The sequence below is a fragment of the Arthrobacter sp. TMP15 genome (genome assembly GCF_039529835.1).
GTDB lineage: Bacteria > Actinomycetota > Actinomycetes > Actinomycetales > Micrococcaceae > Specibacter.
In genome coordinates this window covers 1,034,573-1,149,915 of the sequence record NZ_CP154262.1, presented here as the reverse complement: position 1 = coordinate 1,149,915, position 115,343 = coordinate 1,034,573, and the positions used below count along the sequence as shown (strand labels likewise).

The 115,343-nt window shown below is 57.7% G+C and carries 82 protein-coding genes (2 of these 82 running past the window's edge); 39 read left to right on the top strand and 43 right to left on the bottom strand.

What is annotated here, in order from left to right:
* The 3 genes from AAFM46_RS04995 to hutI all read right to left on the bottom strand — a co-directional run.
* Nucleotides 1-834 carry the 5' portion of an ROK family protein gene (locus AAFM46_RS04995; RefSeq protein ID WP_343319909.1) on the bottom strand. The gene continues 261 nt to the left of window position 1, outside the view, so 834 of the gene's 1,095 nt are visible here — the first part of the coding sequence; it begins with the start codon at nt 832-834; its stop codon lies off the left edge, out of view.
* Nucleotides 835-973: 139 nt separating this feature from the next.
* Nucleotides 974-1,879: an SIS domain-containing protein gene (locus AAFM46_RS04990; RefSeq protein ID WP_343319907.1), complete on the bottom strand. Its 906-nt coding sequence runs from the start codon at nt 1,877-1,879 to the stop codon at nt 974-976.
* A gap of 261 nt (nt 1,880-2,140) precedes the next feature.
* Complete coding sequence (gene hutI, locus AAFM46_RS04985; RefSeq protein WP_343319906.1) at nt 2,141-3,364, bottom strand: imidazolonepropionase; 1,224 nt, start codon at nt 3,362-3,364, stop codon at nt 2,141-2,143.
* Between the two features lie 222 nt (nt 3,365-3,586).
* On the opposite strand from hutI, the gene AAFM46_RS04980 reads away from it, so the two are divergent.
* Complete coding sequence (locus tag AAFM46_RS04980) at nt 3,587-4,231, top strand: LysE family translocator (RefSeq protein WP_343319904.1); 645 nt, start codon at nt 3,587-3,589, stop codon at nt 4,229-4,231.
* 128 nt (nt 4,232-4,359) lie between these two features.
* The gene (locus tag AAFM46_RS04975; RefSeq protein ID WP_343319903.1) at nt 4,360-5,412 is read left to right on the top strand and encodes a formylglycine-generating enzyme family protein; all 1,053 of its coding nucleotides are present in this window, start codon (nt 4,360-4,362) and stop codon (nt 5,410-5,412) included.
* Nucleotides 5,413-6,234: 822 nt separating this feature from the next.
* Here the strand turns inward: AAFM46_RS04975 and AAFM46_RS04970 are convergent.
* A complete protein-coding gene (locus AAFM46_RS04970) occupies nt 6,235-7,446 on the bottom strand; it encodes a glycine C-acetyltransferase (RefSeq protein WP_343319902.1) in 1,212 nt (403 codons plus the stop codon).
* Between the two features lie 40 nt (nt 7,447-7,486).
* Nucleotides 7,487-8,536 (bottom strand): L-threonine 3-dehydrogenase, encoded by a 1,050-nt coding sequence (gene tdh, locus AAFM46_RS04965; RefSeq protein WP_283530198.1) that lies wholly within the window; start codon nt 8,534-8,536, stop codon nt 7,487-7,489.
* Between the two features lie 118 nt (nt 8,537-8,654).
* Here tdh and AAFM46_RS04960 point away from each other — a divergent pair, with 118 nt between their 5' ends.
* Nucleotides 8,655-9,716: a LysR family transcriptional regulator gene (locus AAFM46_RS04960; RefSeq protein ID WP_343319901.1), complete on the top strand. Its 1,062-nt coding sequence runs from the start codon at nt 8,655-8,657 to the stop codon at nt 9,714-9,716.
* 110 nt (nt 9,717-9,826) lie between these two features.
* Here AAFM46_RS04960 and gatB read toward each other — a convergent pair whose 3' ends face one another.
* From gatB to gatC, 3 genes are read right to left on the bottom strand one after another with little or no spacing between them, the layout of a single operon-like run.
* Nucleotides 9,827-11,335, bottom strand: coding sequence for an Asp-tRNA(Asn)/Glu-tRNA(Gln) amidotransferase subunit GatB (gene gatB, locus AAFM46_RS04955; RefSeq protein WP_283530202.1), 1,509 nt, complete (start codon nt 11,333-11,335; stop codon nt 9,827-9,829).
* Nucleotides 11,335-12,897 carry an Asp-tRNA(Asn)/Glu-tRNA(Gln) amidotransferase subunit GatA gene (gene gatA / locus AAFM46_RS04950; RefSeq protein ID WP_283530204.1) on the bottom strand — a complete coding sequence of 521 codons (1,563 nt, stop codon included), beginning with the start codon at nt 12,895-12,897 and terminating at the stop codon, nt 11,335-11,337. The genes gatB and gatA overlap by 1 nt, the downstream gene beginning before the upstream one ends.
* 3 nt (nt 12,898-12,900) lie before the next feature.
* The gene (gene gatC, locus AAFM46_RS04945; RefSeq protein ID WP_283530206.1) at nt 12,901-13,197 is read right to left on the bottom strand and encodes an Asp-tRNA(Asn)/Glu-tRNA(Gln) amidotransferase subunit GatC; all 297 of its coding nucleotides are present in this window, start codon (nt 13,195-13,197) and stop codon (nt 12,901-12,903) included.
* A gap of 188 nt (nt 13,198-13,385) precedes the next feature.
* Between gatC and AAFM46_RS04940 the strand changes: the two genes are divergently transcribed.
* The 5 genes from AAFM46_RS04940 to AAFM46_RS04920 all read left to right on the top strand — a co-directional run bounded on the left by AAFM46_RS04940 (nt 13,386) and on the right by AAFM46_RS04920 (nt 19,294).
* The gene (locus tag AAFM46_RS04940; protein ID WP_343319900.1) at nt 13,386-14,543 is read left to right on the top strand and encodes an ROK family transcriptional regulator; all 1,158 of its coding nucleotides are present in this window, start codon (nt 13,386-13,388) and stop codon (nt 14,541-14,543) included.
* 73 nt (nt 14,544-14,616) lie between these two features.
* Nucleotides 14,617-15,957, top strand: a complete 1,341-nt coding sequence (locus AAFM46_RS04935) for an extracellular solute-binding protein (protein ID WP_343319899.1) — start codon at nt 14,617-14,619, stop codon at nt 15,955-15,957.
* Between the two features lie 157 nt (nt 15,958-16,114).
* Nucleotides 16,115-17,038: a sugar ABC transporter permease gene (locus AAFM46_RS04930; protein WP_283530213.1), complete on the top strand. Its 924-nt coding sequence runs from the start codon at nt 16,115-16,117 to the stop codon at nt 17,036-17,038.
* Between the two features lies 1 nt (nt 17,039).
* Nucleotides 17,040-17,879: a carbohydrate ABC transporter permease gene (locus tag AAFM46_RS04925; RefSeq protein WP_283530215.1), complete on the top strand. Its 840-nt coding sequence runs from the start codon at nt 17,040-17,042 to the stop codon at nt 17,877-17,879.
* 5 nt (nt 17,880-17,884) lie between these two features.
* A complete protein-coding gene (locus AAFM46_RS04920; protein ID WP_343319898.1) occupies nt 17,885-19,294 on the top strand; it encodes a glycoside hydrolase family 3 N-terminal domain-containing protein in 1,410 nt (469 codons plus the stop codon).
* Between the two features lie 18 nt (nt 19,295-19,312).
* Here the strand turns inward: AAFM46_RS04920 and AAFM46_RS04915 are convergent, their stop codons facing one another.
* A complete protein-coding gene (locus tag AAFM46_RS04915; RefSeq protein ID WP_283530219.1) occupies nt 19,313-19,810 on the bottom strand; it encodes a GNAT family N-acetyltransferase in 498 nt (165 codons plus the stop codon).
* A 311-nt stretch (nt 19,811-20,121) separates the two neighbouring features.
* On the opposite strand from AAFM46_RS04915, the gene AAFM46_RS04910 reads away from it, so the two are divergent.
* Nucleotides 20,122-21,048, top strand: a complete 927-nt coding sequence (locus AAFM46_RS04910) for a hypothetical protein (protein WP_283530221.1) — start codon at nt 20,122-20,124, stop codon at nt 21,046-21,048.
* Between the two features lie 14 nt (nt 21,049-21,062).
* Here AAFM46_RS04910 and AAFM46_RS04905 read toward each other — a convergent pair whose 3' ends face one another.
* From AAFM46_RS04905 to AAFM46_RS04825, 17 genes are all read right to left on the bottom strand, one after another.
* Nucleotides 21,063-21,908 (bottom strand): inositol monophosphatase family protein, encoded by an 846-nt coding sequence (locus AAFM46_RS04905; RefSeq protein ID WP_343319897.1) that lies wholly within the window; start codon nt 21,906-21,908, stop codon nt 21,063-21,065.
* Nucleotides 21,909-21,944: 36 nt separating this feature from the next.
* Complete coding sequence (gene ligA, locus AAFM46_RS04900) at nt 21,945-24,161, bottom strand: NAD-dependent DNA ligase LigA (protein ID WP_283530853.1); 2,217 nt, start codon at nt 24,159-24,161, stop codon at nt 21,945-21,947.
* Nucleotides 24,162-24,419: 258 nt separating this feature from the next.
* Complete coding sequence (locus AAFM46_RS04895) at nt 24,420-24,689, bottom strand: hypothetical protein (RefSeq protein WP_283528933.1); 270 nt, start codon at nt 24,687-24,689, stop codon at nt 24,420-24,422.
* A 174-nt stretch (nt 24,690-24,863) separates the two neighbouring features.
* Nucleotides 24,864-29,300: an FtsK/SpoIIIE domain-containing protein gene (locus tag AAFM46_RS04890; protein ID WP_343319896.1), complete on the bottom strand. Its 4,437-nt coding sequence runs from the start codon at nt 29,298-29,300 to the stop codon at nt 24,864-24,866.
* Nucleotides 29,297-30,001 (bottom strand): hypothetical protein, encoded by a 705-nt coding sequence (locus AAFM46_RS04885; protein ID WP_283530227.1) that lies wholly within the window; start codon nt 29,999-30,001, stop codon nt 29,297-29,299. Before AAFM46_RS04885 ends, AAFM46_RS04890 begins: the two co-directional genes overlap by 4 nt.
* Nucleotides 30,002-30,056: 55 nt before the next feature.
* Complete coding sequence (locus tag AAFM46_RS04880; RefSeq protein ID WP_343319894.1) at nt 30,057-31,835, bottom strand: serine/threonine-protein kinase; 1,779 nt, start codon at nt 31,833-31,835, stop codon at nt 30,057-30,059.
* A complete protein-coding gene (locus AAFM46_RS04875; RefSeq protein ID WP_343319892.1) occupies nt 31,832-33,955 on the bottom strand; it encodes an FHA domain-containing protein in 2,124 nt (707 codons plus the stop codon). The genes AAFM46_RS04880 and AAFM46_RS04875 overlap by 4 nt, the downstream gene beginning before the upstream one ends.
* Nucleotides 33,948-34,967 carry a protein phosphatase 2C domain-containing protein gene (locus AAFM46_RS04870; RefSeq protein ID WP_343319890.1) on the bottom strand — a complete coding sequence of 340 codons (1,020 nt, stop codon included), beginning with the start codon at nt 34,965-34,967 and terminating at the stop codon, nt 33,948-33,950. The genes AAFM46_RS04875 and AAFM46_RS04870 overlap by 8 nt, the downstream gene beginning before the upstream one ends.
* Nucleotides 34,964-36,484 (bottom strand): RDD family protein, encoded by a 1,521-nt coding sequence (locus tag AAFM46_RS04865; protein WP_343319888.1) that lies wholly within the window; start codon nt 36,482-36,484, stop codon nt 34,964-34,966. The genes AAFM46_RS04870 and AAFM46_RS04865 overlap by 4 nt, the downstream gene beginning before the upstream one ends.
* Nucleotides 36,485-36,500: 16 nt before the next feature.
* Entirely contained in the window at nt 36,501-38,981 is a 2,481-nt protein-coding gene (locus AAFM46_RS04860; RefSeq protein WP_343319886.1) for a transglutaminaseTgpA domain-containing protein, read from the bottom strand.
* The gene (locus tag AAFM46_RS04855; RefSeq protein ID WP_283530240.1) at nt 38,978-40,309 is read right to left on the bottom strand and encodes a DUF58 domain-containing protein; all 1,332 of its coding nucleotides are present in this window, start codon (nt 40,307-40,309) and stop codon (nt 38,978-38,980) included. Before AAFM46_RS04855 ends, AAFM46_RS04860 begins: the two co-directional genes overlap by 4 nt.
* Nucleotides 40,310-40,399: 90 nt before the next feature.
* On the bottom strand, nt 40,400-41,371 hold the full coding sequence (locus tag AAFM46_RS04850) for a MoxR family ATPase (protein WP_283530242.1): 972 nt from the start codon (nt 41,369-41,371) through the stop codon (nt 40,400-40,402).
* A 159-nt stretch (nt 41,372-41,530) separates the two neighbouring features.
* A complete protein-coding gene (locus AAFM46_RS04845; protein WP_343319883.1) occupies nt 41,531-47,632 on the bottom strand; it encodes an Ig-like domain-containing protein in 6,102 nt (2,033 codons plus the stop codon).
* Between the two features lie 192 nt (nt 47,633-47,824).
* On the bottom strand, nt 47,825-53,980 hold the full coding sequence (locus AAFM46_RS04840; protein ID WP_343319881.1) for an Ig-like domain-containing protein: 6,156 nt from the start codon (nt 53,978-53,980) through the stop codon (nt 47,825-47,827).
* 144 nt (nt 53,981-54,124) lie between these two features.
* Nucleotides 54,125-55,198: an adenylate/guanylate cyclase domain-containing protein gene (locus AAFM46_RS04835; protein WP_283530854.1), complete on the bottom strand. Its 1,074-nt coding sequence runs from the start codon at nt 55,196-55,198 to the stop codon at nt 54,125-54,127.
* A gap of 70 nt (nt 55,199-55,268) precedes the next feature.
* Nucleotides 55,269-55,817, bottom strand: a complete 549-nt coding sequence (locus tag AAFM46_RS04830) for a PH domain-containing protein (protein WP_283530247.1) — start codon at nt 55,815-55,817, stop codon at nt 55,269-55,271.
* Nucleotides 55,810-56,775 (bottom strand): biotin--[acetyl-CoA-carboxylase] ligase, encoded by a 966-nt coding sequence (locus AAFM46_RS04825; RefSeq protein WP_343319879.1) that lies wholly within the window; start codon nt 56,773-56,775, stop codon nt 55,810-55,812. The genes AAFM46_RS04830 and AAFM46_RS04825 overlap by 8 nt, the downstream gene beginning before the upstream one ends.
* Before the next feature lie 217 nt (nt 56,776-56,992).
* Here AAFM46_RS04825 and AAFM46_RS04820 point away from each other — a divergent pair, with 217 nt between their 5' ends.
* Together AAFM46_RS04820 and AAFM46_RS04815 are read left to right on the top strand one after the other, a co-directional pair.
* Entirely contained in the window at nt 56,993-58,576 is a 1,584-nt protein-coding gene (locus AAFM46_RS04820; protein ID WP_343319878.1) for an acyl-CoA carboxylase subunit beta, read from the top strand.
* On the top strand, nt 58,573-58,788 hold the full coding sequence (locus tag AAFM46_RS04815) for an acyl-CoA carboxylase subunit epsilon (RefSeq protein ID WP_283530254.1): 216 nt from the start codon (nt 58,573-58,575) through the stop codon (nt 58,786-58,788). The genes AAFM46_RS04820 and AAFM46_RS04815 overlap by 4 nt, the downstream gene beginning before the upstream one ends.
* A gap of 48 nt (nt 58,789-58,836) precedes the next feature.
* Here AAFM46_RS04815 and AAFM46_RS04810 read toward each other — a convergent pair whose 3' ends face one another.
* Nucleotides 58,837-60,615, bottom strand: coding sequence for a molybdopterin-dependent oxidoreductase (locus AAFM46_RS04810; RefSeq protein WP_343319876.1), 1,779 nt, complete (start codon nt 60,613-60,615; stop codon nt 58,837-58,839).
* Between the two features lie 191 nt (nt 60,616-60,806).
* On the opposite strand from AAFM46_RS04810, the gene AAFM46_RS04805 reads away from it, so the two are divergent.
* Nucleotides 60,807-62,522, top strand: coding sequence for a DUF885 domain-containing protein (locus AAFM46_RS04805; RefSeq protein WP_343319875.1), 1,716 nt, complete (start codon nt 60,807-60,809; stop codon nt 62,520-62,522).
* A 101-nt stretch (nt 62,523-62,623) separates the two neighbouring features.
* On the opposite strand, the gene AAFM46_RS04800 is transcribed toward AAFM46_RS04805, so the two are convergent.
* A complete protein-coding gene (locus AAFM46_RS04800) occupies nt 62,624-63,616 on the bottom strand; it encodes a DUF559 domain-containing protein (RefSeq protein ID WP_343319873.1) in 993 nt (330 codons plus the stop codon).
* A gap of 247 nt (nt 63,617-63,863) precedes the next feature.
* Here AAFM46_RS04800 and AAFM46_RS04795 point away from each other — a divergent pair, with 247 nt between their 5' ends.
* From AAFM46_RS04795 to AAFM46_RS04775, 5 genes are all read left to right on the top strand, one after another.
* A complete protein-coding gene (locus AAFM46_RS04795) occupies nt 63,864-65,321 on the top strand; it encodes a dicarboxylate/amino acid:cation symporter (protein ID WP_343319872.1) in 1,458 nt (485 codons plus the stop codon).
* 128 nt (nt 65,322-65,449) lie between these two features.
* Nucleotides 65,450-65,830, top strand: coding sequence for a YbjQ family protein (locus AAFM46_RS04790; RefSeq protein ID WP_343319871.1), 381 nt, complete (start codon nt 65,450-65,452; stop codon nt 65,828-65,830).
* Between the two features lie 106 nt (nt 65,831-65,936).
* Nucleotides 65,937-66,563 carry a TetR/AcrR family transcriptional regulator gene (locus AAFM46_RS04785; RefSeq protein ID WP_283530268.1) on the top strand — a complete coding sequence of 209 codons (627 nt, stop codon included), beginning with the start codon at nt 65,937-65,939 and terminating at the stop codon, nt 66,561-66,563.
* Nucleotides 66,564-66,613: 50 nt separating this feature from the next.
* The gene (locus AAFM46_RS04780) at nt 66,614-69,280 is read left to right on the top strand and encodes an MMPL family transporter (protein WP_343319870.1); all 2,667 of its coding nucleotides are present in this window, start codon (nt 66,614-66,616) and stop codon (nt 69,278-69,280) included.
* A 172-nt stretch (nt 69,281-69,452) separates the two neighbouring features.
* Nucleotides 69,453-70,730, top strand: a complete 1,278-nt coding sequence (locus AAFM46_RS04775; protein WP_343319869.1) for a GAF domain-containing protein — start codon at nt 69,453-69,455, stop codon at nt 70,728-70,730.
* 84 nt (nt 70,731-70,814) lie between these two features.
* Here the strand turns inward: AAFM46_RS04775 and AAFM46_RS04770 are convergent, their stop codons facing one another.
* Nucleotides 70,815-71,204 (bottom strand): hypothetical protein, encoded by a 390-nt coding sequence (locus AAFM46_RS04770; RefSeq protein ID WP_343319867.1) that lies wholly within the window; start codon nt 71,202-71,204, stop codon nt 70,815-70,817.
* Between the two features lie 181 nt (nt 71,205-71,385).
* Here AAFM46_RS04770 and AAFM46_RS04765 point away from each other — a divergent pair, with 181 nt between their 5' ends.
* The 6 genes from AAFM46_RS04765 to AAFM46_RS04740 all read left to right on the top strand — a co-directional run bounded on the left by AAFM46_RS04765 (nt 71,386) and on the right by AAFM46_RS04740 (nt 77,444).
* A complete protein-coding gene (locus tag AAFM46_RS04765; RefSeq protein ID WP_283530277.1) occupies nt 71,386-72,909 on the top strand; it encodes an aldehyde dehydrogenase family protein in 1,524 nt (507 codons plus the stop codon).
* A 188-nt stretch (nt 72,910-73,097) separates the two neighbouring features.
* On the top strand, nt 73,098-73,514 hold the full coding sequence (locus AAFM46_RS04760) for a DUF779 domain-containing protein (RefSeq protein WP_343319866.1): 417 nt from the start codon (nt 73,098-73,100) through the stop codon (nt 73,512-73,514).
* Between the two features lie 325 nt (nt 73,515-73,839).
* The gene (locus tag AAFM46_RS04755) at nt 73,840-74,451 is read left to right on the top strand and encodes a Maf family protein (RefSeq protein ID WP_343319865.1); all 612 of its coding nucleotides are present in this window, start codon (nt 73,840-73,842) and stop codon (nt 74,449-74,451) included.
* Nucleotides 74,452-74,599: 148 nt separating this feature from the next.
* Entirely contained in the window at nt 74,600-75,043 is a 444-nt protein-coding gene (locus tag AAFM46_RS04750; RefSeq protein ID WP_343319864.1) for a hypothetical protein, read from the top strand.
* Nucleotides 75,040-75,357, top strand: coding sequence for a transcriptional regulator (locus AAFM46_RS04745; RefSeq protein WP_343319863.1), 318 nt, complete (start codon nt 75,040-75,042; stop codon nt 75,355-75,357). The genes AAFM46_RS04750 and AAFM46_RS04745 overlap by 4 nt, the downstream gene beginning before the upstream one ends.
* 272 nt (nt 75,358-75,629) lie before the next feature.
* Nucleotides 75,630-77,444: a biotin carboxylase N-terminal domain-containing protein gene (locus tag AAFM46_RS04740; RefSeq protein WP_343319861.1), complete on the top strand. Its 1,815-nt coding sequence runs from the start codon at nt 75,630-75,632 to the stop codon at nt 77,442-77,444.
* 58 nt (nt 77,445-77,502) lie between these two features.
* On the opposite strand, the gene AAFM46_RS04735 is transcribed toward AAFM46_RS04740, so the two are convergent.
* Together AAFM46_RS04735 and AAFM46_RS04730 are read right to left on the bottom strand one after the other, a co-directional pair.
* Nucleotides 77,503-78,912 carry an MFS transporter gene (locus AAFM46_RS04735; protein ID WP_283530291.1) on the bottom strand — a complete coding sequence of 470 codons (1,410 nt, stop codon included), beginning with the start codon at nt 78,910-78,912 and terminating at the stop codon, nt 77,503-77,505.
* A 311-nt stretch (nt 78,913-79,223) separates the two neighbouring features.
* A complete protein-coding gene (locus AAFM46_RS04730; protein WP_343320358.1) occupies nt 79,224-80,651 on the bottom strand; it encodes an NAD(P)H-quinone dehydrogenase in 1,428 nt (475 codons plus the stop codon).
* 99 nt (nt 80,652-80,750) lie between these two features.
* Here AAFM46_RS04730 and AAFM46_RS04725 point away from each other — a divergent pair, with 99 nt between their 5' ends.
* The 4 genes from AAFM46_RS04725 (at nt 80,751) to AAFM46_RS04710 (ending at nt 84,566) form a co-directional block, all read left to right on the top strand.
* A complete protein-coding gene (locus AAFM46_RS04725; protein ID WP_283530293.1) occupies nt 80,751-81,572 on the top strand; it encodes a purine-nucleoside phosphorylase in 822 nt (273 codons plus the stop codon).
* A 90-nt stretch (nt 81,573-81,662) separates the two neighbouring features.
* Nucleotides 81,663-83,465: a phospho-sugar mutase gene (locus AAFM46_RS04720; protein ID WP_343320356.1), complete on the top strand. Its 1,803-nt coding sequence runs from the start codon at nt 81,663-81,665 to the stop codon at nt 83,463-83,465.
* A gap of 84 nt (nt 83,466-83,549) precedes the next feature.
* Nucleotides 83,550-84,257, top strand: a complete 708-nt coding sequence (deoC, locus tag AAFM46_RS04715) for a deoxyribose-phosphate aldolase (protein WP_343319859.1) — start codon at nt 83,550-83,552, stop codon at nt 84,255-84,257.
* A gap of 84 nt (nt 84,258-84,341) precedes the next feature.
* Complete coding sequence (locus AAFM46_RS04710; RefSeq protein ID WP_283530298.1) at nt 84,342-84,566, top strand: hypothetical protein; 225 nt, start codon at nt 84,342-84,344, stop codon at nt 84,564-84,566.
* A gap of 105 nt (nt 84,567-84,671) precedes the next feature.
* On the opposite strand, the gene AAFM46_RS04705 is transcribed toward AAFM46_RS04710, so the two are convergent.
* The gene (locus tag AAFM46_RS04705; protein ID WP_343319857.1) at nt 84,672-85,010 is read right to left on the bottom strand and encodes a hypothetical protein; all 339 of its coding nucleotides are present in this window, start codon (nt 85,008-85,010) and stop codon (nt 84,672-84,674) included.
* A gap of 488 nt (nt 85,011-85,498) precedes the next feature.
* Here AAFM46_RS04705 and AAFM46_RS04700 point away from each other — a divergent pair, with 488 nt between their 5' ends.
* Nucleotides 85,499-86,095 (top strand): GAF and ANTAR domain-containing protein, encoded by a 597-nt coding sequence (locus tag AAFM46_RS04700; RefSeq protein WP_343319856.1) that lies wholly within the window; start codon nt 85,499-85,501, stop codon nt 86,093-86,095.
* A 37-nt stretch (nt 86,096-86,132) separates the two neighbouring features.
* A complete protein-coding gene (locus AAFM46_RS04695) occupies nt 86,133-86,852 on the top strand; it encodes a GAF and ANTAR domain-containing protein (RefSeq protein ID WP_343319854.1) in 720 nt (239 codons plus the stop codon).
* Between the two features lie 73 nt (nt 86,853-86,925).
* On the opposite strand, the gene AAFM46_RS04690 is transcribed toward AAFM46_RS04695, so the two are convergent.
* Both AAFM46_RS04690 and AAFM46_RS04685 read right to left on the bottom strand, forming a co-directional pair.
* Entirely contained in the window at nt 86,926-88,608 is a 1,683-nt protein-coding gene (locus tag AAFM46_RS04690; RefSeq protein WP_343319852.1) for an ATP-binding protein, read from the bottom strand.
* Nucleotides 88,586-88,957, bottom strand: coding sequence for a response regulator (locus tag AAFM46_RS04685; RefSeq protein ID WP_343319850.1), 372 nt, complete (start codon nt 88,955-88,957; stop codon nt 88,586-88,588). The genes AAFM46_RS04690 and AAFM46_RS04685 overlap by 23 nt, the downstream gene beginning before the upstream one ends.
* A 102-nt stretch (nt 88,958-89,059) precedes the next feature.
* Here AAFM46_RS04685 and AAFM46_RS04680 point away from each other — a divergent pair, with 102 nt between their 5' ends.
* Entirely contained in the window at nt 89,060-90,850 is a 1,791-nt protein-coding gene (locus AAFM46_RS04680; RefSeq protein ID WP_343319849.1) for a glycosyltransferase family 2 protein, read from the top strand.
* Between the two features lie 6 nt (nt 90,851-90,856).
* On the opposite strand, the gene mfd is transcribed toward AAFM46_RS04680, so the two are convergent.
* Nucleotides 90,857-94,525: a transcription-repair coupling factor gene (gene mfd, locus AAFM46_RS04675; protein ID WP_343319847.1), complete on the bottom strand. Its 3,669-nt coding sequence runs from the start codon at nt 94,523-94,525 to the stop codon at nt 90,857-90,859.
* A 208-nt stretch (nt 94,526-94,733) separates the two neighbouring features.
* Here mfd and AAFM46_RS04670 point away from each other — a divergent pair, with 208 nt between their 5' ends.
* The gene (locus AAFM46_RS04670; RefSeq protein WP_343319846.1) at nt 94,734-95,237 is read left to right on the top strand and encodes a DUF2505 domain-containing protein; all 504 of its coding nucleotides are present in this window, start codon (nt 94,734-94,736) and stop codon (nt 95,235-95,237) included.
* A 12-nt stretch (nt 95,238-95,249) separates the two neighbouring features.
* On the opposite strand, the gene AAFM46_RS04665 is transcribed toward AAFM46_RS04670, so the two are convergent.
* Nucleotides 95,250-96,056, bottom strand: a complete 807-nt coding sequence (locus AAFM46_RS04665) for a response regulator transcription factor (RefSeq protein WP_343319845.1) — start codon at nt 96,054-96,056, stop codon at nt 95,250-95,252.
* A 219-nt stretch (nt 96,057-96,275) separates the two neighbouring features.
* Here AAFM46_RS04665 and AAFM46_RS04660 point away from each other — a divergent pair, with 219 nt between their 5' ends.
* Entirely contained in the window at nt 96,276-97,976 is a 1,701-nt protein-coding gene (locus AAFM46_RS04660; RefSeq protein ID WP_343319844.1) for an ATP-binding protein, read from the top strand.
* A gap of 1,061 nt (nt 97,977-99,037) precedes the next feature.
* Here the strand turns inward: AAFM46_RS04660 and AAFM46_RS04655 are convergent.
* The 4 genes from AAFM46_RS04655 to AAFM46_RS04640 all read right to left on the bottom strand — a co-directional run bounded on the left by AAFM46_RS04655 (nt 99,038) and on the right by AAFM46_RS04640 (nt 101,823).
* Nucleotides 99,038-99,814, bottom strand: coding sequence for a hypothetical protein (locus tag AAFM46_RS04655; RefSeq protein WP_343319842.1), 777 nt, complete (start codon nt 99,812-99,814; stop codon nt 99,038-99,040).
* 125 nt (nt 99,815-99,939) lie between these two features.
* A complete protein-coding gene (locus AAFM46_RS04650; protein ID WP_343319840.1) occupies nt 99,940-100,551 on the bottom strand; it encodes a signal peptidase I in 612 nt (203 codons plus the stop codon).
* Between the two features lie 11 nt (nt 100,552-100,562).
* Nucleotides 100,563-101,153, bottom strand: coding sequence for a hypothetical protein (locus tag AAFM46_RS04645; RefSeq protein WP_343319838.1), 591 nt, complete (start codon nt 101,151-101,153; stop codon nt 100,563-100,565).
* Nucleotides 101,154-101,232: 79 nt separating this feature from the next.
* Nucleotides 101,233-101,823: an alternate-type signal peptide domain-containing protein gene (locus AAFM46_RS04640; RefSeq protein ID WP_283530327.1), complete on the bottom strand. Its 591-nt coding sequence runs from the start codon at nt 101,821-101,823 to the stop codon at nt 101,233-101,235.
* 302 nt (nt 101,824-102,125) lie between these two features.
* Here AAFM46_RS04640 and AAFM46_RS04635 point away from each other — a divergent pair, with 302 nt between their 5' ends.
* The 6 genes from AAFM46_RS04635 (at nt 102,126) to AAFM46_RS04610 (ending at nt 108,228) form a co-directional block, all read left to right on the top strand.
* Nucleotides 102,126-103,865, top strand: a complete 1,740-nt coding sequence (locus tag AAFM46_RS04635) for an ATP-binding protein (RefSeq protein ID WP_343319837.1) — start codon at nt 102,126-102,128, stop codon at nt 103,863-103,865.
* 250 nt (nt 103,866-104,115) lie between these two features.
* Nucleotides 104,116-104,484: an Hpt domain-containing protein gene (locus AAFM46_RS04630; protein WP_343319836.1), complete on the top strand. Its 369-nt coding sequence runs from the start codon at nt 104,116-104,118 to the stop codon at nt 104,482-104,484.
* Nucleotides 104,485-104,590: 106 nt separating this feature from the next.
* Nucleotides 104,591-105,043 carry a VanZ family protein gene (locus tag AAFM46_RS04625; protein ID WP_343319835.1) on the top strand — a complete coding sequence of 151 codons (453 nt, stop codon included), beginning with the start codon at nt 104,591-104,593 and terminating at the stop codon, nt 105,041-105,043.
* Between the two features lie 188 nt (nt 105,044-105,231).
* Nucleotides 105,232-105,900: a hypothetical protein gene (locus AAFM46_RS04620; RefSeq protein WP_343319834.1), complete on the top strand. Its 669-nt coding sequence runs from the start codon at nt 105,232-105,234 to the stop codon at nt 105,898-105,900.
* A 13-nt stretch (nt 105,901-105,913) separates the two neighbouring features.
* Nucleotides 105,914-107,218, top strand: coding sequence for an MFS transporter (locus AAFM46_RS04615; RefSeq protein ID WP_343319833.1), 1,305 nt, complete (start codon nt 105,914-105,916; stop codon nt 107,216-107,218).
* Between the two features lie 26 nt (nt 107,219-107,244).
* Entirely contained in the window at nt 107,245-108,228 is a 984-nt protein-coding gene (locus AAFM46_RS04610; RefSeq protein WP_343319832.1) for a hypothetical protein, read from the top strand.
* Here AAFM46_RS04610 and AAFM46_RS04605 read toward each other — a convergent pair.
* The 3 genes from AAFM46_RS04605 to AAFM46_RS04595 form a co-directional block, all read right to left on the bottom strand.
* Nucleotides 108,225-113,012 carry a DUF4082 domain-containing protein gene (locus tag AAFM46_RS04605; RefSeq protein ID WP_343319830.1) on the bottom strand — a complete coding sequence of 1,596 codons (4,788 nt, stop codon included), beginning with the start codon at nt 113,010-113,012 and terminating at the stop codon, nt 108,225-108,227. The genes AAFM46_RS04610 and AAFM46_RS04605 overlap by 4 nt on opposite strands.
* 200 nt (nt 113,013-113,212) lie before the next feature.
* A complete protein-coding gene (gene sufU, locus AAFM46_RS04600; RefSeq protein ID WP_343319828.1) occupies nt 113,213-113,692 on the bottom strand; it encodes a Fe-S cluster assembly sulfur transfer protein SufU in 480 nt (159 codons plus the stop codon).
* A 4-nt stretch (nt 113,693-113,696) separates the two neighbouring features.
* A complete protein-coding gene (locus tag AAFM46_RS04595) occupies nt 113,697-115,001 on the bottom strand; it encodes a cysteine desulfurase (protein WP_343319826.1) in 1,305 nt (434 codons plus the stop codon).
* A gap of 260 nt (nt 115,002-115,261) precedes the next feature.
* Between AAFM46_RS04595 and lhgO the strand changes: the two genes are divergently transcribed.
* On the top strand, nt 115,262-115,343 hold the start of the coding sequence (lhgO, locus tag AAFM46_RS04590) for an L-2-hydroxyglutarate oxidase (protein ID WP_343319824.1). The gene runs 1,124 nt beyond the window's last position; the window shows 82 of its 1,206 coding nt (coding positions 1-82); it begins with the start codon at nt 115,262-115,264; its stop codon lies beyond the right edge, outside the window.

Genomic DNA, 115,343 nt, shown 5'->3' with positions numbered 1-115,343 from the left:
TAAGACAACTGTTTCGGTACCCAGGATTGAAACGCATTGGGCCACACTGAACGCCAGTGCATCAATAGCCTGCCTCCAGACAGTGACCGCTGCGGCATCGCCTTTGGCTGCCAGGGCCACCACATCGCGGGCACCGGTTACGGCCTTTCCCGTAGCTTCGGTATAGCGGCGGGCAACCGCTCCTGCAGAACCCAGGGATTCCAGGATCACCAGCTGACCATCCGGCCCCGGCACCATCGCGTGCCCAATCTCCCCGGCATATCCCCCGCCAGCAACTCGGCGCCCGTCACAGAGCACAGCCCCGGCAATACCTGTGCCAATCACCAAAACCAGGGCATCTTTCCGGCCCACAGCGGCACCGAGACGGAATTCAGCTTCACCAGCCATGCCGACGTCGTGCCCAAAACCTACCGGTACCCCCAAAGCCTGTGTCAACGTGGCCGTGAAAGGGAAATCCTTCCAGCCAAGATTGGCCGAGTAAACACCGATCCCGGCTTCCTCATCGACAATGCCCGGCACCGTAACACCGACGGCGCAAATGTTAAGATCCGGGTGCGCTGCACGGTAAAGTTCCGTCAGCTCCACGATCCGCGCGCACACACTGTGACCCGAACGGGTTCCGTCAAGCGGGGTGCGATGGCGTTGAAGATCGCGCACACCCACGTCCCCCGGCACCAGCTCACCTAAAATGATCCCCGATTTCATGTCCGTCCCGCCAACATCAAAGGCCAGTACAACCTCTTTGCCGACCTCATTGCCTACCTCATTGCCTCCGGAAGCGTCCGCCGCAGCGTGAGCACCCGGGCCATGGGACGGATTCATCACAGTTTTCATGAAGTTCAAGTTCTTTCGGGTACAGATGCCCGCGGGCATGGCGTATGGCGGGAAGGTGGTTGGGTAAGCGCTAGGCACCCCACTTCAAGGAAGTGGGGTGCCTAACATTTTAGCCAGAGATCCTGACCCGTACCTGTTTCTAGTCTTCTAAGATGACCGAACGTGACAGGTTGCGCGGCAGATCCGGGTTCATGCCGCGAGCGCGCGCACGCTCCAACGTAACTCGGTGGATGCGCGCAAGCTCAGCCAACGGGTGCGTGGTGGTATTCACGTAGAGGGCACCAGTCTTGGCTACATCGCGGTCCAAACCCTCGGGCTGCTCGCCAAACATCCAGGTGACACGGTTAGGAGCCGCAATGGAGATGGGACCGTGGCGGTATTCCTTGGCCAGGTAGGACTCGGTCCAGCCCTGCACTGCCTCGCGCATCTTCAACCCTGCTTCGTGGGCCAACCCTACTGTCCAGCCGGTGCCCAAGAAAGTGAACTGCTCAGCGTCAATCAGTTCCTGCTCAACGGGGGCAGATACAGCGGTTTTGGCATCCTCAACGGCTGCGCTGAGATCCATGCCAACACTTGTCAAGAGGTATGTGAGCGCTGTTGTGGCAAAGCGGGTCTGCACCACAGAGCGCTCATCGGCGTAGGGAAGTTCAACAACGGCGTCAGCCAGCGTCATGATCGGCGAGTTGGTGTCACCTACCAGGGCAACCGTGTGAATCTTGGACTTGATCGCGGTCAAGATTTCCAAAACCTCAGTGGTGGTTCCCGAGCGGGTGATGGCAATGACAGCGTCATAGCCACGATCGGCGCCCAAGAATGCCTCGGAGGCTGCAAATGCATCCGTAACCCCCTTGCCGGCAGTTTCGCGAGCTGCTGCGTAGCTTTGGGCCATGAACCATGAGGTTCCGCAACCAATAACGGCAACGCGCTGACCGTCGGCCGGGAGCAGGTTTTCGCTTTTGGCTTGGGCAATAGCCTTTGCCCAAACCTCAGGCTGGCTGGTGAGCTCTGCATCCATGAAGGGGCCGAGCTGATTATTCTCACTCATGTTTTGCGTTCTCCTTGATTGGGGCCCGCTAAAGCCGCTACGTGGCACAACGGGGCGTATTGGTTGACCCAACTCTAACATAAGATGCTCAAAAGGTGCATGAAAACGTCATGTTCAATCACTATCCGCCCGTGTGCTTACAGCACGATTCAGGCTCCTGCCTCACCCACAACGTGGAGTGAGCGAGCGTCACAGTAAACACAACGTGGAGTGAGCGAGCGTCAGGACAAACACAACGTGGAGTGAGCGAGCGTCAGGGGGTTAGACCGCCCTGACGCCGGCCCGCCACACCGCGGCCGTCAGCGGAACCCCTGGGCGGTACGCCAAATGTGTGGCGGACGGGGCCTTGAGCATATGCAGATCAGCCCGATGCCCCACAGCGAGGGAACCCACTGCACGTTTCCCGTTTTCATCGAGCCCGGACTCGCGTCCCAGCGCCAGCGCACCCCCATAGGTTGCCGCACGGACCGCCTCATGAACGCTTAGCCGCATCTGCAGGACGGCAGTTGTGACACAAAACGCCATGGATGAGGTGTAAGAAGTCCCTGGATTGCAGTTGGAGGCAAGGGCCAGCGGCACGCCGGCATCCAATAGTTCCCGCCCCGGAGCCAACGGTGCACGGGTGGATAGATCACAAGCCGGAAGCGCCGTGGCGACCGTCCCGCGCTGACCGGACCCGCGCCCTCCATTGGCGCCACCATCCCACCCCGACCATGACTGCGCCAACAGGGACACGTCCTGCTCCGTTAGAAAATTAACGTGATCAACACTTGCCGCGCCGAACTCCACCGCCAGCTTCACGCCGTCGCCATGACCGAGCTGATTGCCATGGACGCGCAATCCCAACCCGGCGTCGCGGCACGCGGAAAGCACCTTTCGGGACTGCTCCGGGCTAAAGGCCCCGCGCTCACAAAACACATCAGCCCACTTGGCATAGGGACGGACCGCCTGGAGCATGTCAGTGCACACAAGCTCGGTGTACTCATCGGCATCCATACCGGCCGGGACCAAGTGGGCTCCCAAATAGGTCACCTCATCGGCAATGGTGCAAGCGATCCGGGCACTGCGGGCCTCCTGATCCACGTCCAGACCGTACCCGGTTTTGGTCTCCAAATACGTGGTGCCCTGCGAAACGGCTTCAGCTACCCTGCCCATGCCAAGACGGGTGAGATCGTAATCGCTGGCGCTCCGTGTTGCCTCCACGGAGACCGCAATCCCGCCAGCACTGTAGCTTTCACCGGCCATGCGCGCCTCAAACTCGGCGGTGCGGTCCCCTGCAAAAATGAGGTGCGTGTGCGAATCCACCCAGCCAGGCAGTACGGCACGTCCCTGGGCATCCGTATGGACATCCGCGGCTGGCGCATCAGCCGTGGGCCCGATCCAGGAGATCCGCTCGCCCTCCAGAACTATTGCGGCGTTGCGAAGCGTGCCGTGCTCTCCGTCTTGTGTCATTAACTCGCCAATGTTGCTGATTAATTCACTCATGCCCTTAGCGTACGACGCCGGGCAGGCACCTTGGGTGCGCGCACCGGGCATTGCGTCTGGCATTACAGATGCCCCCTTATGTGACTTCTCACACATGGCCGCGTGAGACGTCCTACATGATTGGGCCGCCTGTATGACACTACCTGGGTGCTGTCTGGAATTACGGACACCAGGGTGGGCGGGTGGTCATTTAATCGCACCAACCGCCCGGATAATTGCCTCATGACCTTCGTTTCTTTACTTGGCTTTGCCGGGCTGTGCATCATGTTGGCTCTCATCCCGGGGCCGGACACCTTCATGGTGCTGTGTATCTCTTTAAATCGAGTTGGTGCAGGTATCTCTGCAGCCGCGGGATCCGCCACGGGCGCCTTGCTGTGGGGGGCCTTGGTTGGGCTTGGGCTGGCCGCCGTTTTGGAACAGTCCGCAGAAGTTTTTCGCTGGATTAAGGTTGCCGGCGGATTGTATTTGCTGTACTTGGGCATTTCCTCGTTTTTGAAGGCCCGCAGGGCAGTTAAAGCTGGCCTTGCCGCCGGTGGCGCTGCCCATCAGCCTTTGGTTTATAGCAAACGTGCTGGCTATGCTGCCGGGACGGTTTCAACCCTCCTCAATCCCAAAGTGGGTTTGTTTTACCTGGCCGTGGTGCCGCAGTTCATTCCACAGGGCGGGAACACGTTGGCCATGGCCATGATCTTGGGGGCCACCTTGGGCGTGATCGGCTTCTTGTACCTGACGAGCATTGCGATCGTGGCCTACAAAGCCATGAAGTGGCTCCGCAAGCCAAAGGTCAACACCATGATTGAACGCATCAGCAGTGGCGTATTGGCTGTCCTCGGAGTAGGCGTCATAGCCTCCGGCGCGGCAAGCTAACACCGTTTCCGCGGCTTTATTCACAAATCCGGCGCACCCTTCCCCTAGAAGTACCGGCCCCACCCTGGTTTCCTGACCCTGACCAACGCCTACAACGGCGCACAGTAACCCTGCATAGACTAGAGAACATGTCTTCTTTGGTGCCGCCCGATCCCCCGTCCAGTTGTTGCAGTCCCGGCCGGGCAGAGCACGGCGAACACGTCTCCACAGTTCAGCAGCTTTTTTCGCTGGAGGTGCCAGCGTCCACTCCCCATTCCCAGCAGCCCCAAGCGTTCATTCCCCCCGGGAGTTTTGCCATGGGCGACCCGTTCGATGAGGGCTATCCCAACGACGGCGAAACGCCTGTCCACCAGGTTGAGATTTCCGCTTTTCGCATTGACACTACGGCTGTGAGCAACACTGCGTTTGCCGCCTTTATCAACGCCACCGGGTACCGCACTGAGTCTGAGGTCTACGGCAGCTCGGCCGTGTTCCATCTCGCTCTGCAGGCGGATGCTGCGGATGTGCTTGGCTCTGCCGCGGGAACTCCCTGGTGGTTGAATGTCCGTGGCGCTGATTGGGCGCACCCGGCCGGGCCGCGCTCCTCATGGCTGGATATTCCCGATCATCCCGTCACACAGGTCTCCCACAGCGATTCCCTAGCTTATTGCGCCTGGGCGGGGCGCGCCTTACCCACTGAAGCCCAGTGGGAATATGCGGCCCGTGGGGGTCTCCAGCAGAGCCGCTACCCTTGGGGCAATGAGCTCCACGGACTGGATTCCTGCGGCCAGCGCCTGCACCATTGCAACATTTGGCAAGGGGTTTTCCCCACGGAGAACACGTGCGACGACGGATACCTCACCACTGCTCCCGTGAACAGTTTCAAACCCAACGCTTATGGTTTATATCAAACCAGCGGCAATGTGTGGGAGTGGTGCGCTGATTGGTTCCTGCCCAAGTATTACAAGAGCTGTCTGGCCAAGGGCATTGTTACCGATCCGCTCGGACCAACGATTGGCCGTGGGCGGGTCATGCGCGGCGGTTCATATCTGTGCCACGACTCCTATTGCAACCGCTACCGATTGGCTGCTCGAAGCGCTAACTCGCCGGAGTCGGCAAGCGGGAACTTGGGCTTTCGCACCGTCGCAGGGGCCAAGGTCAGCACGGTGGCGTCATCTGATACCTCGCCAATTGCTTTTTGATGCGATCTCAGCTCATGCATCAGACCCAGCGCTTCTAGGGTGGTACTGGTCCTGGCCAGGAATTCTTCGGGTCCACTGACAAGTCCCAAATCGACTGCACGCCAGGCTCCATCGCTTGCCATCACCATGAGCTCTGGCGCAGCAAGCTGTACCACTTTTGCGTGATCCGCAGCTTCCGGTTCCCTCCGGGCAACCCACAGCCGCCCGGGAGTATTGCGCAGTTCTCGGTCGCGTTGCAGTTTTTCCCGCCGGGTCAGGGAGCTATCCCCGCTGCCAATAGCACTGCCAGCACTGCCACTATCACTGCCCGCACTGCCACTATCACTACCCGCACTGCCAGCATTGTCAACGTGGGCGTTTGCTAGCTGTGCCCGCACCAGATGAGTTGCGCCGTCGTGCGTCCTGACCACCACGGAACAGTCCGCCAGACTGGCAATTTCCACGCCCTGTGCATTCAATTGCGCCAGGGACAGCGCCGCACTGGGGAAACGCACACGTTCGTCCCCTACCAACGCGTTTGCAGTAGCGTCAATGGCAGCAAGTGCCCCGGCCAGCACAGCCCTGACCCCCGATCGCCGCGGATCGGTGGGCGCCCCGGCCAGAATGCTGTTCAGCTGGGCAGATAACCACTGCGGATTTGAGGCGGCAGGTAACTCCAGTGGCTCCAACAAGGTGGTGGCGCCGTCAATGACCCACGCATTGGGCCCATTAAAACCGCAGCTGTCCTCCTGTACATGAGAATCGCCCTCGAACTGAACACGTGCCCGGATTTCCCATGCCAACGTCATAGTTTCATCCTGCCACGGACACACCGGTGAGTGGTTATTCGGCTCCCCCGCGAGCGGCAACAAATGCGCGCACGCATGCTTCGACGTCGTCCGCACTGTGGGCGGCCGAGAGCTGAACCCGGATGCGGGCTGCACCTTTAGGAACCACAGGGAAGCTGAAGGCTGTGACAAATACGCCGTGCGCCAGCATGGAATCGGCTACGCGTGCGGCTTCTACGGCATCCCCAAACATGACAGGAACAATGGCGTGCTCGCCCGGGAGCAGCTCAAAGCCTTCCTCGGTCATGCGGCGACGGAACAATGCCGCATTCTCGAAGAGCCGGGTGCGCAATTGCGCCGAATTCGCTACCAACTCAAGCGCCTTAAGAGTTGCCGCAACAATGGCAGGTGCCAGTGAGTTTGAGAACAGGTACGGGCGCGCCTTCTGGCGCAACATGGCCACAATTTCACCGTGCCCGGACACGTAACCACCGGATGCTCCGCCCAGGGCCTTGCCGAAGGTTCCTGTGTAAATATCCACGCGATCACTCACGCCGGCGTGCTCTGGAGTACCTGCACCGGTGGCGCCCATGAAACCTACGGCATGAGAGTCATCCACCATGACCAGGGCGCCGTACTTTTCAGCAAGATCGCAGATGGCTTCCAGCGGGGCCAGGAAACCGTCCATGGAGAATACGCCATCGGTGACAATAATTGTTCGGCGGGCTCCAACACCCTCACGAAGCTGAGCCGCCGCCTGCAGCGCAGTTTCCAGCTCCGCCATGTCCTGATTTGCGTACCGAAAACGGGCGGCCTTGGACAAACGGATGCCGTCAATGATGGAGGCGTGGTTCAGGGAATCGGAGATGATGGCGTCATCGGCACCAAAGAGGGATTCAAAAACGCCACCGTTGGCATCAAAACAAGAGGAGAAAAGAATGGTCTCTTCGGTGCCAAGAAAGTCAGAGACGGCGCGCTCGAGTTCCAGGTGGAGGTCTTGGGTGCCGCAGATGAAGCGAACACTGGCCATTCCGAAGCCGTGGCTGTCCATGGCGGACTTGGCGGCGCCAACGATCTCAGGGTGATCGGCCAACCCCAGGTAGTTATTGGCGCAGAAGTTCAGCACCGGCGCTGCGGGACCGCCCAACGGGCCTGCTAGGACATGGCTGGATTGGGCGGAGGTGATGGCACGCTCGGTTTTAAACAGGCCGGCGGTGCGTATTTCACTTAGTTCGGTGGCGAGCTGGTATTTCATGGCGGTGTACATGGGAACTCCTTGGCTAGTGGTTGGTGTGGGTAAGGAAAAGCTAAGCGAAAACGCTCCAGTCGAGGATCACTTTTCCACCACTGCCGGAACGGGCAATCTCAAAAGCCTGCTCCCATTCGGTGGCGGGCAGAGTGTCTGTGACCACGGAGGCCACGGCTTCACGCAACACCGGATTGGAGGAAAGCATGGCAGACATGGCATACCAGGTCTCAAACATTTCGCGCCCGTAAATACCCTTCAGGGTAAGCATATGAGTGACTACTTTGCTCCAGTTGATGTCAATGGACTCGCTGGGCAGACCAAGCATGGCGATCCGTCCACCATGGTTCATATTGTCTATCATTTCAGGCAATGCCGTGGGGTGGCCTGACATCTCCAAACCAATATCGAAGCCTTCGCACATACCCAATTTCAGTTGCGCATCTCGCAACCGGGTGTTGGAGACGTTCACGGCAAGATCCGCGCCCATCCTTGCAGCCATGGCCAGCCTGGGCTCGGAAACGTCCGTGATGGCGATCTTACGTGCACCTGCGTGCCGCGCTACGGCCACTGCCATCAAACCGATGGGCCCTGCGCCGGTGACAAGGACGTCTTCACCAACCAAGCCGAAGCTCAGCGCTGTGTGAACGGCATTACCCAGCGGGTCAAAGATGGCGCCAAGTTCGGGAGTGACGGAGGCGTCTTTATGAACCCAGACATTGGATTCCGGGATAACCACGTACTGGGCAAACGCTCCATCACGCTGGACACCTACTGAGATCGTGTTGATGCACATGTGCCGGCGTCCTGCGCGGCAGTTGCGACACATTCCGCACACCACGTGACCCTCGCCGGAGACCTTGTCCCCCACGGCTACGTCGTGAACATCGGAACCAATCTCTACAACTTCGCCGTAAAATTCGTGACCGGCGATCAAGGGGGCATTGATGGTTTTAGCGGCCCATGCATCCCACGCCTGGATATGCAGATCCGTGCCGCACAGGCCCGTTGTGTGTACCTGAATTTTCACATCCCGGGTACCTGTTGTGGGCTCGGGTCGGTCAACGAGTTCGAACCCAGCGTGCGGGCCGGATTTGTAGAGTGCTTTCATGTGCGGCAGTCCTGTTCTTGGTTGATTGCTTTGTCCATTACAGCGCTCTAAACCATTTAGCACAATCGAGATTTTCTCCATCATCGATTTAGGGAATGCTAAATGGTAGTTTTGTCAGGTGGAACTTCATCAACTACAAATTCTGCGGGAGCTAGGCGAGCTGGGCAGCGTCAAAGCCGTGGCGGAGACACTCTCCGTCACACCGTCGGCCGTGTCCCAACAAATCTCGCTCCTCCAACGCCAGGTGGACACCCCGTTAACCCGCAAAGAAGGCCGGAATCTGGTGCTGACGGCGGCCGGAAGGGTACTGGCAGATGCTGGCACGGAAGTCATCAATGCCATGGCCGGGGCAAAAGCAGCCATCGGCGCCTACCAGCATGATTCTGGCGGCACTGTCACCATCAGTGGTTTCCACAGCGCCGGGCAGGCCCTGTTCGCCCCGCTAGTACGCCGGTTGGCCACTCTGCGAGCCAGCATGGATGCCACCATAGGCGTAGGCGCTTCGGGCGATGGTGCTTCGGGCACAGACGCTGCGGGCGATGGCGCTGCGGGCGATGGTGCACGCACGGTCGGTTCGCAAGCAGGCGTGCCCCACGTTAGATTCTCGGATGAGGATGTAGCTCAGCACGATTTTCCGGCATTAACTGCCCGCTACGATCTGGTACTTGCGCATCGGATGGACCACAGCCCAGCGTGGCCGGACACGCGAGTACGGGTCATCCCGCTGGCCCACGAACCACTGGATATAGCGGTGGCACCATCCCACCCGCTAGCGGCCAAGGACTCCCTTTCCCCTGAGGATGTGGTTGCCTACCCATGGGTGACAAGCCGCAGCGGCTACTCACCGGCGGATGTCCTCACCGCCATTGGTGCCGTTGCCAGCCGCCCTGTAGAGGTGCTGCACCGCATCAATGACTACTCTTCAGCTGCTGCCTTAGTGTCTACCGGCGAAGTCATTGGCCTGCTCCCCCGCTACACTTCCAGCCCGGCTCTGGCCTCCGGCAGGACACTGGCATCCGGCGGGATGCTTCCCCTTGGCGTGGTGCTGCGTCCGCTGACGGGGATAAGCACCCGGCGCAGAATCGATCTGCTGGCCCGTCCGGAAAATCTCAGGCGTGCCTCCGTGATGTTGGTGGCACAGGCGTTGCAGGATGTCATGGCAGAACTCACTGGCGAATAGGACCTCGCAATAAAAAACGGGCGCTCGCTCCGGCACTGTGCGCCCGTTTTCACGGGACAAAGAGCCGGAGCGAGCGCCCAAGGTTTGCGGAACTCAAGCGGCGGGAAGGTTTAGCCTTCCACGCCCAAGGTCTTCAAGATCAATTCCCGCACACGGCCGGCATCGGCCTGTCCGCGGGTGACCTTCATAACCCCGCCAACAATTGCACCAACCGCCTGAACCTTGCCCCCCCGGATCTTCGCGGCCACATCCGGCTGGGCAGCAAGAGCTTCATCGATCGCGGTCTGGAGGGCGCCATCGTCGGAGACCACGGCCAGGCCACGCTTGGCCACAACCTCGGCGGGCGTACCTTCACCCTCAAGGACGCCGTCGAGCACCTTGCGGGCCAGCTTGTCGTTGATGCTACCTGCGGCAATGAGCTTCTCAATCTCAACCACAACAGCGGGCGTGACACCCAGCGCTGCGGGATCCACGTCAGCAAGCTTGGCACGGCGGGCAATCTCGCCCATCCACCACTTGCGGGCCGCCGCAGCAGAGGCACCAGCCGCTACTGTCTCCTCAATTTCATCCATCAGCCCGGCGTTGACAACATCACGGAATTCCAGATCCGTGTAGCCCCAGTCGGCTTGCAGGCGCTTGCGACGTTCGGCGGGAGGTTCCGGCAAACGCGTGCGCAATTCCTCAACCCAGGCCGCCGAGGTGACGATGGGCACAAGGTCAGGCTCAGGGAAGTACCTGTAGTCGTCAGCATCGGATTTGGGCCGGCCCGATGTTGTGGACTTAGTATCTTCATGCCAGTGCCGGGTTTCCTGGGTGATGAGCACACCAGAGTCCAACACGGCAGCGTGGCGCTGAATCTCAAACTTCACGGCGTTTTCAACCGCCCTCAGAGAGTTCACGTTCTTGGTCTCGGTACGGGTACCGAACTTTTCCTGGCCATAAGGACGAAGGGAAACGTTGGCGTCACAACGGACGTTGCCGCGCTCCATCTTGGCATCCGAAACGCCCAGGTTCTTCACAATTTCCCGAATGGCGGCAACGTAAGCCTTGGCCAACTCGGGAGCACGGGATCCAACACCTTCGATGGGCTTGGTGACAATCTCCACCAGCGGCACACCCGAACGGTTGTAGTCCACCAAGGAGAAATCAGCACCCTGAATACGGCCCGTTGCCCCACCCATATGGGTCAGCTTCCCGGCGTCTTCTTCCATGTGCGCACGCTCAATTTCCACATGAAAAACGGTGCCGTCTTCTAGCTCAATATCGATCCAACCGTCGTAGCAGATGGGATCTTCATACTGTGAAGTCTGGAAGTTTTTAGGCGTGTCCGGGTAGAAATACTGCTTGCGGGCAAAAGTACAGTGCGGTGCGATCTTGCAGTTCAGCGCCAATCCGATCAGGATCGAGGACTCAACAGCTTTCTTGTTCACAACCGGCAGCACACCGGGCAGTCCCAGGCACACTTCATTGACGTTGGAGTTGGGTTCATCGCCAAACACGTTCGGGGCGCTGGAGAACATCTTGGTTTTCGTGTTCAGCTCAACGTGCACCTCAAAGCCCAGAACGGGATCATACTTTTCCATGGCTTCTTCGAAGCTCAAAATGTTCTCAACGCTCATTAGTTAGCCTCCTTGGCTGCGAAAGCGCCCTGGGCGGCGTTTACGCGCTCAGATAACGACGGCGCCTGGTTGAGCATGGTGGTGCCCCACTGGGCTTCCAACATCGATTCCAACACAGCACCCACACGGTAGACGCGGGCATCTTCTCGGGCGGGAGCCAGTAGCTGGATACCTACGGGCAAGCCGTCTTCATCAGCCAAACCGCCGGGCAGGGTCAAGCCGGGGATGCCGGCCAGGTTTGCCGGAATGGTGGCAACGTCTTGCAAGTACATGGACAGCGGATCGTTGATTTTTTCACCCAGCTTGAACGCCGTGGTGGGCGTTGTCGGAGACATCAACACATCTACCTGGGCAAAGGCCGCCTCAAAATCGCGCTGCACAAGTGTGCGCACTTTCTGAGCGGAGCCGTAGTAGGCGTCATAGTAGCCGGCGCTCAACGCATAGGTGCCAAGGATAATCCGGCGCTTAACTTCTGCCCCAAATCCGGCGGCACGAGTAGCCGCCATGACGCGCTCAATGGTGAGCGGACCTTCGGTGGGCAACGTGCGCAAACCAAAGCGGACGCCGTCGAACTTGGCAAGGTTTGAGGAAGCCTCACTTGGCATGATCAGGTAGTAAGCCCCCAATGCGTAACCAAAGTTGGGGCAGGAAACCTCAACGATTTCTGCTCCCGCACTGCGCAGCAATTCAACCGATTCGTTGAACCTGTTTTCCACACCATTCTGGAAACCTTCGCCGTGCAATTCCTTAATGACACCAATTTTCATGCCCTTGACATTGCCCATACGCGCAGCCGCAACCAGACCGGTTGAGGGATCACTCAGCGAGGTGGAATCCTGAGGATCGTGGCCGCCAATGACTTCTTGTAACAAGGCCGAGTCCAGAACAGTCCGTGAAACGGGACCAATTTGGTCTAACGAAGAAGCCATCGCGATGGCCCCGTAGCGTGAGACTGCACCATAGGTGGGCTTGACGCCCACCGTGCCGGTCACGGAACCGGGCTGGCGGATGGAGCCGCCAGTGTCGGTGCCCAAAGCCAGGGGTGCTTCAAAGGAGGCCACTGCGGCAGCCGATCCACCGCCTGAACCACCGGGGATCCGGTCAAGATCCCACGGGTTGCGGGTGGGGCCGTAGGCGGAGTGCTCTGTGGAGGAACCCATAGCGAATTCGTCCAGGTTGGTCTTACCCAGCATCGGCATGCGCGCAGCACGGATCTTCTTGATCACCGTGGCGTCGTAAGGGCTCATCCAGCCCTCAAGAATTTTCGACGCTGCCGTGGTGGGCTGGCCCTTAGTGACAATCAAGTCCTTGATGGCGATCGGCACACCGGCCAGCTCATGCAATTCCTCGCCAGCGGCACGGCGCGCATCAACGTCGGCGGCAACCTCGAGTGCTTCCTGGGTATTGATGTGCAGGAACGCATTGAGACCGCGTTCACCACCGTCAACCTCAGCAATACGGTCAAGGTGCGCCTGGGTCAGCTCTACGGCTGAAACCTCATTGGCGGCTAATTTAGCGGCCATTTCGGCCGCGCTGGAACGGATCAAATCATGTGCATTCATGGATCAGCTTTCCTCCAGAATTGCTGGAACTTTAAAGCGTCCATCAGCAGAATCGGGTGCCCCGGACAGGGCTTCTTCAGCGGTGAGCACGTGGCCAACCACGTCTTCACGCATGACATTTGTCAGTGGAATTGGGTGCGAGGTGGCGGGAATATCATCCCCGGCAACCTCACTGACGCTCTTCACTGAATCCACTATCACTGCCAGCTCTGTGGCCATGCGGTCCAGTTCGTCGTCACTCATCTCGATGTGAGCCAGTTGCGCTAGGTGCGCCACGTCCTCACGGTTGATCGCAGCCATGGATCTCCCCTGTAAGCAAAAGATTAATTGTGTCCCTTCTAGCTTAGTCTCCTTGCCACATAAAGATTTCCAGGAGCCCCGGCTCACATACACCGTGCACCTGAGTGCTACATCACAGTTTGGCAACAACTATCCAAAAGGACAGAAACTCGTAGCATTTCTTTTGTTAGTAGAGTTTACTAACATCCATGAACAACTCCAGGAACCGCTACAGAACCGCAGGAGAAGGCCTACCCAGCCTGCCCTCGGATGGCCGAGCCCACAACCTCACCCTCGCGCTCCGCACCCTGCACGCAGCAGGACCCATGAGCCGGGCAGACCTGTCCCGCGCCATGGGCTTGACACGGGTGACCATCTCCGATTTGGTCACCGAGCTCATTGCCCGCGGGCACGCTGTGGAATTGGGCCTTGATGAAACAGTTCGTCCCGGAAAACCGGCAATATTGGTAGACATCAACCGGCACGGACTGCAAATCATCGGCCTTGATTTGACTGAGAATGCCATTCTGCGCGCAGCCGTCATGGATCTAGACGGCATGATCCTCGCCAGCTTTGCCAGGCCCATCACCAACGAAACCGGCGAACAGCTGACCGCTCTGATTGTGGAACTGGCCCAGTCCGCCGTCGAACTGGCTACCGAAACGTTGCTGGGTATTGGCGTCGGCTCCCCCGGCATCGTGGATTCAGCGGGGGTGGTTCTCACTGCCCCGAACCTTGGTTGGACAAACGTTCCGCTGCAGGCCATTATTCAGGAAGCCACCGGGCTCCCCACTCTTGTGCACAACGATGCCGACGCCGCTGTTCACGGCGAATACACCTTTGGTCACGGCGCTGATGACATGATCCTGGTCCGAATTGGCCGCGGTGTTGGTTCCAGCCTGATGGTGGGAGGGGTACGCGCCCGTGGCGTTCACTCGGCCGCAGGCGAGATCGGCCATGTCACCGTCGGAGCTCCGGAGGCAGACGCCATCGTATGCCAGTGCGGGCGAACAGGCTGCCTGGAAACCTGGCTATCGGTCCCCGCCTTGCAAGCAGCTCTTGCCGCGACCGCCCAAGAACATGACCCCAAAAAAGCCGCAGATGCAGTGTTGCACACGGCCGGGGAACGACTCGGAATTGCCCTTGCCCCCATTGTTGCGGCGCTTGATCTGGCAGAGGTTGTCCTCTGTGGTCCGCCGCAGCTATTGGAAGGGGCGCTGCTAGAAGGCGTCCGCGAAACGCTCGCTCACAGAGTACTTCGCCTCATACCACCCCCAACAAACGTCCGGCTCACGGACGAACCGGAAAATACTGTTCTGCGAGGAACTGCCGTCATGGTCCTTTCCAACCAGTTGGGAGTGGATTGAATCACCTGCACCATCCCGTTCAGGCACGGATTACCTCTAAGTAGTCACGGCCGCCCCTTTTGAGAGGTACAGCATGAAAAAGAAGTACATAGGAGTAGCAGCCGTCGCGGCCGCCACTCTGGCATTATCAGCTTGCGGAGGCTCCACCGCAGCAAACAACCCGGCCGACAACGCTGATCGCTCCATCACGTTGTGGCTGGTTGGTGGCGACACCAGCGATGATCTGCGCACCTACTTGACCGATACGTTCAAGACTAAGACCGGCGCCACGTTGAAGATTGAAGAGCAGGGCTGGGGTGACATCGTTACTAAAATGACCACAGCCATGCCGGATGCCAAGAACACTCCGGATGTAGTGGAAATGGGCAACACCCAGTCACCCACCTTCACCAACATCGGCGCATTCAGCGATATTTCGGATATGTATGAAGAATTGGGGGGCGAGAAGCTCCTGCCGTCCTTCGTTGAAGCAGGTGCCGTGGATGGCAAGAACTACACCTTGCCTTACTACTTCGGCTCGCGCTACATGTTCAACCGCACGGATGTCTGGACGGAAGCCGGTGTCCAAACGCCCAAGACGCTGGATGAGTTCAACTCAGCTGTACAGACAATCACCGAGAAAAACCCGCGCGACATCAAGGACTTCTCGGGTTTCTTCTTGGGTGGTCAAGACTGGCGTAACGGCGTCTCCTGGATCTTCGCCAACGATGGCGACTTGGCCAAGAAGCAGGACGGCAAGTGGGTTTCCACCTTGTCTGACCCGAACACGATCAAGGGCCTGACTCAGCTCCAAGGCATCTACAAGAACGCCTCCAAGGCACCTGCAGATGCTAAGGATGCCACTCCGTGGTTGTACATCAACGACACTGACGTGATCCTCGATGATGACGGCAAGCCCACTGGCGAGACCAACCTCGCTGCAGCCACCATCATGGCTCCGGGCTGGGCTCACTGGTCCATTGGTGACGCTGTGAAGAAGGATGGCAAGGATGCTCGCGAGTGGAACGATAAGACCTTTGGTGCTTTTGTTCTCCCCGGCAATGACGGCAAGCCCGCCCCGGTTTTGGCAGGTGGCTCCAACATTGGTATCTCCGCTGCATCCAAGAACCAGGACTTGGCCAAGGAACTGATGCGCATTATCTACTCCGCTGACTACCAGAAAAAGCTCGGTGGCGCAGGCCTCGGCCCGGCTAACGCCGAATACGTAGATGCTCTTGGCACAGACCAGTTCGCCAAGGCTGCCATTGCCTCAGCCTCCAACTCCAAGCTAACCCCCGCCGCTCCGGGCTGGGCAGCTGTTGAGTCCTCCTCAATTCTGGAAGAGTTCTTCGGCAAGATCCGTGACACGGATGATCTGGCTGCTCTGGCCAAGGAATACGACGAAAAGATCACCCCGAAACTGAACTTGAAGTAAACATAGTTAGCGGTGGCCGAGGCGAAGAACCTCGGCCACCGCATCTTTTCGCCACCGCAAGAAAAAACTGCCCCGCAGGCAGGAGAACCACGGCCACCGCCGTCACGAAAGGCCCCCTATGTCCACGGACGCCCCAGCGCCTCCAGCTACTCGCAGAATGAGTAGGCCGGCCCCGTCGAACAGTTTCGTCCCACGCAAGAAAAAGACTTCTAAGGTCCCTTTCTTCCTCATTTTGCCCACCATTATTGTCCTGCTTGCAGCACTGGGCTATCCCGTGATTTGGCAGACCATCACTAGCTTCCAGGAATTTGGTCTCAAGCAACAGTTTGGCGTCCAACCCGAATTTGTTGGTTTGGCTAATTACACTGCCTTGCTCACTAACCAGGAATTCTGGGTTGTCCTTGGCCGTTCGCTGCTTTACTGCTTCATCTGTGCCGGCGCAACCGTACTCATCGGAGGCTCACTAGCCTTGCTGATGAAACGGGTTGGCACCTTCGCTCGGCTGGTATTACAAGTTTCCCTGCTCCTAGCCTGGGCCATGCCCATCGTGGCGGCCATGACCGTATGGGTTTGGCTTATTGATTGGCGCCGCGGCGTCCTTAACTGGCTACTCGTCCAGTTTGGCATCGATGCCCAAGGCCACAACTGGTTAGCGGACCCGGTCACGTTCTTCATCATCGCCGTCGTCATCGTTGTGTGGATCAGCGTGCCCTTCGTGGCCTTGAGTATCTACGCGGGCCTAACCCAGATTTCCGGCGAAGTCCTCGAGGCCGCGGCTATAGACGGCGCCAGCGGTTGGCAGCGTACCCGGTTTATCATCATGCCGCTGATTGCCCCGGTGCTCTCCATCGTGTTGCTGTTGCAACTCATCTGGGACTTGCGTGTGTTCACACAGATCAAGCTGCTCCAGGATGCCGGTGGCATCGCGAACGAGACAAACCTGCTTGGCACCTACATCTACCAGCTAGGTGTTGGCTCAGGTGATTTCGGTACGGCCAGCGCCGTTTCCATTCTGCTTTTGATCATCACCGTTGCCATCAGCTGGTACTACGTCCGCTCCCTGATGAAGGAAGAAGTATAAAATGCGGCTGAAATCCGTCTCCAACACCCTATACACGTTGCTGGCATTGGTGGTTGCTGCCCTGTGGGCGTTCCCCGTCTACTGGATGTTCAACTCATCTTTTCTGCCAAACATCGTCTTGCAGTCCACAACACCGACTTTTCTGCCTTTCGGCGGGTCGCTGGATAACTTCAAGAATGCCCTCAGCGATGGCACATTCATGAAGGCACTTGGCATTTCATTGGCCGTCACCCTGACTACCGTTGCGGCTGTGCTGATTATTGCTTTCCTTGGTGCGCTGTCCATCAGCCGTTTCAAGTTCAAGGGCCGGAAGTCTTTCATTCTTGCCTTGCTGCTGATCCAGATGCTCCCCGCTGAAGGAATGTTCATTGCCCAGTACAAGATGATGAGCTCGGTTGGCATGCTGAACAACATCATTGGGCTGACAGTTCTTTACACGGCGGCAGTAGTCCCGTTCACGGTGTGGATGCTGCGTGGGTTCGTTGCCGGCGTTCCGGCAGAACTTGAAGAGGCCGCCATGGTTGACGGGCTTTCCCGTACGCAGGCATTCTTGAAGATCACCTTCCCGCTGCTCGCCCCAGGCTTGGTGGCATCCGGAGTGTACGCATTTTTGCAGGCATGGAACGAGTTCACGGTGGCATTGGTCATTATGACCGAGGACCAAAGCAAAACGCTGCCGCTCTGGTTGCGCGGCTTTGTTCAGGCTTCGGCCAACCGTGAAACGGACTGGGGCATGGTGATGGCCGCCTCAATGCTGGTAGCCGTTCCGGTGATTATCTTCTTCTTGATTGTCCAGGGCAAAATGAGCTCCGGTCTTGTCAGCGGTGCGGTGAAAGGCTGATGGTTATGAAATCTTCCCAACTTCGACGTTTGGCTGCCGGATCACTGATGCCAGGATTTGTTGGCACCACGGCACCGCAATGGCTTCTTGAAGCGTTCGACGACGGTTTGGCCGCGGTGTGCTTGTTTGGCACCAACCTGCAGTCATGGGAGCAGTTGAGTGATTTGTGCACTCAATTACGCCAACGCGCACCCCACGCGTTGCTTTCAGTTGACGAAGAGGGCGGTGACGTCACACGGCTGCATTACCTGACCGGCTCAAACCAACCAGGCAATGCCGTCTTGGGCCGCCTGAATGATCTGGAAGCCACCACCGCCTCAGCCGCAGCGATAGCTAGTGAACTTGCCGCTTTTGGCATCAATTTGAATCTGGCCCCCGATGCGGATGTGAACTCCGCAGCAGATAACCCTGTCATTGGATCGCGGAGCTTCGGCGCCTCGCCGGCGCTTGTGTCTGCACACACCATTGCGTGGATTGACGGGATGCAGAGCACCGGCGTGGCAGCGTGTGCCAAGCATTTCCCGGGGCACGGAGACACCTCCACTGATTCCCATGTGGATCTACCCCGCATTTTAGTGGATGCGCAAACGCTGGCGGCGCGGGAGTTGTTGCCTTTCCAGGCGGCAGCGGCTGCCGGAGTGGCAAGTATTATGACCAGCCACATCATCGTTGACGCTTTGGATCCGCAGAATCCAGCCACGTTCTCGCGCATTGTGCTGATGGATGTGCTGCGCGGCCAGCTGGGCTTCACTGGCGCTATCATCACAGACGCGCTGGATATGGTGGGCGCCTCCGGAGAGATCGGCGTTCCGGCAGCAGCGGTTAAGGCTCTAGCTGCTGGCGCTGACCTGCTGTGCATTGGTTCGGAAACAACACAAGAGCAGTACCTGCAGGTTCTTGATGCCATCGAGGCTGCTGTTGTGGATGGAACTCTTCCGCTCTCACGCCTGCGCGATGCTGCTGACCGCACTGCGGAATTGGAAGCCAACTACCCCGCCACGGTCAGCCTGACACCGGAGGCTATTTCGGCACCGGATCCTGTTCCCACACCAGGAGGCATCCGTGCCGCCTTTGAGGTCACACCCAAAGCCGTATCCTGGCTGGAAGACCCCTCGGATGCTGCCCTGGTTCAGGTTGAAACCACCACCAACTACGCTGTGGGAGTGGTCCCCTGGGGACCTGCGGCAACGGGTGCCACGGTTGACGTTGCTCAGCTTGTGCCTGGACAAAAGGTGGCTGTTTCCGGACGTGGACTGGCCAAGGACCACCAGGTGTGGGAAGTTGCACAGACGTTGCGCGCTGCGGGACACCACACCATAGTGGTGGAATGCGGATGGCCTCGCGGTGGCGCCGATATTGTCACCTATGGGGCCTCACTTGCCGTCTCCGAAGCCCTCGTGGAGCTGCTTAGCTAGGCTGCCACTTCGCTAAACTTATACTTCCAAGCGGTACACGCGCAGCATTTTGCCATTCTCCGGGACGGGCCAGTCTCGCTCGGGCACCCTAACGAATCCCATCTTCTGGTACAGCGCATGGGCACCATGCCAGTCATCGCCGGTGGTCAGGCTCACCGCGTTGATACCGTCCATGGCACGTGCTCTCTCCAGAATTGCCGCTACCATGGCTGTCCCGGCACCGCTGCGTTGAATAGCCGGGTCCACCACCAACAGGCGGAACTCGAGTTCATCCGGCAGTGCAATATCAGCCCAGACATCTCCAAACACGGCCAGGGTCGCCGAGCCGACCACCACTTGCGCACTTTCGGCAACAATGACAGTTGCCACAGCTGCCCGCTCCCCTACACGTAGGATCTTCTGCATATAGGGGTATTCAATGCTGTCAAAGTAGCCGGCGCCAAGGTATGCCTCGGCCGTAATCCGGGCCACTATCTCATAATCTGCTTCGGTGATGGGCCGGACAATCTGTGTCATGTCTCTAGTTTCTCTGGATGCTAATGCCTGGTGAATGCGCCACCACGGTGGAACGTGCCTTCCTAGTCTTCCGTATCGAGGTGTCACTGAGGAAATTCGTAGCCATTTCGCCGCATTTTCAGGCCACCAGGAAGAAAAACGACGCCCACATCCGCAGAATCTCCTAATCCTGATTCGTTTAAGCAGCTCCTGTGGGTGTTCGGGCCAAACACCCACAGGAGCTGCTTAAACGAAATGAAGGGCAGGGGCAGATGCCGCGAACCTGTGGATAACCGGCCGCAGGGTGGGCGTTTCTAGGCAAGACTTGATAGATGGTTAGCAGACCGCCACTTCCTGCCGCGTTGGGACGGAGGTCCTTCACTTACGAAGAAGGGCTCTCCGCCGGTGCGACCCTGAGCAGGATGCGCGCCAAGGACCTCTCCAGTCCCAGCCGGCAAGTTCGGGTGCCGCGGGGAGAATCGCAGAATCTACTTGACCGGGTTCGCCCGTATATTGCATTGTGTGATCGTGGCTGCATCTCCCATGTCACGGCTGCCCAATTACATGGGATGCCGCTTCCGTGGTTCGAGCAAGATATCAAAACTGTCCACATCACCCGGCCCGCCGCATCAGTTCAGCCGCGGCGCAAGCACATCATTGGGCATAGCATCAGACTGCCGGGGGAAGACATCATGGACTTTGGCGGTGTACCTGTAACAACCCCCGCCCGGACGTTCTTAGATCTGGGTCACATCCTGGATCTGCAAACGCTTGTTGCCGTTGCAGATTTTCTGATTTGTGCGCACAATCGGCATTTTGAGCCACCAAAGTTAGCCATCATCTCCGCTGCCGAACTGCGCGCCTACATCGCCAGTAAGCACAATGTCCGCGGTCTCACCAAGGCCAGAGCCGCCGTGGAGTTGATGCGTGTTGGTGTGGACTCGCCGAGGGAAACTCGTTTGCGCCTGCTCTTACAGCGGGCGGGGCTTCCCACATTCACCACAAATTACTCCATAGCCGGGGATCCACCGGTGGCACCTGACCTTGCCTGCGAAGAGTACAAGACATGCGCTGAGTATGAAGGGGACATCCACAAGACATCCCAGAAACAGCTTTTCGACCGCAACCGGGATGTGCGCACGGCCGCTAGAGGCTGGCAACAAGTAAAGGTATACAAATCCGATATGCAGCGAGGTGACGCGTTTGTCATCGCCATGGTCGCAAAAGCCCTCAAGCAACAGGGCTGGCATCCAGGCTGAGAAAAATTAGCGGATCACTCACTGGTTGGGGCGAAGCCGCCTTCTAAGCCCGGCACGCACGCGGCGGTCCATACCGCCAGCACTTCTTCGCGGGTGGGTAGCCCCTCAACTGCCGGGCTCAGAACAGGACGGTGCACCCAGGCACCGGCTTCTCCAGCTATCAGTCCACCGGCTGCGAAGTCGTGCTCAAACAGGCCGTATTCCAAGTAGGCATCAACCGATCCTTCAGCCACAGCGCACAATTCAAGGGCTGCCGAACCCAAACGGCGGAAATCACCAAAGTGATCCATTCGAGTGTTCAACTCGGACACCAGCTGGCGGCGCACCACAGGGTCATAGGTCAGTGCCGTTGACAGCAGCGTCCCACCCCGTGCTTGAACAGGACCGTTGAGACGGCGAACCGATTGCACACCGTCGGCCCGGATTTCATCTAGCCACGCCCCACCATCGAGGGAGGCAAAGTAGATCCTCCGCAGGGCGGGTGCGTTGACCACCCCGGCCAACCATTCGCCGTCGGGCCCCATCACCGCCACCGAAGTTCCGTAGTAGGCAATGTTACGGATGAAATTCATGGTGCCGTCGAGGGGATCGATGCTCCACCGGTACCCCGAAGGATCCGCGGGCAGGGCAGGCGCAAGTTCTTCCCCGGTGATGACGTCGTGCGGGCGGGCACTGGTGATAACAGCCCGTACAGCATGTTCGGCGGCCAGATCAAAAGCTGTCACCCAATCGGCGTCGGACGACTTTTCCGTGGCCCCAAAACCATCAGGATCCCGGACAGCCAGCACGGCGGCACCCGCTGCGGCAGCGCGCAAAGCAACATCAAGTAGTTCGGCAACTAATACGGCGTTCGGGGTCATGGAGATCCTTTACAAGGTGATTGGTGGAGCGAGGAGTTAGTCAACCTCAGGTCCCGGAGCGGCTCCGGAAGCGAGCAACTCTTTGAATGCGTCCTCATCGAGTACTGGAATTCCCAGCGCTTCGGCCTTATCCAGCTTGGTTCCGGCAGCCTCTCCGGCCACCACATAGGAGGTGTTCTTGGAGACCGAACCAGCCGCCTTGCCACCACGGGCAATGATGGCCTCCTTGGCCTCATCCCGGCTAAGCGTGGGAAGCGTGCCAGTCACCACGATCGTCAGCCCCTCAAGCGTACGCACCGTTGACTCATCCGCGGCATCCGCCATAAGCACGCCAGCTTCAGCCCACGATTCGATGATCTCCTGATGCCAGTCAACTGCAAACCACTCGATCAGCGCCTCAGCGATAATGCTGCCCACACCGTCAACGTCGGCGAGTTTCTCCCGCGCATCCGGTGCCAGCAGTACCGTCTGGATGGCTGTCATGGTGCCGTACCGGGTTGCCAGCGCGCGCGAAGCTGTAGGGCCAACGTGCCGGATAGATAAAGCAACCAGCACGCGCCACAGCGGAGCACTTTTGGCTTTTTCCAACTCACGGTACAGATCCGTGGTTGTTTTCTTGGGCGCCGTGGCCTTCTTGGCCGTGGGTTTGCTATAGAAGTAGGGCACCAGCTCGAATTGGCCACTCCTCTCCCCCTTTGACCGCTTTTCACGCCACACCACGACGCCGGATAGGTCCAGTTCCGCGATGTTGAAGACCTGCGCTTCACTCACCAGCGGGCCGGGACCGGCCGGGGCGATCACCCCGCCATTGTTTGCGGGGTCAGGCCCGGGTCCGGTGGTCAGCGCCATGGCCGCCTCATAACCCAACGCCTCAATATCGAATCCGCCCCGGCCTGCCAGGTGCGCCACCCGCTCCGTCAACTGTGCTGGGCATGAGCGCGTATTGGGGCAACGAATATCAATATCGCCCTCCTTTGCGGGGGCCAGCTCGGTCCCGCAGGACGGACAATGCGTGGGCATAATAAATGCCTTCTCATTGCCCGTGCGCAGAGCAACAACCGGCCCAACAATTTCGGGAATCACATCCCCGGCCTTGCGCAACACCACCACGTCGCCAATCAGGATGCCCTTGGCCTTGACCACGTCTTGGTTGTGCAAAGTTGCCATCGTCACCACGGAGCCGGCTACTTTTATCGGGTCCATGATTGCGTAGGGGGTCACCCGGCCAGTACGGCCCACATTAACCCTGATGTCCAGGAGCTTGGTGTTGACTTCTTCCGGGGGATACTTGTACGCCACCGACCAGCGCGGCACACGGGAGGTGTGGCCTAGTTCCCGCTGTGTGGCAAGGTCATCAACCTTGATCACAATGCCGTCGATCTCATGGATGAGATCGTGCCTATGCGAACCGTAGTAGGAAATGAACTCCATAACCTCAGCCAGGCTGGAGACCACCTTGTAGTACGGGCTGGTGGGCATACCCCACGATTTCAACAACTCGTATGTTTGCGATTGCGTCTGGGTCGAGAGCCCCGTGCGGGCACCGATGCCATGCACGTACATGCTCAACGGCCGTTTGGCAGTTTCCCCCGGGTCCTTCTGACGCAAAGATCCAGCGGCGCAATTCCGGGGGTTGGCAAAGGGAGCTTTTCCGGCGGCCACCATGGTCTCGTTCAGGGCAAGGAAATCTTTGGACGCGATGAACACCTCACCGCGGATTTCAATTTCTTGTGGAAAGTTACTGCCGTGGAGCTTCTGTGGAATGTCCTTAATGGTGGCCACATTGTGGGTGATGTCCTCACCGGTGGTGCCATCGCCGCGGGTAGCGGCCCGGATGAGTATGCCGTCTCGGTAGAGAAGATTCACGGCCAAACCATCAATTTTTAGTTCCGTCAGCCACTGCGGTTCCTGCCCTCCGCGCTTCTGAATCGAGGCAACGGCTCGCACCAGCCACGTCTCAAGTTCAGCAAGCGAGAATACGTCCTCAAGTGAGTACATTCTGGCCAGGTGTTCCACTGCGGCGAAGACTTCCGAAACTCCCCCACCCACCACCTGGGTTGGGGAATCGTTGGCTACCAGTTCAGGATGCAGCGCCTCTAGGGTTTGAAGTTCTCTATACAGTTCATCGAAATGTGCATCAGAGACTATGGGGGCATCCTGGTTGTAGTACGCCGTGCGGTACTTTTCGACCAAGTCCACCAGGACGCCGTAGCGTTCCCTGTCCGCGTCTGCAGGAATGACTTCCAGGCTCATTTCGGGTTCCGCCGGCGCAGACTCGGGCGCGGACTTTTTCTCGGGCGGTGTCTGGCCCGGGTTCGTCCTGGCGGGAATTGGCTGGGGTTCTGTTGGCTCGCTGCTCACGGTACTATCTTGCCCCACTTAGGCACTGTGGTGCACCACCGCTTATTCCATTTCTTAACAAAACAAACCCACAGTAGTGGAGGAATGTAGGCCACTTGGGCACTATTTTCTCGCCAGTACTGCAGGTTTGTTTGAGCTTGTGGGCTCTGCTTACTTGGAAGCGTCGAGCTGCTGCTGCTTCTGCTTGTTCACAATGACCTTGACGTCGCCGAGGTCGCTGATGACGCGGGCAAGTGACTTCTTGGACGTGGGCCACTGGGTGCCCTTGAAGCGGGTGGCGTCGGGGCCTTCCCACTGAACGGACTGTGCCTTGCTGTCCAGGGTAGACATGACCTGAGTGATCTGGTCAATGGCGGTGCCGAGCTTTGAGGCCAAATCGGCCATGTCCTGGGGATCGTTACCAATCATTCCAGCTGCCATGCTGCACATCCTTATGTTGAAGTAGATGCCCCGCTGGCTTGTCCAACCGGGCGACTAATAGAAATCTAACAAGATTGCGGACCAACGTCGATGGGGACATCTCCCCGTCGGCCGTTGTGACGTCATTATCTCCAACCTCACCGAGGGGTGTGAGGGTATTATCTCCCGCAATTTTTACCGCTCGTGGTCCATAGTGGTGGCCACCTGCAGCTTGAACGCCTTTCCACGACCAACCACATAGCCCCGGCCCGGGATGAACTTATTGTTGGAGACCCGTCCAAGGGAAGTGTTCATCAAGGTGTCCCCTTCCACATCACCGGGGTTCATGAGCAGCCCGCGCCGGCCCGCCTTGAAGAGTCCGGCTAGGCTCCACGCCCCGGACCAGGTGGAGGTTTCTCCCTCACCCACAACAAAGCAATTGGTCTTCACCGCCGCTTTGATCAAGGTCACCAGGTCCATTTCGGCTTCGGAGTCGGCAAACTCGGTTACGCCCTCCATGAAGAAGGCAACCGCTTGGCTTTCACTTTCCACCAGGTCAATAAAGCGCTGCAGTTCAGGCTCCAGCTCCCCCGGCGTCACAATGGATTCATCCCACAATGGCAGGTTGGCGATGGCGGAGCGGCGCGAACCAAAGTAAATGCGCCGTGTTCCCGGAGTTGAACGTTTAAGCGCTTCAGCCAGGGTCACCAGAGCTGTTGTGCGCCCTGACGACGGCGGACCCGTGAGCATGAGCGCACCGGTGGCCTGCAGACCGGTGGGTTCAAGATTGTAATCGTCAACACCAATGATCACATTTCCTGGAGTTGCTGCCGGCAGCACGTCCAAGTCAAGCATTTCAGGCAACGACTCCACTCGGGGAGCTGCCACCACGCCTTGGCGCCGGAGGGTCTCGGCCAGGCTGGCCACTTGGCGGGCCTGGAGGGCCAAGTTGGAGGTGCCACCAAAGATTGCCACCTGGATTTCACCGCCGTCAATCATGCCGCGGCCGGGCGGTGAGGCCGGAGTCAGGACGTCGCGCGGCAAGCCCAGGTTGGAGTAATCATCGGCGGTGGCCAAACGGAACACCAAGAGGCGCTGAACAGATGAAGCCAACGACGCCGGGAGCGACTTCGGGCTGTCACCGGCAATGACAATGTGCACGCCCATGGGACGGCCATCGGTGGCTATCTGCTGCAGTGTTTCAAATTGGTTCATGCCCACGCGGAACTCGTACAGTTCACGGAACGTGGCCAGACCATCGACCATGACAATGATGCGCGGTTCATTTGGCTTGTTGGCCAGCTTTCGGTACTCGGCAATACTGCCGGCCTTGACTTGGGCAAAACTCTCCGCGCGCGTCTCGATGATGCCGCGAACGTACCGCAGTAGACGCCCAACCCTTTCGCTGTCCTCGGCGTTGATGATCCCACCGACGTGCGGGAGTACCTCAAGCATTTGTAACCCGTTGGAGGCAGCGTCGATGCCGTACACCTGCACGGGACCGCCGCGTGGTGTGATCGCCGCGGCGATGGCAATGGTACGCAGCGCGGCCGATTTGCCGGAGCCACTGGCCCCCAGGACGGCCATGTTTCCATCCTTGTCCGGCTCAAAGAACACGGTTGGCTGGGCCTGGTGCTCGGGATCATCCATGACACCGAGAAGGAGCTGCTCATCGGTGCGTGGTGTTGGCAGCTTCGAGAAGTCATAGATCTCGGGCAACTCACCCAGCCACGGTTTGCGGGGAGGCTTCACGCCGAGTTCCACGGCGGCCAGAGAAATGTTGGAAACCACGCGGGAGATGTCATTGGGCCCGGCCGAATCCTCCACGGGTGCGGCAACCATTTCCTGCTCCCACGGTGCGCCAGCCCCAAAATCCATCTCAACAATGTCAATGCGCGGACGCTGCGGGGTGCGGCTTGTCCAGCCACCGGCATAGCCGGTCTGGAATCCCTGGATCCGTCCGGGCCCCGTTTTAGCCGCGCCACGTCCCGGGATGGACGGGCTAAAGTACGCTGCCGTGGAGTCACCGAGAATGTCCTGAGAGTCATCCACATCTGCCATACGCAGAGCGATGCGCATATTGGTGTTGGCCCGCAGGCTGTCCTTGATAACACCTGAAGGACGCTGCGTGGCAAGGATCAGGTGCAATCCCAGGGAGCGTCCGCGGGCAGCAACATCGACAACACCGTCCACAAACTCGGGAACCTCCTTGGCCAATGCGGCAAACTCATCAACAACAATGACCAACGACGGCGGTGCTTCCGGATCTGCTTCACGCTCCATGGCCAGCAGGTCTTTGGCCTTCTTGCGGTTGAGCAGGTGTTCCCTGAAGTGCAGTTCGGCTCGCAAGGAAGTCAGCGCGCGGCGGACCAGGTGCGGGGACAGGTCAGTAACAAGACCCACTGTGTGCGGCAACTGCACGCAGTCAGCAAAAGCAGCCCCACCCTTGTAGTCAACGAACAGGAAGGAGAGCCTATCGGGACTGTAGGCGGCAGCCATGCCCAGCACCCAGGCCTGCAAAAATTCGGACTTTCCAGCACCGGTGGTACCGCCAACAAGGGCGTGCGGGCCTTCAGTCTTTAGGTCAAGGTACATGGGTTCAACACCTTTGGAACCAACCAGAGCTCGCAAGGAACCCTGGTGTTTACGGTTCTTCACTGCCCGGGAGGAGACAGAGTTATTTTCCAGCCACCTATCGGTGATCCCGGAGGTGCTTTCCACAAGATCGTGTCCGGCGAGCGCAACGTAGGAGACGCTGCGGGGAAGGTCGGAATCATCATCCACAGGTTTGCCTGCATCAACCACCGGTGCCAGCATGCGGGCCAGCTGTGCGGCAAGTTCCAAACTGACACTTTCACAACTCACCGGAAACGTTAGCTGCCCTAGCCGGACCTGACCTGTTGTTGCCGTTTCAGCCACGTGGATGAAGTCACGGCAGGAAGCAGGCAACGCTTCAACAGATCCTGCTATCCACATAATGTGCACGCCCACATCGGCACCGTATTCGGTCAGGCGGGTGAGACGGGCCCGGTCAACCTTAACGTCGTCCTCAATAATGACGAGCAACGCGGGCGTGGCTGGCGCGGGAATCTCAAGTTTATTGGGATCCAGGATACCCCTGTGGGCTGCGCCGTTGGCCGCCATATTGACACCGCGGTGCACCATCAAATCTTCAAGAGCTGCAAGCAGTACGCTGGCCGCACCGTTACCTGAGGCCAAGTGCTCGCCGGTCAGCGGAGAGTGCACGGAGCCTACGTGAGGGAGCCATTGGAGCCATTCCCACCGCTTCTTGGATTCAGCAGAGGTCATGGCGGCCACTGCCAGTTCGGCCGGCGAGTGCAGCCCTACCGCTTGAAGCACCAGAGCCCGTGCCACATCATCAACCACTCCCCGAGGCCCGGCAACACCCAATGCACCGCTGGTGCGGAACTGGGCTACAACGGGAACTCCATCAATATCGGTAAATTCCGTTTTGATGTCCTCGATCTCCGCCATGTACTCGGGCAGAGTTTTATTATCGCTTGGCGCCTTCACGGGAGTGCGTGAGGGTTGCCGGCCAACACCCAAACGCAGGGAAAGAAACGATTTGTGCTCGGGTCGGTGGGTCCACATCAGCGGACCGAGTTTGTAGATCGCATCAACTGTTTCAGCCGTTGAGGGGCTTTCAGCCAACCGCACGGCACGTTCCACCTGTTGGCGTTTGGTCATTTGCCGACGAAACTCAACAATTGCCCCGCGGAACTGAACTATGGCCTCTTTTAGGTCACGTTTGGCGTTGGCTTTTTGATCCATCCAGCTACCAATCATCATCAACGGCATCATGGCCATGAAGACAACACTGAACAAGCTCCGGGTCACAGCAAACATGACAGCACCCATCAGGATGGGTGCCACCAACATGATGGTTGGGAAGCGCTGGCGCTGCGGGCGTTGGGGTCCGGAGGGCAGCATTTGTTCTTCAATTTTAAACTGCGCCACAACGCGCGGTGACCGGTTGAATTCAACCAGAGGGCTGCTGGGACCCTGCTGTGCGCCCCGGCCCAGGCTCACAACTGAAATAGTTGTCTCGCCCAGGGTGACTTCATCGTAGGATCCCAAAACGGCACGGGAAACCTGGGTTCCTTCCATCATCAGACCATTGGCAGATCCGGTGTCAGAAATCTCGATAGTCTCACCGACGGTAATACGTGCATGCCGTTTTGAGGTCATGGGATCGCTCAGTCTGACATCTGCGTCATAGTCGCGGCCCACATAACTTGTCCCCGCAGGCAAAGCGAATTCAGCGCCCGCATCCGGTCCGGAAACCACACGAAGGGTCGCGGCAGCCGGTCCGCGGTCCTGATTTGCTGCTGCGAAGCTCTCGCTAACCTGGGTGAGAGAGACGGTTGCGCCAGGGCGCAAACCCGATTCAAGGAGGTTACTTTCCGGTGGCAGTGTGCGGCCGCGAACACCGCCCACAATGGATTGCTCCACCAATAATGAGAGGTTTTGCGGGGCACTGGCCCCCTTGCGGGAAGGGTCAGCTAAATATAGTTCTGTGGCGATGTCCCCCACAGACGCCAGTCCGTCCACTGTGACGGCTAGGTTTTTATCCTCTTGCGGTTCACGCTTGAGGGTCAGCCTGATCCTCATTCAACTTCCGTTCCACGCTGAGAATCCAACAAGGGGAGATCATCCGGAGTGACCAGATGGGAGGTGACTGAGTGTTCAACCAGCCTGGCTCGCCTGTTTGTGGCCAGTTTCCCACCACCTCCACGCAGCCCAACCACACCAACACGGTCAAGTTTGTCGCAGACGTTATCCAGTTTCCGGTTGAAGCGCGTCAGCGCCCAGCCCAACCGTTTGGCGGCCTGCGCCGAGGAGGGGATGGAGCTGAAACCGGTTCCGCCACGACGAAGCATGGGCTCAGCCAGGGCAACTATTAAAGCCTTCTGCGAGTCTGTGAAGACCACCGGACCAATGGTGGTGGAACCGGCTGAGTCTTCTTCGCGGCTTTGGGACATGAAGGACGGCGCCGTGAGGTGAACCGAGAACTCGTAGGTGGTGGGACCGGCAGTGAAGATCACGTTTGTCTGGCTAAAGACAAGTGGAATTCGTGCCCCGGGAGCCATCCAGGCCTGCATGCCACCGGCGGCGTCAGCAATGGTTGCCGAAAGCATGGTGCCGGCGTTCGTCAGCCACCAAATGCCGTCGTACTTGCTAACCTCCAAAAACTTCCTGTGCAAGTAGGGGTTGTCATCCACCTCAATATCGCCTTCACGGCCGATGCTGAAAATGGTCTCCGGTGACGGTTCGTACCATTCGCCACAGAAATCTATGGTTAGTTCGGCCATGATGGCAGCCCCCTTGTTTGCTTGTAAGTCATCTGCCTGCGTGCGGTCCCGATCGTTAGGAACACTTTTTTGTCTCCGGCGAGGTCTGCCCGTTCTTACGAACAAGCTTCACTGAAATACAGGATTGATCGTTGGAACTGTTGACAACAAATGCTCTGGTCTCGGTAATTGCTTTGAACACCCCGGAGTCAACGGCGCTGACTGAGGCCCACAGATATTTGTCTCCGTCTTGCGGATCTGGGTTGGTCCAGGTCCATTCGGAGCCGCCATTTTTCGGTGTGGCCTTCAATTCGGTCACGGCTGGAACCTCGGCGCCTACAACCAGCGCCGTGGGTGGCACTGAGCTTTGTTGCGCAAGCGTATCCTCTGGGGCTGTGGGGCCTACCGTCATGAACACAATAATTCCCACCACGACGGCGGCCACCAGTCCCAGCCCCGCCACCAGTCCCGGCCATAGTCGTTTTTTTCGAACCGGGGCTACCGCCGCAGCTGGATGAGCATCGGGGGTTGGTGCCAACAGTTCACTGCGTTGAATGGTTGAGTCAAGAGCAAAACCCGGGACAATTGGTAATTCCCCCCGGTAGGCCACGGAATCATTCCACGCTGTGGGCGAGGCCATGTTTGAAAAGCCTTTGCGGAACGTTGGGCCATCTACCGAGTCTGCAGAGGCGCCTTTGTCAGAGCCGGATTGCGGGTGCACAGAAAATTCTGATCTCTGTGCCGGTCCCTGTGCGCGGCCCGATCCCTGCGAGGGTACAGTCTGACCGTTGCGAGTCAGCCCAGAAGTTGAACCGGATGTTGAACCAGTCATAGAGCTAGCGGTTGAATCAGTTGCCGTTGATGCCGCTGCACGTGATGGGAAAGTCGGGTTGGAGAAGCCAGCCTCAGGGTCAATGGAGACAATGCTGCGAATTCGTGTCTCTTCGGCCTGATCCCCCGGGCGCGCCTCATGGGAGGGGACTTCTTCCTGAACTTCAAACGGGGTGACAGATAAGTTCAAGTCCGCTTGTACACGCATTAAAGCACGGGCAAAGTCCTTGGCCGAACCGTACCGGGAGGTGGGCGATTTCGCCATGGCAGTAGCCAACACCAATTCAAGGGCTTCGGGAATGTCGGCACGGCCCAACCGGGGCAGGGGTGCTGAATTGATCCGGTCCATCAGTTGCCGTTGGGAGTTATCGGCCCCCGGGACAACAAAAGGTGAGTGCCCCGCCAACAAGGTGTAGATCGTGGCACCGAGGGCCCAGACATCCACCCTTACACCGTCCGTTGCCCCGGCTCCAAAGGACTCTGGTGGCGACCATGGGATTGACATTCCACCGCCGTCGGTCTGGACGGTATCCATGGCACCGGAAATACCAAAGTCAGTCAGGGCGGGCCGGTTGTAGTCGGTGACAAGGACGTTGGCCGGCTTGATATCCCGGTGGGCAATGCCTGCACGATGCGAGGTCTCCACCGCTGAGGCCACCTGAATACCAATTTCCAGCGCCCTGTCCGCGCTGAACCGCCCCTGTCTATATTGCAAGTCAAGACTTGGTCGGGAGCAGTACTCCATCGCCAGGTAGGAGTGGCCCGATTCGGTGATCTCGGCCTCAAAAATGGTGACAATGTAGGGGTGCGCCGACAGTTGGGCCATGAGGTTGGCCTCCGACTCAAAACTGGCTCTGGCCCCTTCAGTCTTTAAATCGGCGGTCAGGACTTTGATGGCCACTTTTCGGCGTGGCCGATCCTGCTCATAGAGGTACACATCCGAGAACCCACCCGAACCCAGCACCGAAATGAAGCTGTAGCCAGGCAGGACGGGAGGCGCTGCCGGAGGGCGTCTGGCACTCACAGCAAACCGTCGAAGAGCAGCGAAACACCGTCACCCAATTCGGCAATGTCCCCGTTCAGCAAGATGGCTTCTTCTCCCTGGCTCAAACGGCGCGGGGCGGCACCCTCACGAACAAGCACAGTGCCGTTAGTGGCCTTGAGGTCAACAAGGAGCACGTCCCAGCCGTCAAGACGGACTTCCACATGGGAACGGGAAATATCGTCATTACCGCTCTGGACTTGAACCAGGCGAGGCATGGCTCCACCCATGACCCGGGACACTGAAGGCTGGCGGCCAATGATGAGCGAATGGTCAAGTTCCACCAGTTCGCCGGTAGAAATGTGCATGGTGCCAAGCCGCGGCCGGCCCACTTCACGCGGTTCCGAATTGATACCGGCACCGCAGGCTGAACACTGCGAGCGGCTTGGCGGGTTGGCATGGCCATGGGGGCACATCCGGGCCAGAACCATGGGACCTGTTGGCGGACGGGACTCCAGAGGCTCGGCAACCGGTGGTGCCGACTCGACGGCAACATCTCCGCGCATCACAGTGTGACCGTCATGATCGGGATCGTAGGATTCGTTGGCTTTAGAAACATCCTGCACCGATGCCACCGGAGCAGACTGGTTCTGGTTCTGGTTCTGGTTGCCAGAATTCCCCCAAGGCACGGAGTCGATCATCTGGCTATCCGGGTCCGCCTCCGGGCTCTGGAATGTTCCCGCCACGGAATCAACGGCTTCCTCTGCCTCGCTGCCAGAACCTGAGCCGGAGCCGCCAGCATCTTCGGAGTCAACTGCGGCATCTTCTGCCGGTGCGCCTGCCACATTGCCTGCCACGGGGGGCTTCGGTGGTCGCGGCGGCAGGGCAGGCTCCGAGTTTTCCTGTTGCAGAGGCTGGCCGTTTTCATCCAATCTGACAGCAGCAGCTTCCACACTTTGAGCCATGGTGGTGGCACCAAACAAGTAGTCGTAGTTGATGGTGAATCCATCATCGACTTGTTCCTGCCCCGACGGTGCCGATTCCCCGCCCAGGGTACCCGCAGCGCTGGCAGAGGGCTCATGCTCGTCAGTCTTCTCGACTGGATCATGGTCACCACTGAGGTCCTGGTCTTCGCTGAGGTTCTGGTCTTCACCCAATTGGTGGTCTTCACCCATGTCAGGGCGGATCGTGCGGCTTAAGTCCGGTCCTGGTCCGTCACCTGCCACGTCAAGGGGCGCCAGCTGAGCGTTCCACTCGGCGTCGGCAGCCTCTGCGGCTTTTGCAAAATTCGCTAACGCTTCTGCGTCTTCATACCTGTCATCAGCTTCGTAGTCGCCATCGGCGGAACTCTCTACCTCAGCGGAGTTCTCTGCCTCCGCGCTCTCTGCCTCAGCGGAGCTCTCATCTTCCGAGTCTGAGCCGTCCTCTTCTGCTGGCTCGTGGCTAGGTGCATCATGAACGGCTACAGCCTCCTCGCCACCATGAGCCTGCGAATCCCACAGCCTGGTCTCGGTTTCTGCGTGAGAGCCGGCGTCCCCGCTGCTGGCATCAGCGACAAAAACCTGTGCGTCATTTGCTTGCTCGTGAGCATGGGCGGCGAATGGCAACAGAGGCGCCACCGCGTCGTCGTACGTTTCGGCTGAGGAGGCGCTGTGCCCCATGACTGTCCCTGAAGGCCCAACGAAATCGGCAGACTTGAAATCGGCAGACTTGGAATCCACTAGCCGAATTGTCAGCGACTGCAGGGCCACAACCCCCTCGCCAAGCGGCAGAACAAGTGCCGCACTGTGTGAATCGGGCTCGGCCATTGTCAGTTCAATAGATTCGGCAAGCGGCAACGAGCGCTCACTCCAGGTGGTGACGTCCCGTCCCGAAACAATCTCCGTGCCGTTCTCCGTGTGCGCCAGCAAGGTGATGTCCCCACGCAAAATTGCGTGCAGGCGGTCACTTTGAACCACCACGGCGAAGTCCGGCATGCCTGTGAGGCCCGTACCAAATTTCTCGGTGACTTCATTCAGGACCCCGTGGATGGTTGGCTTTTGGCCAAGGTACTCCCACAGGTGATTGACGGTGGCCGAATCGGTCTGTGCTTCTAAAATGATGACCGATCCTGAGCGCACAATTCCAAGCCAGGAACCTGTACTGTACTGGGTGCTAACCATGATTCTCCTCGTGCAAGGGTGCTGCACTATTTTCTAGCAATGCAGTGGGTTGGACTGACGGGACTGATTTTTCGGGTGTTCGTACAGACGCCGGGATGGACTCCAGAACGTCTTCGGGAATAACTTCGGTAGGAGCTTCCAAGGTGTCCTTCTCCGGGGCCAGCATCCGTGGAAGTGTGTCATCACCGCCGGTTTGAACTGCCATCTGAGCGGTTTTCGGATTGTTCAATGTCTCATCCCCGGCCACTCCATTGACATGGCTGGCGTCAACCACAATCACTGTGATGTTATCCCGGCCCCCGGAGCGTAACGCGGACTGAATCAGTGAATCTACGGCATCTTGAGGGTGGCTCAGGGTACTGAGCGTCCTATGAATCGCACTGTCGCTCAGTTCCCCCGACAGGCCGTCCGAGCAGACAAGAATTCTGTCCCCTTCCTCAACCGGCACAAGCCAAAAGTCAGCTTCGGTGTCGGACCCGGCGCCCAGCGCCCGTGTGACCACGTGGCGGCGGGGGTGGGTCAGCGCCTGCGCGGGTGTGATGAACCCTGCATCAACGAGTTCCTGAACCTCGGAATGGTCCACACTGACCTGGCGAAAGCTGCCCTGACTCAGGCGGTACGTCCGGGAGTCGCCCACGTTGAACACCAGCCAATAAGGCACCCCGCGTTCCTCTACCAAAACCACACCTGAGACGGTTGTTCCCGCTTTATCGCTGGTGACTTCACGGATCCGTGCGTCCGCGCGGCGAAGCGCCTGTTGCAAATCAGCTGCGGTAGCCGTGCGGGAGGCGGCAGTGAGGAAGTCCTGGTTGCTCAGAATGGCAATACATTCGCGGCTGGCAACCTCGCCCGCCTCGTGTCCGCCCATTCCGTCGGCAACAGTGAATAGCGGGTCTGCCGCCAAGAAGGAATCTTCGTTCAATTCCCGGCGCAGGCCACGGTCAGTGCCAAACCCAAAGCTGAGTATGACACCCGCAGAGGTATCTTCGCCAACACCATCTGCCGGGCTCATGCGCGTCCCACCACAAATGAGCGGTCGCCAAAGTGCACTCGGGAACCAACATCAGCTAGTGCGGGCGCGCCAGCGCTCAAGGGTTTCATGGCACCGGCCAAGTTGGTTATGGCGCTACCGTTGGTGGAGTTTCGATCTGTGACCCAGAGACCATCCGCGGCCACGCGTAGGTGCAGATGTGTTTTGGACACGGACCTGCTGGAGTCCTGAACTGAGATGAGTCGCGAAATCATCTCTCCATCGTAACCGGCGGGGTTGCGTCCAATGAGTGCAAGGGCATTAACGTCCTCGAAGCGGCCATCATCAAAGGTCAACCGCAGGGCTGGGATGGCTGGCTCGGGGCGAACCCGGGTCTCCCCCACCTCATCGTCTGCACCAGCTAAAGGAGCGTGCGCAAAGGGATCCGGGACAGTTGGCGCGGTTTGGCCGGTTGGGCGTTCGGGGACAAACTTGGCGCTGAACCCCGGTATGGAACTGATGGGGCCCTGCTCAGCAGGAGTCTGGATTGGCTGGGCTTGCTGGTTTGGCTGAGCTTGCGGGTTTGGCTGGGCTTGCTGGTTTGGCTGTGCTTGCTGGGACGGCGGCGCAAAAGGATTCTCTTGCTGGCCCTGTTGCTTTGGCTGCTGTTGGTTTTGGAACGCAACGGGCTGGGGCGCAAACAGCTGGGGCGCAAAGGAATCCTCGGCACGGTTGGTTGCCGGGCGGCTCAGCGGTGATCTGACCTCGGAAATTGTTGGCACGCCGGCTGGAGAGAAGTTCTCCCGTTCAGTGATTCCGCCAGTTTCAAGGGGGTCGCGGCCCTTTTTTACGTTGAAAACCAGTGTGTGCGCCACCTTGTCATGCCAGCCCTGCTTCTTCTGGTTTGAATCCCAGGAGTTGGAAATGATCACCAGCAACGGACCCACCGTTGGAACAATGTTGCTCACACAGATGATCAGGTAGCGCAGAAAGATTGCCAGGACCCCTGCCGGGCTACCTTCCATATTGGTTGTTCGCAGTCCCACCATGAGGTTGCCAGGTGTTTTCCCGGACTTCGCTTCCCAAAGCCACAACCAAATGCCATAGGCCACAGAGAGCAGGCTGGCGATGCTGATCAGGATCAGCAACCAGCTCAAGTCCAGTTGGACTGAACTCCCCATCTGGGTGGACTTGATGTTTAGTGCACCAATACCAGCGGCTGCGCCCACCAAAATGAAGGGCAAAACACCGTCGATGACTTTAGCGCCCAGGCGGCGTCCTGCACCTCCGGGCACCAGCGCGGTTGCAGCAGCGATGCGCGGGTCAACGCCAACCTGTTGCGGAGCCATGAGCGGCGCCGTCGATGACATGCCTACTTCAATGATGCCTGGGAGTGTGGAAGGCTGCGTATTTTGAGCCGGACCTCCCAAGGGTACCGATGTTGGCGCCGGCGAGGCGGCACGATTAGCCACAGCGGCACCGCACAGGGTGCAGAAGGCTGCACCGGGTGCCAGCTCTGCTCCACAGTTCCGGCAAAGATCCGACTCTTTTTGCGCCATTTGACTCATACCCTTCTTAGGATTTCTTCAGAAACCGGGCCAGCTTGGAGCGTTTTTCCGCCCCGCCCTGGCTATTGGCCACACCACTACTATTTGCCGCTTCGCTGGAGCGAAGACCACGCTGACGTGCTTTCTTGCCGGCGCGCACTTTCGCCTCAGCCAGCAGCGACCGTGGGGAGAACTTGGCCCGTTGCCGCTTCCAGAAGCCTACCGACCCAGTCATGCCGTTGACGGAATGGTCCACGTTCTGCCAATAGGTGGCTACTTCCTCTTCACTTGGCTGACCGGGGCCAAAAATAGCCGCATCCGCCCGCTCGGCCAGCAGCGCCGTACTGGCTTGGCTTGCCGGGAAGGCGCTGTTAAGCGAGGCTGCGCTTTCCCGACGAGTCCCGTTGCCGCCCACTTCGGCACCAAGGTCGGTGGCCAGACTCAATACTTCAGACCATCCCCCACCCACACGATCGGTGGGAAGACCTGTGCTGTGACGCTTCTTGCGGCGCCGAGTCTTAAGCACCACTATAAGAACCAAGGGCAGGGCAATGATGATGATGGGGATGGCTGCCACCCCAAGAATCATCAGAATTGTTCCGAAGATCCCTGCTTGGTTATTCTTTTTACCATCAGTGTCCAAAGCATCGGGGGCGCTATCTGGTGGCAGGTCGGCCGGCTCCTGCGGCGGCGGCGGAGGCTGCAAGACCTGAGGCTTGGGTTTCGAAGCATTCTGGGGCTCTGGTGGGTTGGGGATGTGGTCTTTATCCGGGGTGGGGTTGAAAGGTACCCAGCCCACGCCGGCAAAGTTCACCTCAACCCAGGCGTGAACATCGGATCCTTTGACAACCACACTCCCGGCACCATTGTTAGGGTCCTTCTCATCCAGGTAGAAACCCATGACAACCCTGGCCGGAATCCCCAAATGCCGTGCCATTAGGGCCATTGTTGTTGCATACTGCTCGTCATCACCCACCATCTCTTTCCCGCTCAGCATTTTGGTGATGCGGGCCGCGCTATGGCCAGAGTTGGAGGTGGTTTGACCCTCAAGGCCGTTGCTGAACTTACCCTCACGCTGCAGCGCACTCTCCAGCGCCTGGACCTTCTTCAACGGTGTGTCAACTTCTCCGACAATTTCGTTGGCCTTGGTCCCTACCACCGGTGGTACATTTTCAAGCTTGGGCAGGGGAACTGAACCAAAACCGGACCCGGCAAGTTTATTAGCATCAACGCTGGGAAGCTGCACATCCATGGTGTACTCATCCCCCTTGGCCACACCTGCCAGGTTCAATGCTGTGCCTGAGGCCTTGTTCAAGTACAGGTTGGGTGATTGGCCGCTAATGCTTTCATAGCTAAGGCTCTGTGCGGCGGAGACGGTGGGAATCCACACGTCGCTGTAACCATCTACAACAACGCCAACACTTGTTCCTGTTCCGGCTATGCCGTTGTTCAATGATTTGGGGTCCCCGATCGGGGCAAAGGAGGCAGAACTGTTGGGGTCCACGTTGAAAACAACGCCGTCATAATTGTCCATGGCGGCAAGGCGGACGCGGCCATTCTTTGGCAGGTCCTTCACCGTCAACAATGCTGTGTCTTTTTCATTTTTAACGTAGTCACGGAACTTTGTCAGCGGGGATGGCAAATTGTGGAGGTCTGGCGGTGGGATCACTGTGTCACGCAAAACATCACGATCGGCGCTGACAGTCAGTGCGGGTGCCGCCGCCATTGTCACGGCACCGGCAACAAGGATGACACCTGCGCCCATGCCGATACGGCGGAGCAGTGAAGTCAGGGTGGCTGCTTTGTCCTGGATTTGCTGGTTGGCAGAAATTGCACCTGCAGTTTCGCGGCGGAGGACTTCATGCCGGTAAGCGAACCAGGCGATGGCACCTGCAGCCAAGAGAGATCCACGCAGTACCGGGAGGAAAACTTCCGTGGTGCCAAACAGAATAGCTGTGATGAATAAAACCGCCACGGGGATCATGGCCCAATAACTGTTGCGCAGGCGCCAAGCGAGCGTTGCCGTGAGAATGGCTGCCACAAAAGCGGCTAAGTACGGGACAACTAATACCTCTACGCTCGTCCCTACGGGAGGTGCCAGGGTCAGCAGTTGTTTCCATGAAAGCATGATGCCCAGCAAGAGTCCACGTAATGATCCAAGGCTGGGGATGAAGCCAAGGATCGATTCTCCGGGAGCGGCCAATGCGCTGCCAAAAACCATGTAAACAACAAAACCAAGGCCAATCATGGTAATCAGGCCCAAACGCCAGTGGGCACCCAATGCGCCCACACCGAGACCAAGAACAATGGCACCAAAACCGGCAACCAGGTAATGCGGGTTATGCCCAAATGCCGGCCCGAAACCCACAACGGCCACGCCCAGCAAAATAGCCAATACGGCGCCGTCCAGGAGGAAATGCCACCACCGGCGCCCTCCGGCAAAAGCCGAAGGACTTGCCGAAGGACTCCGGGTGGCAACGGCCGGGTGTGCTTTCCTGCGGGCGCTCACGCGACTGCCTTCCTGAGAACAATGGCAAGATCAGCCAAATCGCCCAGTGTCAGCACTGTGAGATCTGCAATATTTGCTCTGGCGGGTTCGGCCCCCGAGTAACAGCGCACAGCAAAGGCGCGCACTCCTGGCGGGACAGCGGCAGCTGCACTGCGCAACTGTGAGGGTGTAACCCTGGAGCCAACAACAAAGAACACCACCGAGGCGTTGGGAACGGTGTCAGAGAGTGTGCGGGCCAGATCCACGGCTGTGCCTCTGCGGTTGTGACTTTGCAACCGTGTCATATCATCAAGGAGGTTCCGCCCTGTTTCACAGCGGATGGGTCCGCGCTGCGTCATAACGCTCAACTCACGGTTCTCCTTGATCGCTTGACGGCCCAGCGAAGCCGCAGCCGAGATCGCTAACTCAAGATCGTCGTCGTGCGCGTATTCATCCATGTTCACCGAAAGCGCCACCGCCATGTGGGAGCGACGCGTCTCCTCGAACTGACGGACCATCAATTTACCGGTCCGGGCAGTAGTCTTCCAGTGGATGTGCCGGCGATCGTCACCGGGGACGTAGTCACGCAACGCATGGAAGGCGATGTCCGAACTTGAGAGGTCCTTGGTGGTGAGGCCTTCCAGATCCTTCAGGAATCCAGCGGCCGGCCCATCAAGGGCGGTCGTGTGCGGGTGCACAAAGAGATCGGTGGGATCGGTCCACAAAACCTGGCGACGCAGCAGCTGTAATGGATCAGCACGCACGGAACGCACGGGCCCAACGGTGATCACAGCACGGCGTGTGGTGGGGATGGTAAAGAGGTCCTCATGGACCTGCCCCGGCGCCATGCGCGGCAAATGGAAGAGCGCAGTTGCCGCGCCCACCGGAAGTTCAAGAGAGGCAGGCAGCACAGCGTGGGGGGAGGTATTTGTAACGGCGATGCTACCAACAGCGCGATCCCCAACGGCCACACGGGTGCGCGCTAGATCAAGAGTCACCTCATACATTGACTTGCCCAGGATGAAGGCGATGGCGATGAGCAGCAACACCACGCTAAACAATGCGGCAATCTTGGCTTCCTGCCAGCCAAAGACGGCACCAACAATCCACAACACTATGGCTGCACCCATGGCCACGAAGCCTAAGGTACTAATGGTTTCAAGCACCGGTACCACGTGACGCTTCCACCACGTGGTGACTTTCAACCACACGGGAGCGCCATAAATGCTGGCGAAACTGCCGCCCTCACGCCACAGGGACGTGGGGTGCAGGCGTGTGGGTGTGCCTTCGCGTTGGAACGGCCGGGAGAGAAACTCTTTGGCCTTTCCTGCGTTGGACTTCATACTCATCTTTTACCTTTAGCTCAATGCGCTGTAGCTGGGTGTGCACCAGCTCGGCGGGGCGTGGTGGCTTTGCTGCTTTAACGTGGCCTAGCGGGACTAAACTGACGCGCGCTGTTGGGGTGCGGCCACTTCGGCCAGGACACGGCTGAGAACAACCTCAGGAGTGGCGCCGGCAAACTCAGCTTCCGGATCCATGACGAACCGGTGTGTCCACACGTAAGGGGCAAGTTCCTTCACATCATCTGGCAGTACGTAGTTGCGGCCCTTTGAGGCAGCCCACACCTTGGCGATGCGAACCATGGCGATGGCACCGCGGACGGAAACACCTAAACGAGTTTCAGGAGCGCTACGGGTTTCTTCACACAGCCGTGAAATATACTCCAACACCGCCGCATCGGCATGCGCAGTTGCAGCCAGATCAGCCATTTCGGCAACGGCCTGCGGTGTAATGATGGCTTGCAGCGTTGAAGTCCTATCCCGCTGGCCGGAGCCGGAGAGCAGCTGCACAGTGGAGGCATGATCCGGGTAACCAATTGAGGTTTTGACCAGGAAACGGTCAAGCTGGGCTTCGGGCAGACGGTAAGTACCGGCCTGCTCAATGGGGTTCTGGGTTGCCAGCACCATGAACGGACGGCCCGTCTCATACGTGGTGCCATCCATGGTCACACGGGACTCTTCCATAACTTCCAACAGAGCCGACTGGGTCTTGGGTGAGGCCCTGTTAATCTCATCCGCCAGCACAATGGTGGCGAAAATCGGGCCCTTGTGGAACTCAAACTCCTGCGCCTTCTGATCGTAGATCATGACTCCGGTAACGTCTGAGGGCAGCAGGTCGGGGGTGAACTGGATACGGGAATTAGTTCCCTTGACAGTTGCCGAAATGGCCCGGGCCAGCATGGTCTTGCCCGTGCCGGGAGCATCCTCAAACAACACGTGACCTTCTGCCAGCATTGCCGCAAGGGTCAGGCTAATGACATGAGACTTGCCCAAGATTGCCTGGCCAACGTTAGAGACAAGTTTCTCAAACGTTCCTGCAAACCATGTGGACTGTTCCGGGGTCATGGACATAGTTCCTCTTTCGATCGTGTTATTGCGTGCCTAGCACACAGCAAACCTGCATTAGTTTATCCAGTAATTAGTGTTACTCGCCATTGGCGGGCCTACGGGAGTTGATTTTCCTAGTTAGCCGGCTTTGTAGAACGGCAGCATCCGGTGAAGAAAGTACCGCTAACACTCCCCCATACCGCCCGGAGTTGGTATATTCGTAGACTCGGCCTTCACATATCCCCAGTCGCTGTAGCCGGGCGAAGTGATGTGATACCACTTGTGCGAATCATTCCTGCCACCCCAATACTTGTAGCAGTTGACCTGCACGGGGGTGTTGGCCTCCAACCACTGCGATGAGCAGTTGGCAGGGCTGCCCGGGGTGAAGTGGTCACCGTTGCCGGACGCCTTCTCCAGGCAGCTCCGCGGATTGACCGAAAGAGTCCACGAGGTAGGCTTCGGTGGCGTCTTTTTCCCGCTCTTGGGCGTGACAGTCTGCACAGGACCGTACTGGCCAATGGAGTTCACCGTCCGTGCCTGGATGGTGACCTGGGTGTCATATCCGCCGGTATTAAACGATGCACTTCCATTCCCATTCTTACTGGACCAGCCACCACTTGGGAGGAGAATCTCCACGTGCTTGGCGTCCACGGCTCCTCCGGGGAAACTCCAGGAGTAGGAAACAGAGGTGCTGTCAGCACCACCATTGCTGCCGCTAAGTCCGGCTGTCCCTGGGGTGCCGTAGGGTTTCACCGAGTTCGACGGCGCCGAGGCACTTCCAGAGCTGGCGAACACTGCCGATTTGGCTCGCACAGTGACGGTGGTGTTTGCACCATTGGTGGCGGAAATCGTTTGTCCTGATGTCACAGGTATGTTGTTGGCCCCTGGGCTCACATTGGCAAAGTACGTTATCTCCCCTGGCGTGGCCCCACCCAGGGCAGCGCCGCTGAGGGCCGGGAAAGTAAGAGTGACTTGTCCACCGGATCCGCCTGTGTTGGCCAAAGCGATAGTAGGTTGGCCCACTTGACCGGGCTGGCTGACTGATCGCCAGCCAGCAGATGCCGGGCTCAGCTCAGATCCTGACACTTCGGTAGTTGCCTGGACCTTGAATGTGTAGTTGGCAACCGCGTTGGGCAGGGACACCGTCTGGCTTGTTTGCGTGGTGGTGATGGCATCTTTTTGTGCCCCATCCAAATACGTGAAGAGCGTGTATTGCTTGAGCACTCCGCCATTGAGTTTTGGTGCGCTCCAATTGACCCGCACTTGGTTTTGATTGCCCACCTGATCAACCAGTGAGGTTGTTGGCGGCGCAGGGGCAAATGGTTTACCAGCCGGTGAAACCGCCTTGGCGGTGTACGCACTCCACTCTGATGGCTTGGGCGCGCTGTTAATTGCCTGTACACGGAACGTGTACTCTGTCCCGTTGGTCAGGCCCGGCCAAACAAGCTTGTTTCCAGTCACCGATTTTTGCGGGTTCTGGCCGGCAGGAACCGGGGAGATCTGCACGTTGAAACTTTTGACGGCAGAGTACTCGCCCACCGGGGTCACCCAGCTCACATCCAGCGTTGTGTCACCACGGACAATGGCGGGCGGTGCAGGCTTATCCGGCTGTTGGTCGGGTGTGGCCGAGGCAGAGGCTTTGGAGAAGGCGGACTCCCCCACAGCATTTTTTGCACTCACCGTAAAGGTATAAGGCTTTGAGTTCGTCAACCCCGTGATCAAACAGGTGTTGGTGGCACAGCTCTGGGTGAGACCGTCACTGCGTTTGACTGTGTAACCAGTTAGTGCTGAGCCATTGTCCACCGGTGTGCTCCACTTCAGCAGCACGGATTTACTCTTGACTTCCTGCACCAGCGGAACAGCTGGAACGGCTGGCTTGCCTTTCACGTTCAAGGTAATGCGTCCATCAACGTGGCGTGCCGGATCCTCGGTTTTGTCGGCCACCGTGTAAAGAACAACTACGTTGCCGGTGAAATCCTCCGGAGCCTGCACTGTGACATTTGATCCCGCGACAGACACCTGTGTGCCGGGGGCACCCGTGACCATCTTTGCATCCACTATTTTCAAGGCGGTGTCAGGGAACGGATTGACATCATTTTCCAGCACAGGAATTGTTTCCATCCTGCCTGCGTGGGCATCAGGAACTGAGTCGGCATTGGCCACGGCCTTGGGTTTGGTTGAGGAGCTCACTATGATATTCACCTCGGCTGTGACAGGTGGGTTGTGCCCATCCTCCACTGAAATTCCTAAAGAATGAGCCGAACCCAGTCCTGCCTCTTTTGCCGCCTCAACGGTGAGGCTCGCGCCGTCGAGCTTGGTCTTGAGGCCGGCGGGACTATCTCCGGTGATGGCGAACTTCAGCTGATCCTTCTCGGGGTCGCTGGCTAGTAGCCCAAGATTTACGGTGCCGGATTCAAGCTGGGCAACCGTCAGTTCTGTTCCCTGGAGCTTGGGCGGCAGATTCTTTGCCGGTGCCGGAGTTACCTCGGTCATGATCGTCAGCGTTGATTTCAAACCGTCAGGATCCTCCGGGCCTGTGCCGTCAGTAACCTCAAAGGTGATGGATCCGGGGCCGTAAAAAGCTAGATCGGCCTTGTACGTCAGCGCCGCACCATCGGCTGTCAATGCCTCACGGGCAGGGGCACCAATCATCTGGATCTTGTCAGCCTGGCTGATCCTGGGCGTGCGCCCCTCGCGGACTTTGACGTAGTCGCCAAGGTTCGCCACAGCCGTCTCACCCGCCTGGACTTTAATGACTTCGTTGCTGGCCAACACCGGGTATTGGGCGTCCAAGCCCGGCACCCACACAATGGCGCTCGAGGAGAGCTTGTCCTGATCAGTCACTGTGTAAGGGATCATCTGCGGTTTAGCGCTCAAGGTGATGCGTAGCGTGCCATCGGAATTGATGGAGGCATTCTCATTGGGCAGCGTCAGAGTCAGCGCCAGTTCATCGGCAACACCGTCCGGGTCCTCATCATTTTTCAACACAGGAACAGTGACGGTGTTCTTTCCCAGTGCCTCCTGAATTGTGACCTCATCATCGCGGGCAATCGGCGCACGCAAAGGAGCATCCGGGGTGACGTTCATTCGGATGTTTGCTGTTGCTCTGGCACCTGAAGGATCACTGACCGTGTACCCCATGGTGGCAATACCCGTGGCTGAGGGGCTCGTCAGCAGCACCCGTCCAAGATCGGTAACGGAAGGCTCCATCTCGTCAGGACCATTGAAACCGTCCTTGATTACAAAGAGCTGGTCTGCGTCCGGATCAGTGTCATTGAGGACCACATCAAGGGCCACCTTACGGTCCGGCCGCATAGAGATGAAGTCATCGGCGGCTGCTGGAGGGCGGTTGCTGGAATCTTCCGGAGCAATCCCCACCTCAACCGTTCCTATCGCTTCGGCGCCCAGACGGTCTCTGACTTTATAGGTGAACTTGTCAGTCCCGGCAGCATTTCCTGCCGCCGTATACAAGACGAAACCCTTACCCGCCACGGCCGTGCCCAGCGTAGGGGCAATGTCAATGCCGGCAAGTTGCACCGAGTCCCCATCGGGATCAATACCGTCCAGAGGAATCTGAATCTTGGTTTGACCACCGGCGATCACCCGCCCCTTGACATTTTTAGGTGCCGGAGGCAGATTCCGTTCAACATCCTGGGCCACGATGTTGATTGTCACGGTGGCAGAATCGGTTTGACCCGATGCGTTGGTGACTTGATAGATAACGCTCACAGCGCCCGGGGTGGGCCCGGCCAGAAAACGCAGCGAATCCTGATCCACCCATAGTTTTCCGGCTGCTTCATCCGGTTGGTCCACAATTTCCGGATGTTTTAGCGTAGCCCCGTTAGGATCAAAATCGTTGGCGAGCACGGGGATGCGCACCACATCGCCCACCCGAACGTCTGCCACGTCATCATGCGCCACGGGTGGTTGCAGCGTAGCTGGTGATGGAATACGTACCACGGCAACAGCACCGGTAGAGGTGCCCTGACCGTTTGAGACTGTGTAATTAATGGTGACAGGGAAACCTGGGTCTCTGATGTCAGTAATCTTCAAAATGTTGTGTTCCAAAACGGTTACCGAGACGCCTGCGTCCGCTGAGACGTCAACCCCGCGAACCACCAATACCCCACCAGCTGGATCGGTGTCATTGCCAAGGACATCAACCAAGGTGCTGCCGCCAACGGGCAGCAGCGCCATATCCTTCACAGCAATGGGGGCAAGGTCTTTCTGCGCCGCAACCACATCAACCCGAATCAAACCCGTAGCGCTTTGGGGACCGTTGGTGACCTGGTACGTCAGGTAGCTGGCGCCCAGAGTTTCAGAAGAGAAGGTGAAGGTGCCGTTATCGGCAATAGCAGAGAGAGTTCCGCTCTCCGGCTTGTCCACACTGGCTAAGCGAAGTTCGCCACCTAGCGGATCCTGGTCATTCGCCAAGGGTGCAACAATGGCGCTTTGGCCCACAACAACCCGGGCGTAATCGGCGTTGGCCACTGGCGGCACGCCGCCGGAAGGTTTGACGCTGACCTTGATCTTCTTCTCCACAATGGAGCGCGTATCGGAGACCTTGATGGTTACGGTGCGCAGACCGTTGGAGGATCCATCATCGGTGTAGCTCAGTTCACCGTCCGGGGTGAACTTCACCTGGCCGGTTTCCTCGGCCGAGGACGCTCCGACAAGGAAGATGCTGTCGCCGTCAGGATCCAGCATGTCTGCCAGAACATTTTGGCTGATCGTTTGCCCCTGGCCAACAATCATGGTGGTGGGGCGCATTGAAACAGGTTCTGAATTCTCAGCCTCGGGTACCACCCGAACGCTCACGGCGCCCTGATCTGTTCCGCCGCGACCGTCGTCGTTGGTGTAACTAAAAGTTTCGGTGACGGCGGGTGCGTCAGCCGGAGTCACCAGTTGCAAGCCCGTCCCGCCATAGACGGTTTGCAAGCTCCCTGCCTTGATATTTTCGGCGCTGTCACGCACTGTGAGCACGTCGCCGTCAGGGTCGGAGTCGTTGTACAGCACAGGTAATAGCGTGGTGCTTCCGGCACGGACGCCGTACTGGTCGGGTTCGGCTACGGGTGGCCGGTTGGGTTTTGTCCTATCCGGCAGCGTGTTCACAACGTTGGGATCGGCTGAGTCTTTATCAGAATCTTCGGCGTTCTTTTGGTCAACACTGAGATCATCCCAGTTGTTGACAAGCATCATGTTTTCATTGACAAGCCAGACGTCCCCACCGGCCATGTCGTTGAGCACCACCACATCGCGGTTCTTCCTGAACACCAGATCGGATGCCGCCGTCGCCTTGGGAATATCCCGTGGCTTTGACTCACCGTCCACACAGTGGAAAAGGTATTTATTTGAGCCATTCCAGGCACTGTGGACGCAGCCGCCCTGCTGTACTGGGGCAATGGGGGTCCCCAACGATCCCGCATCAATAATCGTTGCCGTGCCACCGCCCAGGGGTTGGAGCACCAACGAGTTACCGGTTTCTAGTGCGACAAAATCGCTTTTCTCACTGCGCTGCTGCAGTTTTGCCCCCTTGGCTGAGGGGACCACCACTTTTTTATTTCCCGGAAGAAACACGGTCCCGGTCTCGGGGTCAAGCACTACCGGCTTATCCCCCACAACGCTTAGCGTCAGCCGGCCGTTTTCCGGCAAGCCCTCCATGGTGGCGTCCGTAGCCTCAATAACTTTTCCGTCACCGGAGACGTTTAGCTCGGTGAGCACGGCGGCACGCGGGTCAAGCACAAAAACCTGACTCACGCCGTCGTCCGTTTTAAGGGCGACGGCGGCGCGTGCATTGGTGATCTTCGTCCGGATTGGTTTTGTGGTTTTTTCATCGAACGAGCCGGCGGTGTTGGTGGGTACGCTCCACACCTTGCCGGAGGCCGGGTCGGTGATGACAGTGATTTCACTGCCCAGGGAGATGGTTTTGCTGGCGCCAAGTGCTGTGTCCTGGGTCAGTGTCATGGCGGGCACGTCAACCTGGTTCAGGAGGGTCCCGGAATCGTTGTCCATGAAGACCGTTCCGGCGTCCTGGAGTACGTCGAAACCATCCGAGGTGGCGGTGAAGCCGCCATCAAGCACCTTCGAGGGGACATTGAGGTGCCCCACCATGTTGATGCTGCGGTTGGTCACCCACACGCTGCCGTCGTTGAGATCCACGTCGGCGGTGCTGAAACCGGGGTAGATCAATGCCCCGGCAACAACAGCGGCGGAAACAACTGCAGCGGCGGATACTGAGAAGAACCGCCGTTGCGTGATCTTCCCGGCAAAAACGTTTAAAGCCATGAAAAAACCCTTAACTCGCCGGATTTTGGTGACCGGCTAGAAGACACTTGTAAAAATAATTGATCGGTGGTGACACTGGGCAGCGCTCCCCCTAAGGACTACTAACCCACTGTTAGTGTTCCGTAACTGGGCATTGCTCGCAATGGGGAGTTGTGCCCGTCGGAGCGCCTCCCCATTGGGGTTGGAGTAAACCTAGCAGCGGACGTTGCCCCCATTGCGATCACGCACATCTACTGTGATGCCCTTAACCCAGCGACCGGCTTGTGGACCTGTTGACATGACGTACCAGCTGCCGCTGCAGCCTGTCACCTGAACCCAACCATCGGCATAATCCAGCCACTTTCCCCCAAGATCAACGTTTCCCCCAGGGGAAATATTACCGTCGCAGGTAGCCGGGTTGGATGAGAAGTTGTTGCGTTCTCCAGGTCCTTGCGTACAAGAGTGCCAGTCTCCAGCTTGTACACGGACTTCAGTCACCGGCGGCGCTGGAGGTGGTGGTTTAGACCCGGCTTTGGCTGAAACCGCAGGGGAGGGCGCACCGCAACCCCCAGCGTTGCAAGCTCTCACGCTCAGAGTTGCTGATTGATCATAGACTCCCGTAAAGGAAAAGCTCAAAGCCTTTGCCCTGCTTTCCCAGCCAGCACCATTGAGGCTGCTTTCGTAACGGGTGATGGCACTGCCATTGTTGTTAGCCGCCGCCCAGGTCCAGCTCAAGGTCTTATCTCCCTCTCCGGCTTGGTTTCCGCTCACTGTGGTCCGCTGCGGAACACCGTAAGGAGTAACCGTGGGGGATGCTGCTGAGTTGTCCCCGTTCGATGCGAACGCTCCCGTAGCGGCCCGTGCCCTGACGGTGGCTGCTACGCCACTTCCATTAGGAGAGGACAGAACGGCTCCGGAAGCAACTCCACAGGTTTCTCCCGTAGTGGTGAGGGTAACGCAGTACGTAACCTCATTGGCTGCATAACCATTGAGCTGCGCAGCAGTTAGAGGTGTGTAGCCAACTTGAACACGCCCACCAGCTGCGGTTTCATCCACTATCTTTATGCTCGGTGCGGCCATGATGCCCACCTTGCCTACGGCTCGTTGCGGGGTTGAGGCAGGGCTGGCACCGCTGGTTCCAGCCTTGTTTGTGGCGACTACCGCGAAAGTATAGGGAGCCGTTGAGTTGTTCACCGTTACGGTCTGAGCGTTGGTGCCCGGCGTGTAGGCCCGTGAGGGCTCACCCCCGCCGCTTTGGGTCAGCGTGTAACCGCTGATAGCTGCGCCGTTGTTGAAGGGCGCCGCCCACTGGACGCTAATCTGGTTCTGACTGCCAACCTGGTTGAGCATCTGAACAGTGGGCGCGGCAGGGGCGGATGGTACGCCAGCCGGTACTACCGAAGCTGAGTAGGGGCTCCACGCTGAAGGTTTAGGCGCCTTATTAATGGCTTGGACTCTGAACTGGTATTCAGTTCCGTTCGTCAGCCCGGACCAGGTTAGGGAGTTGCCAGTTACCCCGGGTTTCTGGCCGTTTTGTCCCGGTGGCGCGGGCGATATTTCAACGTTGAATTTCGTGACGGCGGAGAATTCTCCCACGGGCGTCACCCATTCAACGCTGACCGACTTATCACCAAAAGTAGTAGTAGGGGCTCCCGGTGCGTCTGGAACTTTATCTGGCATCGCAACGGCTGATAACGGCGATGGTGCTGACGTACCAACAGCATTGCTAGCCGCCACAGCGAACTTATATTCTTTGGCGTTGGTCAGCCCTGTAATGGTGCACGTGTTGGTGGCACAATCCTGAGTACCACCTGCCCAGCTCACAGTGTATTTGGTAATGGGTGAGCCATTATCTGCTGGTGGATCCCATTTCAGCAGGACAGCCTTGTCCCGTTCTTCAACAATCTGAGGTTTGCTGGGTGCCTCGGGTTTGCCCTTGATGGTGATTTTGATGCGGCCTGTTGCGTGCCGGCCCGCATCCTTGGTTTTGTCCTCTACGGTGTATCTAACCACCACCGTGCCCTTGTAATCTTCATTGCTGTTAACACTCACGCTGTCGCCCGTGTGCGTCACGGTGATACCCGCACTGCCGGTTTCCGTCGTTGTGTCCACCACGCGCAAAGGCGTATCGGGGAATGGATTGACGTCATTTGCCAACACTTTGACTACTTCAGCACGGCCAGCGAAGGCCTCCAGCACAATGTCATCATTTGCCACCGGGGGCGGAAGTGAGGTTGACATTGCGCGCAGGAGGACTTCGGCCACAACCGGATCGTTGCTGCCGTCAGTAACACTAAGCTGCACAGTTGCCTGCGCACCCACCTGGGTGCCATTACTTTGGGATACGCTCAAAATGGTACCGGCGAAAGATACCTCGAAGTTTCCAGGCTGGCTGCTCACCATGGCGTACTTAAACTTTTCCTTATCCCCTGGATCAATATCGAATGCCAAAGGGCCTACATCCAAACTGGCTTTTTCTTGTTGGGGCACATCCAATGAGGATCCTGTGAACGTGGGTGGGGTATTCTTCTTTTCGTCTTTTTTATCGGGGGTAGACACCTTAGCAGGATCAACCAGTGTCATGACGGTTAGCGTGGATTTTAGCCCGGCTGGATCGTTCGGTCCCGTCCCATCGGTGACCTCAAAGGTGATTGATCCGGGACCGTAGAACTTGATGTCGGAGGCATAATTGACTCCGGCACCATCGCCAACAATGACATTGTCTTTTCCTGCACCAACAAGTGAGATTTTCGATTCCTCAGTCAGCCGGGGAGTGCGTCCATCTCTGACTTGGACATAGTCGGCAAGTTTCATCACGGCACTCTCACCGGCCGTCATTCGAATGACGTCAGTGCTCTTGAGCGCGGGGTATTGCTTATCCTGCCCCGGAACCCAGATGAGCGCTGTGGATCTCAACTCATCTTGATCCGTAATGGTGTAAGGAATCAACTGTTCTTGTGGGACAAGTTCAACCCGGACGGCTCCATCAGAAGTGACAGTGGCAGTATCTAAGTTCATCCCGGTGACTGCTTGAATACTGACCTTGAGCTCCTCCGTCACCCCGTCTGGATCAGCATCATTTTCAAGCACTGGAACATCAACTGTGTTCTTGCCCAGCATCTGTTTGACCGTGACACGGTCATCGCGGGCTATGGGCGCTTTCAAAGGTGCATCCGCTGTCACAGTCATGCGGATATTGCCGGTGGCTGTGGCTCCAAACTTATCTGAAACCGTGTACATCATGGTGGAGATGCCGGGCTCCGCTGGAGATGTTAGAAGCACTTTTGACTTCTCCGTCACAGTCGGCTTCATCTCAGCCGGGCCCTGGAAGCCATCCTTGACCAGCCCTAACTGTCCACCGTCAGGATCGGAATCATTGAGCAGAACATCCAAAGCAAGCTTGCGCCCCGGGCGCATCGTGATGTAATCGTCCTCGGTGACAGGAGGGTGGTTCACAGCAAGTGGCGGGGCAATACCAACGTCAACTCTTGCTGTTGCTTCGGCACCGAGCCTGTCGCGCACCCGGTACGTGAATGAATCCGTTCCGGAGGAGCTCCCGCCGGCCGTATAGTAAATAAACCCATTGCCTGTCTCAGCTGTTCCCAGCCCCGGCCCTTGGTCAATTCCAACCAGTTCAACGGAATCCCCCTCCGGGTCAATACCGTCCAGTGGAACCACAATCCGAACCTGGTCTCCCGCAATAACACGTCCGGTAAGGTTTTTAGGGGCCGGCGGCAGATTGTGTTCGGGGTCGGCTGCAACAATGGTGATAGTGACTTGCGCCGAGTTGAACTGACCGGAGCTGTTCGCCACCTTGTACACGCCTTGGACTGTTTTGGCCGTTGGACCGGCAATAAAGCGCAGCTGGTTCTGATCCGTAAATAGTTTGCCCAAGGCTTCATCCGGAGACTCCACCACGACGGGGGACTTAAGTACCTCACCATTGGGGTCTGAGTCGTTTTCCAGGACCGGGATGGTCACCACATCCCCAACCCGCACAATGGCGGTGTCCGGCTCAACTCTTGGTGGCAGCAACTTATCCGGTGCGGGAATACGAACCACCGAGATTTCGCCGGCAGCATTGCCGACTCCGTTGGAAATGGTGTATTTGATGCTCATTTTGTCTTTCAAGCCACGCAAATCCGTCACCTTGATGATGTTTCGGTCAATGATCGTGGCGGAGACAGGCGATCCTGTAGGCAATTCAACAGACTGGATGACTAACACGCCGCCCGCAGGGTCCGAGTCATTTCCCAATACATCTACCAAAGCTGACCCACCTGAGGGCAGCATGACCAGATCCCTGACCGCAACAGGCAGCCCTTGTAAATCAGCTTCCACCACTTCAACTCGAATAAGACCTGTTGCGCTCATTGGTCCATTCGTCACCTGGTATTCCAAATAAACAGGTCCCACAGCACTGGAGGTAAAGATGAATGTACCATTATCTGCGATCTCAGAAACCGTTGAATTTTCCGGCTTGGAAACGCTCGCCAACCGCAATTTGCCACCCGCCGGATCCTGATCATTCTTCAACGGGGCTAGCACTACTGGCTGACCAACCACAGCCTTGAAAAAGTCCGCATTGGCAACCGGAGGCACGGCCCCTGCCGACTTGACGTTGACGAGAATTTTTTTCTCGGTGATGTCCTGACCATCTGAAACAGAGATCATCATGGACTTCATACCAATATTTTCACCATCGTCGGTATAGCTGAGCTGACCATCAGGGGTGGACTTGATGACGGCTGAGCCGTCCTCTGACACCGCGTCATTTAGATAGATATCATCCCCGTCGGGATCGATCCAATCCGTCAAGATATTTTGGCTCATGGTCTGGCCCGACTCCACCACCAGGGTGGAGTCACGCATGGTGTCGGGAGGGGAGTTTTCACTCACCGGCACTACCCGCACATTGACAGCCGCCGTGGAGGTGCCGCCGCGGCCATCGTTGACGGAATACGCGAAGGATCCGGCCCCGGCTTGTCCATCCGGGACTGTGATCTGTAAGCCTGTTCCATCATAGATGGAGGCCAACGCACCCATCTCAGGTGCCACACCGGGAGGCTCCACTGTGAGTACGTCACCATCGGGGTCGGAATCGTTAAAGAGCACCGGCAGGATGGTGGTCCGCCCTGCTCGCACGCCAAAGGAGTCCGCTACTGCTTCGGGGGGACGGTTAGGTTTGGTCCTGTCGGGCAAGGTGTTGACAACGTTCGGGTCAGCCGAGTCCTTGTCAGCGTTGTCCGCCTTCTTCAAGTCCGTCTTCAGGTCATCCCAATTATTGACCAGGAGCATATTTTGATTGACCAGCCACACATTGCCGGTATTGACATCGTTGAGGACCACTACGTCCCGGTTTTTACGGAAAACAAACTCTGATTTCCCGCTTGCCTTGGGGATGTCCACCAGTTCACCACTGCCGTTGCAGGCCAGCACATATTTGTTTGCTCGGGACCAGGCCGCGTGGACACAATTGTTTTGAACTACCGGGGCCACAGTTTTTCCTGTGCCAGATAACTGCAGAACGTTCGCATCTGATCCGTCAAGAGGCTGGGTGAACAAGGCAGTAGCCGTTTCTACGGCTACAAAATCACCCTCTTCCGTTGGCTGGGCCAACAAAGCTCCCTGAGCGTTGGGAATAGTGATGGTCTTGCCACCGGGAAGGAACAGCGTTCCTTTCGCCGCGGCAAAGACCACCGGTTTTCCACCGGCAACGGTGATTTGTACGTCTCCCAAACCAGCCAACCCGGCAAGGACCGTGCGCTCCTGGGAGTCAACTTTTCCGGCGTCGTTCAGCACTGTGGTAATCAGCTCACCGGCATCGCTGTCCGCAGTGTAGATAGTGTCATCCGGTGCGGTGACAGAAACCGCGCCACCCAAATTTGTCAGGATGGGCTTGGTGGTTTTATCGTTGAAACCCGGCACCTCCGCATTGGGCATTGCCCAAACTTTCCCGGCACCGGAATCGCTAAGCGTTACAAGATGGCTGCCCTGGGAAACCGTTTTGCCGCCGCCCAGGCTAGTCTCGGAATCCATTGCCATCATGGATACGTTCACGGGATTCAGCAGGGAACCACCATCACCGCTCATGAAAACATTACTGGCATTTTGAACTACGTCGAAGGTGGGGCTCGTGGCCGTAAACCCACCGTCGAGGACCTTTGACTGGTCATTGAGGTGGCCCACCAAACCGTCGGCACGGTTGGTGACCCATACGCTGCCGTCGTTGAGGTCTACGTCAGCTGTGGCGAAGCCTGGATAAATCACTGCCCCTGTCACCACTGCCGCCGAAACAACAATCGCTGCCGAAGCAGTAAAGAGTTGCCTCTTGTTAGTGAAGGAGGTGAACAGGGAGATCAATGCCATGACAAACCTTTGCTTCCCCGCGCCGGCCGGAGAATCGGGTATGAATGAATACATGGGAGCAATCATCAGTCCCCTGGCCATCCTAGCGGATTGCTCCACATGATGGCTTAAAGATTATTTGTTAGGCGTTGCCTGGCTGGCGGGTCAGTCGATAACCAGGCCTTTGCCGGTTCCACGTTGGAGAAGAACGGGCGCGATCTCCCCGAATCCACGGACGTTTTCAACGGGCAGCTGGGTCAGCACAAATCTGTCGTCATTTTTCAAAGCTGACGCTGTGACGGAGTCAATGAGCACGGTGCCCGGTTCAGCCAGTGAGGTCAGCCGCGCGGCGAGGTTCACAGTTGGCCCATAAATATCGCCCAGACGCGAGAGCACCCGCCCCCACACCATGGCTACCCGAGCCTCGGGTAGGAAATCATCCGCAGCCATGGCCTCTGCCAATGAGAGGGAAATCTGTGCGCCGGCCACGGGGGTTTCACAGTTGAACAGCACTTCATCGCCAATGGTCTTCACCAGGCGTCCACCACCAACGCTGATGATCTCCGCACACACGTTCTCAAAGCGCTGCACCAGACGGGCAAGTGTTTTTTCATTCATGCGACGGGACAGCGACGTGTAGCTAACAAGATCTGCGAAACCAACGGCCCGCGCCAGGGGAAGCGGCGCATCGTCTTCATCGCCGGCACGTCCCAACTCACTAGAAGCAAGTCCTTCTTCGGCGCGCACGGCCAGCCGCTGGATTCCGGCATTGAGCTGGCGGCGGTAGGAATACACCAGAAGTTCTTCCAACGGTGCAATCAGGTTCGGCAGCTCAGATACCACTGCACGGCGTGCCTCAGCGTCACTGACTCCGTGTTCCACAACAAGGTCTTCTACCAGCGCCTCAATCTGCCAGACAGCCATCCTGTCAGTCATCTGACCGATGGAGCGGGTCACGGAGATGGCGGTTTCCTCTGTCAGGAGGCCCTCCCGAACCATTGTGACAACAGTTTGCAGCGCTTTTTGGTCGCGCTGGGTAAACGCAACATCGTCATCGCCCAGGTTGGGAAATCCCATGGCACGCCAAATTTTACGCGCAGATAAGAGTGAGACTCCCACTCCGGCGGCAACATCACGGCGCTTGAGCGTCCGCTCGCCGCCAAGAAGCTGCGCCTCAAGAGCTCGCGTTTGATTGCGAGAGGCGGGGGGTAAGAGATTACGCGAGACAAGAGGAGACAGCGGCTCGGGTGGATCAGTTGTTTCTTCCAAGCTTGCGCAGCTCCTTCTCTGTCATGTCAACTCAACCAGCCTAGTCCCCTTCTCGGGGTGTTTGCTGTATGGACTCCCGAAACACTCTTGTCCAAGCCTGTTGGGTTTCCTCATTAAAGCTCTTCAAGTCAGGAACTTCCGCCACCGTCCGCATGGCGCCCCTGTACATGTATAGCTGCAGATCTCCTGATCCAACCATCCTTTGACGCCACTTTTGTACCGGGCGCACCTCTTGGACTTGTTCAAAATCATGAATTTGTTCGATGCGGCTCAGCGGCCCGCGCCGCACCAACAGTCTCTGGTTGGTCAGGATGTACCGCGTCCAGTTCCACCGGAGCACTCGCCGCACCGGGAAGATGAGCTCAAGAAGAACCACCGCCACCACGAGGATAACAATGGCAGGCTCTCGCCATGGCGCAGCAGCGGAACTTGGTGCCCACTGTGCAAAAGGAACGGATTGTAATTTAGCCAAGGCGGCAGATCCCACAAGAACCAGAAGCAGTCCTGCCGTGATGGGCCAGATCAGAATTCGGGAGTGCGGCCGGCAGCGGATAACAACCTGTTCGCGGCTGCGCAACCAACTACGCATAGTTCACCGTGCCGCCAGGCCCTGTGCGGCGCAGGTGAATCACATCCCCTGCGCTGACAGCATGGAGCGCCCCGCTAGCATCGCGCAGCACTAAACTGCCGTCTGCGTCCAAGGCTGTTGCGGTACCGTGCAGCATGGTTCCGCCGGGTAGTTCGGCACGGACTTCTTGGCCCAAAGTGCTCATGCAGCCCTGCGCGAGCTCCAACACGCTCTGGTCCTGCACACCGCCCAGCGGACGTTGCGCATCCCCGCCTACTGCCACAAAGTCCAGATACAGTGCCGCAAACTTGTTCAGGTACGCAGGAAGCAGCAGGTTTCGGTCAAGGGTCGATGCACTTTCAAGCAGTAGTGAGGTGGCCCGCTCCGTGGGCAGATCCGCAGAGTCCAGGCTGACATTGACACCGGCACCAACCACCACACCGGTACCAGGCACCACACCGGTACCAGGCTGAGCCCCCCGGCTGCCTTGGGCGCCGGGTGTTGCTGGTACCAATTGGGCCAGGATGCCGGCTACTTTGCGCCCCTTGACCACCACGTCGTTGGGCCACTTTAGCTCGGCGGGCACCCCCGTGACGGACCGCAGAACCGTGCACAACGCCACGCCGGCCAGGATGGAAAGCCAGCCATAACCAGTTGGTGCGAAGGCCACTCCGTGCCCCGGGCCCAGGTCCTCCCCCGGCCGCAAAAACACACTTGAGATCATGGCTGCACCGGGGGGAACTTCCCAGCTCCTGCCCATGCGGCCCTTTCCGGCTGGCTGGGCATCAGCGATCAAAACGCTCAAACTAGGCCAATATTCATCAACATTTGCTGCACCAGCGGCCAAATCACTGTTAGTTGAACCGCTGGAAACAACCACTTCCACACGAGCAAAGCGGCCTTGGGGGTGCACCAGAGCAGCCTTCAGAGCCGTTTTCTTCAGGGGGTGCTGGTTTTGTTCAGGTGAGAGGCCATTCATGGCTTCAATCCTATCCGGCACAGCATTGCATTCGCTCGGGGCACACCCTCTCATACTTGCCACGGTGGAGGACCCTTAGATAGTTGGATAACGACTTTGTAGGGTTCCTACACACACAACGGCAATTTCCGTTACTAGACTGATCTTAGAGTTTGCCCTTTTGTGCGGTTCCTACTGAAGGGTCGCTACGCTTTCCCACTACCGAGCCGGAGTATCAATGAGCCACGATCTTTCAACGACAGCAGGCAAAATTGCCGATTTCCGCGACCGATTGGCTCAATCGGAGATGCCCTCAGGTGAGGCGGCCATCGAGAAGCAGCACGCCAAGGGCCGCAACACCGCCCGCGAGCGCATTGATATGCTCCTTGACCCTGATTCGTTTGTGGAGTTTGACGCCCTCGCCGTGCACCGCTCGCACGCCTTCGGCATGGAGAAGAAAAAACCTCTTGGTGACGGTGTTGTTTCCGGTTACGGCACAGTGGATGGACGCTTGATCGGCATCTACAGCCAAGATTTCAGCGTTTACGGTGGTTCGCTGAGTCAGGTGAATGGCGAGAAGATCGTCAAAGTGCAGGAGTTTGCTCTGCGCAACGGGTGCCCGGTGGTTGGCATCAACGACGGCGGTGGCGCACGTATCCAAGAAGGTGTTGCCTCGCTGGCGATGTTCGCTGACATTTTCCGCAACAACGTGCATGCATCTGGGGTTGTCCCGCAAATCTCTCTCATCATGGGCCCGTGCGCCGGTGGTGCCGCGTACTCCCCCGCTTTGACTGACTACGTTGTCATGGTTGATAAAACCTCGCACATGTTCATCACCGGTCCCGACGTCATCAAGACAGTCACCGGTGAAGACGTGGATATGGAAACTCTTGGCGGTGCCCGTCAGCACAACAGCACCACGGGTACTTCCACCTATCTGGCCACTGATGAAACGGACGCCATTGAGTTTGTCCGTGAACTCCTTGACTTCCTGCCCTCCAATAATCTCTCCGAGTCCCCCGTCACTGAGCATGAGCAGGAATTAGTGCTCGACGCCGCCGATCTGGCCCTTGACACGCTGATCCCCGACTCCGCCAACCAGCCCTACAACATGCGCACAGTGATTGAGCAAATCCTGGACGACGATCACTTCCTGGAAATGCAGGCCCTGTACGCTCCCAACGTCATGATCGGTTACGGCCGGGTTGAGGGCCACACGGTGGGCATTGTGGCCAACCAGCCCATGCAGTTCGCTGGCACCTTGGATATTAACGCCTCCGAAAAAGCTGCCCGTTTTGTCCGCAACTGTGATGCCTTCAATATCCCCATCATCACACTGGTTGACGTGCCAGGCTTCCTGCCCGGCAAAGACCAGGAATTCCAAGGCATCATCCGCCGCGGCGCAAAGCTGCTCTATGCCTACGCCGAAGCCACCGTCCCGAAGCTGACAGTGATCACCCGTAAGGCCTACGGTGGCGCCTACATTGTTATGGGTTCCAAGAAGCTCGGCGCCGACCTGAACCTGGCTTGGCCCACAGCCCAAATTGGTGTCATGGGCGCCCAAGGCGCAGTAAATATCCTGTACCGCCGGGATCTTGCCGCCGTGGATGCAGAGGGTGGCGACGTTGAGGCACGCCGCGCAGAAATTGTTCGCCACTATGAGGATGAGCTCCTGAACCCTTACCAGGCTGCCGAACTTGGCTATATCGACGCCGTCATTGCCCCCTCTGACACGCGCATCCAGCTCATTAAAGGGCTGCGAGCCCTACGGGACAAGCGAGCCTCGCTGCCTGCTAAGAAGCATGGGAACATCCCGCTGTGACGGACCAGCCCCTAGAAGCGCCGTTGCTTACGGTGACCCGCGGCAATCCCACCGCCGAAGAACTGGCGGCGGTGACCGCCGTCGTACTTGCTCTGCAAAGCGATGGCAGCAGCGAAAATGTCCAAACTCCCACACGGCACTGGGCTAGGCGGGCACAGTTGAAGCTGCCGCCCACCCCTGGTGCTGGATCGTGGCGGCGTTCGGGGCACTAGCGCATCGTTGAGCGCACCCGCATGGCACTACTTCCATACAAATTGGGCCTAGATTGACTGGCGGTAGCCGAAGAACTCGTGGTCGTTGTTGTAGCCGCCCTGCCCGCCGCCCACCTCGGAAAAGTGCTCAACGAACTCTATGCCCTTGATCCACTTCACGAGCTTGAACCCGAGCTGAACTTCGTTGCGCAGACGCAGTGGGGCGCCGTGGCCAAAGGAGAGGTCCTCATCGTTCATCTCGTAGGCCAGCATGGTGAGCGGGTAGTGCATCTGCTCGATGGGCTGGGCGTCGTAGTAAATCCCGCCGTCAGGGCCCAGCGCGAACGAATAGAAAATAACCCACTTCGCTTCGGGCTTGGGCTTGGCCAGCTCCAGGATTGTGTTCATCGAGACGCCGCCCCACTTGGCCACCCCTGACCAGCCTTGGATGCAGAAGTGCTGGGTGATTTGTTCGTGATGGGCCAGCGCGCGCAACTGCTCTAAGTCCAGTTCCACCGGGTTCTCCACCAGGCCGTTGATGCGCAGTTTGTAATCGGCAAATTCAGCCAACTGCAGCTTCTTGTACTCTTCCGTCTCTGGATATTTGCCGTTGTGCCAAAAGTACGGAGAAATGTCCTTCTCGGTGTACTGGCCAGGCTTAGCATCGATGTGCTCGAACAGTTTTTGCGCCGGTCCCACCAGCGCATAGCCTACTTTCTGGACCTTTCGCGGGAAACGGTAGGTGAGCGGGGAAGCAGCAACCCACGCAACAATCATGACGATCAGCGACGCAGCAAAGATCCAGAAACCAACCCATGAGCCATCGTCACGCGCGCCGTACATATGGTTCAGGTTTCGCAGGGCACCGGTGGTCAGGACCAACGTCACGTGCACAAGGATGAACATCAGGAACCAGCACAGCACCAAAAAGTGCAGGGTCCGGGCGATCTGGATACTGAAGATGGAACTGATCCAGCGGAACCTGGTGGACAGTGCCGGGGACATCCCCAACCCCGTGATCAACGCCGCCGGTGCAGCGATGAAAACGGTGATGAAGTAGGCCATGAGTTGCAGGCTGTTGTAGTTGACCCAGCCATTTTCGATGGGCCAGTTTAGCGACAGATACTGGATGGCGACCGAGATGGAATTTGGGATCACGTCCCAACTCCTAGGGACCAAACGCATCCACTGCCCGGTGATGAAGAGTAGAACCATGAAGATGATCCCATTGAGCAGCCACAACGTGTCCACGCCCAAGTGCCACCAGCGGGCGAGCCCAATAGAGTGCCGCCTACCGGGAAGACCCACCCCATCGGGCAAGGTGATGGAGTCCTGCTTGGCCGTGTAGAGCGGATCGGTTGGGATTGGTTTCTGGATACGAAACCAATCCTTACCTGGGGTGGAGTGACGGGTCATGTACAACCGTGGATGGTCGGCGAGGATCGTCACACCGGAGCGCATGATAAAGATCAGCAAAAACGCGTTAAGAAAATGTTGCCACCCGAGCCAGGCAGGAAAACCGACAGGGGCATTCCCCGGGAGTTCGGACTCGCCGGGGTAGCGGGTGATGAAGTCCTGCACCGCAGGGAGTTCGCGCAACCCCTTCGCCACAGCGATGCCAACAATGAGCAGGAGCACACCGATAGGGATCAACCAGAGCAGATTGAACCATTTGTTCTTCCCAATCCGAATGCGTGGGGCGACACCGAATTGCGGTGGGACACCGCCGGCCCACGCTGCGTCCACGACATCGTGCTCTTTTTTGACAAGCTCGGTGCGGAAGCTCTGCTGCACTGTTGGTGTGTTGTCTGCTGCGGGAGAGTTCGGTTCGTCCTGAGAGGAGTCCATGTCCTGAACCTAGCACCAGAGGAGCGCATAGGAGCCGACTTAAACGCCCCATTAATTTACAAACTTCCGTCCCAGGAGCCAGTCATCTCGACACCTGGCGCGGCTGCTTCGTTGATGACGTTGGGCGATGAGAGCGTCGTGGGCAAATTGGTTGAGTAGCGGAGCCAACTGCGGCAGGTAGGCTCGGTGGCATGAGCTTACCTGCGCAGGCCGTTCGGGCCGCTACCGCCATTGACCATGCCGCCAACAGTTACACCGAGACGTTGCTGGCCTTAGATCCGGGATTTGCCACAGAACTGGGCCGGCCAGGGCATGAGAGCGAATACTCAGATCACTCCCCCGCCGGTTTGGACGCGTTTGCTCAGGCCGCCCGCAACACTCTTGCAGCCCTGGCCCTCCTGACGCCCACCGATGAGGTGGACAGGGTCACCCTGCACGCCATGAACGAGCGCCTGGGTCTTGACCTTGAACTGCACGCCAGTGGTTGGCTTTTGGCGGACTTGAACAATATTGCTTCCCCCGCCCAAAGTATCCGAGCTATTTTCGATCTCATGCCCACCGCCACGGTCACGGATTGGGGACACATTGCTGACCGGCTCGCCAATGTCTGCGCCGCCGTCGAAGGCTATATCGCTTCTCTGCGGGCAGGTGCAGCACTTAATCTGGTGGCTGCCCGCCGTCAGGTTCTCACAGTCATTGAGCAGTGCGAACGGCATGCCAGCGCAGATGGTTTCTTCGTTTCGCTGGCTCGGGATGCTTCGCCCTCTCCGGACGACGCCGATTCCAGCCTCCCAGCCGAACTCACCACCGCGCTGCTCGCCAACGCTGAGCTGGCCCGTGCAAGTTACAGCACCCTGGTAGATTTCTTACGCACCGAACTTTTGCCTTTGGCGCCCACAGCCGATGCAGTGGGCAGGGACAGGTACAGCCTTGCCTCACGGTTGTTCCTGGGGGCTGAAGTAGATCTAGAGGAGAGCTACGCATGGGGTGTGGCCGAACTGGACCGCATCATTGCTGAGCAGAAATCAGTGGCCGAACAGATCAAGCCGGGCGCTTCAATCGAGGAAGCCAAGGCTGTTCTGAACGCTGATCCGCAACGCATCCTGCACGGTACCGGCGCGTTGACGGCCTGGATGCAGAAGCTCTCCGACACCGCCTTGGCAGATTTGGCCGGGGCCCAGTTCGAGATTCCCGAGATCATGCGCACCCTGGAGTGCCGTATTGCGCCAACTCAGGATGGCGGTATTTACTACACGGGACCTTCCGAGGACTTCTCGCGACCCGGTCGCATGTGGTGGTCGGTGCCTGAGGGTGAGGATACGTTCACCACATGGGCCGAAACCACCACCGTTTACCACGAAGGTGTTCCGGGCCACCACCTCCAAGTTGCCACTGCCACGCGCCAATCGGCTCTCCTAAATGACTGGCGGCGCAATGTTTGCTGGGTGTCCGGACACGGCGAGGGCTGGGCGCTCTATGCTGAGAGGCTCATGGACGATTTAGGCTACCTGCGTGATCCGGGCGATAAAATGGGCATGCTGGATGGACAGCGCATGCGTGCTGCCCGCGTCGTCTTTGATATTGGCGTGCACTTGGGCTTTGAAATTCCTGCCCAGTGGGGCTCCGGGACGTGGACTGCCGAAAAGGGCCTAGAGTTTCTGCGCCAAAACTTGGACATCTCAGCAGGCCAGCTCAACTTTGAGTTCAACAGGTATCTGGGCTGGCCGGGGCAGGCTCCCTCATACAAACTCGGTCAGCGCCTGTGGGAAGACATCCGCGACGCTCGAGCAACACGGGACGGCTCCGAATTTTCGCTGCGGGACTTCCACACCCAGGCCTTAAACCTTGGCTCCGTGGGTCTGGACACCTTGAAAATGGCGCTTTTGGACTCATCCGCCGGAAACTAGGCCCACTATGGCCCGCTATGGCCCGCGAGTTGCCACTTGTGGTGTCCATATCGCGAATTTGGACACCACAAGTGGCAACTCGCGGCCAAGGATGTGGGTGATCACTGAAAGTCTCTGCGCGTCATCAGCCGTCCCTGCAGCGAGCGCCCGGACAGGTTCGTCGGATCCGGCCAGCCGCCACGTTTAAGCATCCGAGCAATTTTGGTGACAACCACTAATTCTCCTGCACGGATATCGTCATTGTTGATCAGCACTTGGTGCCAGCCCAGAGATGCGGTCACGAAGTCTCTGTCATGGTCCCTGACTTGCTGCTCCCGGGTGAAATGATGCCCGCCATCATACTCAATGCACGTCACGTACTCCTCACACGCCAAATCCGGACCAACTTTGCCTTGGCCGGCCGCGTCCCTGATCTCTACGTTGTGTTCAAAAGTCGGAAGTGGGGACCGGGCAATCATCAAGCGCAGCATGGTTTCACGAGGTGAGTCCGAGCCCACACGTGTTAGCTCCATCGCTGCCCGCAGCCTGCGCATTCCCCTAGCTCCTGCATGCTGGAGAACATAAAGTTCCAGCGCCTCCAGCTGAACTTTTGGCCACACCAAACGCCCAAATGTCCTGCGATGTTCACAAATTATTTGATCGCTCACGGCCACCAATTCATCAACACTGAGCAGCTGCGCAATATCTACGAGCGTGCGTTCCACGGAGGTGGCAGGAACTCCGCCAATGTGGATAACATCATGGGGCCCCAGGGCCAGGAGATGGCCGGTTACTCCTTTTCTTCTGGGCTGGCGCGCACCCACGGGCGTGGCCACATCGATGCACGGCAACTGTGTAAGCCGCTGAGGCAAGTAGAACTCATGCAATGTTGCCGCGCTCACGTGGCTGACAATGCCCCTTGCCGTCACGGCCGTGTGCGCTCGGCAGCTTTCCAAGAGGCTAAGCGGCGCGTCCTGGGGCACTCGAATTCCCCGTGAGGGCGTCCAGAGGTCCTTTCGCCGAGACCTGCTTCGGGAGATTCCGGCGGTTTTCGCCTCGTCCATGGTGAAGGGACGGATTGAGAGGTGCAAGGGAAGTGGTTTGAACTTATCCATGCACCCATTAACAGCAACTACTATCCGCCGTGGAGGGCCATAGAGAAAAAATACTCGAATGTGTGGATAACGGGCGACTCCTGCGCCAAGAACGCTCTGAGGAACTTCGCGAGTTGCCACATATGGCGTCCACAGGGCGCTTCTGGACACCATATGTGGCAACTCGCGGCGTTGGGCACCTCTGAGATCCGTAACAAGGGGCAACACAAATTATCCGCCTCTAGAGCACCCGGCCTACCGTTGCCTTATGACATCTACAGCCACCACCCCCAAGGCCACTACCCCCAAGGCCTCGAGGCTACCCAAATGGGCAAGTTCATTCGGCGTTCAAATTATTGCCGGTCTGATCCTCGGCCTGGTCTTGGGCCTGATTGCGCGCCAGCTCGGTGGCGATCCAGAGACCACCCCCAACGGCCTGGTCACCACACTGAGCGTTATTGGATCCAGCTACGTCTCTATTTTGAAGGCGGCCGTGGTGCCGTTGATCTTCACGGCTGTGGTCTCCTCGATCGCAAATCTGCGCCAAGTCACTAATGCGGCCCGTTTGGCGTGGAATACGCTGCTGTGGTTCGCCATCACCGCGCTGATAGCCGTCACCATCGGAATCGGTTTGGGCACTTTGTTCCAGCCGGGCGCCGGCACCGGCACGGCGACCCCCGCGGATTACACCGGTAAGTCAGGCGATTGGTGGGCCTTCCTCCTTGGACTGTTCCCCTCCAACTTCCTGGGTTTGAGCGCCTCAACCAAGGCTGCCGAGTCCGGAGCCCTGACCACCAGCGTGAACTTCAATGTTCTGCAGATCCTTGTCATCGCCATCGTCATCGGCATCGCCGCACTGAAAGTTGGCAAGGCAGCTGACCCGTTCCTGAAGCTGAATGGTTCGGCTCTAGCCGTCATCCAAAAGGTGCTCTGGTGGATAATCCGTTTAGCACCGATTGGTACGGTCGGTTTGATCGGCAACGCTGTTGCAAGTTACGGCTGGACAACCATCGGCTCCCTCGGGAAGTTCACCATTGCCATCTATGTGGGTCTGGCACTTGTCCTCTTCGTCGTGTACCCGGTACTGATCAAATCCCACGGCCTCTCGATCAAGGCGTACTTCTCCGGTGTCTGGCCGGCAGTTCAGCTGGGCTTCGTATCCCGCTCCTCTATTGGCACGCTGCCGCTAACCCAGCGTGTGACCGAACGCAACCTTGGCGTGCCGCGCGCTTACGCATCCTTCGCTGTACCTTTGGGCGCAACAACAAAAATGGACGGTTGCGCCGCCATTTATCCGGCCATTGCAGCGATCTTTGTGGCACAGTTCTTCGGTATTCAGCTTGATCTGGGCCAGTACCTGCTGATCGTGCTCGTCTCGGTCCTTGGCTCCGCTGCCACCGCGGGCACCACTGGCGCCGTCGTTATGCTCACCCTGACGCTCTCAACGCTGGGACTGCCGCTGGCCGGCGTCGGACTTCTGCTTGCCGTTGACCCCATTTTGGATATGGGCCGCACAGCCGTGAACGTTGCAGGCCAAGCCTTGGTACCCACAATCGTTGCCAAGCGCCAGGGCATCCTCGATGAGGGACTCTACAATGCTCCCCGCAACGGCGATCCCTTCGCGGATGATCCAGACACTGAAACGGACAGCATCGATGATCTAGTGGCAGCGTTGGATTCAGGCTTGGACGGGATCGATTCGAAGCGCGAACCGGCCAATGCATAGGTAATCTCGCAGGCGTGTAGGGAACCCGGATCCCAAATGTTCGCACGTAGGATTTGAACCAGGCAGTAAATATTGCAGCCTACGCCGGTATCCATCACCGCTGGCGCCCCATCAGCTAAAGGACAGCAATGATCATCGTTACCACCAACGACCTCCCGGGCTACAAAATTGATGCTGTGTTCGGCGAGGTCATGGGCCTGACGGTTCGGTCCCGGCATATTGGCGCCCAATTCACCGCCAGCTTTCGGGCTCTCGGCGGCGGGGAACTACCTGAGATGACAAAGGCCCTATATGAGAGTCGGCAGGAGGTTGTGGCGCGGATGGTCACGGAAGCCCAATCAAAGGGTGCCAATGCGATTGTTGCCGCCCGCTTCGACACTTCCGAAATGGGCGGGAACTGGACTGAGGTCTGCGCGTATGGCACAGCGGTCTTCGCGATCCCGCTCGCTGAAGGTCAGCCGGGCGCAACAGGCCAGTCGATTTATCTATCGCAAAACCCGCAGGGCTAAGACACAGCGCACCTAGCTCAAGCGGCGAAGCGGAGCGCCCGGAACACATGGTTCCGGGCGCTCCTTCAGTTTGCACAAAGTGCAAACTTGCACTTAGTGTAGTCATGTGAGCACCCCCGCATCTCCCCCTCCCAACCAGCCTTCGCGCCGTGAGCTGAACAAAACTGCCACGCGTGAAGCCATCGCCACCGCTGCCCTAGGTTTTCTGCGCAACCAGAGCGTTAACTCGTTCACGGTCGACGACGTTGCTGCCGCCGCCGGGGTATCCCGACGCACCTTCTTCAACTACTTCTCCTCCGTGGAAGCCGCTGTTGCCAGCTTTACGCAAAACTACCTGGATCAGGTCATTGTGGAGCTTGAAGCCCGGCCGGTTGATGAGTCACTGCTTGAATCGGCCCAAATAGCGCTCTCCGCCGTGGGTAGCCCCCACGATCTAGCCATTTTGGCCGAAACGTTCACTCTCACCCAAGACCCCCAATTGGACAGGTTTCAATTGCAAGCTTGGGAGGAATGCACCTTCAAAGTCACCGAAGTAGCTCGGGGCCGTCTCCCGGCAGGCACAGATGAGTTGTATTTGTGCGCCCTGGTTGGTGCCGTCATGGGTAGTTGCCGTGCAGCATTCTCGGTCTGGTCCCAAACTTACGGAACCAGTACTAGCCCGGAGTCATTGGCTCAGCTGCGCACGAACTTGGAACGCACAATCTCTCACATACGTAACGGTTTCAATAACTAGTTTTTTATCGACTGGGTCCGCCCAGCCATCTTATAGAGAATGGATTCACCATGGCCCTTTGGCTTTATAAATTGGGACGGTTCGCCGCTCGACGTGCCTGGCTGGTGATCACCGCCTGGGCCGTGATCATGGGCTTGGTGGGAGGTGCCGCAGTACTTTTCATGGGCCCCATGTCAAACAACTTCCAAATCCCCGGTACTGAGACCCAGCAGATGGCGGACAAGCTCAAGGCTGATCTGCCCGAAGCTTCCGGTGGCACGGGCTCTGTGGTATTCACCAGCACCAATGGTGAACCGTTCACTACCGCCCAAGAAAGCGCCATCACCGACGCACTTGAATCAGTGAAAACTGTTCCCACCGTCAAAGATGTCATAGACCCGTTCCTGACAACAGCTGCCCAGAAAGCCGGCGCAGCCAAGCTCGCAGAAGGCGCCAAGGCGTTGGCGGACGGAGAAGCACAGGCCGCTGAACAAGCCCCCAAATTGGAAGCTGGAGCCGCTGAAATAGCCGCTGCCAAGGCCAAACTGGATGCCGCTCAAGCACAGCTCGATGCTCAAAAGGAGCAGATAGCGGCACTGCCGCCAGGGTCACCCCAGGCGCAGGCAGCAGGGGCACAAGTTGCTGGCGCGCAAGCACAGCTGGATGCTGGCATGGCCCAGTGGCAAGCCGGCAAGGACCAGTTCGACGCCGGTAAAGCCAAGTTTGACGAAGGCCAGGCAACTCTGGCTGCCAAGAAGGCCGAACTGACCGCGGGCCAGCGCACCGTCGATGCCACAGCCGGGCTCCGCTTTGTCTCTGAGAACAATAAGGCCGCCATTGGCCAGATCCAGTTCAGCCAGTCGATGAATGCCGTGACCCCGGATAACCGCCAGCTGGTCCAGGACAGGTTGAACACCTTGGAATCCAGTGGCGTCAGTGTCTCTTACAGCAAGGAAATCGTTGAAGACGTTTCCGAACTGTTCGGAATTTCTGAGGTAGTTGGCATTGCCGTTGCCGCCGCCGTCCTGCTGATCATGTTGGGTACTTTTGTTGCTGCCGGTTTGCCGCTGTTGATGGCCGTTGTGGGCGTCGGCATTGGTGTGGGTGGCACGATGGCCCTGACAACCGTTATTGAGATGTCCTCCATTTCGCCAATGCTGGCCTTGATGCTGGGCCTGGCTGTGGGAATTGATTACTCCTTGTTCATCGTCAACCGGCACCGCCAGCAGCTTCTGGCGGGTGTGGGGGTCCGTGACTCTATCGCCAAGGCCACCGGCACCTCCGGCAATGCCGTGACCTTTGCCGGGCTGACAGTTGTTATTGCCCTGGCCGCACTCTCCGTCACGGGCCTGCCGTTCCTTGCCATCTTGGGCTTGGCCGCGGCTGCCACGGTTGCTGTCTCAGTCCTGATCGCCTTGACTTTGACACCTGCATTGCTGTCATTGATTGGCACTAAGCTCATCTCCAAAAAGGCCTGGGCCAAGAACTCCCTGTCTACCGCGAAGCACAACGCAAACCTTGTGGGTATGAATAACGCCCAGAAGGCTGACGCTGATGAGGCGGCCGATGTTGCCCGCAGCGCCCGCGGTTGGGGCGGTCTTGTGACAAAGCATCCAGTCATCTCGCTGGTGGGTGCTGTCATTGCTCTGGTTGTCATTGCCATTCCTGCCACCGGACTGCGGCTGGCCCTGCCCGACGGCGGCTCTGAACCTGTCGATTCCAGCGCTTTCCAGGCGTACTCGATCACTGGAAAGAACTTTGGCGAAGGCATGAACGGGCCCATCATTGTGGTTGGCTCCTTGCCTGCCGGCTTGGATGAAGCGAGCGCCACAACACTGAATTTGGATGTGGCTGACAAGCTGCGCCAGGTCAAAAATGTTGAGGCAGCCGTGCCTGTCACTGTCAGTAAGGACCTGCGCACCGCCGTCTATCAAGTGGTCCCCGCAGAAGGTCCCGCCAGCGAAAGTACCGTCCAGGTGATCCATGATCTGCGGGCTGAGGGAGCAACCATCAGCTCAGATTTGGACGTCAGCATTGGGCTGACGGGCCAAACGGCCGCCAACGTCGATGTCTCAGAAAAGCTGGGAGCGGCGCTTCCGCCTTACCTGGCGATCGTCGTCGGACTTTCCCTGGTGCTGCTGATCCTGGTCTTCCGCTCCATCTTGGTCCCGCTGCTGGCAACCGCCGGTTTCCTGCTCTCCCTCGTGGCTGCCTTTGGCGGTGTGGTGGCCGTCTATCAGTGGGGCTGGCTGGGCTTGATCTTCGATGTGGCGAATCCGGCAGCCGTACTGAGCTTCTTGCCGATTATTTTGATTGGCGTGCTCTTCGGGTTGGCGATGGATTACCAGGTGTTTATTGCCTCCGGAATGCGTGAAGCGTACGCCCATGGTCAGGATGCCAAGCAGGCTGTGCGGACCGGCTTTAAGCATGCCGCCCCGGTGGTTACCGCCGCGGCGATCATCATGATTAGCGTGTTCTCGGGGTTCATTTTCTCCCACCTGACCATGGTCCGCCCGTTGGGCTTTGCGCTGGCGTTTGGCGTGCTGATTGATGCGTTCGTGGTGCGCATGACCATTGTTCCGGCCACCATGCACCTGCTCGGCAAGTCGGCCTGGTGGCTGCCGAAGTGGCTAGATAAGATCCTCCCCGACGTTGATGTGGAAGGCGCCAAGTTGGCTTCCATCACTGCCACGGACGACGCCGAAACTCCCGTTTCCGGAAGCGCGCCGGCTAAGTAGCACCACCGTAGGAGACGCCCATGGCGTCACCCAGAAGGCGGGCAGGGCTTCGGCCCGGCCCGCCTTCTGCTTGCCCGGGCTGTGACCAAGTGAACTACACTTGTGACTCACGGCACGTCTCTCGCCTTGAGCGCCAGCCGCCAATTGCCCCTTGCTTGGTTTTGGAGAGTTGATGTCCCCGCTGCACCCCTCTGGTGAAGGCTCGCCACAGATGCGGGACTTGGTGCGCGAATCCTGGAAACGCTCCCTTGCCGCCCTGACTTCATCTGCCGGGCGGCCGCCTCCTGTCATGTGGGAAAGCCGGGAACTAAACGATTTCCGCCGTGACCACCCGCTGGCGGCCATCATGCCCGTCATCACCAAATTGCTGATTGAGCCCAGCCACAACACAGGACTTTTGGTTGCCGTGGGCGATGAGCATGGGCGCCTGCTCTGGGTAGAAGGCGACTCCCCTGCCCGGCGCAACGGTGAAAACATCAACTTCGCCACGGGCGCCGATTGGTCAGAGACAGTGGTGGGCACCAGCGCCCCGGGCACCGCGCTGGTGCTTGGCCAGAGTGTGCAGATCGTGGGGCAGGAACACTTCAACCCCGATGTTCACTCGTGGAGTTGCACGGCCGTTCCTGTCCACGATCCCGATTCCGGCTCACTCTTGGGCGTTGTTGACATTACAGGAGGTCCGGACGCCGTCGGGGCAAATACGCTCTCGCTGGTGCAAGCCACGGTGGCTGCCGCGGAGGCTCAGCTGCGCATCCATCGTCTGGAACGGCGGGCCAGCAATGCCGGGGAACGGGGTTCTTCGCGTTCAGCCGGCCGTCGTGGCCAGACTGCCGCCACCACTAAACCGCTTTACCGTGACTCTCTGCAGCTTCTGGGCCGCGATCAGGGCCTGCTCCATGTTGCCGGCAAGGCCGTCACGCTCAGTGAGCGGCACACCGAGATTTTGGCCGTTTTGGCCTTGTACCCGCACGGTCTCAGCGCCGAGGAGCTCACCGAGAAAATTTACCCCGATGGCACTTCTTTGACCAGTATCCGTGCTGAGTTGGTGCGCCTGCGCAAGTTACTGCTCACTGTTGCACCGACGCTGGTGCCGGCGTCCCGGCCATATAGGCTGCCGCGCCCGCTCGTGGTGGACGCTGAGCAGGTCAGCAATTATCTTGACCGCGGAGCGCATCGCCTGGCGTTGAACATATACCGCGGCGCCGTCATGCCCCGCTCCATAGCCCCGGAGATCGAGGCCATCCGGAACCGGGTTGCGGTTCAACTGCGCGAGGCCATCCTCAACGACGCCAGTCCGGAGGTGCTCCTGACCTACTTGCAGCTTCCCGAGGTAGCGAACGACGTCGACGCCTGGCGCACAGCGTTGCGTCTCCTCCCGCCGCGCTCACCTAAGCGCTCCGCCATAGTGGCCCACGTGCAGGCGCTGGAAAGAGAACCGCTGGAACACTAGGCACAGGCACGGATACAGATACAAGGGGCAAAAGGGGCGCCGGAACGTTAGGCCCTGGCTCTGTTACTGAGTGGCCCACGCATGTCAGCCCGCGCGTGCCTCTTCGCCGTGTTCTTGAAGCTGGTGCCGGTCCCGGGCTGCAGTCCAGCCAAGAAGTCCCAGCAAGAGACCGCCAATGAACACCGCAGCGATGGCGAAAAGTGAACCATTGAGAAACAGCGAGAGGTATATATCCTCCTGATCACTCACCGGCCCGCTCAAGTCCCACTCCTGCGCGGAGAGCCCTATGAGTCGGTTGACTTTGGCGGCTGCCCACATCAGGACCAGCAGTGCTATACCCACGGCGCCAAAGTAAAAGTTCCAACTGCGCACTCTGGCCATTGCCCGTAAAAGCAGGCAGCCGAGCAACAAAATTCCCAGTGTCACCAGCACTATCAGTGCCGCTATCCCGTACACCCAGATCTCGTTCCCCATTTACTCAGCCTAGCAATCCCCCGCCGACCAACGCCCAGCCGAGCAATGCCCAGCCGAGCAACGAGGCCACGTTTATCTGCCTCATACAGTGTGAGGCAGATCATGCAACGTGCTTGCAACCTCCCCACGCGTACGCTTCCAACCAAGGACGCTGAGGTCCCCCACGCAAAGGAGTTAGACCATGACTGTTTATGCACAGCCCGGTAGTGAAGGCTCAAAGGTCACGTTTAAGGACCGCTACGAGAACTGGATTGGTGGCGAGTGGGTTGCCCCGGTTAAGGGCGAATATTTTGAGAACATCACACCCGTCACCGGCAAGGTTTTCTGTGAAATTGCCCGCGGCACGGCCGAGGACATTGAATTAGCACTAGATGCAGCACATAAAGTGGCTCCCAGCTGGGGCAAAACTTCTGCCGCTGAACGCGCCGGAATTTTGAATAAAGTCGCCGACAGGATCGATGAAAACGTTGAGTTGCTGGCCGTTGCCGAAACCTGGGATAACGGTAAGGCAATCCGGGAAACCCTCAACGCTGATATCCCCCTAGCGGCCGATCATTTCCGTTACTTTGCCTCAGTGGTTCGCGCCCAAGAGGGCAGCCTCACTCAGATCGATGAGAACACCACTGCCTACCATTATCACGAGCCCCTCGGTGTGGTGGGGCAGATCATCCCCTGGAATTTCCCTATTCTCATGGCGGTGTGGAAGTTGGCGCCGGCCCTCGCGGCGGGCAACGTTGTTGTCCTTAAACCTGCTGAACAAACCCCCGCCTCCATTCTGGTCCTGATGGAACTGCTGGCAGACATTCTCCCGGCCGGTGTCATTAACGTGGTCAACGGCTTCGGTGTTGAGGCGGGCAAACCACTGGCCTCCTCCAAGCGCATCCGCAAGATCGCGTTCACCGGAGAGACCACTACCGGGCGGCTCATCAGCCAGTACGCGAGCCAAAACCTCATCCCGGTTACGTTGGAGCTGGGCGGCAAGAGCCCCAACGTCTTCTTTGAGGATGTTATGGATAAGAAGGATGCGTTCTATGACAAGGCACTGGAGGGCTTCACGCTCTATGCCTTCAATCAGGGCGAGGTTTGCACCTGCCCCTCACGCGCGCTGGTGCAGGAGTCCATCTATGAAAAGTTCATGGTAGACGCCATTGCCCGCACCGAGGCCATCATTCAGGGCAACCCGCTGGATACCAACACGCAGATTGGCGCCCAGGCTTCCAATGATCAGCTGGAGAAAATCCTCTCCTATATGGACATTGGCCAGCAGGAAGGCGCCAAGATCCTCACCGGTGGCGAGCGCAATATCCTCGAAGGTGACTTGGCTGGCGGCTATTACGTCAAGCCCACCATTTTTGAGGGCACAAATAATATGCGCATCTTCCAGGAGGAAATCTTTGGCCCTGTGCTGGCGGTGACAAAGTTTGATGACTACGCCGACGCCATGCACATTGCCAATGACACGCTCTACGGCTTGGGCGCAGGAGTCTGGTCCCGCAACGGCAATGTGGCCTACCGTGCAGGCCGTGAGATCCAGGCCGGGCGAGTGTGGGTGAACAATTACCACGCCTACCCCGCTGGAGCCGCTTTTGGTGGGTACAAGTCTTCAGGTATTGGCAGGGAAAACCACGCCATGATGCTCGATCATTACCAGCAGACCAAGAACCTGCTGGTCAGCCACGGCGAGGACAAGCAGGGCTTCTTCTAAACCGGACGCCGGGCACCCCAAATACTCAGAGCGGTGCCCGGCCCCGTCGCTCGCTCACTCCACGTCGTGTTTTAGCCGTCGCTCGCTCACTCCACGTCGTGTTTTGGCCGTCGCTCGCTCACTCCACGTCGTGTTTTTGTCGTCGCGCGCTCACTCCACGTGCAACCGAGAAGAAAAGAAACCCTGCAATGACAACTACAGCCGATGTTCTGGATGCCGCCATCACCATCCCGGGTGAGAGCAAATCACGCGTGGCTTTATCTGGCATGGCAGTCGAGCTGTTGCAAAAGTTGTGGGGTTTGCACGGTCCGTTAATGTTCCATCAATCCGGTGGTTGCTGCGACGGCTCCTCCCCCATGTGCTACCCGGCCGGAGAGTTCATCACAGCCGAAGCGGACATCCTGTTGGGACTCTTTGAGCTTCCTGACTGCGGACCACTGGAATTTTGGATGTCCAAGGAACAATTCAACTACTGGTCGCACACGCATCTTACCGTTGATGTTGTTCCCGGACGCGGCAGCGGCTTCTCCGTTGAAGCCCCTGAAGGCAAACGATTCCTGATCCGATCCAAGCTCGTGGACGGGTTTGTTCCCGCCCAGACCTAGCCCCCGTCCCCTAAGCCTCGCGCCCTAGGCACACCCCAAACCCCCCGGTTGAGATTGGAGATCATGACACGCATAAAGCCTATTTGCGCTTACGTTTAGACTGCTGCCGTTTTTGCACAATGACAGCCACTACGGCCACCACGATGGCGCCGGCCATGGCGATTTCCATTCGTTCCCCTCCCTCCGTCGTGTTCACAAACCAGCCTCAAGCATAGGCGAGGCCCCCTGAGGCAGAAAAGTCGCAGGCGAAAAAGCCTGGGGCGGAAAAGTTGGAGACGGGAAGCCGGATCAGGAAAGTTGGGCCGGCTAAGTCTAGGCTTGAGGCATGACCCAATCACTCGTGCTTGCCTCCGCCTCTCCTGCCCGCACCAAACTCCTGAGCGAAGCAGGCATTGCCCACACAGTCATGGTTTCCGACGTGGATGAGGACGCCGCCACCGCCGCTGCAGGTCCCCTGACACCACCCGAAACCGCCCTCCTGCTGGCCCGCGCGAAGGCCGAATCGGTTGCTTTGAACGCCCCGAACTCACTTGTTGTGGGCTGCGATTCAGTGTTTGAACTTGCGGGAGAGCCCTATGGCAAACCATGGGAACCGGAGGTGGCACGCGAACGCTGGCAAATGATGCGCGGCAAGTCAGGAGTATTGCACACGGGCCACTGGCTCATTTCCTTGGACGACGCCGGATCTTCCGTTGGGCACGGTGAGGTCACCAGCGCTGTGGTCACCTTTGAAGACGTGTCCGACGCCGAGATCGACGCCTACGTGGCTACCGGGGAACCTCTCGCGGTGGCTGGCGGATTCACTATTGACGGTCTCGCGGGAGCGTTCATCTGTGGTGTTGAGGGCGACCCCCACACGGTTGTGGGACTTTCGATCTCCACACTTCGCCGTCTGTTAGCCAAAACCGGCGTGTCAATCACAGATTTATGGGCATGATCTTTCTAATCGCGACAGCCCCCGAGAGCACAAATGGGAAGTGGATTTAGAGAAAGTACTTGACGTAATGGAAAGTACTTCTCTAGAATCGGTTCAGCGAACCATTTAGCGAACCATTTAGCGAACCATTCCATGAAAGGTACTCCCAATGACTCAGGGCAACAATTCCCTCTCGGCAGAAGAGGCGCGGGCGCTCCTGGCCAGGGCTGACGGCATCAGCAGCACAGCCATCAGCAACACCGGATGGCCCACTGCAATGATCTTCAACAGCCTGGCGATCTTCGGCTCCCTACTCATGATTGGACTGCACATTGTTGCCCACACAGGGTACGGCGCCGCGCTCATGAGCATGTCGGTTGTTTTCTGGGCCATCTTCACCTCACTAACCTGGACCTTCATGCAGCGCACCACCAAGGCTGGTTACTCCAAACGGTTCCTGTCATCAATTGCCATTTACATGGGCTTGTACGTTGTGGCCCTGCTGATTGGAACACTGGCCTTTCCCCACGGCAGCCTCGCGTACTACATCACTGCGGCCGTGGTGCTTGCAGCAGCCGGTCTTGCCGGTGCGTTCAGGGAACTGCGGGCATGAAGGAGCAATCTGAGAACCCAGCGCAGCACCCCCGCCACGAACTCAGCGAAGTCCTTCATCAGCCCGTGCGGTTCTCCATTGCGGCAGCTCTGTCACGAACTGAAACCATGGACTTCAAGGACCTTCGCAATGCCATTCAGGTCAGCGATTCGGTGCTGAGCAAGCAACTCTCGGCACTGGAAAAAGCGGGCTATATTGATATCAAGAAGGCATTTGTTGGTAAGTTTCCGCGTACTTCGGTCAAACTAACAGCCTCGGGAACTCAGGCTTGGGAGCAGCACTTGGCCACCCTGCGCCTGATTGCCGGCGGGTAGCGGATAACGGGGTAGCAAATACCCCGGAGCCCGCACGCGATTTCGAAGCGGGGCCAAGCCCCCGGGCCGAAGGTCAGCCAAGCCCCCGGGCCAGAGTGCAGCCAAGTCAGCCAAGCCGCCTTGGCGGCGGTACCAACAGGGACGGGGTCACAAAGGAACTTTCTTGTAGGAAACCCACAAAATATTCCGTCCATACACGCATAAACAGTCTCATGTGTGCCGAAAATCGACATATCCACGCTAGGCTCGTTTGAGAATAGAAGGAGTCCCGTGTGACCATTTCACGCTCTGCAACTGCCAATGCAGCGGAGGCAACCCCGCTGACCAAAGTCCTGATAGCCAACCGCGGCGAAATTGCCGTCCGTATCATCCGGGCCGCTCGCGACGAAGGCATCCTCTCCGTTGCTGTCTACGCAGAGCCGGATAGGGACGCCCTCCACGTGCGCATGGCTGATGAGGCGTTCGCACTTGGCGGTGAGACGGCCGCCGATTCCTACCTGGTCATGGACAAGCTCCTTGCTGCGGCCCAGGCTGCAGGGGCCGATTGTGTGCACCCCGGCTATGGTTTCTTGGCCGAAAACGCCGTATTCGCCCAACGGGTCATCGATGCCGGCCTCACGTGGATTGGCCCGTCCCCTGCGGCTATCGCGGCTCTTGGCGATAAGGTTCAGGCTCGCCACATCGCCGAAAAGGTCGGTGCACCTCTGGTCCCCGGCACCAAGAACCCTGTTGAATCCACACAGGAAGTCCTGGCATTTGCCGATGAATTTGGGCTCCCCCTGGCCATCAAGGCAGCCTACGGCGGTGGCGGCCGGGGCATCAAGGTTGTCCACACTCGTGAAGAGATCCCCGAACTCTACGAATCTGCCGTCCGTGAAGCCGTGGCGGCTTTTGGTCGTGGCGAGTGCTTCGTGGAGCGTTTCTTAGAAGCTCCCCGGCACGTGGAAACCCAGTGTCTGGCGGATGCCGCCGGCAATGTGGTTGTTGTCTCCACGCGTGACTGCTCATTGCAGCGTCGTAACCAAAAGCTCGTTGAAGAAGCACCGGCGCCGTTCCTCAGCGATGATCAAAACAAGCGCCTCTATGAAGCCTCCAAGGCCATCATGAAGGAAGCAAACTACGCAGGCGCCGGCACGTGCGAATTCCTTGTGGGCCCGGATGGAACCATCTCCTTCCTCGAGGTCAACACACGCCTGCAGGTGGAACACACCATCTCCGAAGAAGTGACAGGGATCGATCTGGTCCGCGAACAGTTCCGGATCGCCCGCGGCGAGGAACTCGGTTACGGGGACCCTGAGATCCGCGGCCACTCCTTCGAGTTCCGCATCAATGGCGAGGATCCGGGCCGCGGCTTCATGCCAGCCCCCGGCACCGTCACCACCCTGATATTGCCCACAGGCCCCGGCGTCCGCGTCGATTCAGGCATCACCGCCGGCGAAGTCATTGGCGGGAATTTCGATTCCATGCTGGCCAAGCTGATCGTCACCGGCGCCACCCGCGAGCAGGCCCTCCAACGCTCCAGCCGCGCGCTGAGCGAAATGCAGGTCGGCGGCCTGCCCACAGTCCTGCCCTTCCACCGCGCAGTGGTGATCGACCCCGCCTTCGCCCCCACCGACGGCACCCCCTTCACCACTCACACGCGCTGGATCGAAACCGAGTTCAACAACACCATCCCCGCCTTCGATCTCACGGGTGTTTCCAGCTCAGCGGACGACGCCGGAACTCGCCAAAGCGTGACCGTTGAGGTGGGTGGCAAACGGCTTGAGGTGACCCTCCCGGCGTCGTTCGCTTCCAGCAATGGCAACAGTAGCGGCGCGAAGAAGGCCAAGAAGGCCGGGCGCAACCGCTCCTCCAACCCGGCGGCAGCCAACGGCAACGCACTGACTTCCCCTATGCAGGGAACCATTGTGAAGGTGGCAGTGGCGGACGGCGATGTGGTCTCAGAAGGTGACCTGGTGGTAGTGCTGGAGGCCATGAAGATGGAACAACCCCTCACGGCGCACCGGGCCGGGACCATCACCGGTCTAAGCGCGGCCGCCGGTGACACAGTTTCTGCTGGTGCCGTGTTGGCATCCATCGAAGACTAAGTACCAACTAAAGCGGGTCCCGAGCGACGCTCGGGACCCGCTTTAGTTTAACGCCTTGTTAGGTGAGGTTGGAGGTGTAATCCAGGTCGCGGGTTTCCTTCATGATCAGCAACGCAATCAAGGTCAGGACCGCCATGGAGGAGAGGTAAATACCCACCAGGACCGGGCTGCCGCCAGCAGACTGCCAGAGCGCCACCGCAATGAACGGGGCAACAGCAGCACCCAAGATGCTTGACATGTTGTAGCTGATGGCGGATCCCGTGTAGCGGACATTGGTGGGGAACAGTTCAGGGAGCAACGCCCCCATGGGCCCGAAGGTCAGCCCCATCAGTGTGAAGCCCAGGATAAGTAGTGTCATGACGCCTGCCAGGCCTGCACCAAACAGCGGTACAAAGACTAGGCCGAAGGCGATGATGGCACTGGTAACCCACAAAAGCGTTTTGCGTCGGCCAAACTTTTCGGCCAGAGGTCCTGAGACAAGGGTGAAGATGCCAAAGAACACCACGCCAATGATCAGCATGATCAAGAATTCGTTGCGGGTGTAGCCAAGTCCGGGGACCCATGAAGCAATAGCATCGGCACCCATGGGTTTGCCAGCGGCTTCCGCTTTGGCCTTCGCGGCCTCAATAGTTGCCGGCGTGGTGCCGTAGGAGAGCGTGAACGTTGTCATCAGGTAGAACAAAACGTAGGTGGCCAGCATAACGAAGGTGCCCAGGATCAGGGGACGCCAGCTTGTCTTGAACACGCGGCCAACAGGCAGCTTGGAGACGTGCCCCTGGTCAACAACCTGCTGGAAGGCCGGGGTTTCAACCAGCTTCAAGCGCACGTACAGGCCAATGATGACCATGACCGCGCTGAGCAGGAACGGGATGCGCCAGCCCCACGCCTGGAACTGGGCTGTGCTCAGGCCGAAGCTCAGAGCAAGGAAGATGCCATTGGCCAGGATGAAACCGATGGGAGCACCCAGCTGAGGGAAAGTTCCCCAGATGGCGCGCTTGCCGGCAGGAGCGTTCTCGGTAGCCAGCAGTGCGGCACCGCTCCACTCCCCACCCAACGCAAGGCCCTGCATGAAGCGCATAACAACCAGGAGGGCCGGGGCCCAGAACACCCAACCGGGCACAAGTGCCGTGGGCAGGCAGCCAATCAAGAACGTGGCAATACCCATTGTTAGCAGGGATGCCACCAGGGTGCCCTTGCGGCCCACCTTGTCACCAAAGTGGCCAAAGACAATCGATCCCAGTGGGCGGGCAACGAAGGCCACACCAAAGATCGCAAACGAGCTCAGCAGGGCTGTGGCAGCGTCAGCGTTGGGGAAAAATAGTGCCGGGAAGACCAGCACTGCTGCAGTTGCGTATACATAAAAATCGTAAAACTCAATGGTGGTGCCAATAAGGCTGGCAACAATGACCCGGCCTTTGGTGTTGACCTGTGGGTTCTCCACTGTCTCCGCTTTTTCAGGCGTGCTCATGGGGTGGCTTTCTCTAGGGGCCCTGCCGCTCATATTCGAACAGTCCATTTATGCGTGATCTGTGTCTCATGCATAAATAGCCAAGCTAACAGAAATCTAGAGATTAGCGGGTAAATAGTAGCGGCAGGACGGTTTAATTCGCTCTGCGGCTTTTAATCCTAGACCCTGCGTCCACCCACTGGACAATCTTTTCACTATGTGGACACGCTGCTGGCGGCCACTTCGATTTCTGCGCACCGTGAAGTGGCCAGGTGCCGCAGCGCTCACCGTAGCGGCACGCCAGCACTCAACGGTGCGCAGGAGTCCAAGTGCTACATGTGCACGTGCAGGCGCCGGGCGGCCTCGGAGATGGAGCCTGACATGGACGGGTACACGGTGAAGGTGTTGGCAACGTCATCCACGTGCAGTTTCTGGGTCACGGCCAGGGCGATCGGGAAGATCAGTTCACAGGCGCCAGCGCCCACCACCACGCCGCCAATTACTGTGCCAGAACCCTTACGGGCAATGATCTTGATGAACCCGTCATTGACGTTTCTCATCTTGGCCCGCGCGTTGGTTTGCAGGGACAGCTTGATAACATCCCCCTGGTACTTACCCGAGGCCAGATCCGCTTCCGAGACGCCCACGGAGGCAATCTCAGGGGATGTGAAGATATTGGAGGAGACCTGATTGAGCTTCAGTGGGCGCACACCATCGCCACCCAGGTGGGCTACGGCGATCCGGCCCTGCATAGCAGCCACGGAGGCCAGCGCAAACACGCCCGTGCAATCCCCCGCCGCGTAGACGTTGGATGCACTGGTGCGGGAAACCCCGTCAACTTTAATGTGGCCGCTGGGCGTGACTTCAACACCGGCAGCTTCCAAACCAATGTCGGTGGTGTTTGGAATGGAGCCAACACAGACCAAGCAATGCGTACCGGTGACCTTGCTGCCATCGCCCAACGTGACAGTGACGCCGTTCTCGGTGCGTTCTACCGACTCTGCGCGCGAGCGAGAGAGCACGCGCAGGCCACGCCGTTCAAAGACGTCCTCAAGCACGGCCGCGGCGTCAGAGTCTTCACCGGGCAGCACCTGCTCACGGCTGGAAATCAAGGTGACCTTCGAGCCTAGGCCGTTGAACGCAGAAGCGAATTCCGCACCCGTGACACCGGAGCCCACCACAATGAGTTCCTTGGGCAGTTCATCGAGATCGTAAATCTGCGTCCAGTTCAGGATGCGTTCCCCGTCAGGCTGGGCGGTGGCAAGCTCCCGTGGGTGGGCGCCCACGGAGATCAGAATCGCATCAGCTTTGATGATCTCCTTGGACTCTCCGCGGTCAACCTCAATGGTCCTGTTATCCAGGAGCCGGCCGGTGCCAATGACAATTTTGACTCCTACCGCTTCAAGCCCGCGCCGAATATCGGTGGACTGTTCACGGGCCAGCAGCATCACGCGTTCGTTGATGTGCTTCAGATCGGCCTGCATGACCGTCTTGGGGTCACCATCCTGGGCGTTGAAACTCACACCCATCTCAGTGGAGTCAACGCTGCGGTTCATGGCCTCAGCCACGGCGATCAGCGTTTTGGACGGGACCACATCGGTTAGAACGGCCGCACCGCCTACACCGGAGCGTTCCACAATGGTCACTTTGGCCCCCATTGAGGCAGCCACCATGGCGGCTTCATAGCCGCCTGGACCGCCGCCAAGGATGGCCAGACTGGGGAGGGCAAAGGGATTAATGATATCTGGTTGGCTCGTCACAATCATCCATTCTTCCCTAGCGGAGACTTTGCACCAACTTAGCCAAGGCAACAGGGCCCAACAGTGCGCCGCAGCGCGTTGTGCCGGTATGTTGGTTCCGTGACTAATTCTCAGGCCTTGGCCCACACTGACCCCAGCGATCTTGCCCGCGATGCGGCAGCCTACATTGCACAACACACAGGAGTTGCCCACCATGACCTAGCCGTGGTGCTGGGTTCGGGATGGGGTGAAGCTGCCGGTCTCATTGGTGAGGTCACGGCAGTTCTGGATGCCGCTGACGTGCCCGGATTCTCCGCGCCGGCCGTGGTGGGGCATACAGGTTCATTGACATCCATTCGCACCCCTGCAGGCAAAAACGTGTTGGTGCTGGGTGCCCGCACCCACTTCTATGAGGGCCGCGGAGTGCGTGCAGTAGTTCACGGCGTGCGCACGGCTGCTGCCACAGGAGCAAGCACCATTGTGCTGACTAACGGTTGCGGTGGCCTCAATGAGGCGTGGGCCCCGGGCACTCCTGTGCTGATTAGCGATCACATCAACCTCACGGCGGCCTCTCCGCTGGAGGGCGCCACTTTCGTGGACCTGACGGATCTATATTCAGCACGGTTGCGTGCGCTGGCCCGCGAGGTGGATCCCACCCTTGATGAGGGTGTTTACGCGCAGTTCACCGGCCCGCATTATGAGACCCCGGCGGAGGTGCAGTACGCCAAGCGTATTGGCGCTGATCTGGTTGGCATGTCTACGGCGTTGGAGGCCATCGCCGCCCGTGCCGCAGGCATGGAAGTTTTTGGCATTTCCCTTGTCACCAATCTGGCTGCCGGGATCAGTCCCACACCGTTGAGCCATGGTGAGGTCATTGCCGCGGGCGAAGCTGCCGGGCCCAGGATTTCAGCCTTGTTGGCAGACGTGATTGCCAAATTATAGGAGTTCGCCCCGAAGTCCGGTTACATTTGTCTCGTGAGACATCTTAATGAGTTCCGCTCCGAGTCCAATGCTGCGCTCGAGGCTGCGGCCTTGAAGACGGCCGCTACGCAGTGGGCCACCCATGACCCCGATCCGGCCACCGCCGCGCAATTGCAGGCCTTGATCGCCAGCACGGATCCCTCCGACGCTGCCGAGCTGGCTGATAGTTTTGCCGGCGATCTGCAGTTTGGCACGGCGGGTCTGCGGGCGGCCATGGGTCCTGGTCCCAACCGGATGAACAAGGTGGTGGTGCGCCGCGCCGCTGCCGGGGTGGCCGCTCACCTGCTGGCCCTGGCCCAAAAGGATCAGGCCCACAAGGATCAGGCCCAGGAGGAACTGGCCCAAAAGGCCCCGGACGACGTCGGAACCTCCTTCGCGTCTTCTCTCACCTACCAGCCCAGGGCTGTCGTGGGATTTGATGCCCGCTACAACTCAGCGGACTTTGCCCAGGAAACTGCCGCTATCTTCACCGCGGCAGGGATTGAGACGTTCCTGCTGCCGGCACCGCTGCCCACCCCTGTTCTGGCCTTTGCTGTGCGCTCTCTGGGGTGTGAAGCAGGCGTGATGGTCACGGCCAGCCATAACCCGGCCAGGGACAACGGTTACAAGGTCTATCTTGGTGGCCGGGCCGTGGAGGCAGAAGCCCGCGGCGTACAAATTGTGGCTCCGCATGATGCGCTCATCGCCGGGCACATCAAGGCGGTAGCGAACTCCGGCGAAATCGGCGAAACCTCCTCCATCACCTTGGCCCCCAATGGGTGGAGCGTTCTGGACCCCGAGTTTGTTGAACGCTACAAGATAGCGGTGGTGGCCCTGGCTGACAGCGCTGTTTTCCCTGACCGGGATATCAGAATTGTCCATACCTCCCTGCACGGTGTGGGGCATGAGACGGCCATGGATGTGCTCCACAACGCCGGCTTCACCGACGTTCACGCCGTTCCCGAGCAGTCCGCCCCTGATCCCGATTTCCCTACTGTCACCTTCCCAAACCCGGAAGAGCCCGGAGCCATGGACCTGGCGTTTGCTTTGGCGCGGGAGGTGGGCGCAGACGTGGTCCTGGCCAACGATCCCGACGCCGACAGGGCCGCAGTGGGCGCCCTGGATCCAAATACTGGTCAATGGCGTCAGCTTCATGGGGACGAGGTGGGTGCCCTGCTGGGTGCCCACATGGTCGTCAGGGATCAGGACCCAAGTGGCGCAGAAACAAGGGTGTTCGCCAACTCCATTGTTTCTTCCAGACTGCTGGCCAAGATTGCTGCAGCTGCAGGGTACCGCCACGTCCAGACGCTGACAGGCTTCAAATGGATTTCGCGAGTTCCCCAGTTGACGTTCGGTTACGAGGAGGCGCTGGGCTATTGCGTGGCGCCGGAGCTGGTCCGGGACAAGGACGGGATCTCGGCAGGGTTGCTCATTGCCGAGATGGTTGCCGCGCTTAAGGCTGCCGGGCGCACGCTCTTTGACGTACTGGATGGGCTGGCGTTAGCTCATGGTTTGCATGCCAGCACTCAGGTCAGCATCAGAGTTGAGGACCCCCAAGGCATAGCGGACATGATGGCCGGGCTCCGGGCTGCACCTCCTCTCAGCTTTGATGGCTCAGAGGTTGCACAGTTCACTGATTTGGCGCAGGGATCACCCGAGCTGCCGGCCACCGACGGTTTATCATTCTTGACGGAGAATGGCACACGGGTGATTGTGCGCCCCAGCGGCACCGAGCCCAAGCTCAAGTGTTATCTGGAGGTGATAGTGCCCGTGGCAGATAAAGACCAGCTTAGTGCAGCCCGGGAGGAAGCCAACCGGGCCTTGGCCGCCGTCGTACAGGACACAAAAGCGGCGCTGGGACTGGCAGCCAGCTAACCGCAGCAACAGCGCCCACGCGGTTTTCACGAACTCATGTGGCACCATAGTAGGTCTACAACCGCACTTGGGAAGGTACTCATCATGACACCCAACAGCCCCTTCACGGCCAATAACGCCGCTGACGATCTGGCCGCCTACATTGACCACACCCTTCTGGCGCCTCAGGCCAGCCGGGAAGAGATCCTGAAGCTGTGCAAAGAGGCAGCCGAGCACCACTTCAAGTCTGTCTGCGTCAACCCCGTCTGGGTAGAAACGGCCAAGAAGGCGTTGCTGGGATCAGGGGTGCTGACCTGCACAGTGGTGGGATTCCCGCTGGGTACCCACAACACTGATGTGAAGGTGTTTGAAGCTCGCGGGGCCACCATGGACGGCGCGGATGAGATTGACATGGTGATCAACATCGCCTCCGCCCGCGCACTGGATAAGGAAGCGCTCGTGTCTGATATTTCCGCTGTGGCTGAGGTGGTTCACGGTGAAGATTCCTTGCTGAAGGTCATTATTGAGACCTCCCTGCTCAGCGACGCTGAAAAGGTGCTGGCGTGCCAAGCCGCGGTGGAAGCCGGGGCCGATTACGTGAAAACATCGACAGGTTTCAACGGTGGCGGCGCCAATGCCTCCGACGTCTCGCTCATGCGTCAAACCGTGGGCCCGGACATTGGTGTGAAGGCATCAGGTGGCGTGCGTACCCGCGAAAAAGCACTTGAAATGATCGCCGCCGGGGCCACCCGGATTGGCACCAGTTCAGGCATTGCCATCGTCACCGGCGGTGCAGGCACCAGTTCGTATTAATCCGTACTAAGATCATGGGTAGATAAGCGCGCCGGCTCTCCGGTGCACCCCACCCAGTTCCCCACCTTGGGGTAAGGAGGAACCGTGTCCAACGGTAGCTACCGCCGCGAGAATGATCTTGTGCAGTCCGTCGTCTTGTTTGTTATCTTCTTCGCCTTGTTTCTTGGCGGAATCTTTGCCTTCTCCTACTGGTCCCTGGAGAGCTTTGCGCACGCGTTTGTGCCCGCCGGTCTTGGTCTGGGCTTGTGCACGCTGGCCATCTTTGTCCCTGTAACAATCATGGGCCGCTCCAACTCCGCTGGTGAGTAAGTAGTTGTAACAAAAGTAACCCGCACCAAATGATCCTTGGATCATTTGGTGCGGGTCTTTTTGTAATGAACGACGGCGTCACTAACCTTCTACGCCTGCCCCGGTTCAGGGATGGCCGGCATCTGTGCGGGCAGTGGTGGCCTCAACGCCTACCACTGTGGCCAGCAAATCTTCAATGGTATTTTCCATCCACTTAACGGCGTCTCTGGTATCGTTTGGCGCTGATCCGCTGGTTGGGCTCAGGGCGTTCAAGGCCAGGTAATCCCTTAGTTTGTCCTTGAGCTCCACGACGAGCTCAACGATCTCCCCCGAAACTTGTTGGTGTTGCTGCGCGCGGGATTGACGCACTCGTCTTTGGCCTACAAGAGTCAGCGGTCGCAGACTTTCTGGTGTAATTTCAGGGTTGCTGCTCGTGGCATTGTCATTTTCTCGTGGCGCTCTCATGGCAGCAACCCGGCCGTGGCATAAGCCAAGCAACCTGTCAGCAGCGGTGTTCTGTGTTGCAGTCGATTCATTGACATTGCGTCACTCCCCCGTAAATCGCGACTATTGATATTGCTAATATTGCGCCGGGGTCTGGGGCGAATATCTCATTGTAGATGGACAAAGGAAGAATAGGTAACAATTTCTCGTGTCTTCTGGGTAGTTAGCGTGAAAAACGGGCATAGGGTGGAGGGACATCAGTAATCCTGTGATGTGTTTCAGTGCTTTTTAATCAAATCCAAGGAGGCGCGTTCCCGTGCCTCTCAATGCCTGCGCTAATGCCTCATGGTTGAATGTGTCTACCCTCATCCGTCCGGTCTCTGCGTCAACTTCTGCGGTTGTGACTATGAGCACAGCCAATGGTTGAAAGTGTGGACTCTGAATTTGCCCATTTTGGGGCTGGGCTATGTGCAAGCTTTCTGCAGAAGTTGCCCATTACTGGTATCTCTATGTCAGCATCTTCGGGCTTTGGACCAGAAACCTCGGTGTTTTCCAGCGACACCACCTCTGCCGGGATAGATGAGCTGCAATTTGATTTGGGGGAAGGGCCCCGGTGGACTGCGCTGCAAACGCGCCAGCCGGTGTTGCTCCCAGACGTTAAATTGGAGGCGCCTGTAAGCTGGCCTGTTTTTAGTAAAGCCGTCTCCGAATTTGAGGTAGCCGCCATATTTGTGTTCCCGCTGCGTGTTGGTGCCGTAGATGTGGGTCTTATAGAAATGTATAGCTCAACGCCAGGATCTTTGGAATCCGCGGATTATTCACTAGCCATCCAGCTTTGCGAGGCCGCCTCCTGGCACCTTTTACGGTACATTTTGTCCCTAGGTCCGGCTGAGGGCACCCAAAGTATGGAGCACTCAGAGTCCACAGAGCGAGTTTCCCGCCGGGCAATCCACCAAGCCACGGGTATGGTTTTGGTCCAAACAGGACTGTCGGCCACGAATGCGCTTTTGTTATTACGCGCCCACGCTTTTTCACATGATCAAACAGTGCATGAGGTCTCACGTGATGTGGTCAGCAAACGCCTTGACTTCACACAACAAGGATGAGGCGATCTCCGCGCTCCTAGAGGAGTAGAATTAACAAATGTCGACTATAAACCGCGCCCGACGCGTGAGTGCCGCTTTCGTGAAGATAGCGGACACTTTGGTGACTGACTACGACGTTGTAGACATGCTGCACACACTTGTTGGGGAGACCGTTGGACTTCTAGATGCTTCAGCAGCCGGGCTGCTGCTGGTGGACCCTGCAGGTGAATTACAGGTGGTTGCCTCCACGAGCGAGAGAAGCCAGCTTGTGGAAGTACTTGAGCTGGAAGCCGGGGAAGGACCATGTATTGAGTGTTTTCGGACGGGCACCGTGGTCTCTGTCCCTGACATTGCTTCCGATGGCGCACGCTGGCCCCATTTTCAGGCCGCAGCGCTCTCACAGGGCTTTGTCTCAGTTCATGCTGTCCCCATGAGGCTGCGCGGGAACACCATCGGCGCTCTGGACCTTTTCCGTCAGGAGAAAGGCCGACTCAGCGAGGAAGACGCAATCCTGGCCCAAGGGTTTGCTGACATTGCCACCATCAGCCTCCTGCAGGAACGGGCACTGCGGGAAAGTACCCTGGTGAATGAGCAGCTCCAGCGGGCGCTGAATAGCAGGATCGTGATTGAACAAGCCAAGGGCGTCATTGCGCAAACCGCCAACGTCACCATGGATGAGGCTTTTACCCTCCTGCGTTCCTACGCACGCTCCCACAGCACGCCACTGTATGAGACCTCCATGAACGTGGTGGAACGCACAATCACCATCACGGCCTAGGGACTCCTGGCGCTGCGCAGAAAGACGCTCCCACGAATCACCAATATGACTTAAGCGAATCTTAGAAATCGAGTCATTGTTTGCCCAGTGCCGGAATCCTCAGAGTGAAAGTACTCCCTTTCCCGGTTTCGCTGTGTACCGATAAAGTTCCGCCGTGGGCATCGACAATGTCTTTGGTGATAGCCAGCCCCAAACCAACACCTGGCACAGCGGCACTGCGGGCTGAATCAGTTCGGTAAAAGCGTGTGAAGAGCCGTGCTTGTTCATCATCATTCATGCCCACCCCGTAGTCACGTACCAACACCACCACGTCAGAATCCTCATTCCACCCCACAACGTCCACAACACTGGAGGTAGGGGAGAATTTAATGGCATTGGAGATCAAGTTATCAATAGCCTGACTGATCCTGCCGCCATCAAAGCTACCTACCATCCCCTCTTTGGCATCCAGACGAAGCGTAATACCCCGTTCCACAGCACGCGGTCGGGCAGCGTCCACTGCCGAGATAAGCAGAGGATACGCATCCTCCGGAACCAAAGAGACCGCCATGCCATCGCGTGTCGAGTCCAGTAAGTCACTGACTAGGGTCAACAATCGTTCGGCATTGCGGGAAATTACTTTCAGATAGGCAGCCGTCGTGTCGTCTTTCTCCTCATCCATGACCAGTTCTAGGTAACCCAGAATGGAGGTGAGTGGCGTGCGGAGTTCGTGGGATACACTGGCCACGAAATCTTCTTGCGCCGCCACCGCTTCCATCACTTCCGTCACATCGTGGAACACCACAACTGCTCCCTGGTTGTTCCCGCGGTCATCAATTATTTGTCGTGCCGACGTTGACATAGCACGCTGATTGACCCCCCTGCCCAACCAATACAGCTCACCAGAAAATTCGGCCCCGTCCACTGCTCGCTGGACCGGCCGTTTGACCGGCTCTACAGCTGTTGTCCTGTCAGAACCGAACACTAGTAGTTCCGCTTCAGTTGGATTGAGCTTGCCTGGAGGTACGGCCAAACTGTGAAAAGTCCGCTGTCGAGTGTTCATGAGAACGTCACGCCCTTCTTCATCCACTACAACTACTCCCACCTCTGCCACGTTGATAATGGTGTCAAGATGCCATGCCCGTCGGTGCGCAATGGTAGAAGTTTCCGTCAAACGTTTCGCCTGCACGGTCAAACTTCTGGTGACGATCGTGGCTGCGATAGCCAGCGCCAACATGATCAATGGGATCAGCAACGGTTTGATCAAGCCTGAACGGGTGGGCTCGGTAGTGGCAAAAATGAAAGGTGCCCATGCGATGGCCAAGGGAGCGAAAAAAGCAACGATCCTTGTGACGAGCGGGGGAATGTCCGACCACGCAAGCCAAAGCACGGGAAAGACGGATAAAAGGCTCACACCATTCAAAGTGGAATTGGTGCCATGGACCATCGCGCCAATGGGAATGAAATCCGCCAATGGAACCAGCCACATGCACCAGTGCGGCAGCCGGCTCCAGCGCAGCAGCGCAGCAGCGCCTGTCAGTAAGAAGACCCCTGCAACACCCAAACTAAATAGCTCGTTTGTTACCAAGTCTGGGTCAATGACTAGCAAGAACAGCACCACAATCAAGGTGGTAACGGTCAGCGGAGTCTGGCTCCACAGTACCCTGTACGCACGGGGTAAGGCAAAGAAATCCGCCCCCACAGTGACTCTCAACCCGCGATGTAAAGTGGCGTCCGTGTCACCGCGAGGCGGCTCAGCGCCTAATGATTTCCGCAAGTTCTTGCTTTAACGAAGTCGCCCTGAATGGTTTGAGAATGTAAGCGTCTGCTCCCGCGGCCATGGCACTGTCAATATCCCCTTGGCGCCCACGGGCGCTGAGCATCACCACCTTTCCATCGTGGAAGATCCGCAGTTCCCGCAGAACAGCCACTCCATTAATGTCCGGGAGCCCAATGTCCAATGTGATCAAATCTGGCCGAGCACTACGCGCACTTTCTAAGCCGGCCCGACCCGTTGCCAAAGAAGTAACTGAGAAGCCCATCTGGCTCAGAACTATTTCCAGCAATCCCCTGATATCGTCGTCGTCTTCAATGACCAGTGCTTTTTTTCCCCTAAAATCCAACATGTGCCCAGTATAGTGAAGAGTTACTTTACTTCTGCTGAAAGGGAAGCCCCCACAGTGCCAACAAACCAGCCTCGTGCCCCACACTGCGCTGATTCAGTGGTCATGGTTGCTTTGGCTCTCGTCTATGGTGCTGCAGCATTTTTGGTATTTTGCAGCTCCGGTCTATTCGGAGACTTTGGTGAAAATCCTTGGCGTGACACCGCGCTGCTGGCAGTGACGTTAACGGCTTCGTGCGCACTGACCTATATTTCGATGCTCTATTACGCCTATTTGCGCAGACGCCCAAATAACATTGGCGACCCGGAGATTCTGGATTGGCACTTTCTGATCCCTTGCCGAGACGAGGAAACCGTGGTGGCGGCCACTATTTCTGCTGCCCGCACCAGTTTTCCCTTTGCACATGTTTGGGTTATCGATGACTCAAGTGAAGACGGGACCGCAGCCGTAGTCTCCCGTGCCATGGATTTCGATAAACGCGTGCACCTGATATCCCGGGTACCCCCTGAGGCTAGAATCGGCAAAGGTGAAGCCCTCAACCACGCTTTCACGATTGTTTCGGATTTCATCGGAAGCGACAGTTCTCGCCGGGCACGGACTGTTATTGGCATTCTTGACGCCGACGGTTATCTCTCAGACGACTCGCTCAAATTTTTGTCCGGACCTGAGTCCTTCGGCGATCCAAACGTCGGCGCCGCCCAACTTGAAGTGTGGATGAAAAATCGCGATGATCGGAGGCCACTGCCGGAACGGGGAACACCTTCAAACGCATTGGCCAGATACTTGATTAAAATGCAGGATTTGGAGTTTCGGGCCACTAATTCTGCCATGCAGATGCTTCGAGTGCGCACAGGCACCGTCGGTATGGGTGGGAACGGACAGTTCACCCGGCTGTCCGTTCTAGATGAGGTAGCAACAAAGTATGGCAAGCCTTGGGGCAATAAGCTCGCCGAAGACTACGAACTTGGACTGCGAATATTGGGGCTCGGCTGGCGAAACCATTATGTTCCTGAGGGTCATGTCTCGCAAGAGGCTTTACCATTCACGCGCCGTCTGCTAACGCAACGTACCCGCTGGGCACAAGGCAACATGGAATGTGCTTCTTTGCTTTCTGATCTTCGCCGGTCCAAGTCGCTTAGATTCTCTGGTGCACTTGAAATTCATTATTTCATGGCTCAGCCGTTGATAATGATGGGTAACTTGTTGCTCATCCCGATCCTCACTTACTTTGCGCTCATTGAGGGCAGATTCGGTTTCCTCGACGCCAGCGCAGTAATTCTGCAGGTTCTGGTGATCGTCCTATTTCTTTTAATCCCCTACTCGAGTTGGGGGGTCCTGTATCGCAGGAAAACACGGACAGAAGGGCGAGGATTTGGTGGACTACTGCTGGGCGTTGGAGCGTTATTCTACCTTTATGCTACGTATTTGTACTATCCCCGCGCTATAGGCCGTCTATTGACCGGGCGTAATTCTTGGGCGAAGACGGCTAGGAACAAGGATGGCAGAAACGTCCTAGCTATGGCCGATGTATTCATGCTTGGTGAGCTGCCAGTTCTTGACCGGCGGACTCTGGCGCAACTAGCTGAGGATTTAGGCAGCGCAGAACTGGCCACCAACTTCTCGAATGCCTTCGCCATGATGTGGCCTCAGCGTATGGCACGTCTGGAACAGGCGGTAGCGGCACAAAATTACGAGCAGGCTAACGATGCGGCCGGTAGCATCCGGGTATCCGCCACGATGGTAGGCGCAACACAGCTAGAGACTGCGGGGGCACAAATCGTAGAACTGATCCTCGCAGCGGACCCGGCAACGGCCCAAGGGGCGCTAGCCCAGCTAAACCGTATCGGCGAGGCCGCGGTGGATTCCATGCGTTTGCTGCGATTCACCGCAGAATAACCGGCTTCAAGCGGTTGGCACTGCTGTCGCATCGAAGATCGCTTCAAGCACCCCCTGCGCCCAGGTAAGAACCTCAGCATCGGCTAGATCCCGTCCACCAATACGCGCGGTTTTGGGCTTCGGAATCAACACTGAATTCAACGCCGGTTTCACCAACGATCCCGGATACATGCGCATCAAACGCATCACCTTTGATTCGGGCAGATCGGCAGGGGCAAACTTAATGAAGTTCCCCTGCAACGCTACGTCCGAAAGCCCTGCACCGCGAGCCATCACCTTAAAGTGAGCCACCGCAATGAGGTTGGTGGCGGCAGGAGGCAACTCACCGTACCGATCAACCAGTTCCGCCTGCACCTCTGCTATTCCTTCAACGCTGACAGCTGCCGCGAGTTTCCTATAAGCCTCAAGGCGCAGGCGCTCCCCGGGAACGTAGTCGTGCGGTAAGTGAGCATTGACGGGCAGCTCAATCTTCATTTCCGCCAGCCGCTCCTCCCCTTCACCGCGGTATTCGGCTACTGCCTCGCCCACCAACCGGATGTACAGATCGAACCCAACGCCTTGGATGTGGCCCGATTGCTCCCCGCCTAGTAGGTTTCCGGCTCCTCGAATTTCAAGATCTTTCATGGCCAAGGCCATTCCTGCACCTAGCTCATTGTGAGCTGCCACAGCTTTCAAACGCTCCAGCGCAACCTCGCCCAGCGGTTTGTCCGCGGGGTAGAGGAAGTAGGCGTAGGCACGCTCACGGCCGCGGCCCACGCGTCCGCGCAGCTGGTGCAGTTGGGACAGCCCGTAGTTGTTGGCTTGCTCCACTATGAGCGTGTTGGCGTTGGAAATATCCAGTCCTGTTTCAATGATGGTTGTGCAGACCAAAACATCAAAGCGTTTCTCCCAGAAGTCAACAATGATCTGCTCCAGCCGTGACTCGCTCATCTGGCCATGTGCCACCGCTACGCGTGCGTCAGGAACCAACTGTTGAATATGGGCGGCGGTGCGCTCAATTGATTTAACCCGATTGTGCACATAAAACACCTGCCCTTCACGCATGAGCTCGCGACGGATCGCAGCACCCACCTGCTTGTCGCTGTGCGCACCCACATAGGTCAACACAGGGTGACGTTCCTCGGGCGGTGTGGCCAAAGTGGAGGTTTCACGAATGCCCGTCATAGACATTTCCAAGGTGCGCGGGATGGGTGTTGCACTCATCGCCAGAACATCCACGTTAGTGCGCATCTTCTTCAGCGCTTCTTTGTGCTCAACACCAAAGCGCTGTTCCTCATCGACAATCACTAACCCTAGGTCCTTGAACGCAAAGTCCTTTGAAAGCAGCCGGTGAGTACCAATGACCACATCCACTGTCCCGGTTCTGACCCCTTCAACAATTTCCTTTGACTCTTTTGCCGTTTGGAAGCGAGAGAGCGGTCTGACGCGGATGGGAAAGCCGGAGAAGCGTTCGTTAAACGTTTCATAGTGCTGCTGTGCCAACAACGTGGTGGGCACAAGCATGGCAACCTGTTTGCCGTCTTGAACGGCCTTGAAAGCCGCACGCACAGCAATCTCAGTCTTGCCATATCCCACGTCACCGGAAATCAGCCTGTCCATGGGGACTTCCTTTTCCATGTCAGCCTTGACCTCGTTGATGGCAACGAGCTGGTCCGGCGTCTCCACGTACGGGAAGGCTTCCTCCAACTCGGCCTGCCAGGGCGTGTCAGCTCCGAAAGCGTAGCCACGGCTTGCCATGCGGGCCGAATACAAACGGATGAGCTCTCCTGCAATTTCCTTAACTGCCTTGCGAGCTTTGCCTTTAGTGGCTGCCCAGTCAGAACCACCCATTTTTGACAGCGCCGGGGCGTCCCCACCTACGTAAGCGGTCACCTGATCCAGCTGATCGGTGGGCACAAACAGTTTGTCCCCGGGTGCACCGCGCTTGGATGGGGCATACTCCAAGACCAAATATTCACGCAGTCCTGCGGCTCCGCCAACTCCTGCGCCCACTACTTTGCGCTGAATCAACTCAACAAATTTGCCCACACCGTGCTGTTCGTGAACAACGTAATCCCCCGCTTGTAGCTGGAGAGGATCCACGGCATTCCTGCGTTTGGAAGGCATCTTGCGCATGTCCCGGGTAGAGACGGCTGAGGCACGCCCCAACAGGTCAGCTTCAGTGAGCAGGCCTAGCTTCAGCGAGTCAAGAACAAAGCCACGTCCGGTATCCGCTGTGGTCACCTCAATAATCCCCGGTTGCGGTTCATGGTCCAGTGTTTCAACGCGCGACGCCGGAATGTTGGCTTCGTGGAATAGCTCGGCAAGGCGTTGGGCTGGGCCAGGGCCCTGCGTCGCGACAACAACGCGCCACTGGTCCTTGATCCGCGAACCAATAAACTCCATCATTTCTGCCACATCACCGCGGTAACCGCGAGGTTCCCGCGCGTGCAGATTTAGTACATCCGTAGCTGTCCCTAGTTCCTCGTCTTGCGCCAGTGCGCTCATGGTCCACCAGCTCACTCCATGGCCAAGTGTCAGTTCGCGTGTCTCCGCCAAAGATTTGAATCCAGCTGTTGCCAGGTCGATTCCGTCCGCAGGCAAAGAGGCTGAGGCCAGGTCCAGGGGTGCATTGCCGCCATCGGATGCTGTGGACCAGGCGGCTTCGAGGAATTCCTCGTTGGTGGATACCAAATCGTGCGCCCTGGCGCTGACCTTTTCAGGGTCCAGCACCACGGTGATTGAGCTGGCCGGAAGTAGCGATGTCATCGCCACCATACCGTCAACTAGGGCCGGCGCCAACGATTCCATGCCCTCTACAGCTATGCCACCAGCAATTTTTTCCAACATGGCGGATGCGGCAGGCATCATATCTTTGAGCTTTGCGGCACGGGACATGACGGCGGGGGTGATCAAAATTTCGCGGCACGGCGGGGCATACAGTTCAGCAGGGTGGGAAATGTTGCCTTTCACTGACGTCAAGGTGCGCTGATCGGCAACGCTGAACCAACGCATGGCTTCAACCTCGTCGCCAAAAAATTCAATGCGAACGGGGTGGTTTTCGGTGGGTGAAAATACGTCCAAAATACCACCACGAACGGCAAATTCACCCCGGTGAGTCACCATGTCTACGCGAGCGTATGCGGCATCAGATAGGAGTTTGATCAATTCTGTAAACGGGATGTCCTCGCCTACTTTTACGCGCACCGGGACAAGCTCACCCAAACCAGCTACCAGCGGCTGCACAACAGCCCGGATCGGCGCCACGATCACCCGGAGGTGAGTTCCGGAGTCGAGCTCGGGGTGCGCCAGCCTGCGCAAAACGGCAAGACGGCGACCCACGGTATCCGAGCGCGGAGACAGCCGCTCGTGCGGAAGCGTTTCCCAACTGGGGAACTCCGCTACCGAACCAATGGGCAAGTACGAACGTAGCGCGGCCACGGTGTCCTCTGCCTCGCGGCCTGTCGCTGTGATGGCCAGGACCACCCCTGGTTCACTGTCAGCGGAGGCTGCTGCAGTAGCACTCCGTTCGCTTAGCCCGTCCGCTACTTCGGCAAGGAGCACGGCACGCATGCCGGCAGGGGCGCTGAAGGCTACGTCCGTGCTGCGTGTTGCGGGATCTGCCGCTGCGTAGCTGCGTACCCTGGCGAAGAGTGGATCCTGTGACAGCGCGGTCCGCAACCCTGCAAGACTCATGGGTGATTTTCTCCTTGGTGCCTGTTGATGCCTGACCACTGCCCACTTGATGGCCACTGCCAGCGTGCGCGCGTTGTTTACCGTACCGGGGACAGCACGAAAGCCCGGAAATTAATACAATCCCCGGGACATAATCCAGCTTACTCGCAGTGCCCCGGGCTTGGTATCCTAGGAGCACCCCCTAACACCCCCCTATTTTGGAGGAAACATGGCGCTTGCCGCCTCAACGACGCTCACAGCAACAGCTCAGCGTGTGACAGATGTCTTTACTAATGCAGACTTCATCAAACATGTCAGCGAAGAAGTTGGTGGGGAGCTGAAGTCATTCACCATTAGCGGGCCCACCACCGCGGCTTTCACCACTAAGACTGTGCGCACACTTCCCACTACTCGGATGCCGGAGATTGTGCAGAAGTTTGTTGGTGCTACCTTGACAGTGACCCAGATTGAATCGTGGAGTGCTCCCGAAGCGGATGGCTCGCGCAACAACGCCATAGAGCTCAAAGTCACCGGTGCACCGGTTGATATCGCCGCTCTTCAGAAACTCTCGGCCACCGGTGAATCCACCCTCGTGGAACTCACGGGCAGTGTCAAGTCCGGCGTGCCGTTTCTCGGTGTCAAGATCGCCACAGCGGCAGAACCTGTAATTGGGAGGGCACTGAACTTGCAAGCCACGCTGGCCCAGAAATGGTTGGACAATCACGCCAGCTAAATATCTTCGGGACTAAACCACCAGTCGGTACCCCACGCCGCGCACGGTTTTGATCCAGCGCGGGTCACGTGGGTTATCCCCCAGTTTGCGACGCAAGTTAGCCATGTGAACTTCCACCGTCCGCTCATCCGAGTCGCTGATGAAAGAACCAACATCGTATTCTTCCCCTCGAAGTCTGCGCACCAAGTCCGACTTTGTGCGTACTTGCTTACCGCTGTCGAAGAGCGCTGCAAGCAGATCGAATTCCGTGCGCGTTAATTCCAGTTCTTTGCCGTCCACTTCAGCGGTCCTGTCACCACAATCAAAAACCAGTCCGTTGAGAGTGCGCGGTTCAGTAGCTAAAGCAGTCGCCGTCACGGCTAAGGCTGGATCCTTAGAGCCGGAACTCTCCATATCACTGACGATCGCTGGAGTAACTACCTGCGCCGTCACATTCTCTACGCTGGATACTCGTGGCCGGCGCATCATTGCACTGATGCGGGCACGGAGTTCTCTAGGACGGAAGGGTTTTGTCAGGTAATCGTCGGCACCAGTTTCCAGCCCCAATAAAGTGTCCATCTCATCTGCCCGTCCGGTAAGCATGATGATGTATGCATCGCTGAAGAGCCGGACTCGCCGCGCTACCTCAAACCCGTCAATGTCAGGAAGACCAAGATCAAGGGTGACGATTGCTGGCCTGTGCGTCCTAATAGCGGCCACGCCGTCGGCTCCATTGCTGGCGGTGTGAACAACAAAACCCGACTGGTTCAGGATCACACTGACAAGTTCCCGAATATCCTCGTCATCTTCCACGACGACCGCAACACGAGAATTGTCCATTTTTCCCTCACTAATAGTACTAAGACCGTTAAAAAGACCAAGTTGTTACAGCAGCTTTGAGGCTCGCGAGCCTTTAGTATCCTCCAGTATGGCATCATCAATAGCGGCGGACTGTAATTTTTCCTGACTTGCGATCAATTATTTGCACCAGGCCGCACTCATGCTTTGTGGAGCCTAGTGCAACGGCTTTCTTCAAAGAATTGCGCAACGGAAGTTATCTTGTCTGAAACACCGAAAAATCAGTTCATTGGCCGGCACCTTCATGAGCGATCCCTAAGAACACGGATTATCTTATCTCAGCTGCCGCTGTTCCTGACTATGACTTTGGCCGCTGCCCTTATTGCCGTGCTGAACCCTGAATTTTTACGAGAGACAACCCTCATCGCAGGTTGCACACTCAACGCGCTGCTTCTCCTGGCTTGCATTGTGGTTCCCTGGAACAAAATTCCTCCAGTCGCCTCGTTGGTGATCCCATACGTGGGATTTATTGCGGTGGTGCTTTTCAGGGATGGTGCCCAAGAATTTCTGTCATCAACAGGAATTTTGGCTCTTTTCCCCATTTTTTGGATCTGTTCCTCAGGCTTTGCACCCAGAACAGCCGTCATTATCAGCACGCTAGTTAGTTGGGTCATTGTCTGGATCCCCGTTTTTCAAAGTGATGTGCCTCTGAGCGTGGATACTCTTGTCAAGCCCTTGTTGTTTCCATTTATGATGCTCGCCTTCTCTATAGCCTCGGTGGTGCTCACAACCAGCATGGATGACCATAGAACCCAGCTGGAATCTAAGGACCGGTTACTTCGAGCTGCTTTGGAACAAAGCCAGCACAGCGAACGCCTCATGGAAACTATCCTTGATACCGTGGGTGTTGGTGTGGTGGTGGTTGACGGACACGGCAACGATCGGCTCGTTAACTCCACACAGATGGCACTGCATGAGTTCGGGAAGCCATCAGGGGTCGCTATTCCACAAGAGGGCGACTTACTACTGTTCAACGCCAACCGAGAACCACTTCCCCCGGAGGCTCGACCTGTACAGCGGGCTATCTCCGGTGAATCATTCACGAACTACCAAATCTGGATCGGTGCCGGCGAACGCGCTCGTGGTTTATCCACCACCGCTAGAGTGATCCTCGATGAAGATGGCGCCCGTGATGGCGCCGTGATTGCCTATCATGACGTGACCGAGATGTTTAACGCCATCACGGCTAAGGATGATTTTCTCGCCAACGTCTCTCATGAGTTCCGGACACCGTTGACGGCTATCCAGTCGTATTTGGAGCTGGCGTTGGAAACCCCGGGGCTGCACCCTGGGCACGTAAGAAAATATTTGAGCATCGCTGATCGGAACGCCGAACGTCTCAGTGGATTAGTGACAGATTTATTATCCACCACGTCAATTACCGTGAGACGCAAACAAAGCGATGTGGCACGGCTTTTGGCGGACAGCATAGCTACTGCATCTCCGGCCGCGGCAGTCAATGCAGTGGTGCTTGACTGCCAATCTGAAGAGCCGCTCTTTGCCATGATTGATCCGGTACGCATCGGCCAAGTGCTGGATAATCTGTTGTCCAATGCCGTGAAATACTCCCCCGACGGCGGCACTCTCACGGTCCGTGCCTGGGCTGAAGGTACTGATTTGCACTGTTCCGTCCAGGACACAGGCCTCGGGATGAGCGCAACCGAACAGGCGGGCGTCTTCCAGAAGTTCTTCAGGGCCGGTACAGCTGTTGACCTTGGAATTCCCGGCATTGGCTTAGGCCTGATGATATGCAAAACCATCATTGAAAGTCACGACGGTACGTTGAATCTAGAGAGTCAGCACGGTGTGGGAACTACTATGAGCTTCGTCATTCCCGCCTGTGTGAGGCCAAGTAATTCACAACTGACAGTTACAACGTACTCGACCCCTGCAGAAGTATGACGCCACCAGTAACTTACTAAAGTATTTGGGACTGCTGCTAGCATGCCTTCGCTTATCTGCGCGGGAAATAGCGCCGAGAACCAGATTCTCGCCTTATGCTAAACAAACTGAACTGTCAGCACTGTCCGATGGCGCCGCAAAAGGATCGTGACATATAGTTCGTTAGTTTATCTAATTCACCCATAAAGCGGGCCACCAGTATTCGATTGTCTTATAGACGGGGTCTCCAGCTACGTTCCCATCCATCGGCTGGATTCGCAACGTATAACCATCAGACGGCACCCCATCAGGGAATGCCACATCAGCGCGGAGTGATGATGTGGTGAACTCCGCTCCGTACGAAGAGTTGTGTGCCCTAATACTCACTTTGTAAGATGTTGCGCTACTTCCTGACCAGCTAAGGCTCAGCACTCTGTTCTTTGAACTGGTACTAACATTAAACGGACCAAGCGGCGATGGGCCCTGTGCTGTCGCGTACCCACATGTTGGGCTTAGTTGGCCTCTGAGCTTTACGGTACGATACGAAGCGTCTCCCGCTACGTCCCCGTTCATAGGCTGGATACGAAGGATATAGTCCTCCTGAGCCGCGGCGACGCCCACACTAAAAACGGCTTCACTATTCTGGGATCCAGAATGCGGTATGACCTGGGTTTGGGAAACTATAGTCCCAGCAACGGATCTAAGAGTAACAATATAATGTGATGTACCAGTGCTCCCGTTATTCCGCCAGATAAACCTAGGAGTAATGATCTTGCTATCAGCGCTATTGACTAAATTGCATGTAAAGAAATTTGTTATGATCCCGTTCGGGCGCATTGCAACAATAGGATTGCGCACAATATTTTGCGTACCCGTAGTTTTAGCTGCCCCTGCTGTAATGGTGTAGCCCACCTGGGCGGTTTGACTCCATTTAGCAACCGCTACGCCACCTCCACCCAAAAGCACAACCATAACGAACGCAACGGCAGCCGTGGTGAATCCAGGGATGTCCCGAATGCTGCCAGCTCGGCATAGCGAAAATTTTCGTGACTTTTGAGAGTTCTTCTGTGGTTCCAGAGGGCTCATCGAGTTTTCTTCCGTCTCCTCGTAGAGATCAGCGTGTACATGACTGCGCTTAGCGCTAATAGCCAAGGCCAGGGCGTGCGGGTGACAGCTGCAACATTACTGTGCATTAAGCCATTCCCGGACCACCGGTTCAACCAAGAGAACGAAAAAACTGACCTTTCTTCGCCCTCTACGGCTCCCTGCACATTCGCGCCACCGAAATTCTGGTACTGAGTACCCGCATCGTTGTTGCCATTGGATTGCAACGTCGATATCTTTTCTGGGCTGGTCGCCGTTCCTCCAGTCATCGGAGCACGCCCAACCGAGGTACCGGCCGGAGTGTTGGGCGAGACTGCAGCGCACGGAGACACAAGCGTACCTCCGTCAACACCCTGCATAACGAAGAGCAGTTCAAAGTCAGATACTTGGTTTCGGGTGGCATTGGGTGCCTGCAACGCCAACTGCAAATCAAGATTCATTGGCATTGCTTCACCAGCTTTTAGTGGCCACTTTTCCAGTACCACGGTGCAGTGTCCAGGACCGGGAAGTCTTGGAGCATCTGCAAGTCCCTTGGTTGCGACAGCCTGCAGACCCAGGTACTGCGGCAATATTGCACTGCTGGTCCTGCCAACATTGGCAACAGCAAGAGAAAAATATGCAGCTTCTGAGCTGACGTTATGCACCCACACCTTTGCTTTTCTTGATTCTCCAGGCACGAACCCGTGGCTGTCAGCAAAAACGCTCGTTAAGCTTCCGAGTTTGTACGCGACGCCGTCCCGGCTGAGCTCAAGCATGGCGTCTGTGTCTTGGGCAGCATGAGCAGGGGTAGCAAGGAACACTCCCAACATCAGTGACGCTAATACGGTTATCACCCCAGGGAGCAAGCTCAAGCGTGGCAAACCAGATCTGTTCGATTGCCTCACTTGCTGCGCCTCCCTTTTGGACGTGCGCGCTTCTTCTCTACCGTTCCTTTAACCATGGTTAGCGCACCGAAAGCGATGAGCCCAACCGCTATAATCGGCAAAATAATGTGGCGATCTTGACCAACTGCATTGGCAACAAATCCAACATAGGGTATGGCGTAGAAGAGTTTTCCCTTGACTTGGATAGCCTGCACGGCTTCGGTGTCCTCAAGCGAGTTGTTATCTCCCTTGGTGGTTAGTGCCCTAGCACCATCTTGTCCCACACCTACGGAGGAGATACGGTGAGTTATCACATCAGCTTTGCCCGACTCGATCTGGTATGTGATTATGTCACCCACTTGAAGATTCTCGAATGGGGCCGGTTTCACGACTAAGAAAGTTCCGGGCGCATATTTTGGCGCCATTGAATTCGTCAACACTGTATAAGTTTGTGACCCCGTGACCAGCGGAACAATGATCATTGCTAGGGCTGCCATAATCGCAGCAAGCAAGAGAATATACGCTGCTGCCCGTCCAACCATCCGTGAAGCATTGCCGAGAGGCCTGGCCGCAACAGCCGGCGCCGCATTGCGCTCAACTGGCGTCTTGCTTCTGTTGACAACAGACATGGCGGCCTCTCTTAGAGTTGGTTGACGACGATGGGGATGGCTACTTCAGCGCTTTGTCCCGTGAGACTTGCCGGCATGTTTGCAGCGAGTGTCGTCTGAAAACAAAACACGCCTGTGCTGCCCTTTGTTATATCGATTGTGGCCGTCACCGGGGTAGCGGCCGAATATAACGATGGCTGGCTACATTGGTCAAGAGAAGTTGCAGCAACTACTTTGGTTCCCAGGTACTGCGCCAATGCAGAACCCGAATCGTCATCTATGACAGGTGCACTGGTAATTGCGCGAACGGTAAAGACACCACCAGCATCGCTCTCATTGCCAAGTTTTACGCCGGCATAGGCGCTCTGTCCAGGTATGACCGTTCCCAACGGAGTGGTGCTCAATGACATGGTTGCTGCGTTTCCGGCTTCACTCGTCATGTTCATAGCGGTACTAGTCACGCTATCGGTCAAACTAATTTGAAAATTAGCGGCCTGAATACTTCCGGCATTCGCATTTGCTACCTTGTTCCAGAGTGCATAGCTACCTTGAACGGTCAGCATTCCCAGCACTACTGCAATCAGCACAAGGCCAGTTGCTTTCAGCGCGTGGGTGGTTTTCATGGCCGCTTCCGTCTAAGGGTGGTGATGTGCCGGTGGAACCAGCACATCACCGGGGTCTAGCGCTGGTATTGCCTGACTGTTAGTTGGCGTTTGCCGGTGCTACCTGAACCAGCTTATATCCGAAGGCTTCTGCGTTGAAGTCATACTTGCTGTTTACTGAGCTGCGGTTCTGCGTGTCGGTTTTGAACGTGAACGTGGTTGTGGCGTTTACGTTGCGAGCGAACGTTGACACGGGGGTGGTCACAGGAACAGTTGCAGCAACGAGGGTTCCGGGAATCAGATCGCCAGTCAATACTTTCTTGGCTGCACTTGTATCAGTGAAAACAGTTGTGACCGCAACATTGGAGTCTTCAAAGTTTTTGTTAGCCCCGGTCGGCAGTCCTTTAGTGACCAGTGTGGCTTTCATCAAGTCGCCCGTCAACGTTACGTTCAGGGGTTGAGTGTAAGTGAGCGTGTCACCCGGCACTACTTTATACGAACCGATGGCGATCGTGGTGCCGGCCGCGTTCTTCCAAACACCGGCATCCGCTACCAGGTTCAAATCACCGGAAACAACCGAACCCATGGAAGCATCCTGCGCCTGGTTCCAGGTAGCCAGTGTTCCGCCGCCACCTACCAACAGAATAACGCCTACGCCAGTTGCAATTGCGCCTTTTACCATCTTGTTCATGCGAGACCCCTTGTTCAAGTTCTTCTCAGCAAGTCTTCCTGCCGATGGGTATAACAATGCCGCTCCCAACTCAAGAATCAGCCTTGAAAACCCGGAAGATTCCAACAAGAATGCCCTAAGATTTTCCCCCGTTCCCAAAGACTCAAGAACACCTCAAGATAAAGTCTCAAGTCTCAGCCAAAAAAGTCTTGGCTGCGCAACTCGAGTCATAGAACAGCGCTATTTGGTCCGTGTGGGACTATCGTTATCTGCTGCATATCAAACGCCCGTTGCGACTGCCACCCTGAAGGATCGAAGTAGTTATGCCAACCACAGTTTCACCGGATAGTGCCGGCGGTCATTTCAACTCCAGGGGTACGTTGCAGAGAAGGACCTTCCTCACACAGCTGCCCCTGTCGATCCTGGTTGTTTTTGCAGCAGTCATGGCTATGGCGTTCTATCCGCAGTCGTTTCGGGAACCCCTCTTCATGAGTTCCCTCTTAATGCATGCACTGTTACTACTGGCAGCCTTCGCCGTGCCATGGGACAAACTACCTCGAGGCGCCTTCTTGATAATCCCGTATCTTGATTTCTTGGCGATTGGGCTCCTACGGTTTGGCCACCCTCAGTTCTTGTCAGCAATCGGCTTGCTCATCTTTTTCCCTGTCTTTTGGTTGGCTTCCTCAGGGTTGGCTAAACGCATCTCGGTAGTAGTCAGCGTATTTGCAGCCTTACTAATTGTTTGGATTCCGGTTTTCGGTCCGCAGACTGGTTTCACACTGGAGCAGCTCGTCAAGCCAGTCCTTTTTCCTCTAGTCATACTGGCCTTCGCCATCATGGTGATCGCAGTGACCAAAAGAGTTAATCTGCAACGCAAGTCTTTGGAGGCCAAAGATCTGGAGTTGAGGGCCGCACTTGAAGTGAGCAGGCAGCGGGAGCGGTTGTTGTCAACGGTGCTAGGCACGGTCGCCGTCGGACTGGTAGTGGTGGACGCTGACGGCCACGATGTCCTAATGAATGATACCCAAACAGCTCTCCATTCTTTAGCACTCCCAGAGAACATCGCGGACCCCCAGGAGAAGGATCTCTTGCTGTTTGGGCCGGATACGGTCACTGAGGTGCCGGCCCAAGACCGCCCGGTCCGTAGGGCTATAGAGGGCGAAACCTTTACTGATTACCAAATGTGGTTGGGAACCGGTGAGACCAAGCGCGCGGTTTCCACTGCTGCACGGCCCATGTATGACGCGGCCGGAGCTTTCGACGGCGCCGTGATCGTGTTTCATGACATCACCAAGATGATGGCAGCACTAGAGAGTAAGAATGACTTTGTGGAGCATGTCTCGCATGAATTCCGCACCCCGCTAACCTCGATTCACGGCTATTTGGAAATGGTGTTAGAGGACACTCCCGAGCTTCCAGACGTTGCGCGACGATTTTTGGGTATCGCAGCACGAAATGTGGAACGCCTGAACGCTTTGGTGGCGGATCTCCTCACGGCGGATGCCGTTACCCTTCAAATAGGTCGCGCAGATGTTGCCCGGCTGATTGAGGAGAGTTTGGGTTCAGCGGCTCCCGCTGCCGCCGCCAATAAAGTCACCTTGGTCAACGCCGTGGAGGCACCTCTCCAAGCGTTCGTCGATGCCAGGCGAATTGGGCAGGTGCTGGATAACTTCGTCTCGAACGCCGTCAAGTACTCCCCCGACGGCGGAACAGTCACCGTGCGGGCATGGTCCCACGGAGCGGATCTGTGGTGCGAGGTTCAGGACACAGGTATGGGCATGAATAGTGCAGAGCAGGCAGAGGCTTTCACTAAGTTCTTCCGCGCTAAGTCCGCCATGCAGCGATCCATTCCGGGCATCGGATTGGGGTTGATGATCTCACGGACCATTGTTGCCAAGCATGGCGGGACCATCAGCTTGCACAGTAAGCCCGGGGTGGGGAGCACTATTGGGTTCATGTTGCCCGGTTGTTTGGCCACCAAGGATGAAACAGCTGCCCTTGAACGAATCAATCCAGGGAGTGCGGCTGACGCTGGGCGAGCCAGACCAGTGTCCACTGAATAGCAGACTTCGGGCCTGATGAAAAGCTCAAGATTGACTCAAGTATTACGGCAAATCGGGAAGATTTTGAGTGGTTTTGTGTTGAAAACGGTCTTCTAAAAGACAAAGGTTGTCCTTTTGTATAAGGTTTCGCCAAGATTGCAATTTTTAGGTGAAAACCGGTCTCATCTGCCTAATCTGGCATTATTATTGAGAGTGAACACACCATCAGTTGAGATTGTGTGTCACAACGAAGCAGGAGTTGGGAGCAAATATGACTGTCACCATGATGCCTCTTGTTTGTACCGAAACTTTGCACACACTAGAAGAATCGCTCAACGGTGAGACGGCTCTTTGCCGCAGCTTCGTCTGCCGCTTCATTGACATGTGGCCCGAGCGTTTCCGCCGCATTCACCAAGCCGTCAAAGCTGGCCACCTGGATAACGCCATGGACGCTGCCTTAAGCCTTCGCAGTTCCAGCATGATGGTTGGTGCCGCCCAGTTGGGCGAGCTGGCCAGTGACCTTGTCAGAACTCTTGAGTCAGGCTGCAACGTCAATGCCGCTAGACAACTCAGAGTATTACGACAGTGCGGGAATCTAACTGCAGCCCAACTGACTTCGAGCTACGTTAACGCAGCCTAAGCGGATGTGAACGCAACCCCTGCGAAGGAACATTTTACCGCGTTAACCAGACAGACCAGAGGTGTAAGCACCGCAAGTCCGTGAAACACTCCTCTAGACTGGGCACGTGAGAACAACCAGCCACAAAGTGGCAATAGTCCTAGGCATCGTTTATTTTTTTGCGTTGGCAGGGATCCTTTTTTGGCCCTCCCCTGTGGACAGGCCCATTGATAGCGCACTGACTCATGTCATTCAGTGGTTGCACGCCCACGGATTACCACAATGGTTTGTTGGCTACCGCAAAATTGAATTCGGTGCCAATATTCTTCTGTTCGTGCCATTTGGCGTTATTTTAACCTTGCGCTTGCCACGCCGCCTATGGTTCTTTAGCGTCGTCATTGCAGCAGCCGTCTCAGGCGCCGTGGAGTTGGCTCAGGGAGTATTCCTGCCTCAACGAGTGCCCGCACTAAGCGACATTGTGGCCAACACCTCCGGAGCTTTCCTTGGCGCGCTACTTGTACTGTTCGTGTGGGCCGTACGCAGGCCCCGCACGCGTAGGCTAACACCGCGGAAAAGCTAGAAATCCATGCACCGAAAAAATCAAACATAATAGAATTTAGGATCCCTTCACGTTGCGAACGGATTAACTTCTGCCCCTAGCTCTAGAGTCGCGGATGCGGCCGGGCTAAGCTAAGAATATAGGGTGGCCCGGCAATTGAGCGGTCATCTTATTTATTGGTGGGAGCATGAACCAACAGACTCGGAACAATGATGAAACCACGTATTCTGGTAATGGCCGGTTTGGGTCTTGCTGTGATCATTATTGCTTTGGCAGTGGTCCTGAATTTATTGCCTGTTCAGTCCGACGAAAAACAGGTTGCTGTTTCCACCATTACCCCTTCAAGCCAAGAATCAGAGCCCAAACCAGCCCCGGCCACCAATGCAGCAGTGCCCGCCCCGGCTAACCCCAAGGCTCCCGCCGCAACGCCGGACCCCAAAAGACCGCTTGAAGTAATTCCCCCTGTTGGGCAACCTACAAATCCAACTTTGCCTAAATCTCGGGTGGACGCGCCATTGATCAAGACGCCGCTTCCGCCCGAGGCCAGCGCCAACGGGAAGCTTGTTGACGGTTTTCCCTCCGCCGTGATTCTTACCGAACCAGCTTCAGCTTTGAAAAGTAGCTCGGTGAGCCCACAAGGATCAATTCTTCAGGTCAGCCTCGTTGCCCGCACCACCACCGAACCGCTGGGCGTCATGGCATTTTACCAAAAGCAGTTTGCCGCTCTGGGATTAAGTGCAGCCCAGGCTCCCGCCAGCACCGGTGCAACTGCCATGTGGTTCACCCGGGGCACGGATAAAATCACCGTAACAGCCACACCACACCCCAGCGGCGGCACGGAGTACAGCATCTTCGGCATTTTTCACGCAGAAAAATAGGGAAACCCAGTAAATGTATCTTTCCTTTTCGGATCGCCGTGGCGGCAAAGATGAAATGCCAGCCCGCGCGTCCACTGTCTTTAAAGTATCGCCCATCATCATCTCACTTGGACTGGTCAGTCTCTTCACTGATATCTCCTCCGAATCCGTCAGTGCCATACTGCCGCTGTACATCACCGGCGCTTTGGGACTGACCATGGTGGCCTACGGTTTTCTGGACGGTATAAACCAAGGGATCAGCGCGGTGGTGCGTATTGGCGCTGGCTGGACCGCTGACCGCTCAGACCACCACAAACTGGTAGCTTTTCTTGGTTACGGCTTATCCGCCGTCTCGCGAGTTGGGCTGCTGGTGGCGACTGGCTTCGGGGCAATCACCTCCATCATTGCCGTGGACCGGATTGGCAAGGGCATCCGGACTGGTCCCCGTGATGCAATGATCTCTGAAGCCGCCCAGCCTGAGCATCTAGCCAGGTCCTTCGGTGTGCACAGGATGCTTGACACCGTAGGTGCCACGATTGGCCCATTGCTAGCGTTCGTTGTGCTCTTGCTGATCCCGAATGGATATCACGCAGTTTTTGTTGCTTCTCTTGCCTGCGGTGTCATTGGGCTAGCTGTCCTGGGCCTGATAGTTCCGGGCAGGAAACAACGTGCTGCCATTATCGCCAAAGCTTCTTCTGCCACAACGGAGACTGCAGTTGCCGCGGCTGGCCCGCAAGCCCGCCGGCTCCCGTTCCGGTGGGCTGACTTGAACAATATAGGCATGCGCAGGCTACTGTTGGTGGCTGCCATCTTTGGTCTGGTGACCATAGGGGATGGGTTCATTTACTTGGTTCTGCAAAGCAGGGCATCCTTTGCAACCCAGTGGTTCCCGCTGCTTTATGTTGGAACCAACGTGGCCTACCTGGTGCTGGCTATACCGTTGGGCCGTTTGGCAGATCAATGGGGCCGAATGCGCTTGTTCATTGTGGGACACGGGGCTCTGCTGGCGGCCTACCTCTGCGCGGCACTGCCTACCACCGGTGCGGGGGCAACGCTGGCTTGCCTGCTTCTTCTGGGCATTTTTTATGCTGCCACAGACGGAGTCTTAGCCGCTTTGGCTGGCCAATTCTCAACACCAGCCAGCAGAGCGAGCGGGATCGCCGCTGCACAAACAGTGGTGGCGCTATCCAGGCTTGTGGCCTCAGTTGGTTTTGGAATCCTGTGGTTTGCTTTGGGCCGCCAACAGGCAATCCTTTTGGCCGCCGTTGTTCTGGCCCTAGCTATACCCTGCGCAGTCTTATTAGTGCGCGGATTGAAGCCAACACAGGTTCCGTTGTGACGTCCCGGGCACGCTGGGCGTGGCTTTTGAGTATCACCGCAATAACCTTGGCCCTAGCCATCGGCTATGGTGTGTGGTCATTCATCCAGTACCAGCAGCGCCAGAGCGCACCCGCTTCAGTAACGCTCACGAGCGGAGCAATTGACCCGTCAGTGCCTCACGTGGTTTTTCGAAATACCGCCTCAGGCGCCGGGTACGGACACGTTGCAGCGGTGCCCCTGAGCAATCCGGACGGTCCACGCCAGGTCACCGAAGCGGTGTGTGATCGCGTCTATTCCGCCGGTGGTACCAACGCTTGTCTGCGCACCAACGCCGGCATCGTCACCACTTTTGAAGCTGCGGTCTATAACGCCACATGGCAGGAAGAACGGGCCTGGCCGTTACCTGGCATTCCCAGCCGGACAAGGGTCTCCCCCGACGGGGAAATGGTTGCATCCACGGCTTTTGTCACCGGCCATGCCTATGCCCCGGCAGGATTTTCAACGGCAACAGTCATTGCCAAGGCCGCGGGTGGAGACTTTGGAAATTTGGAAGATTTCGCTTTGATTGTTGATGGTGACCCCATTGCCCCCGTGGATAGGAACCTGTGGGGCGTCACGTTCTCAGCGGATGACAATATTTTCTACGCCACGGCAGCCAGCGGGACAAACACGTGGCTGGTGCGCGGGGATCTGGCCAAACGGACTCTGACCTCCATTCAGAAAACTGCTGAGTGCCCGTCGCTGTCCCCCGATGGCACCCGCATTGCCTATAAGAAGAACACTGTCCCTGGCCCCAATCCACATTGGAATATTGCTGTCCTGGACTTGGCGACAAACGTAGAAACTGTTTTGTCGGAAACACGCAGTGTGGACGATCAGGTGGAGTGGCTTGACAATGCGAGCCTCCTTTATGGTCTGCCCCGCGCTGGTGCAGTTGGTGACAGTGATGTTTGGTTGGTTCCTGCCACTGTTGGCGGGGCTCCCACCCTGTTTATTGAACATGCGTGGTCGCCGTCCGTTGTTCGCTAGGGTGCTGGCGGCACAGAGAACACCACATCAACAAAGTAGTTGCTGGAGTTCCAACTGTTGACCGGCATGCCTCCACCAGTTCCGTAAAAGTACCGGCCGTTGCTGCCGGCGCCCACGGATAACGGACCTTGAGTGAACGGTGCCGCAAAGAATGCCCCCGTGGATGAGTAGCGCCCGTTCGGTGCATAGTAGGAGACCGTGTAGGTGGTTCCAGCCGTGAGCGCCAGAGGCGTGGCTAGAGTGGCGGTCTGCCAGCCGGTTGGTGTCTCAGACGTGAACTGGACAGTGGCCAGCCTGACACCTGTCCCGCTCCAGATAGAGCCAGTGTGCGCGCCCACGTTGCCTGAACCCTTGAAGAACCGGATGGCGGTTACGCTCCCGGCTATGGAGGGTGTGAACGCCACACCCAATTCAATGGCTGCTGGATCATCTGCGTTGGCTGCCGTGGCCGGTACAAGCGCACCGAACATGGAGTAATTACTTGGTGTTGCCGAGCCATCTGCGGTACCAAACTGCCATGTGGCGTCCGCCAGTGCGGCACCTTCGACGGACACAAGCTGGCCCAGTGTCACGGAAATGGTGGCGCCCGTCGGAAGCGCCGCTGCGGGCGTCACGCTCAGTGTTTTCCCATCCGCAGATAATGCCGTGGTGCTGGCCAACACCGTGGCACCGTTTTTCAACTTCCCCGTGTAGCCCGCCGCCAGCGGTGCCGAGAACGTTGCTTTCACAACCGCATCCACGGCCTGATCACTTGCCCCTGGGACAGGTGACTGGCTGAGCAGTGTCAGGGGTGCTGCTACTGGCGTGAAGATGACGTCAACCAGGTAGCTGGCAGAGGATCCGTTCACCGGATAATTGGAACCATAGGCGTACACCGCCGAACCCGCAGGCACATGCAGTGGACCAACATTAACGTCCCCACCATACGCCCCCGGTGTCGCTGAATACGTACCCACCGGATTGCTATACGCAGCCGTATACTCAGTCCCAGCAGTGAGCGCTACAGGAGTTGCAAACATCACGCTCTGCCACCCAGTAGTGGACTCACCGGCAAACACCGCCGAAGCCAGCAACGTCCCATCTCCCTTATACAAGTAACCGGTATGGGTACCCGTATTCCCAGGCCCCTTGTAGAACTTCACCCCAGTGACAGTGCCATTAGAAGCCGCACTGAACTTCACACCCAAGGACAAGGGCGTCCCGTCAGCAATCGATAACACAGTAGGAACAGCACTGTCCTGATACAAACCACACGGACAGCCAACCGTATCCGGCTTCACAGTTGTAAACGACCACACAGCACCAGCAGTAACCCCACCCCCAGCACTAGCAGCACTCAGTGTTGCCGTGTACACCGTGCCCTTGGCCAACGCAGCCGCCGGCGTAAACACCGCCGTCCGCGTAGCCACGTTATACAAGGTGGAACCAGCAACCGAAACCCCCGCCGCCGTCTTCACCACGATCCCCACACTGCCCGCCGTCACATCCTTAGACAACACAGCACTGACAGGAGTAGAAACACCCACACTGCCAGCACCACCAACCGGCACCTGCCCCGTAGCCACCAACGGCATGGCAGGTTGTGTGAAGATGACGTCAACCAGGTAGCTGGCAGAGGATCCGTTCACCGGATAATTGGAACCATAGGCGTACACCGCCGAACCCGCAGGCACATGCAGTGGACCAACATTAACGTCCCCACCATACGCCCCCGGTGTCGCTGAATACGTACCCACCGGATTGCTATACGCAGCCGTATACTCAGTCCCAGCAGTGAGCGCTACAGGAGTTGCAAACATCACGCTCTGCCACCCAGTAGTGGACTCACCGGCAAACACCGCCGAAGCCAGCAACGTCCCATCTGCCTTATACAAGTAACCGGTATGGGTACCCGTATTCCCAGGCCCCTTGTAGAACTTCACCCCAGTGACAGTGCCATTAGAAGCCGCACTGAACTTCACACCCAAGGACAAGGGCGTCCCGTCAGCAATCGATAACACAGTAGGAACAGCACTGTCCTGATACAAACCACACGGACAGCCAACCGTATCCGGCTTCACAGTTGTAAACGACCACACAGCACCAGCAGTAACCCCACCCCCAGCACTAGCAGCACTCAGTGTTGCCGTGTACACCGTGCCCTTGGCCAACGCAGCCGCCGGCGTAAACACCGCCGTCCGCGTAGCCACGTTATACAAGGTGGAACCAGCAACCGAAACCCCCGCCGCCGTCTTCACCACGATCCCCACACTGCCCGCCGTCACATCCTTAGACAACACAGCACTGACAGGAGTAGAAACACCCACACTGCCAGCACCACCAACCGGCACCTGCCCCGTAGCCACCAACGGGGAGGTGTCGGTTGTTTCAAAGATGGCATCCACAAAGTAGTTACTATTCTCATAGCTGTCTGTGGGGAAGCTGCCGTTGGTGTTATAAACACCGGATGGTGCAGCGCCGAACCCGCCCGCTGCTGCCAGCGGAGCAGCCGTAATCCCCTTGTAGTCCCAGTAGCCGGTGGCGTAGGAGTAATGCCCCTTGGGAGCTTGGTAGGAGATCACATAACTCTGCCCTGCCGTGACGCTCACAGGGGTAATAAACTTGGCATTCTGCCAGCCGCTGGCGCTTTCATTGGCGAATATCAGCGTCGCCAGCTCAGCTCCGGAGGAGTTCCACAGACTACCTGTGTGGGTGCCTGTGTTGGCTGCACTCTTATAAAAGCGCACTCCTGAGATAAATCCGTTTTGGGTTGGGCTAAATCTCAATCCAAGAACGGTTGACCCAGCATCACCTGAATCTGCGTTCTTTGGCACCTCATTGCCAAAAACGCTGTACGGACCGTTGACTTGCAAGGTGAGTTTTTTCGGCGTGGTGGGATAGTTGGCACTGTCATCGATGCCGCGTACCAGGATATTTTGAGTGCCGATTCCATGCTGTACGTAGCTGTAAGTCCAGTTGCTTGTTCCGCTGGCGGGATGCCAAGTGGCACCCGCATCCGTGGAAACTTCGACGCCGGCCACTACCCCGCCGCTATCCGTGGCCGTTCCGCTCAGCGTCATCTTGGCGCCATTGATAACTGCCGAACCATTGGCCGGGCTAGCGATAACAACCACCGGAGCGGTGGTGTCCGTACTGGCTGCTGCTGCCACAAGTGCGGGGTCAAGGGTTGCCGGCTGCGCACCCATATCCGCAAAAAGGTTCACCTGGGCCTGGCGCATTCGAGGATCTGCCGGAGCACCTGCGCCGTCGTGTGTTTGGTCCAGTCCCCAGGTCCATTGCACGCTGCCGGCAGAGAAGATCAAAGCTCCGGCCGCGTTCTTGTACAGGGTGATGTTGTGGGTAGTGGTTCCTGGCAGAACAGCATTTCCGTAGTCCTGCAGGTATTGGGGTGTGCTGCCAACTGTGGTGGAGAGCCGGATCAGGCCTGCTGGCCTGAAGCCGTTGTCAAGGTCTTCATTGGATTCATAGCCCACCGTGTGCGGGGCTAGTGCGGCCTTGGTTCCTGCGGCCAGCGACTTCAGTGCCGTGTTCCGCCAGAGCCGGGTCTTCCCCTCAGCGGCGGACACTGTCACCGGAAGGTCGGTGTAGTTGGACATATAGATGGTTCCGCTGAGTGCATTTTCCGGCATGCCGCCGCCGTTGGCAGGGGAAGCGAACCGGGGGTCCCGCCACGTTCCAGTCCACTCTTGTGCTGGATCAATTTTGGCGTTTGACCAGGTCTCTTTGTAGGAGGTGATGGTGCGGTAGCTGGTGTTATCCGTGGCGGAGGGTTCGTACCGCGTCCTCCAATAATCGTCATTGCCGGAGAGGAACTGCAAGTTCACGCCCGCATTTGCCGCTGCCGTGATGTTGGCGCGTTGCGCGCCGGACCAGTATTCGTCATGGCCCACTGAGAGGAACACTTTGTGGTTGGTCAGCAGGCTGCCATGCCGGTCCGTATCAACACCGGCAATATAAGTGGTGTCATAACCGTTTTGTTCCAGGAACCGCACCATTGCGTATTCACTGGCGAAGTAAGCATCCCGGCCGTCAACATCTCCACGGGTGACAACAGGACGGTTGTAACTGATCTTGAACGCACGGCCAATGGATGCCCCCTGATAAAAGTCCGCTCCGCCGTAGGTGTTGTAGGCCTGCCAGGTTGGATCTGAGGTTTGGAAGACTACCTTCGCATGGCTGGAATCATCCCGGACAATGAACGTGATGTGGCTGGTGTTTCCATTATCTTTCCTTTTTAACAAGGCAATATAAACACCCGATACGGCGTTGGCCGGGACCGCCCACGACGCCGAGAGCCCCCAGGTTCCACAGTCGTAGAGTTGCGTTGACACGTCAGAAAGGCATTGCGGCTGGGTCTGAGGGAGGGCGGCTGAGGGGTTGATGGTGGTGATCTTGCGAGCGCCTAGCCCTTGGTACCAACCAGTGCGGTAAATATCGATGCTGTAGTTCGAGGCATTGGTCTTAATCTTGAAGCCCATGGTTTGGCCCACATTGACGCTAATGTCGGTGGAAAACCCTTGAATGTCTGCATCCCCCGCCCCAGAGATATCCCAAACGGACGGGTCCGTGCCGGGTTTACTGTTCTCACAAGAAATCGGGTTACTCCCGGCGCCGCAGGGATCCGCAGCCAGTGCCGCCGAGATTGGACCGAGTATCAAACTCACACCAACCATGGCCCACGCCAGCAATGCGGCCAGCACCACCACAAGCCACCTTGAGCGCCCAAGCATAGGCGTGGCACCGCCGGAACGCATACTGCTGAGACGTGCATGTGATTCATTCATAGCTGCTGTAACGCCCTTGCTCTATTCCTCTGCCCGCCACCCCATCACAATGGCACCCGCCCACAACGGGTTTGGACTTTAACTGAGATTAGGTCCGGTGCTAGAGCAGCACAAGAGTAGTGGCAGAAACAAGTAGTTCAGCGGAAAAGCGAGTACTCGGAAACATTCCTGACACATCAAGGAACGTTGAGCCGTTTGCGTCAGGAAGCTGTTTGCATCAGGGCATCCTCGGCCGCAACCCATGCCAGCATGGCGCACTTGACCCGGGCCGGGAACTTGGACACCCCGGAAAGTGCTGCTGCGTCTCCTAGGATCTCCTCATCCCCGGCCAGTTTGCCGCGGGAGCGCATAACCTCCCGAAAGTTCTCGATCAACTCCTGCAGCTCCTCCGCCTGTAAGCCAATAGCCAGTTCGCTGAGGATCGAGGCCGATGCCATGGAAATGGAGCAGCCATCCCCAGACCAGTGGATGCCGGAGATGCTCCTGGAAGTCTCCGGGCCGGAGGATGTTTCCACCCGCAGCGTGATTTCATCACCGCATACGGGGTTGAGCTGATGACACTGGCCCATCCCTTGCGGCAAATTGCTGACCTGGAGCTGGTCCGCCGGCAGGTCGGCACCGTGGCGGGTTTTAGCCTGCTCCAAAATGATCTGCTGGTAAAGAGAATCTAATGAACTCATGTTTTTATTCTCCGCTCACACCAAAGTAGGGACGAACTTTGGCAACTGCCTCAAGGAACACATGCACTTCCTCGGGGGTGTTGTACAAATACGTGCTCGCCCGGGTTGAGGCGGAAAGGCCAAGCCGGCGGTGCAGCGGCTGGGCACAATGATGCCCCACTCGCACGGCGATCCCTGAAGCGTCAAGGAACTGTCCGACGTCGTGCGCATGAACCCCTGCCACCTCAAACGCGGCCAAGCCAGCCCTCGGGATGCCCGAAGCCGGTCCCAGCACCCGGATGCCTTCGATGGCTTCAAGTCCACTGACCAAGCGCTGCCCCAGTGCAGCTTCCCAGTCATGGATGCGGTCCATGCCTGTCTCATGCAGGTAATTCACGGCTGCTGCCAGCGCTACAGCCTGGGAGATGGGCTGCGTGCCGGCTTCAAACCGCTGTGGCGCCTTGAGGTATTCGGCCTTTTCCATGGTGACAGTGGTGATCATGGACCCTCCTGTCAAAAAGGGTGGGAGCGCATCTAACAGCGCGGCCTTCCCATAAAGGCCCCCAATGCCCGTGGGAGCAAGCATTTTGTGTCCTGAGAACACAGCAAAATCAACGTCAAGGGCCTGCAGATCCAACGCCATGTGAGGTGCCGATTGGCAAGCGTCCAGGACAACCAGTGCCCCCACGGCGTGGGCCATTGCGGTGAGCTCTGCTGCCGGGTTGATGACGCCCGTGACGTTGGAGACGTGGGTGAAAGCAAAAACCTTGGTGCGCTCGGTTAGTAGTTGCGCTGCGGCGTCCATATCCAAAGTGCCATCATTGTTGATGGGGATGAATTTCAGGGACGCGCCTGTGCGAGCGCACAGTTCCTGCCACGGCACCAGGTTTGCGTGGTGTTCCATTTCGGTGACAAGAATTTCATCCCCAGGCCCGACGCCGAACTGCCGCGCCTGGGCGGGCACCTCACCAATACTTGCGTTACCAAACGAGTAGGCCAGCAAGTTCAGCCCTGCGGTGGCGTTGGCCGTCCACACCAGCTCGTTTTCCGCTATGCCCAGGAAATTGGCCACTGTTGCCCGAGAGTCCTCAAAAATATCCGTTGCTGCCACGGCCAAAGTGTGTGCACCGCGGTGCACGGCCGAGTTGCGCTGCTCGTAGAATTCCTGCTCAGTTTCCATGACGCTTATAGGCTTTTGAGACGTGGCACCGGAGTCCAAATACACCAGCGGCTCTCCGTTGACCTCCTGCGCCAAAATCGGGAAATCATTGCGGATGCGCAGGACTTCAGTGCTTGTCATTGGACCGTCATGGTCAACAGAGTGTGGCATCAAAACAGACGCTCCTTGATAGATTCAGCAACTTTAGTGTCAGCAACTTTGGCTTCAGCAACAATCGGCCGTGGGACCGCCGCCGGGTGCGAGAGTAAATACATCACACCCATTTCACCTAATTGTTGCATCATTGCTGCGTTGCGGCATCTCAGGGGTGACTTACCTTAGCTGGCCCGTGTATGACTGTCAGTTCACGGCTGCAGGCGTGACCGGCGCTACGCTGAGTTCATAAAGCAGCCCAATGAAAGTGGAGAAGCATGAAAAAGATCAGGGCCGGCGTGGTAGGCGGCGGAATTATTGGGGTGGCGGTGGCTCGGGAACTCTTACTTTCTGGCGCCG

Excerpts from the sequence above, each read along its gene's own strand:
- AAFM46_RS04990 (WP_343319907.1), bottom strand. The coding sequence starts at position 1,879 with ATGAGTGAGAATAATCAGCTCGGCCCCTTCATGGATGCAGAGCTCACC.
- hutI (WP_343319906.1), bottom strand. The coding sequence starts at position 3,364 with ATGAGTGAATTAATCAGCAACATTGGCGAGTTAATGACACAAGACGGA.
- AAFM46_RS04980 (WP_343319904.1), top strand. The coding sequence starts at position 3,587 with ATGACCTTCGTTTCTTTACTTGGCTTTGCCGGGCTGTGCATCATGTTG.
- AAFM46_RS04975 (WP_343319903.1), top strand. The coding sequence starts at position 4,360 with ATGTCTTCTTTGGTGCCGCCCGATCCCCCGTCCAGTTGTTGCAGTCCC.
- AAFM46_RS04970 (WP_343319902.1), bottom strand. The coding sequence starts at position 7,446 with ATGTACACCGCCATGAAATACCAGCTCGCCACCGAACTAAGTGAAATA.
- tdh (WP_283530198.1), bottom strand. The coding sequence starts at position 8,536 with ATGAAAGCACTCTACAAATCCGGCCCGCACGCTGGGTTCGAACTCGTT.
- gatB (WP_283530202.1), bottom strand. The coding sequence starts at position 11,335 with ATGAGCGTTGAGAACATTTTGAGCTTCGAAGAAGCCATGGAAAAGTAT.
- gatA (WP_283530204.1), bottom strand. The coding sequence starts at position 12,897 with ATGAATGCACATGATTTGATCCGTTCCAGCGCGGCCGAAATGGCCGCT.
- gatC (WP_283530206.1), bottom strand. The coding sequence starts at position 13,197 with ATGGCTGCGATCAACCGTGAGGACGTGGCGCACCTAGCGCAACTGGCT.
- AAFM46_RS04940 (WP_343319900.1), top strand. The coding sequence starts at position 13,386 with ATGAACAACTCCAGGAACCGCTACAGAACCGCAGGAGAAGGCCTACCC.
- AAFM46_RS04935 (WP_343319899.1), top strand. The coding sequence starts at position 14,617 with ATGAAAAAGAAGTACATAGGAGTAGCAGCCGTCGCGGCCGCCACTCTG.
- AAFM46_RS04930 (WP_283530213.1), top strand. The coding sequence starts at position 16,115 with ATGAGTAGGCCGGCCCCGTCGAACAGTTTCGTCCCACGCAAGAAAAAG.
- AAFM46_RS04925 (WP_283530215.1), top strand. The coding sequence starts at position 17,040 with ATGCGGCTGAAATCCGTCTCCAACACCCTATACACGTTGCTGGCATTG.
- AAFM46_RS04920 (WP_343319898.1), top strand. The coding sequence starts at position 17,885 with ATGAAATCTTCCCAACTTCGACGTTTGGCTGCCGGATCACTGATGCCA.
- AAFM46_RS04915 (WP_283530219.1), bottom strand. The coding sequence starts at position 19,810 with ATGACACAGATTGTCCGGCCCATCACCGAAGCAGATTATGAGATAGTG.
- AAFM46_RS04910 (WP_283530221.1), top strand. The coding sequence starts at position 20,122 with ATGGTTAGCAGACCGCCACTTCCTGCCGCGTTGGGACGGAGGTCCTTC.
- AAFM46_RS04905 (WP_343319897.1), bottom strand. The coding sequence starts at position 21,908 with ATGACCCCGAACGCCGTATTAGTTGCCGAACTACTTGATGTTGCTTTG.
- ligA (WP_283530853.1), bottom strand. The coding sequence starts at position 24,161 with ATGAGCCTGGAAGTCATTCCTGCAGACGCGGACAGGGAACGCTACGGC.
- AAFM46_RS04895 (WP_283528933.1), bottom strand. The coding sequence starts at position 24,689 with ATGGCAGCTGGAATGATTGGTAACGATCCCCAGGACATGGCCGATTTG.
- AAFM46_RS04890 (WP_343319896.1), bottom strand. The coding sequence starts at position 29,300 with ATGAGGATCAGGCTGACCCTCAAGCGTGAACCGCAAGAGGATAAAAAC.
- AAFM46_RS04885 (WP_283530227.1), bottom strand. The coding sequence starts at position 30,001 with ATGGCCGAACTAACCATAGATTTCTGTGGCGAATGGTACGAACCGTCA.
- AAFM46_RS04875 (WP_343319892.1), bottom strand. The coding sequence starts at position 33,955 with ATGGTTAGCACCCAGTACAGTACAGGTTCCTGGCTTGGAATTGTGCGC.
- AAFM46_RS04870 (WP_343319890.1), bottom strand. The coding sequence starts at position 34,967 with ATGAGCCCGGCAGATGGTGTTGGCGAAGATACCTCTGCGGGTGTCATA.
- AAFM46_RS04865 (WP_343319888.1), bottom strand. The coding sequence starts at position 36,484 with ATGGCGCAAAAAGAGTCGGATCTTTGCCGGAACTGTGGAGCAGAGCTG.
- AAFM46_RS04855 (WP_283530240.1), bottom strand. The coding sequence starts at position 40,309 with ATGAGTATGAAGTCCAACGCAGGAAAGGCCAAAGAGTTTCTCTCCCGG.
- AAFM46_RS04850 (WP_283530242.1), bottom strand. The coding sequence starts at position 41,371 with ATGTCCATGACCCCGGAACAGTCCACATGGTTTGCAGGAACGTTTGAG.
- AAFM46_RS04845 (WP_343319883.1), bottom strand. The coding sequence starts at position 47,632 with ATGGCTTTAAACGTTTTTGCCGGGAAGATCACGCAACGGCGGTTCTTC.
- AAFM46_RS04840 (WP_343319881.1), bottom strand. The coding sequence starts at position 53,980 with ATGGCATTGATCTCCCTGTTCACCTCCTTCACTAACAAGAGGCAACTC.
- AAFM46_RS04830 (WP_283530247.1), bottom strand. The coding sequence starts at position 55,817 with ATGCGTAGTTGGTTGCGCAGCCGCGAACAGGTTGTTATCCGCTGCCGG.
- AAFM46_RS04825 (WP_343319879.1), bottom strand. The coding sequence starts at position 56,775 with ATGAATGGCCTCTCACCTGAACAAAACCAGCACCCCCTGAAGAAAACG.
- AAFM46_RS04820 (WP_343319878.1), top strand. The coding sequence starts at position 56,993 with ATGAGCCACGATCTTTCAACGACAGCAGGCAAAATTGCCGATTTCCGC.
- AAFM46_RS04810 (WP_343319876.1), bottom strand. The coding sequence starts at position 60,615 with ATGGACTCCTCTCAGGACGAACCGAACTCTCCCGCAGCAGACAACACA.
- AAFM46_RS04805 (WP_343319875.1), top strand. The coding sequence starts at position 60,807 with ATGAGCTTACCTGCGCAGGCCGTTCGGGCCGCTACCGCCATTGACCAT.
- AAFM46_RS04800 (WP_343319873.1), bottom strand. The coding sequence starts at position 63,616 with ATGGATAAGTTCAAACCACTTCCCTTGCACCTCTCAATCCGTCCCTTC.
- AAFM46_RS04795 (WP_343319872.1), top strand. The coding sequence starts at position 63,864 with ATGACATCTACAGCCACCACCCCCAAGGCCACTACCCCCAAGGCCTCG.
- AAFM46_RS04790 (WP_343319871.1), top strand. The coding sequence starts at position 65,450 with ATGATCATCGTTACCACCAACGACCTCCCGGGCTACAAAATTGATGCT.
- AAFM46_RS04780 (WP_343319870.1), top strand. The coding sequence starts at position 66,614 with ATGGCCCTTTGGCTTTATAAATTGGGACGGTTCGCCGCTCGACGTGCC.
- AAFM46_RS04775 (WP_343319869.1), top strand. The coding sequence starts at position 69,453 with ATGTCCCCGCTGCACCCCTCTGGTGAAGGCTCGCCACAGATGCGGGAC.
- AAFM46_RS04770 (WP_343319867.1), bottom strand. The coding sequence starts at position 71,204 with ATGGGGAACGAGATCTGGGTGTACGGGATAGCGGCACTGATAGTGCTG.
- AAFM46_RS04765 (WP_283530277.1), top strand. The coding sequence starts at position 71,386 with ATGACTGTTTATGCACAGCCCGGTAGTGAAGGCTCAAAGGTCACGTTT.
- AAFM46_RS04760 (WP_343319866.1), top strand. The coding sequence starts at position 73,098 with ATGACAACTACAGCCGATGTTCTGGATGCCGCCATCACCATCCCGGGT.
- AAFM46_RS04755 (WP_343319865.1), top strand. The coding sequence starts at position 73,840 with ATGACCCAATCACTCGTGCTTGCCTCCGCCTCTCCTGCCCGCACCAAA.
- AAFM46_RS04750 (WP_343319864.1), top strand. The coding sequence starts at position 74,600 with ATGACTCAGGGCAACAATTCCCTCTCGGCAGAAGAGGCGCGGGCGCTC.
- AAFM46_RS04745 (WP_343319863.1), top strand. The coding sequence starts at position 75,040 with ATGAAGGAGCAATCTGAGAACCCAGCGCAGCACCCCCGCCACGAACTC.
- AAFM46_RS04735 (WP_283530291.1), bottom strand. The coding sequence starts at position 78,912 with ATGAGCACGCCTGAAAAAGCGGAGACAGTGGAGAACCCACAGGTCAAC.
- deoC (WP_343319859.1), top strand. The coding sequence starts at position 83,550 with ATGACACCCAACAGCCCCTTCACGGCCAATAACGCCGCTGACGATCTG.
- AAFM46_RS04705 (WP_343319857.1), bottom strand. The coding sequence starts at position 85,010 with ATGAGAGCGCCACGAGAAAATGACAATGCCACGAGCAGCAACCCTGAA.
- AAFM46_RS04700 (WP_343319856.1), top strand. The coding sequence starts at position 85,499 with ATGTCAGCATCTTCGGGCTTTGGACCAGAAACCTCGGTGTTTTCCAGC.
- AAFM46_RS04695 (WP_343319854.1), top strand. The coding sequence starts at position 86,133 with ATGTCGACTATAAACCGCGCCCGACGCGTGAGTGCCGCTTTCGTGAAG.
- AAFM46_RS04685 (WP_343319850.1), bottom strand. The coding sequence starts at position 88,957 with ATGTTGGATTTTAGGGGAAAAAAAGCACTGGTCATTGAAGACGACGAC.
- AAFM46_RS04680 (WP_343319849.1), top strand. The coding sequence starts at position 89,060 with ATGGTTGCTTTGGCTCTCGTCTATGGTGCTGCAGCATTTTTGGTATTT.
- mfd (WP_343319847.1), bottom strand. The coding sequence starts at position 94,525 with ATGAGTCTTGCAGGGTTGCGGACCGCGCTGTCACAGGATCCACTCTTC.
- AAFM46_RS04670 (WP_343319846.1), top strand. The coding sequence starts at position 94,734 with ATGGCGCTTGCCGCCTCAACGACGCTCACAGCAACAGCTCAGCGTGTG.
- AAFM46_RS04665 (WP_343319845.1), bottom strand. The coding sequence starts at position 96,056 with ATGGACAATTCTCGTGTTGCGGTCGTCGTGGAAGATGACGAGGATATT.
- AAFM46_RS04655 (WP_343319842.1), bottom strand. The coding sequence starts at position 99,814 with ATGCTTGAGCTCAGCCGGGACGGCGTCGCGTACAAACTCGGAAGCTTA.
- AAFM46_RS04650 (WP_343319840.1), bottom strand. The coding sequence starts at position 100,551 with ATGTCTGTTGTCAACAGAAGCAAGACGCCAGTTGAGCGCAATGCGGCG.
- AAFM46_RS04645 (WP_343319838.1), bottom strand. The coding sequence starts at position 101,153 with ATGAAAACCACCCACGCGCTGAAAGCAACTGGCCTTGTGCTGATTGCA.
- AAFM46_RS04640 (WP_283530327.1), bottom strand. The coding sequence starts at position 101,823 with ATGAACAAGATGGTAAAAGGCGCAATTGCAACTGGCGTAGGCGTTATT.
- AAFM46_RS04635 (WP_343319837.1), top strand. The coding sequence starts at position 102,126 with ATGCCAACCACAGTTTCACCGGATAGTGCCGGCGGTCATTTCAACTCC.
- AAFM46_RS04630 (WP_343319836.1), top strand. The coding sequence starts at position 104,116 with ATGACTGTCACCATGATGCCTCTTGTTTGTACCGAAACTTTGCACACA.
- AAFM46_RS04620 (WP_343319834.1), top strand. The coding sequence starts at position 105,232 with ATGATGAAACCACGTATTCTGGTAATGGCCGGTTTGGGTCTTGCTGTG.
- AAFM46_RS04615 (WP_343319833.1), top strand. The coding sequence starts at position 105,914 with ATGTATCTTTCCTTTTCGGATCGCCGTGGCGGCAAAGATGAAATGCCA.
- AAFM46_RS04605 (WP_343319830.1), bottom strand. The coding sequence starts at position 113,012 with ATGAATGAATCACATGCACGTCTCAGCAGTATGCGTTCCGGCGGTGCC.
- sufU (WP_343319828.1), bottom strand. The coding sequence starts at position 113,692 with ATGAGTTCATTAGATTCTCTTTACCAGCAGATCATTTTGGAGCAGGCT.
- AAFM46_RS04595 (WP_343319826.1), bottom strand. The coding sequence starts at position 115,001 with ATGCCACACTCTGTTGACCATGACGGTCCAATGACAAGCACTGAAGTC.